The sequence below is a fragment of the Sulfitobacter sp. SH24 genome (assembly GCF_965641895.1).
Lineage (GTDB): Bacteria > Pseudomonadota > Alphaproteobacteria > Rhodobacterales > Rhodobacteraceae > Sulfitobacter > Sulfitobacter dubius.
On the sequence record NZ_OZ282575.1, the window covers coordinates 392,501 to 504,322 of the forward strand.

At 60.4% G+C, this 111,822-nt stretch carries 103 protein-coding genes, 1 tRNA gene, 2 rRNA genes, 1 pseudogene and 1 riboswitch (2 of these 108 only partly in view); of the genes and pseudogenes, 60 read left to right on the forward strand and 47 right to left on the reverse strand.

All coding sequences use genetic code 11. The features are described 5' to 3' along the window. From ACSQ16_RS04375 to ACSQ16_RS04390, 4 genes are all read left to right on the forward strand, one after another. Window positions 1-2,606 (forward strand): 23S ribosomal RNA (locus ACSQ16_RS04375) (it extends 228 nt beyond the left edge of the window). Between the two features lie 119 nt (window positions 2,607-2,725). After that, window positions 2,726-2,840 (forward strand): 5S ribosomal RNA (rrf, locus tag ACSQ16_RS04380). A gap of 253 nt (window positions 2,841-3,093) precedes the next feature. Further along, a tRNA-Met gene (locus ACSQ16_RS04385) sits at window positions 3,094-3,170 on the forward strand. Between the two features lie 609 nt (window positions 3,171-3,779). Continuing rightward, window positions 3,780-4,085 carry a hypothetical protein gene (locus ACSQ16_RS04390; protein WP_243261541.1) on the forward strand — a complete coding sequence of 102 codons (306 nt, stop codon included), beginning with the start codon at window positions 3,780-3,782 and terminating at the stop codon, window positions 4,083-4,085. Window positions 4,086-4,391: 306 nt separating this feature from the next. Here the strand turns inward: ACSQ16_RS04390 and ACSQ16_RS04395 are convergent. Continuing rightward, window positions 4,392-5,150 (reverse strand): annotated as a pseudogene (locus tag ACSQ16_RS04395) (IS5 family transposase). A gap of 49 nt (window positions 5,151-5,199) precedes the next feature. On the opposite strand from ACSQ16_RS04395, the gene ACSQ16_RS04400 reads away from it, so the two are divergent. The 3 genes from ACSQ16_RS04400 to aspS all read left to right on the forward strand — a co-directional run bounded on the left by ACSQ16_RS04400 (window position 5,200) and on the right by aspS (window position 8,884). After that, window positions 5,200-5,478, forward strand: coding sequence for a hypothetical protein (locus ACSQ16_RS04400; RefSeq protein WP_435988597.1), 279 nt, complete (start codon window positions 5,200-5,202; stop codon window positions 5,476-5,478). A 121-nt stretch (window positions 5,479-5,599) separates the two neighbouring features. After that, the gene (locus ACSQ16_RS04405) at window positions 5,600-6,883 is read left to right on the forward strand and encodes a glycosyltransferase family 4 protein (RefSeq protein WP_243261539.1); all 1,284 of its coding nucleotides are present in this window, start codon (window positions 5,600-5,602) and stop codon (window positions 6,881-6,883) included. Window positions 6,884-7,108: 225 nt separating this feature from the next. Then, window positions 7,109-8,884 carry an aspartate--tRNA ligase gene (gene aspS / locus ACSQ16_RS04410; protein ID WP_243261538.1) on the forward strand — a complete coding sequence of 592 codons (1,776 nt, stop codon included), beginning with the start codon at window positions 7,109-7,111 and terminating at the stop codon, window positions 8,882-8,884. A gap of 29 nt (window positions 8,885-8,913) precedes the next feature. Here aspS and ACSQ16_RS04415 read toward each other — a convergent pair whose 3' ends face one another. The 4 genes from ACSQ16_RS04415 to ACSQ16_RS04430 all read right to left on the reverse strand — a co-directional run bounded on the left by ACSQ16_RS04415 (window position 8,914) and on the right by ACSQ16_RS04430 (window position 11,084). Further along, on the reverse strand, window positions 8,914-9,645 hold the full coding sequence (locus ACSQ16_RS04415; protein ID WP_243261537.1) for a BglII/BstYI family type II restriction endonuclease: 732 nt from the start codon (window positions 9,643-9,645) through the stop codon (window positions 8,914-8,916). After that, window positions 9,629-10,261, reverse strand: a complete 633-nt coding sequence (locus ACSQ16_RS04420) for an MT-A70 family methyltransferase (protein ID WP_243261536.1) — start codon at window positions 10,259-10,261, stop codon at window positions 9,629-9,631. The genes ACSQ16_RS04415 and ACSQ16_RS04420 overlap by 17 nt, the downstream gene beginning before the upstream one ends. A 112-nt stretch (window positions 10,262-10,373) precedes the next feature. Then, a complete protein-coding gene (locus tag ACSQ16_RS04425; RefSeq protein ID WP_093927992.1) occupies window positions 10,374-10,850 on the reverse strand; it encodes a hemerythrin domain-containing protein in 477 nt (158 codons plus the stop codon). A gap of 60 nt (window positions 10,851-10,910) precedes the next feature. Next, on the reverse strand, window positions 10,911-11,084 hold the full coding sequence (locus ACSQ16_RS04430) for a hypothetical protein (RefSeq protein ID WP_243261535.1): 174 nt from the start codon (window positions 11,082-11,084) through the stop codon (window positions 10,911-10,913). Window positions 11,085-11,239: 155 nt separating this feature from the next. On the opposite strand from ACSQ16_RS04430, the gene ACSQ16_RS04435 reads away from it, so the two are divergent. Further along, entirely contained in the window at window positions 11,240-11,962 is a 723-nt protein-coding gene (locus tag ACSQ16_RS04435; RefSeq protein WP_243261534.1) for a GNAT family N-acetyltransferase, read from the forward strand. 21 nt (window positions 11,963-11,983) lie between these two features. Here ACSQ16_RS04435 and ACSQ16_RS04440 read toward each other — a convergent pair whose 3' ends face one another. Further along, a complete protein-coding gene (locus ACSQ16_RS04440) occupies window positions 11,984-12,703 on the reverse strand; it encodes a response regulator (protein ID WP_243263225.1) in 720 nt (239 codons plus the stop codon). Window positions 12,704-12,829: 126 nt separating this feature from the next. Here ACSQ16_RS04440 and mce point away from each other — a divergent pair, with 126 nt between their 5' ends. Next, window positions 12,830-13,234, forward strand: a complete 405-nt coding sequence (gene mce / locus ACSQ16_RS04445; protein ID WP_093927994.1) for a methylmalonyl-CoA epimerase — start codon at window positions 12,830-12,832, stop codon at window positions 13,232-13,234. Window positions 13,235-13,236: 2 nt separating this feature from the next. Beyond that, window positions 13,237-13,530: a DUF1467 family protein gene (locus tag ACSQ16_RS04450; protein ID WP_243261533.1), complete on the forward strand. Its 294-nt coding sequence runs from the start codon at window positions 13,237-13,239 to the stop codon at window positions 13,528-13,530. On the opposite strand, the gene ACSQ16_RS04455 is transcribed toward ACSQ16_RS04450, so the two are convergent. The 5 genes from ACSQ16_RS04455 to trpS all read right to left on the reverse strand — a co-directional run bounded on the left by ACSQ16_RS04455 (window position 13,463) and on the right by trpS (window position 17,629). Then, window positions 13,463-14,197 carry an EI24 domain-containing protein gene (locus tag ACSQ16_RS04455; RefSeq protein WP_243261532.1) on the reverse strand — a complete coding sequence of 245 codons (735 nt, stop codon included), beginning with the start codon at window positions 14,195-14,197 and terminating at the stop codon, window positions 13,463-13,465. The two genes, ACSQ16_RS04450 and ACSQ16_RS04455, sit on opposite strands and share 68 nt — an antisense overlap. Beyond that, complete coding sequence (locus ACSQ16_RS04460; RefSeq protein ID WP_243261531.1) at window positions 14,188-14,760, reverse strand: nitroreductase family protein; 573 nt, start codon at window positions 14,758-14,760, stop codon at window positions 14,188-14,190. Before ACSQ16_RS04460 ends, ACSQ16_RS04455 begins: the two co-directional genes overlap by 10 nt. A 9-nt stretch (window positions 14,761-14,769) precedes the next feature. After that, window positions 14,770-15,876, reverse strand: coding sequence for a class II histone deacetylase (locus tag ACSQ16_RS04465; RefSeq protein WP_243261530.1), 1,107 nt, complete (start codon window positions 15,874-15,876; stop codon window positions 14,770-14,772). 160 nt (window positions 15,877-16,036) lie between these two features. Beyond that, complete coding sequence (locus ACSQ16_RS04470) at window positions 16,037-16,507, reverse strand: VOC family protein (RefSeq protein WP_093927999.1); 471 nt, start codon at window positions 16,505-16,507, stop codon at window positions 16,037-16,039. Window positions 16,508-16,612: 105 nt separating this feature from the next. Further along, window positions 16,613-17,629 carry a tryptophan--tRNA ligase gene (trpS, locus tag ACSQ16_RS04475; RefSeq protein ID WP_093928000.1) on the reverse strand — a complete coding sequence of 339 codons (1,017 nt, stop codon included), beginning with the start codon at window positions 17,627-17,629 and terminating at the stop codon, window positions 16,613-16,615. 75 nt (window positions 17,630-17,704) lie between these two features. On the opposite strand from trpS, the gene ACSQ16_RS04480 reads away from it, so the two are divergent. Next, complete coding sequence (locus tag ACSQ16_RS04480; protein WP_317405669.1) at window positions 17,705-18,391, forward strand: rhomboid family intramembrane serine protease; 687 nt, start codon at window positions 17,705-17,707, stop codon at window positions 18,389-18,391. Here the strand turns inward: ACSQ16_RS04480 and murJ are convergent. The 4 genes from murJ to ACSQ16_RS04500 form a co-directional block, all read right to left on the reverse strand. Continuing rightward, window positions 18,388-19,929 (reverse strand): murein biosynthesis integral membrane protein MurJ, encoded by a 1,542-nt coding sequence (gene murJ, locus ACSQ16_RS04485; protein ID WP_243261528.1) that lies wholly within the window; start codon window positions 19,927-19,929, stop codon window positions 18,388-18,390. The two genes, ACSQ16_RS04480 and murJ, sit on opposite strands and share 4 nt — an antisense overlap. A 110-nt stretch (window positions 19,930-20,039) precedes the next feature. Then, on the reverse strand, window positions 20,040-20,591 hold the full coding sequence (locus tag ACSQ16_RS04490) for a CHAP domain-containing protein (protein ID WP_243261527.1): 552 nt from the start codon (window positions 20,589-20,591) through the stop codon (window positions 20,040-20,042). Window positions 20,592-20,718: 127 nt separating this feature from the next. Then, window positions 20,719-23,499: a [protein-PII] uridylyltransferase gene (locus tag ACSQ16_RS04495; protein WP_243261526.1), complete on the reverse strand. Its 2,781-nt coding sequence runs from the start codon at window positions 23,497-23,499 to the stop codon at window positions 20,719-20,721. Window position 23,500: 1 nt separating this feature from the next. Further along, window positions 23,501-24,682, reverse strand: coding sequence for a penicillin-binding protein activator (locus ACSQ16_RS04500; protein WP_093928003.1), 1,182 nt, complete (start codon window positions 24,680-24,682; stop codon window positions 23,501-23,503). Window positions 24,683-24,769: 87 nt separating this feature from the next. Between ACSQ16_RS04500 and rsmI the strand changes: the two genes are divergently transcribed. From rsmI to ACSQ16_RS04520, 4 genes are all read left to right on the forward strand, one after another. Then, entirely contained in the window at window positions 24,770-25,627 is an 858-nt protein-coding gene (gene rsmI / locus ACSQ16_RS04505) for a 16S rRNA (cytidine(1402)-2'-O)-methyltransferase (RefSeq protein WP_243261525.1), read from the forward strand. Window positions 25,628-25,707: 80 nt separating this feature from the next. Beyond that, window positions 25,708-26,052 carry a YraN family protein gene (locus tag ACSQ16_RS04510; protein ID WP_317405672.1) on the forward strand — a complete coding sequence of 115 codons (345 nt, stop codon included), beginning with the start codon at window positions 25,708-25,710 and terminating at the stop codon, window positions 26,050-26,052. Between the two features lie 106 nt (window positions 26,053-26,158). Further along, window positions 26,159-27,094, forward strand: coding sequence for a glutathione synthase (gene gshB, locus ACSQ16_RS04515; protein WP_243261523.1), 936 nt, complete (start codon window positions 26,159-26,161; stop codon window positions 27,092-27,094). Continuing rightward, a complete protein-coding gene (locus ACSQ16_RS04520) occupies window positions 27,091-28,008 on the forward strand; it encodes an alpha/beta hydrolase (protein WP_243261522.1) in 918 nt (305 codons plus the stop codon). Before gshB ends, ACSQ16_RS04520 begins: the two co-directional genes overlap by 4 nt. Here the strand turns inward: ACSQ16_RS04520 and ACSQ16_RS04525 are convergent. The 4 genes from ACSQ16_RS04525 to cobU form a co-directional block, all read right to left on the reverse strand. Then, entirely contained in the window at window positions 27,971-29,488 is a 1,518-nt protein-coding gene (locus tag ACSQ16_RS04525; RefSeq protein ID WP_243261521.1) for a YifB family Mg chelatase-like AAA ATPase, read from the reverse strand. The two genes, ACSQ16_RS04520 and ACSQ16_RS04525, sit on opposite strands and share 38 nt — an antisense overlap. 73 nt (window positions 29,489-29,561) lie before the next feature. Continuing rightward, complete coding sequence (locus ACSQ16_RS04530; protein WP_243261520.1) at window positions 29,562-30,245, reverse strand: glutathione S-transferase; 684 nt, start codon at window positions 30,243-30,245, stop codon at window positions 29,562-29,564. A 59-nt stretch (window positions 30,246-30,304) separates the two neighbouring features. Further along, complete coding sequence (locus tag ACSQ16_RS04535; protein WP_243261519.1) at window positions 30,305-30,886, reverse strand: histidine phosphatase family protein; 582 nt, start codon at window positions 30,884-30,886, stop codon at window positions 30,305-30,307. Beyond that, window positions 30,883-31,404 (reverse strand): bifunctional adenosylcobinamide kinase/adenosylcobinamide-phosphate guanylyltransferase, encoded by a 522-nt coding sequence (gene cobU, locus ACSQ16_RS04540; RefSeq protein WP_243261518.1) that lies wholly within the window; start codon window positions 31,402-31,404, stop codon window positions 30,883-30,885. The genes ACSQ16_RS04535 and cobU overlap by 4 nt, the downstream gene beginning before the upstream one ends. A gap of 96 nt (window positions 31,405-31,500) precedes the next feature. Between cobU and ACSQ16_RS04545 the strand changes: the two genes are divergently transcribed. From ACSQ16_RS04545 to ACSQ16_RS04565, 5 genes are all read left to right on the forward strand, one after another. Beyond that, complete coding sequence (locus tag ACSQ16_RS04545) at window positions 31,501-32,379, forward strand: RNA polymerase factor sigma-32 (RefSeq protein WP_093928012.1); 879 nt, start codon at window positions 31,501-31,503, stop codon at window positions 32,377-32,379. Between the two features lie 80 nt (window positions 32,380-32,459). Beyond that, complete coding sequence (coaBC, locus tag ACSQ16_RS04550) at window positions 32,460-33,653, forward strand: bifunctional phosphopantothenoylcysteine decarboxylase/phosphopantothenate--cysteine ligase CoaBC (protein ID WP_243261517.1); 1,194 nt, start codon at window positions 32,460-32,462, stop codon at window positions 33,651-33,653. 9 nt (window positions 33,654-33,662) lie between these two features. Continuing rightward, entirely contained in the window at window positions 33,663-34,115 is a 453-nt protein-coding gene (gene dut / locus ACSQ16_RS04555) for a dUTP diphosphatase (protein WP_243261516.1), read from the forward strand. Beyond that, window positions 34,115-35,146: a HesA/MoeB/ThiF family protein gene (locus ACSQ16_RS04560; RefSeq protein ID WP_093928015.1), complete on the forward strand. Its 1,032-nt coding sequence runs from the start codon at window positions 34,115-34,117 to the stop codon at window positions 35,144-35,146. Before dut ends, ACSQ16_RS04560 begins: the two co-directional genes overlap by 1 nt. 48 nt (window positions 35,147-35,194) lie before the next feature. Continuing rightward, window positions 35,195-37,207: a M3 family metallopeptidase gene (locus ACSQ16_RS04565; protein ID WP_243261515.1), complete on the forward strand. Its 2,013-nt coding sequence runs from the start codon at window positions 35,195-35,197 to the stop codon at window positions 37,205-37,207. Window positions 37,208-37,228: 21 nt separating this feature from the next. Here ACSQ16_RS04565 and ACSQ16_RS04570 read toward each other — a convergent pair whose 3' ends face one another. The 6 genes from ACSQ16_RS04570 to ACSQ16_RS04595 form a co-directional block, all read right to left on the reverse strand. Beyond that, window positions 37,229-38,167: a 2-hydroxyacid dehydrogenase gene (locus ACSQ16_RS04570; RefSeq protein WP_243261514.1), complete on the reverse strand. Its 939-nt coding sequence runs from the start codon at window positions 38,165-38,167 to the stop codon at window positions 37,229-37,231. 3 nt (window positions 38,168-38,170) lie between these two features. Further along, window positions 38,171-39,310: a rod shape-determining protein RodA gene (rodA, locus tag ACSQ16_RS04575; RefSeq protein ID WP_093928018.1), complete on the reverse strand. Its 1,140-nt coding sequence runs from the start codon at window positions 39,308-39,310 to the stop codon at window positions 38,171-38,173. Further along, window positions 39,307-41,256 (reverse strand): penicillin-binding protein 2, encoded by a 1,950-nt coding sequence (gene mrdA, locus ACSQ16_RS04580; RefSeq protein ID WP_243261513.1) that lies wholly within the window; start codon window positions 41,254-41,256, stop codon window positions 39,307-39,309. Before mrdA ends, rodA begins: the two co-directional genes overlap by 4 nt. Before the next feature lie 15 nt (window positions 41,257-41,271). Further along, window positions 41,272-41,811: a rod shape-determining protein MreD gene (locus ACSQ16_RS04585; RefSeq protein ID WP_093928020.1), complete on the reverse strand. Its 540-nt coding sequence runs from the start codon at window positions 41,809-41,811 to the stop codon at window positions 41,272-41,274. Further along, complete coding sequence (gene mreC, locus ACSQ16_RS04590; protein ID WP_093928021.1) at window positions 41,808-42,710, reverse strand: rod shape-determining protein MreC; 903 nt, start codon at window positions 42,708-42,710, stop codon at window positions 41,808-41,810. Before mreC ends, ACSQ16_RS04585 begins: the two co-directional genes overlap by 4 nt. A 71-nt stretch (window positions 42,711-42,781) precedes the next feature. Then, entirely contained in the window at window positions 42,782-43,828 is a 1,047-nt protein-coding gene (locus ACSQ16_RS04595) for a rod shape-determining protein (protein ID WP_040700660.1), read from the reverse strand. A gap of 190 nt (window positions 43,829-44,018) precedes the next feature. Between ACSQ16_RS04595 and ACSQ16_RS04600 the strand changes: the two genes are divergently transcribed. Beyond that, on the forward strand, window positions 44,019-44,600 hold the full coding sequence (locus ACSQ16_RS04600) for a VOC family protein (protein ID WP_243261512.1): 582 nt from the start codon (window positions 44,019-44,021) through the stop codon (window positions 44,598-44,600). A 264-nt stretch (window positions 44,601-44,864) separates the two neighbouring features. Here ACSQ16_RS04600 and ACSQ16_RS04605 read toward each other — a convergent pair whose 3' ends face one another. Next, the gene (locus ACSQ16_RS04605) at window positions 44,865-46,433 is read right to left on the reverse strand and encodes a 2-isopropylmalate synthase (protein ID WP_243261511.1); all 1,569 of its coding nucleotides are present in this window, start codon (window positions 46,431-46,433) and stop codon (window positions 44,865-44,867) included. A 299-nt stretch (window positions 46,434-46,732) separates the two neighbouring features. Between ACSQ16_RS04605 and ACSQ16_RS04610 the strand changes: the two genes are divergently transcribed. Continuing rightward, entirely contained in the window at window positions 46,733-47,401 is a 669-nt protein-coding gene (locus ACSQ16_RS04610; protein ID WP_243261510.1) for an SDR family NAD(P)-dependent oxidoreductase, read from the forward strand. Further along, on the forward strand, window positions 47,398-48,924 hold the full coding sequence (locus ACSQ16_RS04615; protein ID WP_435988598.1) for a cryptochrome/photolyase family protein: 1,527 nt from the start codon (window positions 47,398-47,400) through the stop codon (window positions 48,922-48,924). The genes ACSQ16_RS04610 and ACSQ16_RS04615 overlap by 4 nt, the downstream gene beginning before the upstream one ends. A gap of 6 nt (window positions 48,925-48,930) precedes the next feature. Here the strand turns inward: ACSQ16_RS04615 and ACSQ16_RS04620 are convergent, their stop codons facing one another. From ACSQ16_RS04620 to ACSQ16_RS04630, 3 genes are all read right to left on the reverse strand, one after another. Next, window positions 48,931-49,296 (reverse strand): antibiotic biosynthesis monooxygenase family protein, encoded by a 366-nt coding sequence (locus tag ACSQ16_RS04620; protein WP_243261508.1) that lies wholly within the window; start codon window positions 49,294-49,296, stop codon window positions 48,931-48,933. A 161-nt stretch (window positions 49,297-49,457) separates the two neighbouring features. Then, entirely contained in the window at window positions 49,458-49,853 is a 396-nt protein-coding gene (locus ACSQ16_RS04625; RefSeq protein WP_243261507.1) for a hypothetical protein, read from the reverse strand. Between the two features lie 78 nt (window positions 49,854-49,931). After that, entirely contained in the window at window positions 49,932-51,389 is a 1,458-nt protein-coding gene (locus tag ACSQ16_RS04630) for a nitrilase-related carbon-nitrogen hydrolase (RefSeq protein ID WP_243261506.1), read from the reverse strand. 205 nt (window positions 51,390-51,594) lie between these two features. Here ACSQ16_RS04630 and ACSQ16_RS04635 point away from each other — a divergent pair, with 205 nt between their 5' ends. Both ACSQ16_RS04635 and gltX read left to right on the forward strand, forming a co-directional pair. Then, window positions 51,595-53,169, forward strand: a complete 1,575-nt coding sequence (locus ACSQ16_RS04635; protein WP_243261505.1) for an MORN repeat-containing protein — start codon at window positions 51,595-51,597, stop codon at window positions 53,167-53,169. Between the two features lie 65 nt (window positions 53,170-53,234). Beyond that, window positions 53,235-54,572: a glutamate--tRNA ligase gene (gltX, locus tag ACSQ16_RS04640; protein ID WP_243261504.1), complete on the forward strand. Its 1,338-nt coding sequence runs from the start codon at window positions 53,235-53,237 to the stop codon at window positions 54,570-54,572. 89 nt (window positions 54,573-54,661) lie between these two features. On the opposite strand, the gene ACSQ16_RS04645 is transcribed toward gltX, so the two are convergent. Then, complete coding sequence (locus tag ACSQ16_RS04645) at window positions 54,662-55,252, reverse strand: gamma-glutamylcyclotransferase family protein (RefSeq protein WP_243261503.1); 591 nt, start codon at window positions 55,250-55,252, stop codon at window positions 54,662-54,664. Window positions 55,253-55,353: 101 nt separating this feature from the next. Continuing rightward, a riboswitch (glycine riboswitch) is annotated at window positions 55,354-55,440 on the forward strand. A 149-nt stretch (window positions 55,441-55,589) separates the two neighbouring features. Between ACSQ16_RS04645 and gcvT the strand changes: the two genes are divergently transcribed. The 3 genes from gcvT (at window position 55,590) to gcvP (ending at window position 60,062) form a co-directional block, all read left to right on the forward strand. Further along, complete coding sequence (gene gcvT / locus ACSQ16_RS04650; protein WP_243261502.1) at window positions 55,590-56,723, forward strand: glycine cleavage system aminomethyltransferase GcvT; 1,134 nt, start codon at window positions 55,590-55,592, stop codon at window positions 56,721-56,723. A gap of 21 nt (window positions 56,724-56,744) precedes the next feature. Next, window positions 56,745-57,104: a glycine cleavage system protein GcvH gene (gcvH, locus tag ACSQ16_RS04655; RefSeq protein ID WP_093928031.1), complete on the forward strand. Its 360-nt coding sequence runs from the start codon at window positions 56,745-56,747 to the stop codon at window positions 57,102-57,104. A 111-nt stretch (window positions 57,105-57,215) separates the two neighbouring features. Continuing rightward, a complete protein-coding gene (gene gcvP / locus ACSQ16_RS04660) occupies window positions 57,216-60,062 on the forward strand; it encodes an aminomethyl-transferring glycine dehydrogenase (protein WP_243261501.1) in 2,847 nt (948 codons plus the stop codon). Between the two features lie 32 nt (window positions 60,063-60,094). Here gcvP and ACSQ16_RS04665 read toward each other — a convergent pair whose 3' ends face one another. After that, a complete protein-coding gene (locus tag ACSQ16_RS04665; RefSeq protein WP_243261500.1) occupies window positions 60,095-62,626 on the reverse strand; it encodes an ABC transporter permease in 2,532 nt (843 codons plus the stop codon). Beyond that, window positions 62,623-63,291, reverse strand: coding sequence for an ABC transporter ATP-binding protein (locus ACSQ16_RS04670; RefSeq protein WP_243261499.1), 669 nt, complete (start codon window positions 63,289-63,291; stop codon window positions 62,623-62,625). The genes ACSQ16_RS04665 and ACSQ16_RS04670 overlap by 4 nt, the downstream gene beginning before the upstream one ends. Before the next feature lie 49 nt (window positions 63,292-63,340). Here ACSQ16_RS04670 and ACSQ16_RS04675 point away from each other — a divergent pair, with 49 nt between their 5' ends. After that, a complete protein-coding gene (locus ACSQ16_RS04675) occupies window positions 63,341-63,997 on the forward strand; it encodes an arylesterase (RefSeq protein WP_243261498.1) in 657 nt (218 codons plus the stop codon). 49 nt (window positions 63,998-64,046) lie between these two features. Here ACSQ16_RS04675 and ACSQ16_RS04680 read toward each other — a convergent pair whose 3' ends face one another. Continuing rightward, a complete protein-coding gene (locus ACSQ16_RS04680) occupies window positions 64,047-64,253 on the reverse strand; it encodes a cold-shock protein (protein WP_067623368.1) in 207 nt (68 codons plus the stop codon). Window positions 64,254-64,584: 331 nt separating this feature from the next. Between ACSQ16_RS04680 and ACSQ16_RS04685 the strand changes: the two genes are divergently transcribed. Continuing rightward, complete coding sequence (locus tag ACSQ16_RS04685; protein ID WP_243261497.1) at window positions 64,585-65,916, forward strand: NAD(P)-dependent oxidoreductase; 1,332 nt, start codon at window positions 64,585-64,587, stop codon at window positions 65,914-65,916. A 25-nt stretch (window positions 65,917-65,941) separates the two neighbouring features. After that, complete coding sequence (gene preA, locus ACSQ16_RS04690; RefSeq protein ID WP_067623374.1) at window positions 65,942-67,255, forward strand: NAD-dependent dihydropyrimidine dehydrogenase subunit PreA; 1,314 nt, start codon at window positions 65,942-65,944, stop codon at window positions 67,253-67,255. A 21-nt stretch (window positions 67,256-67,276) separates the two neighbouring features. On the opposite strand, the gene ACSQ16_RS04695 is transcribed toward preA, so the two are convergent. Both ACSQ16_RS04695 and ACSQ16_RS04700 read right to left on the reverse strand, forming a co-directional pair. Beyond that, window positions 67,277-67,492 (reverse strand): hypothetical protein, encoded by a 216-nt coding sequence (locus ACSQ16_RS04695; protein ID WP_243261496.1) that lies wholly within the window; start codon window positions 67,490-67,492, stop codon window positions 67,277-67,279. A 98-nt stretch (window positions 67,493-67,590) separates the two neighbouring features. After that, the gene (locus tag ACSQ16_RS04700) at window positions 67,591-68,229 is read right to left on the reverse strand and encodes a TetR family transcriptional regulator C-terminal domain-containing protein (protein ID WP_243261495.1); all 639 of its coding nucleotides are present in this window, start codon (window positions 68,227-68,229) and stop codon (window positions 67,591-67,593) included. Between the two features lie 156 nt (window positions 68,230-68,385). Between ACSQ16_RS04700 and ACSQ16_RS04705 the strand changes: the two genes are divergently transcribed. The 6 genes from ACSQ16_RS04705 (at window position 68,386) to ACSQ16_RS04730 (ending at window position 74,739) form a co-directional block, all read left to right on the forward strand. Then, window positions 68,386-69,636: a Zn-dependent hydrolase gene (locus ACSQ16_RS04705; RefSeq protein WP_243261494.1), complete on the forward strand. Its 1,251-nt coding sequence runs from the start codon at window positions 68,386-68,388 to the stop codon at window positions 69,634-69,636. 73 nt (window positions 69,637-69,709) lie between these two features. Then, a complete protein-coding gene (gene hydA, locus ACSQ16_RS04710) occupies window positions 69,710-71,170 on the forward strand; it encodes a dihydropyrimidinase (protein WP_243261493.1) in 1,461 nt (486 codons plus the stop codon). 74 nt (window positions 71,171-71,244) lie between these two features. After that, window positions 71,245-72,030 carry an ABC transporter ATP-binding protein gene (locus tag ACSQ16_RS04715; RefSeq protein ID WP_243261492.1) on the forward strand — a complete coding sequence of 262 codons (786 nt, stop codon included), beginning with the start codon at window positions 71,245-71,247 and terminating at the stop codon, window positions 72,028-72,030. Then, window positions 72,030-72,890, forward strand: a complete 861-nt coding sequence (locus ACSQ16_RS04720; protein ID WP_243261491.1) for an ABC transporter permease — start codon at window positions 72,030-72,032, stop codon at window positions 72,888-72,890. The genes ACSQ16_RS04715 and ACSQ16_RS04720 overlap by 1 nt, the downstream gene beginning before the upstream one ends. Beyond that, complete coding sequence (locus ACSQ16_RS04725) at window positions 72,890-73,729, forward strand: ABC transporter permease (protein ID WP_243263223.1); 840 nt, start codon at window positions 72,890-72,892, stop codon at window positions 73,727-73,729. The genes ACSQ16_RS04720 and ACSQ16_RS04725 overlap by 1 nt, the downstream gene beginning before the upstream one ends. 29 nt (window positions 73,730-73,758) lie before the next feature. Further along, window positions 73,759-74,739 carry an ABC transporter substrate-binding protein gene (locus tag ACSQ16_RS04730; protein ID WP_243261490.1) on the forward strand — a complete coding sequence of 327 codons (981 nt, stop codon included), beginning with the start codon at window positions 73,759-73,761 and terminating at the stop codon, window positions 74,737-74,739. Window positions 74,740-74,970: 231 nt separating this feature from the next. On the opposite strand, the gene ACSQ16_RS04735 is transcribed toward ACSQ16_RS04730, so the two are convergent. Together ACSQ16_RS04735 and ACSQ16_RS04740 are read right to left on the reverse strand one after the other, a co-directional pair. Further along, window positions 74,971-75,522: a L,D-transpeptidase gene (locus ACSQ16_RS04735; protein WP_093928044.1), complete on the reverse strand. Its 552-nt coding sequence runs from the start codon at window positions 75,520-75,522 to the stop codon at window positions 74,971-74,973. A 143-nt stretch (window positions 75,523-75,665) separates the two neighbouring features. Beyond that, window positions 75,666-75,872 carry a cold-shock protein gene (locus ACSQ16_RS04740; protein ID WP_007117950.1) on the reverse strand — a complete coding sequence of 69 codons (207 nt, stop codon included), beginning with the start codon at window positions 75,870-75,872 and terminating at the stop codon, window positions 75,666-75,668. 376 nt (window positions 75,873-76,248) lie between these two features. Here ACSQ16_RS04740 and ACSQ16_RS04745 point away from each other — a divergent pair, with 376 nt between their 5' ends. Continuing rightward, the gene (locus ACSQ16_RS04745; RefSeq protein WP_243261489.1) at window positions 76,249-77,226 is read left to right on the forward strand and encodes a response regulator; all 978 of its coding nucleotides are present in this window, start codon (window positions 76,249-76,251) and stop codon (window positions 77,224-77,226) included. Window positions 77,227-77,395: 169 nt separating this feature from the next. Here ACSQ16_RS04745 and ettA read toward each other — a convergent pair whose 3' ends face one another. Beyond that, complete coding sequence (gene ettA / locus ACSQ16_RS04750; RefSeq protein WP_243261488.1) at window positions 77,396-79,051, reverse strand: energy-dependent translational throttle protein EttA; 1,656 nt, start codon at window positions 79,049-79,051, stop codon at window positions 77,396-77,398. Between the two features lie 354 nt (window positions 79,052-79,405). On the opposite strand from ettA, the gene ACSQ16_RS04755 reads away from it, so the two are divergent. The 3 genes from ACSQ16_RS04755 (at window position 79,406) to ACSQ16_RS04765 (ending at window position 82,078) form a co-directional block, all read left to right on the forward strand. Continuing rightward, a complete protein-coding gene (locus tag ACSQ16_RS04755; RefSeq protein ID WP_243261487.1) occupies window positions 79,406-79,843 on the forward strand; it encodes a universal stress protein in 438 nt (145 codons plus the stop codon). 11 nt (window positions 79,844-79,854) lie between these two features. Then, on the forward strand, window positions 79,855-81,402 hold the full coding sequence (locus ACSQ16_RS04760) for an alanine/glycine:cation symporter family protein (RefSeq protein ID WP_093928048.1): 1,548 nt from the start codon (window positions 79,855-79,857) through the stop codon (window positions 81,400-81,402). An 82-nt stretch (window positions 81,403-81,484) separates the two neighbouring features. Further along, window positions 81,485-82,078 (forward strand): nicotinate-nucleotide adenylyltransferase, encoded by a 594-nt coding sequence (locus ACSQ16_RS04765; RefSeq protein WP_243263220.1) that lies wholly within the window; start codon window positions 81,485-81,487, stop codon window positions 82,076-82,078. On the opposite strand, the gene ACSQ16_RS04770 is transcribed toward ACSQ16_RS04765, so the two are convergent. Beyond that, complete coding sequence (locus ACSQ16_RS04770; RefSeq protein ID WP_243261486.1) at window positions 82,070-82,903, reverse strand: DMT family transporter; 834 nt, start codon at window positions 82,901-82,903, stop codon at window positions 82,070-82,072. The genes ACSQ16_RS04765 and ACSQ16_RS04770 overlap by 9 nt on opposite strands. 100 nt (window positions 82,904-83,003) lie before the next feature. Between ACSQ16_RS04770 and dacB the strand changes: the two genes are divergently transcribed. Next, window positions 83,004-84,581, forward strand: a complete 1,578-nt coding sequence (gene dacB / locus ACSQ16_RS04775) for a D-alanyl-D-alanine carboxypeptidase/D-alanyl-D-alanine endopeptidase (RefSeq protein ID WP_243261485.1) — start codon at window positions 83,004-83,006, stop codon at window positions 84,579-84,581. Between the two features lie 7 nt (window positions 84,582-84,588). Here the strand turns inward: dacB and ACSQ16_RS04780 are convergent, their stop codons facing one another. Next, window positions 84,589-85,011: a tellurite resistance TerB family protein gene (locus ACSQ16_RS04780; RefSeq protein ID WP_093928051.1), complete on the reverse strand. Its 423-nt coding sequence runs from the start codon at window positions 85,009-85,011 to the stop codon at window positions 84,589-84,591. A gap of 122 nt (window positions 85,012-85,133) precedes the next feature. Between ACSQ16_RS04780 and ACSQ16_RS04785 the strand changes: the two genes are divergently transcribed. The 3 genes from ACSQ16_RS04785 to ACSQ16_RS04795 all read left to right on the forward strand — a co-directional run bounded on the left by ACSQ16_RS04785 (window position 85,134) and on the right by ACSQ16_RS04795 (window position 89,702). Continuing rightward, window positions 85,134-86,792 carry a lysine--tRNA ligase gene (locus ACSQ16_RS04785; protein WP_243261484.1) on the forward strand — a complete coding sequence of 553 codons (1,659 nt, stop codon included), beginning with the start codon at window positions 85,134-85,136 and terminating at the stop codon, window positions 86,790-86,792. 60 nt (window positions 86,793-86,852) lie between these two features. Then, window positions 86,853-87,266: a DUF4864 domain-containing protein gene (locus ACSQ16_RS04790; RefSeq protein WP_243261483.1), complete on the forward strand. Its 414-nt coding sequence runs from the start codon at window positions 86,853-86,855 to the stop codon at window positions 87,264-87,266. 147 nt (window positions 87,267-87,413) lie between these two features. Continuing rightward, on the forward strand, window positions 87,414-89,702 hold the full coding sequence (locus ACSQ16_RS04795) for a glycoside hydrolase family 55 protein (RefSeq protein ID WP_243261482.1): 2,289 nt from the start codon (window positions 87,414-87,416) through the stop codon (window positions 89,700-89,702). 57 nt (window positions 89,703-89,759) lie between these two features. On the opposite strand, the gene ACSQ16_RS04800 is transcribed toward ACSQ16_RS04795, so the two are convergent. Next, the gene (locus ACSQ16_RS04800) at window positions 89,760-90,431 is read right to left on the reverse strand and encodes a hypothetical protein (RefSeq protein ID WP_243261481.1); all 672 of its coding nucleotides are present in this window, start codon (window positions 90,429-90,431) and stop codon (window positions 89,760-89,762) included. 118 nt (window positions 90,432-90,549) lie between these two features. Continuing rightward, window positions 90,550-90,735 (reverse strand): PLDc N-terminal domain-containing protein, encoded by a 186-nt coding sequence (locus ACSQ16_RS04805; RefSeq protein ID WP_093928056.1) that lies wholly within the window; start codon window positions 90,733-90,735, stop codon window positions 90,550-90,552. Between the two features lie 182 nt (window positions 90,736-90,917). On the opposite strand from ACSQ16_RS04805, the gene ACSQ16_RS04810 reads away from it, so the two are divergent. Together ACSQ16_RS04810 and ACSQ16_RS04815 are read left to right on the forward strand one after the other, a co-directional pair. Then, a complete protein-coding gene (locus tag ACSQ16_RS04810) occupies window positions 90,918-91,274 on the forward strand; it encodes a PRC-barrel domain-containing protein (RefSeq protein WP_243261480.1) in 357 nt (118 codons plus the stop codon). A gap of 256 nt (window positions 91,275-91,530) precedes the next feature. After that, window positions 91,531-91,800 (forward strand): GlsB/YeaQ/YmgE family stress response membrane protein, encoded by a 270-nt coding sequence (locus tag ACSQ16_RS04815; RefSeq protein ID WP_243261479.1) that lies wholly within the window; start codon window positions 91,531-91,533, stop codon window positions 91,798-91,800. A gap of 59 nt (window positions 91,801-91,859) precedes the next feature. Here ACSQ16_RS04815 and uvrB read toward each other — a convergent pair whose 3' ends face one another. Together uvrB and ACSQ16_RS04825 are read right to left on the reverse strand one after the other, a co-directional pair. Further along, complete coding sequence (uvrB, locus tag ACSQ16_RS04820) at window positions 91,860-94,064, reverse strand: excinuclease ABC subunit UvrB (protein WP_276521367.1); 2,205 nt, start codon at window positions 94,062-94,064, stop codon at window positions 91,860-91,862. An 87-nt stretch (window positions 94,065-94,151) separates the two neighbouring features. Next, on the reverse strand, window positions 94,152-94,436 hold the full coding sequence (locus ACSQ16_RS04825; protein WP_093928060.1) for an antifreeze protein: 285 nt from the start codon (window positions 94,434-94,436) through the stop codon (window positions 94,152-94,154). 141 nt (window positions 94,437-94,577) lie between these two features. On the opposite strand from ACSQ16_RS04825, the gene ACSQ16_RS04830 reads away from it, so the two are divergent. The 8 genes from ACSQ16_RS04830 to ACSQ16_RS04865 all read left to right on the forward strand — a co-directional run bounded on the left by ACSQ16_RS04830 (window position 94,578) and on the right by ACSQ16_RS04865 (window position 102,902). Beyond that, window positions 94,578-94,889, forward strand: coding sequence for an ETC complex I subunit (locus ACSQ16_RS04830; RefSeq protein WP_067622040.1), 312 nt, complete (start codon window positions 94,578-94,580; stop codon window positions 94,887-94,889). A 220-nt stretch (window positions 94,890-95,109) separates the two neighbouring features. Then, window positions 95,110-96,726: an MFS transporter gene (locus tag ACSQ16_RS04835; protein ID WP_243261478.1), complete on the forward strand. Its 1,617-nt coding sequence runs from the start codon at window positions 95,110-95,112 to the stop codon at window positions 96,724-96,726. Between the two features lie 491 nt (window positions 96,727-97,217). Continuing rightward, the gene (locus ACSQ16_RS04840) at window positions 97,218-98,348 is read left to right on the forward strand and encodes a TRAP transporter substrate-binding protein (RefSeq protein WP_243261477.1); all 1,131 of its coding nucleotides are present in this window, start codon (window positions 97,218-97,220) and stop codon (window positions 98,346-98,348) included. A 74-nt stretch (window positions 98,349-98,422) separates the two neighbouring features. Continuing rightward, window positions 98,423-99,007, forward strand: a complete 585-nt coding sequence (locus ACSQ16_RS04845; RefSeq protein ID WP_093928097.1) for a TRAP transporter small permease subunit — start codon at window positions 98,423-98,425, stop codon at window positions 99,005-99,007. Next, on the forward strand, window positions 99,004-100,422 hold the full coding sequence (locus tag ACSQ16_RS04850) for a TRAP transporter large permease (protein ID WP_243261476.1): 1,419 nt from the start codon (window positions 99,004-99,006) through the stop codon (window positions 100,420-100,422). Before ACSQ16_RS04845 ends, ACSQ16_RS04850 begins: the two co-directional genes overlap by 4 nt. Then, window positions 100,412-101,767 (forward strand): amidase, encoded by a 1,356-nt coding sequence (locus tag ACSQ16_RS04855; protein ID WP_394805064.1) that lies wholly within the window; start codon window positions 100,412-100,414, stop codon window positions 101,765-101,767. The genes ACSQ16_RS04850 and ACSQ16_RS04855 overlap by 11 nt, the downstream gene beginning before the upstream one ends. A 10-nt stretch (window positions 101,768-101,777) precedes the next feature. Continuing rightward, the gene (locus ACSQ16_RS04860; protein ID WP_243261474.1) at window positions 101,778-101,939 is read left to right on the forward strand and encodes a hypothetical protein; all 162 of its coding nucleotides are present in this window, start codon (window positions 101,778-101,780) and stop codon (window positions 101,937-101,939) included. Between the two features lie 3 nt (window positions 101,940-101,942). Continuing rightward, window positions 101,943-102,902 (forward strand): 2-hydroxyacid dehydrogenase, encoded by a 960-nt coding sequence (locus ACSQ16_RS04865; protein WP_243261473.1) that lies wholly within the window; start codon window positions 101,943-101,945, stop codon window positions 102,900-102,902. Between the two features lie 27 nt (window positions 102,903-102,929). Here the strand turns inward: ACSQ16_RS04865 and ACSQ16_RS04870 are convergent, their stop codons facing one another. The 3 genes from ACSQ16_RS04870 to ACSQ16_RS04880 all read right to left on the reverse strand — a co-directional run bounded on the left by ACSQ16_RS04870 (window position 102,930) and on the right by ACSQ16_RS04880 (window position 105,035). Continuing rightward, entirely contained in the window at window positions 102,930-103,865 is a 936-nt protein-coding gene (locus ACSQ16_RS04870; protein WP_243261472.1) for a DMT family transporter, read from the reverse strand. Beyond that, a complete protein-coding gene (locus tag ACSQ16_RS04875; RefSeq protein ID WP_093928102.1) occupies window positions 103,862-104,449 on the reverse strand; it encodes a TetR/AcrR family transcriptional regulator in 588 nt (195 codons plus the stop codon). The genes ACSQ16_RS04870 and ACSQ16_RS04875 overlap by 4 nt, the downstream gene beginning before the upstream one ends. Window positions 104,450-104,513: 64 nt before the next feature. Continuing rightward, window positions 104,514-105,035 carry a TetR/AcrR family transcriptional regulator gene (locus tag ACSQ16_RS04880; RefSeq protein ID WP_243261471.1) on the reverse strand — a complete coding sequence of 174 codons (522 nt, stop codon included), beginning with the start codon at window positions 105,033-105,035 and terminating at the stop codon, window positions 104,514-104,516. 72 nt (window positions 105,036-105,107) lie between these two features. Between ACSQ16_RS04880 and ACSQ16_RS04885 the strand changes: the two genes are divergently transcribed. From ACSQ16_RS04885 to edd, 5 genes are all read left to right on the forward strand, one after another. Continuing rightward, window positions 105,108-106,178, forward strand: coding sequence for an alcohol dehydrogenase family protein (locus ACSQ16_RS04885; RefSeq protein ID WP_243261470.1), 1,071 nt, complete (start codon window positions 105,108-105,110; stop codon window positions 106,176-106,178). Between the two features lie 199 nt (window positions 106,179-106,377). Then, window positions 106,378-107,505, forward strand: a complete 1,128-nt coding sequence (locus ACSQ16_RS04890) for an ROK family transcriptional regulator (RefSeq protein ID WP_243263218.1) — start codon at window positions 106,378-106,380, stop codon at window positions 107,503-107,505. Window positions 107,506-107,508: 3 nt separating this feature from the next. Then, complete coding sequence (locus ACSQ16_RS04895; protein ID WP_243261469.1) at window positions 107,509-108,447, forward strand: carbohydrate kinase family protein; 939 nt, start codon at window positions 107,509-107,511, stop codon at window positions 108,445-108,447. 149 nt (window positions 108,448-108,596) lie between these two features. Further along, window positions 108,597-110,060: a glucose-6-phosphate dehydrogenase gene (zwf, locus tag ACSQ16_RS04900; RefSeq protein WP_243261468.1), complete on the forward strand. Its 1,464-nt coding sequence runs from the start codon at window positions 108,597-108,599 to the stop codon at window positions 110,058-110,060. Then, window positions 110,057-111,822 carry the 5' portion of a phosphogluconate dehydratase gene (gene edd, locus ACSQ16_RS04905; RefSeq protein WP_243261467.1) on the forward strand. The gene runs 43 nt beyond the window's last position, so only the first 1,766 of its 1,809 coding nucleotides appear in the window; the start codon lies at window positions 110,057-110,059; the stop codon falls past the right edge of the window. The genes zwf and edd overlap by 4 nt, the downstream gene beginning before the upstream one ends.

A 111,822-nucleotide genomic window follows, 5' to 3' on the forward strand; every position in this document is an offset into this window, starting at 1 on the left:
GGAACTGAAACATCTAAGTACCCGGAGGAAAGGAAATCAATATGATACTCCCCTAGTAGCGGCGAGCGAACGGGGACCAGCCGAGCCATGAGTGTGGTTAGAATGCGTTGGAATGCGCAACCAAAGTGGGTGATAGTCCCGTATAAGAAGCATGATTGGACGTATTAAGTAGGGCGGAACACGTGAAATTCTGTCTGAAGATCGGAGGACCACCTTCGAAGGCTAAGTACTCCTTACTGACCGATAGTGAACCAGTACCGTGAGGGAAAGGTGAAAAGCACCCCGACGAGGGGAGTGAAACAGTACCTGAAACCGAACGCCTACAAACAGTTGGAGGGACCTTGCGTCCTGACAGCGTACCTTTTGTATAATGGGTCATCGACTTGGTCTCACGAGCAAGCTTAAGCCGTTAGGTGTAGGCGTAGCGAAAGCGAGTCTTAATAGGGCGTTGAGTTCGTGGGATCAGACCCGAAACCGAGTGATCTAGGCATGGCCAGGTTGAAGATAAGGTAACACTTATTGGAGGACCGAACCCACATCTGTTGAAAAAGATCGGGATGAGCTGTGCCTAGGGGTGAAAGGCCAATCAAACTCGGAGATAGCTGGTTCTCTGCGAAATCTATTTAGGTAGAGCGTCGACCGAATACCCTCGGGGGTAGAGCACTGGATGGGTAATGGGGCCCCACAGGCTTACTGATCCTAACCAAACTCCGAATACCGAGGAGTACTAGTCGGCAGACACACGGCGAATGCTAACGTCCGTCGTGAAGAGGGAAACAACCCTAACCTCCAGCTAAGGCCCCTAATTCATGGCTAAGTGGGAAAGCAGGTGAGACGACCAAAACAACCAGGAGGTTGGCTTAGAAGCAGCCATCCTTTAAAGATAGCGTAACAGCTCACTGGTCTAAATAAGTTGTCTTGCGGCGAAGATGTAACGGGGCTCAAGCCATGAGCCGAAGCTGAGGATGCATTTATTGCATGGTAGCAGAGCGTAGTGTGACATAGTTCCATGTGTCCTTATCGTCCCTCGGGACGGGTTGGACACAAGGAGCTTTCTGTGAAGCTGGCGCGTGAGCGATCCGGTGGAGAGATCACTAGTGAGAATGATGACATGAGTAGCGACAAAGAGTGTGAGAGACACTCTCGCCGAAAGTCCAAGGGTTCCTGCTTAAAGCTAATCTGAGCAGGGTAAGCCGACCCCTAAGGCGAGGCCGAAAGGCGTAGTCGATGGGAACCAGGTTAATATTCCTGGGCCAGATGGAAGTGACGGATCTCGAGGGTAGTTCATCCTTATCGGATTGAATGGGCTGCTTAGAGGTCCCTGGAAATAGCTCCATCGCTAGATCGTACCCTAAACCGACACAGGTGGACAGGTAGAGAATACCAAGGCGCTTGAGAGAACTATGTTGAAGGAACTCGGCAAAATACCTCCGTAAGTTCGCGAGAAGGAGGCCCGGTTCCTAGGCAACTAGGGGCTGGGGGCACAAACCAGGGGGTGGCGACTGTTTATTAAAAACACAGGGCTCTGCGAAGTCGTAAGACGACGTATAGGGTCTGACGCCTGCCCGGTGCCTGAAGGTTAAAAGGAGGGGTGAGAGCTCTGAATTGAAGCCCAGGTAAACGGCGGCCGTAACTATAACGGTCCTAAGGTAGCGAAATTCCTTGTCGGGTAAGTTCCGACCTGCACGAATGGCGTAACGACTTCCCCGCTGTCTCCAACATAGACTCAGCGAAATTGAATTACCGGTCAAGATGCCGGTTACCCGCGGTTAGACGGAAAGACCCCGTGCACCTTTACTACAGCTTCACACTGGCATTAGGCCGAACATGTGCAGGATAGGTGGTGGGCTTTGAAACCGAGACGCCAGTCTCGGTGGAGCCTCCCTTGAGATACCACCCTTGTTCTGCTTGATGTCTAACCGCGGACCGTTATCCGGTTCCGGGACCCTGTGTGGCGGGTAGTTTGACTGGGGCGGTCGCCTCCTAAATCGTAACGGAGGCGCGCGAAGGTTGGCTCAGAGCGGTCGGAAATCGCTCGTTGAGTGCAATGGCAGAAGCCAGCCTGACTGCGAGACTGACAAGTCGAGCAGAGTCGAAAGACGGCCATAGTGATCCGGTGGTCCCAAGTGGGAGGGCCATCGCTCAACGGATAAAAGGTACGCCGGGGATAACAGGCTGATACTGCCCAAGAGTCCATATCGACGGCAGTGTTTGGCACCTCGATGTCGGCTCATCTCATCCTGGGGCTGGAGCAGGTCCCAAGGGTACGGCTGTTCGCCGTTTAAAGAGGTACGTGAGCTGGGTTTAGAACGTCGTGAGACAGTTCGGTCCCTATCTTCCGTGGGTGTAGGATACTTGAGAGGAGTTGCCCCTAGTACGAGAGGACCGGGGTGAACGATCCACTGGTGGACCAGTTGTTATGCCAATAGCAGTGCTGGGTAGCTATGATCGGACAGGATAACCGCTGAAGGCATCTAAGCGGGAAGCCCCCCTCAAAACAAGGTATCCCTGAGAGCCGAGGTAGACCACCTCGTCGATAGGCCAGAGATGTAAGCGTGGTAACACGTTCAGTTGACTGGTACTAATTGCTCGATAGGCTTGATTTGATCCAGTAGAAGCAAGACTTCGACTTATCAATCAAAAGCATACACATACAATCAGTGGTACATGACTTGGAACAAACAGCGCTCTGCCATGCAACAGCGACTGTGAGGACTTTATTTGGTTTGGTGATCATAGCGCGAGCAAAACACCTGGTCCCATCCCGAACCCAGCCGTTAAGTGCCGTAGCGCCGATGGTACTGCGTCTTAAGACGTGGGAGAGTAGGTCATCGCCAAACCTAATAAGGTCCTCAAAACAGTATCTCTCCACGATGACCAAAATTAAACAAAACCGCCGCAGCTCATAAAGCCGCGGCGGTTTTCCTTTGCGGGCGCAGAGCTATTACTGCGCGATTATGCCCCAAAACATCCCTCCAAATTTTTCGAGACGCAAATGGTACGGTCGCCGCGTAAAATCTCAAGAAAATTTTGAATTTTATGTGCGAATCTCCTTGCAGCACCTCCGTTATAAGTTTAGACACTACTTATTGGCGCGGGATGGAGCAGCCCGGTAGCTCGTCAGGCTCATAACCTGAAGGTCGTAGGTTCAAATCCTACTCCCGCAACCAAATCTAATGAAAGGGCTCTTCCAGTAAACCATCCCCAGCAATGACCTTTCTATGCTTACCTGCTTCCTCATTTTCCCTTAGAAACCCGGTCCGTAAAACGAGGCGTCCTTGGTAAGAATCAATACCGCGTTCAACGAACACGGCGTGACTCCTTCGTTGGCGCTTCTGGACCCATCCTCTTTGAGCGTTGGCGCGAGATCGGGAAAATGCTGGAAGTCGCAGGCCGGTCTGAAGATAGATCTAGGTTCGGTTAGTTCATAGCGGGCTACCTATGCTGCAGCAGATGTCGCCAAAGCTGTACCTCTGGAAGTGTCGCGGTTCGATGTCGCTTCTTTAATGGCATGCATTGCAACAAAGAATGCACGCTAGGGGGCTGAAACAGAAGGGCAAATTCCGCATGAGGCCGGTGCGGATCGTGCTTGCCAGTGGGCTTAGGCCAAAACAACTGGCTGGTGATCTGGGTGTCGGAATGTTGATGCTGGCTTGATGCGAACTTGAGGGTGGTGACGCTGCCTTGGCAGTGATCCCGGTTAGGAAGATGTTGGATTTCGAGCCTATCTGCGCCTGCATGAATGGTCGGTGGAATATGCGCCTGCTCATGTTCAACACATGCAGAAAACACTGATGCAAATGAACCTCCAACTGCATCATGTTGTGTCCGACATTAAGGGAATGAGGATCATCCGCGGCATTGTCGCCGGAGAAGGGGATTTGGACATGTTGGCCTCCTCCCGTGACGTGCGTTGCAAGGCTTCAACTGAGCCAATCAAAGCTGCACGTAATGAGAATGATCGTCCCGAAAACAACTTCGCGCTGTCCCTATCGCGCGCACTCTATGACTTCTACCAGGCCAAGACGCTGGAATGTGATCGTCATCTTGAGGCGTCCCTGGCGAGATCCAGACATGGACACTGAACATGATCCCAGCAAGTTGCTGCGCCCGCGCACCAAAGCCAATCAGGTCAGTACGCTTTTGTTTGACCTGCGGGCCGCACTATTTGGTGTTCAGGCGTTGATTTGAGACAAATCCGCGGGATGGGCCGATCTCTGTCACTCAAGTTAGTTGGCAAATGAGACGCTGATTTGCACGGCAATTCTATTGCCGACTAGCTGCGCGCGCGGTTGAAGCCAAAGCGGTCACAGCAACGGCGCGCGAGATTGTCAGAATAGCTCCGTCGCTTTCGAACGCAGGGTGGCTTAAAGGAGCACTAGACTCAGGACTCATAGCCAGTAGGTGACAGTGGCGGCGAGAGCGATGGCTGAGAGGAAGACCTTTGGGCATCGGTCGTAGCGAGTGACAACGCGCCGCTAGTCCTTGTGTCTGCCGAACATGATCTCGATCCGGTTGCTGCGTTTGTAGCGGCGCTTGTCATACTTCACCGTCGCCTTCTGCTGTTTTCGTCCAGGGATTCAGGCGTGTATCCCCTTGTCTTTTAATGCTTCTCGGAACCAGTCGGCGTCGTAGCCGCGATCGCCGAGCGGCCAATCGACATCCGGAAGACTATCGCAAAACGCTCGCGCACCTATGTAGTCGCTCGCCTGTCCTGCCGTTACGAACAGTTTGAGTGGGCGCCCCTGGCTATCTCAGATTGCATGAAGTTTGGTATTTATGCCGCCTTTGGTTCGTCCAATCAGACGTCCACGCCCCCCTTTTTTGACGCCTAAACTGGACGCTGTGCGATGAGCCTTCAGGTAGGTAGCATCGATCATCACGGTATTCTTTTCGCTGTGATCGGCGGCCAGTCCTACCATCATCTGTGCGAAGATGCCTTTATCGCTCCAAAGCTTCCAGCGGTTATAGAGCGTCTTGTGGGGGCCATACTCCTTAGGCGCATCTCGCCATCGCAAACCATTGCGATTGATGAAAGTAATCCCGCTCAAAACCCGCCGATCATCGACACGTGGTCTGCCATGGGGTTTCGGAAAGTAGGGCTCCAGCCGCGCCATCTGCGCATCGCTCAGCCAGAAAAAATCAGACATATCACCTCTCCGTTTTTGGACGGTGAATCATCCGGCTCCACGATAATCAATGAGTCCTGAGCCTAACTATTCCGACGGAATGGGCGAACTTTTGAGCAACTGGGAAGCCGCAGGTGGCAGTCTGTTTAATGCTTTTGTCGATGTCGGACGCTCCAGCAAATGGGGAAGCTGGGGGGCGCTGTGTCATTTAAATGATAAAGCCGCGCGCTATGAGCAACTGATGGCATTTAACAAAGCACACCCGCGCCGCTGGGATGAAGAACTGCAAAATAATCGCAACGGTTCAGATGAGCCCGCAAAGATGAAGGATTCAGAAGAGGCAAAATGAGCGTATCTTCCTTCACACCATAGAAAACAAAATTTAATCGAAGGCTGACATACGTGCTCTTTTGCGGTCTGCTGCGCCGTGGGGACAGCCCGGAAGACCCTAACAGCAGGACAACCCGAAGATGAACAAACCACGCGTACTTGTCATGGCAGAGGCTGCAAACCCTGAATTGGTAAGTGTGCCGCTGGTCGGCTGGTCCTTCGCCAATGCTCTGCGGAGCGTGGCGGATGTTCATATCGTCACGCAGGTTCGTAATCGCGATGCTTTCCTTCGGGCGGGGCTGAAAGAAGGGACAGATTTCACCAGCGTAGATACCGAGAAGGTCGCCGCACCGCTTTGGCGTTTTAGCAAACTTTTTGGTCCCGGCGCTTGGACTGCAAAACAAGCCCTCTCGGCCATCCCAGATGCGTATTTTGAGCGGATAGTCTGGCAACGGTTCGGCGCCAGCATTACGGCGGGCGAATGGGACATCGTCCATCGCGTTACGCCGCTTACGCCGACCAAACCCAGCTATGTAGCGCGCCAATGCGCAAAGGTTGGGGTACCTTTTGTATTGGGACCGCTCAATGGTGGTGTGCCTTGGCCAAAAGGGTTTGACAAAGAGCGCCGCCGCGAAGGGGAATGGCTGTCGTATGTGCGCAGTGCTTACAAGCTGCTCCCCATGCGGGGGGCTACGTTAACGGCGGCTTCTGCCATCATGGTGGGATCAAAATTTACCATGGGTGAAATCCCGCAGGTCCATTCTGCCAAGACAATATACCTTCCCGAAAATGGCATCGATGTAGCGCGCTTTCATTTACAGGCTGCGCCAGCGGCAGACGATGGCCCGTTGAGGGCTTGTTTCGTGGGGCGAATGGTGCCTTACAAGGGGGCCGATATGTTGATCGAGGCTGCTGCGCCCTTACTCAAAGTGGGCAAGTTGACACTTACGTTAATTGGCGATGGTCCTATGCTGCCGGAACTCAAGCAAAGCGTTGCGTCCTTAGGCCTTGATGGCACCGTTGAATTCTCTGGCTGGTTGGAGCACGCGCAAGTTCAACAGGTTATGGCATCCTGTGATTTGTTAGCCTTCCCTTCTATTCGTGAATTTGGGGGGGGAGTCGTTTTGGAGGCGATGGCCTTGGGCCTGCCGCCGTTGGTGGTGGATTATGCCGGCCCCGGGGAACTGGTGCAACCTGAGTGGGGGTACGCGATCCCAATCGGGCCGCGTGCGGACATCATAAGGGATCTGCGCGATGCTCTTGAGCAACTTATCATCGAACCGCAGGAACTGCTTCAGAAAGGAATGGCGGCCCGTGCCCGTGTTGAGGAAACCTTCACTTGGTCACAGAAAGCGATGCAAATCGCCCAAGTCTATGACTGGGTGCGCGCACCTGTAGGCCCGGCACCGACCCTTATTGATTGAGCGCTACGAGAAGTCTTAACCATGGCTCTGCGCGCAACCTTGACCGATTGCGTCCGATAAGCTGGTGAAGACGAACGGAAAGCTAAAGCCAACCCACAGCAGCCCATACACGAAACGCGCGATTTTCCTGCCCGGCGTGGGGTTATTGGCAGCAAACTCTTGACTTCCCGACCGTCAAACGGTGTACCTGCCCAAAACCTGAATTAGCCCTAGGAAGGGACCATCATGCACGCCTATCGCAGCCATACCTGTGCCGATCTGAGCCTTGAGAACAAGGGTGACAATGTGCGCCTGTCCGGCTGGGTGCACCGGGTACGGGATCACGGCGGCGTGCTGTTTCTCGATCTGCGCGACCATTACGGCATTACTCAAGTGATCTGCGACCCCGACAGCCCCGCCTTCGCCGAAATGGAGAAGGTCCGCGCGGAATGGTGCGTGCGCATCGACGGCACGGTAAAGGCGCGGGACGAAAGCTTGGTTAATCCCAAGCTGCCGACAGGCGCGATCGAAGTCTATGCGCGTGAAATCGAAGTGCTGGGCTCTGCTGCCGAACTGCCGCTGCAAGTGTTCGGCGATCAGGAATACCCTGAGGAAACGCGCCTGCGGTACCGTTACCTCGACCTGCGTCGTGAGAAGATGCAAAAGAACATGACACTGCGCTCGGACGTGGTGACCTCGATCCGCAAGCGCATGTGGGACCAGAACTTCCGTGAGTTCCAGACCCCAATCATCACCGCCTCTTCCCCTGAAGGGGCTCGCGACTTCCTCGTGCCGTCGCGCCTGCATCCGGGCAAGTTCTACGCGCTGCCGCAGGCGCCGCAGCAGTTCAAACAGCTGCTGATGGTCTCGGGCTTTGACAAATACTTCCAGATCGCGCCCTGTTTCCGCGACGAGGATCCGCGTGCCGATCGGTCGCCCACCGATTTCTACCAGCTCGACATGGAGATGTCCTTTGTCACCCAGCAGGATGTGTTCGACACGATCCAGCCGGTGATCGCGGGCATTTTTGAGGAGTTTGGCGGCGGCAAGAAGGTCGACGAGACTTGGGAGCAGATTTCCTATAAGGACGCGGCGCTGTGGTATGGCTCGGACAAGCCCGACCTGCGCAACCCGATTAAGATGCAGGTCGTGTCCGACCATTTCCGCGATTCCGGTTTCGCGATCTTTGCCAAGCTGCTGGAGCAGGACGGCACCGAGATTCGCGCAATCCCTGCGCCCACGGGCGGCAGCCGCAAGTTCTGTGACCGCATGAACGCCTTCGCTCAGAAGGAAGGTCTGCCCGGCATGGGCTATATCTTCTGGCGCGATCAGGGCAACGGGATGGAAGCTGCTGGTCCACTGGCCAAGAACATCGGCCCTGAGCGCACCGAGGCGATCCGCCAGCAGTTGGATCTGGGCGTTGGCGATGCAGCCTTCTTCCTTGGTGGCAAGCCGAAGTCTTTCGAGGCAGTCGCAGGCCGCGCGCGGAACGTGATCGGCGAGGAGTTGAACCTCACCGATAAGGACCGCTTTGCCTTTGCATGGATCGTGGATTTCCCGATCTACGAGCGGGACGAAGAGACCGGCAAGATCGACTTTGAACACAACCCTTTCTCCATGCCGCAGGGCGGGATGGAAGCGCTACAGGGCGATCCGCTGAAGGTGTTGGGCTATCAATATGACCTCGCCTGCAACGGCTATGAGTTGGTGTCGGGTGCTATCCGAAACCACAAGCCTGAGATCATGTTCAAAGCGTTTGAGATCGCGGGCTACGGCGAAGATGAGGTGCGCAAGCGCTTTGGCGGCATGGTCAACGCATTCCAATACGGCGCCCCGCCCCACGGTGGCTGCGCCGCGGGCATCGACCGCATCGTCATGCTGCTGGCCGAAGAGGCGAACATCCGCGAAGTCATTCTCTTCCCGATGAACCAGCGCGCCGAAGACCTGATGATGAATGCGCCGTCCGAGCCCACCAGCGATCAGCTGATGGAACTGGGCTTGCGGGTCATCCCGCAGGAGTGATCCTGTCTGAATGAAGTGTCATCCCCGGCTCAGTCGGGGGTGATATTGCCCGGTAGGATGCCCAGCACCAGAACCGGGCAGCCGCCGCTGCGCCCGGCGGCGATGCGGCTGATGAGCTTATGGGTGCCGGTTGTGCTGGCTCCGAATTTCGCGCTCACGGTTTTGTCGGTCTCATTGCCGAATTTATCCAAGCAATTTCCCAGTGATTTGAAAAAGTCGTTCGACAATTCGCGTGTCACGATGACCCCTACGTCAATGACGCCAGCTTCAAAAAAGCTCCGGAAGGCATAGAGATCGCGGTCGTAGGTCTGGTCTTTGCTGTTCCACTCATAGTCAAAGGCCACGCGCGCGCGCCAGAAGTCGACCATGTGGTTGTGAATGAAATCCTCGCGGATGATGCGGTCGACTTCGGGGGCACTGTCGCCCTTGCCGGCGGTCAGTTGCACCAATAGGTCGGCCTTGATCCTTACTTCCTCGTGGAAATTCTCGGCCGCCGCATATTGGGCGAACCGGGTCGTGGCCGACATGCGATTGCCCCCCGGTGCGCGGATTTCGCTGCGGCTGATGGTGAACTGACGCAGCACGCGCATGATTGCGGCCAGTTCTTCCGGCGCACGCTGTTGCAAGACGGCGGCTGCGCTGCGGTAGCTGGTGACGGAGTAGCGGTCGCGCAGATCGGCAGGCAGCAGGTCTTCGACAAGCCTGTCGCTGTCGAAAACCGCATCGTCGATGCGCCGCGCCAGATTACTCAGCCGCGACACTGGAATTGTAGCTGTAGGTCTTCCAATCGGGCTTGTAATCCGCCTCGGCTTGATTGCCCCAAACGGTCCAACCATCGCGCACACCGCGTCCGAACAGCTCGAGGTAGGGGCCCCAAGAGCAGCTTTCGATCAGATCATATTGCTCGTCCGGCTTGCGCGAATGCTCCCGCTTGCGGGTTTGCATCATGTTTACCTGACGCCGCCCGGCATCCAGCGTGCGGACGTTCTTGCCGCGCACGCCAAAAAGCAGAATTTCGGTCACATTGCGGAAATAGAACCCCACACCGCGCCCGTCACTGCCGCCATCTTTGCGGATTTTGTGCCAGATGATGTTGGATTTATACTCAAATCCCCACGCCTTAAGCACCTGAAGCCCTTCAGGCAGCAGCGCGTTGGGCACCCACATGTAGCAATGCGCGCGCTCTTCGAGGTGATCGGCCACCGGCAGGGCGCATATGTCATCTACCGTCATCGTGGGATAACGGGCCAAGCGCTTATGCTCTGGCGCGACCTTGCCGGTGCGGTTGGTAAAGCGCCACGGCGGGTCCGCCATGACGCAGCCAAACCGGTCTTTGCCCAGAAAGTCGCGTAGGTCTTGTGATGGATTATCGCTCATATCCAATATATTGCGTTTCCTCGGGCTTTCTTGCAACCGCTACCTGCCCGGAGGGGCCGGATATCCACAAGAACGTTAAGGGAACACATCTAGCAGGGAAGAGCGGCTTGGGTCAATCCTCAAGACTGTCTTCGCGCTTTTCATCGATGAGCTTGGCTTCCTTTTCCTTACGCTTCAGGAACTTGTCGCCAAATTCGTCGTTCTGCTCTTCACCAATGACCTTCTTGGCGCGGGTAAAAAGCTCGTCTTCTTCCTCATCCATATGATGTTCGTAATCATGCTTGAGCTTCTTGAAACGAGTCAGCCAAGCGGAAGAGGACATGTCGGTTTCGCGCAGTTCTTCCATAAGATCGTCAAGCTGCTGGTGCTCATGGACCGAATGACGCGCGTGATCTTGGCCCCATGTCTCTGACATCAGCTTGGAATAAAAGGTTTCTTCTTCGGCTGCGGCGTGGGATTTCACGTCGTTATAAAAACGGTCCCAGGCGTCGCGACGCTCTGCGCTGTCGCCTTCGGTATCGGCAATAGTGTTGAGCAGCGTACGGTGCTCATCGTGATCTTCTTTGATTGCGTCATAAATGGAGGGCATGGGAAATATCCTTCGATGTTACCTGTTTGGTAACGCCGAAGGGACGGGCGAGTTCCCGGCTTAAAAGATCGTGCCAGAAGCCGCTTGGCTTGCGATCTGTTTAAAGGGCCCATCAGCTTGGGCGTGGACCGCTGCTGCGAGAACAACCAAAAGCCCAAAGATATTAGCACCGACAACGATCCAATCGACCGGCTTTTCGGCCTTTGTTGTATGTCTGGTGTCTTTCAGGCTCATCTCACCCTCCTAGGGTGTCGGTTCGATCTATGCTTAATGCTGAAGGTTGAATGTGGCATGAATGTGTAAACAGGTGGCCGACAGAGGGGTCTGTGGCAATTAATTCAAGTTTATTCATCTTGGCGGGCTTGAGGGCGCAGTGCATAACTTAGCCCATGAACAGCAAACCAGCCGAACGCCCTGTTGGGGCCCCTGTCAAGAATTGGGTATCCCCCGCGCGACCCAGCGGTGAAACGCTGGCCGGACAGCATGTGCTGTTAGAGCCCCTTTCGGCAGAGCGTCATGCCGCGCTTTTGTACCGCGCCTATGCGGGAGAGGACCACGTTTGGGATTATCTGCCCTATGGGCCATTCTCTTCGGCCTCCCAATACCACCGCTGGGTGCGTGACAGTGAGGGGAAGGCCGATCCCTATTTCTTTGCCGTCAAAGGCCTTGCGCAAGAGCAATGGGTGGGGGTGGCAAGCTTCCTGCGGATCAATCCCGAAGCGGGGAGTATAGAGGTTGGTCACATCAATTTTAGTCCCGCCTTACAGCGCACTCCGGCGGCGACAGAGGCGATATTTCTGATGATGCAATGGGCCTTTCACGCAGGGTATCGGCGGTTCGAATGGAAGTGCGATGCGCTGAACGGTCCTTCTCGTCGTGCGGCGCAGCGGTTGGGGTTAAGCTACGAAGGTGTCTTTCGGCAGGCCACGATCGTAAAGGGGCGCAACCGCGACACGGCTTGGTTCGCCGCGATTGATGCAGAGTGGCCCGCGTTGAAAGAGGCGTTCGAGGCTTGGCTGTCCCCCCGTAATTTTGATGCGCATGGACAGCAAAAGGAACGTTTGGGCGATCTGACCCGCCTTGTGCGCGTCGCGAGCGACCCGACGCTTTAAGCGGCCCGTTCACCGACGGCGTTAAATTGCGATCCTTTCAGCCAACCGGTGCTGGATCATTCCCGCAATATTGGCAGTTTCCGGACCTACAGGTTTTCCAAGCGCGCGTTTATGGGCCAATGCCCGTGCCGCTTCTTCCAGTCGAAGGTCATTGGCCGAACGGGCCACACCGCAGAGAAATTGCGCGACATAGTCCAGCGTCTGATCATTGGGCTGGTCCCCCAGCACACCTGCAATATGGGCGATGTCATCTTGAAACCCAATTCGGTCAGGGGTGATATATTCATCAGGGAGGACACGTGGTCCAAGCGGGCGGCGCTCTTCGGATAGGGCAGCAAGAATGGCCTGCTGAAAGGACGAAAGCGATGTAATCGGCTTGGCCAAAAATCCATCCACACCAGCGGCGCGGGCGTCAGGTTCTTTATGGCTGTCGCCAGAAATGGCAATGATCGCCTCGACCCGCGGCGTGCTTTGTGTAAGCTCGGCGATCAAATCCAACCCGCAGCCATCCGGCAGGCCAAGGTCAACCAGCGCGACGGTGGGGCGGTAAACCTGCAAGTGCCGCCGCGCAGAGCGCAGGCAATCCGCACGCCTGATCCGCGCGCCGGAACGCAGGCACAGCAGGCGCATCGCCTCACAGGCAAAGCGGCTGTCCTCTACCACCAGAACGGTAAGGCCGAGCAATGGCCGCTCCGCCGTGGGGGTGAGGGTCGGTCTTTCAAAGGGGTCGGTATCGTCCATCATCGCCTCCAACAACAACTGCTGCGCCATCGTTACGCCGCGTTGGCTAACGACGCGTTAACGTGACGCATTGTTGTTCATCGGGTGTGCGGGCATAAAGCGGGCAAATCACGAGGAGCATTCAGGATGATCGGACGTCTTAACCATGTGGCCATCGCCGTGCCGGATCTCGAAGCGGCGGCGGATCAGTATCGCCACGCGCTTGGCGCCAAGGTCGGCGCGCCGCAGGCCGAACCGGATCACGGCGTGACCGTCATCTTCATCGAACTGCCTAACACCAAGATCGAATTGCTGCACCCTCTGGGCGACGACAGCCCGATCAACGGCTTTCTGGAAAAGAACCCGGCGGGCGGCATCCACCACATCTGCTATGAGGTCGAGGACATCATCGCGGCGCGGGACCATCTGAAATCCACCGGCGCGCGGGTCTTGGGCTCGGGCGAGCCCAAGATCGGGGCCCATGGCAAGCCGGTGCTGTTCCTGCATCCCAAAGACTTCAACGGCGCGCTTGTCGAGCTTGAGGAGGTTTGAGCATGGGTATCGTTTCTGGCCTCGTCCTTTTTGCCGTCATCTGGTCGATGACGTTCCTGATCGCCCTGCCAATCCGGGTGCAAACACAAGGGGACGCGGGCGAGGTGGTTCCGGGCACCCACGCGGGCGCGCCCGAGCAGCATCATTTGGGCCGCAAGGCGCTGTGGTCTACGTTGGTTGCTGCGATCATCTGGGCGATCTGCGCCACGATCATCCTGTCGGGCTGGGTCAGCGTGGCGGATATCGAAGGCTGGCTGCATCCGAATGCGGCGCCAACGCATGGTACAGGTGGGTAAAGGTCGCCGCTCCTAGGATCGGGATCAGCAGGTTCAGCAGCGGCACCGAAAGCGGCACCGCCATCAGCACCCCGGCCATCCAGATCGTGCCCGCATGACGGCGGCGCAGGCGCTTGGCCTCGTCCCGGCCATGGCGGCGCAGCGCGGCGAGGGTGAAATATTCGCGCCCCAGCAAGAACCCGTTCAGCCCCCAAAAAATGAACAGCGCCGCCGGGGCGAAGAGCAGGTATAGGATCAGCGCCAGCAGGTTTGCCCCCACCAGCACACCCATGAAGTTGACAGTATCGCGGATCGCATCGCCGATGCCGACACGGTGCGCCGGGGGCAGATGGGGGTAGTGCACCTCTTCCACCGCATCGGCCACATCATCCAGAAACATCGATGTAATCGCCGAGGCGACGGGCACCATTAGGAAGACCGAAAGGACCATCAGCAGGATCAGCGCGCTCCAGCTCAGCAGATCGTCGAGCCAATTCACCTCACCCAGTACTGGCAGCCAAGCGTCTTCGGGCGTGACCCAATCCACCAGATAGGCAAAGCCCGCCGTCGCCGCGACCAGCAGCGCCAGCGACAGGCCGACGCCGAGCAGCACCACCTTGCGAAAGCGCGCATCGCCCAATTGACCAAGTGCGCGGGTAAAGGACCGCAGGATCGCGCTTACAGCCATGTCGTGATCTCGTCGATGTCAGGGCGCGGGCGTTCTGGTGGGGCGGCGGTTTCGGTGCCGATATGGATGATCCCCGCGATACGCTCATGCGGGGCGAGGGCAAAGCCTTCCTCCATGAAGCCGCGGTCATGGGAAGGCCAACCGCTGAGCCAATTCGCGCCCCAGCCCGCGGCGAGGGCGGCGTTGAGCAGCGCAAGGCAGACGGCCCCGGCGGAATAGGTCTGCTCCAAGGGTGGGATCTTGGGCGAGGGCTTTTGCACTTCGATCACCGCCACGGCGAGGTTGCCTTGATCGAACTGGCCACGCCCCTTGGCGGTGTCCTCTGGCCCGAGGCCAAGGGCCGCGCCGCGTTGCTCAGCCACCTCCGCCAATCGCGCCATTGCTGCGCGGTCGATGACGATAAAGCGCCAAGGCTCCAGCTTCCCATGATCCGGCGTGCGCGCGGCAGCGGTCAGAAGCGGGCGCAGCGCCTCGGCATCGGGCACCGGAAGGCCGAGCGTCTTGGCCGGGCGCGAGCGCCGGTTTTGCAAAAAGGCGAGGGCGGAAGGATCAGCTACGGGCATCGGGGTCTCTTACAGGTCCAGTTGCTGCGCCATATCGTCAATCGACTGGCGCAGGAAGGCATCAAAGGCGGGCGAGGGTTGGCGGGCGTGCAGGGCGCGGGCCATTGGATCGGCCGCGTCGATCTTGCTGCCAGCCAAAGTTGCGATTGTGGCATGGCCGCAGAAGGGGACATAGGCCTCGGAATAGCCGCCCTCATGCACCAGCACCAACTTGCCATCGGTGACCCTATCGGCAGTATCGCGGATGCGCTTGGTCATTTCGGCAAAGGTGGCGGCGGTGGCCTGCATCCGTGCCAGCGGATCGACGATTGCCGCGTCATAGCCGCAGGCGACGATAATCATGTCGGGGGCGAAGGCCTCAATCGCGGGGATCACCACGCGGTCCATCGCGTGTAGGTAGGCGGTGTGGCCCGAGCCCGCGTGCATCGGCAGGTTGATGTTATAGCCTTCGCCAGCACCCCGCCCGCGATCTGCCAGAGCGCCCGTGTCGATGGGGTAATTCCCCTCTTGGTGCAGAGAGATCGTCAGCACGTCATCGCGGTCATAATAGATCGCCTCGGTCCCATTGCCGTGGTGCACGTCCCAGTCCAGCACGACCACGCGCTTGGCCAGCCCCTTGGCCTGTGCGGCCTCGATGGCGATGGCGACATTGGCCAGCAGGCAGAACCCATTGGGCAGATCGGGCAGGCAGTGATGCCCCGGTGGGCGGCTGAGGGCATAGGCATTGTCGAGATCGCCGCGTGCCACGGCGTCGACCGCGGCGATGGCCAGCCCGGCAGACAACGCGGCCAGCTCATAGCCGCCACGGGCGAAGGGGACCGCATGGCCCAATTCCCCACCCCCCGCGTCAGAGAGCCGCTTGAATTCATCGAGGTAGCTTGCGGGATGCACCCGTGCCAGCGCTTCGCGGCTGGCCGGGGCGGCGCTGCGGGTATCGAGTTCGTCGAAGAGCCCCGTTACCTCCATGAGGTTTTTCATGCGGCGCTTGGTCTCGGGGTTTTCCGGCAGGCCGCCGGCGGCGAGGGGCTGCACCAGCCCGCCGATCGGCATGGTAAAGGCGTAGTTCCCGCCTGCGTGCCAGAAGCAGCGTTCGTCCCAGAAAAAACCTGTGGTCATGGTCGTGTCCCCTTCATCCTTGCGGGGAAGGTGGCGCAGGGCAGCGGGATTGTCCATGGCGGGAAGGGTTCACACGGGCGGTGGTGCGTGGGGTGGGTGCGGGATTCGGTATTTGTAATAGGATGAAGGGGGAAGGGGAGCTCTTTGAGCGGCATTGCGGTCAGTTTGCCTCGGCCAGTAGGGCGGCGACATCAAGGGGGGAGTTGACCATTTTGAGATCGCCTTGTGCATCGCGGGGCCAGTCGGCTTGGGGCCGGTCCCGGTACAACTCGACACCGTTGTTGTCGGGATCGCGCAGGTAGACCGCTTCGCTGACACCGTGATCGGCGGCGCCGTCCAATGTGATGCCAGCCTCAAGCACCCGGCGCAGGGCGCGCGCCAACTGCTGCCGGTCGGGGTAGAGAAAGGCGCTGTGATAGAGGCCCGTATGGCCCGGCGGCGGCGGGGTGGCGCCCGCGCTTTCCCATGTGTTCAGCCCGATGTGGTGATGATAGCCGCCCGCGCCTAGAAAAGCCGCCTGATCGCCGTAGCGTTGGGTCACGGCAAAACCCAGCAAGTCGCTGTAAAAATGGATGGCGCGGTCAAGGTCGGCGACCTTGAGGTGAACATGGCCGATGGTGGGGTGGGTCATCGCTTGGTCCTTTCGCTCTTCATTTAAGATGGCAGCGAGAGGGGGCAGGCGCAATTGCGTAGGAGAGCAGGGGGGCTGTGCGGCATTGCGGACAGCCCCGGTCTGTCAGCCGACCATGCCGACGATCTCATAGGTGCGTTTGAGGATCGGGGCGGTGATTTCGCGGGCCTGTTCCGCGCCCCGGGCGAGGATGCGGTCGATCTCGGTCTCATCGGCCATCAGGCGCTGCATTTCGGCGGTGATCGGGCCCAGTTTGGAGACAGCCAGTTCCGCCAGCGCGGGTTTGAAAGTGCCGAATTGCTGGCCGCCTACTTCGGCTAAGACCTGATCGATGGTCTGGTCGCTGAGCGCGGCGTAGATGTTCACGAGGTTGCGCGCTTCGGGGCGGTCTTTCAGGCCCTCGGCCTCGGACGGCAGCGCGTCGGGGTCGGTTTTGGCCTTGCGGAACTTCTTGGCGATTGTGTCGGCGTCGTCGGTCAGGTTGATGCGGCTGGCGGGCGAAGGATCGGACTTCGACATTTTCTTGGATCCGTCGCGCAGGGACATGACGCGGGTGGCCGCGCCTTCGATCACCGGTTCGGTGAGGGGGAAGAAATCGACGCCATAGTCGTGGTTGAACTTGGCCGCGATGTCGCGGGTCAATTCAAGATGCTGTTTCTGATCCTCGCCCACTGGCACATGGGTGGCGTGGTAGATCAGGATGTCGGCGGCCATCAGCGCGGGGTAGGCGAAAAGGCCGAGCGATGCGGCCTCGGCGTTCTTACCGGCCTTGTCTTTCCATTGGGTCATACGGCCCATCCAGCCCATGCGGGCGACACAGTTGAAAATCCAAGCTAGTTGCGCGTGTTCGGGCACTTGGCTTTGGTTGATCAGGATTGATTTCTCAGGGTCGATGCCAGAGGCGATGAAGCCAGCGCAAAGTTCGCGGGTGCTGCGCTTGAGGTCGTCGGGCTTTTGCGGGACGGTGATCGCGTGCAGGTCGACCATGCAATAGATCGACTGAACGCCTTGTTCTTGCGCATCGGCAAAGCGTTTGAGCGCGCCCAGATAGTTGCCCAGATGCAGGTCGCCCGAGGGCTGAATGCCGGAAAACACGCGCGGGGTGAATTGGGTCTCGGACATCGGGCGGCACCTCTGGGCTGGAAAGTCTTGCGCGGCAGGCTTACTTCTGGCCGCGAACCCCGTCAAGGAGCGCCCATGCAAGACCCTGATTTCCAACCCCCTGTGAACCCACTGCCGCCAGCGGTTATCGTGCTGTTTTTGGCCATCACTGGCGTTGAGGTGGTGTTGTCCTTGGCCGAGGCTGGGCTGGTCGGTGGCCCCGCTGCCGTAGGCTGGCGGCTGGCGCTGGTGCGCGACTTTGGCTTTTCGGGGCTGATTTTTGACGCGATGATCGGGGCGGGCCAGTATCCGATTGAGCATATCTGGCGGGTGGTGACCTATCCGTTCATTCATCTGGGCTTTACCCATGCGATCTTTGCCGTCGTGCTGCTGTTGGCGCTGGGCAAGTTGGTGGCTGAGGCGATGGGGCAGGTGGCTTTTTTGGTGATCTTCGTGCTGTCGGGCATTGGCGGAGCGCTTGTCTATGGGGCGCTGCTCAACGATCCGGTCTGGTTGGCGGGCGCCTATCCCAATGTTTATGGGCTGATCGGGGGCTATAGTTTCGTAATGTGGCGGCGGCTGCTTGGCTCAGGCGGGCCGCAGTATCAGGCGTTCACGCTGATCGCCCTACTGATGGGGCTACAGCTTTTCTGGGGCATCTTTTTTGAGACCGGCTTTTTGTGGGTCGCCGAGTTGGCCGGGTTCTTCTGCGGCTTCGGTCTGAGCTTCTTGGTCGCGCCCGGTGAATGGGCGCGACTGAGGGCGCGGTTGCAGCAGCGTTAACCGCGCCGAACCGCGCGTTTGAACTCGGACAGGCGGAAGGCGCCGATCAACTGGCCGATGCCAAAGTAGCTGACCGCGCCGATGGCGATGAGCAGCACCAGCGCCAGACCGCGCCACCATGGCAGGCCCAGCATCGGTTGCAGGGCGGCGTTGCCCAACCAGAGGGCGACGCCCATCGCGGCGGAGGCGATGAGGATGCGCCAGATACGCTTGTGGAACCGCGCGTCGAACTTAGCCGCATCGCCAAACCGCCGCGCGCCGATGGCGAGGCAGGCAAACATCGTCCAGCCCGCCAGCGTGGTCGCAACGGCCGGGGCGATCCAGCCAATGAAGGGGGCAAGACCAACCGCGAGGGCCGCATTCACCACCATGGCGACCACGGCGAAATAGAAGGGGCGGCGGGTGTCTTCGCGGGCGAAATAGACCGGTTGCAGGATCTTTTGCAGCACGAAGGACGGCAGGCCGAGGCCGTAGATCATCACCGCTGTGGCAATCGCTGCGGTGTCATCGACGCCAGAGGCGCCGCGTTGGAACAATACGGTAACCAATGCGAAGGGCACCACCATCAGCGCCACTGCCGAAGGGATCGTCAGGGCCAGCGAAATCTCGGCGGCACGGCTGAGCGCAGTTTGCGCGCCGTCGTTGTCCCCGGCGCGCAGGCGGCGCGAAAGGTCGGGCAGCAAGACGATGCCAACGGCGATGCCCACGACGCCCAAGGGCAGCTGATAGAGACGGTCTGCGGCAAAGAGCCATGAGACGGCCTTGTCATATTGGCTGGCGACCAATTGCCCGACCACGAGGTTGATCTGCATAACGCCGGAGGCCAGCGCGGCGGGCAGGGCGATGACGATCATCGCGCGCATGTCGGGGGTCCAGCGGGGCCGCGAGGGGCGCAGTGGATAGCCCGCTTGGGCGGCAGCGCGCCATGTCAGCGCAAGCTGCGCCACACCGGCCAGCGGGATCGACCAGATCAACCAAAGCGCCACGTCGCCCCCAGTGAGGGCGGCAAAGGTCATGGCGGCGATGACGAAGATATTCAGCAGCACTGGTGCTGCGGCGGCCACGGCAAAGCGCCCCGTGGCATTGAGAATGCCCGAGAACAGCGCCGAGAGTGACATGCACAGGATATAGGGAAAGGCGATGCGGCCAAATTCGACCGTCATATCGAAGCGGGCGTCGCCCACGAAACCCTCAGCCGTCAGCCAGACCAGCCCGGGCATGAACACCATGCCCAGAGCAGTCAGCGCCAGCACGACCAGCGACAACCCGTTGAAGGCGTCGCGGGCGAATTTGCCAGCACCTTCCTCGCCCTCCAGCTTTTTGGCGAACATCGGCACGAAGGCGGCGTTGAACGCACCTTCGGCAAAGAAACGGCGGAACATATTGGGCAGGCGGAAGGCAGCAACGAAAGCGTCCATCACCGGGCCGGGGCCGATGAGCGACAGCAACAGCACCTCACGTAGGAAGCCAAGCACACGGCTGAGCAGGGTCCAGACCCCAACGGTAAAGAAGCCGGACATAAGACGTATAGGTTTCATCGGGGGAGCCTTAAGTTGCGCTGGGGGGATCCCTAGCGCGGGCGCTCACCCTGTGCAATCGGGGTGAATGGCCTTCAAAGGCCACTCAGCCTGCTTTGGCGGTGCGGCGCTTATCCCCCGGTGGGGTAGATAAAGCCGTTGATGGGATAGGTGCTGCCAAAGGCGCCCGGCTGGCTTTCCAATCGCACGGCGGACCAGTCATTGTTTTCTGATACGTCTATCACTGCCATCTTGAGCGAGACTTCGTTGCGCTTCCAATTGGCGTGATCTACCCGAATTTCGCGCGGCGAGACCACATCGGAAACCACAGCGATATGCCCCATTGGCATCGACCCGGTGGCGCTAAAGGCCATTACAGCACCGACGACAGGATCATTGCCCCGCGGATAAAGCCCTTTGGCTTTGCCCCACCATGTTTCTGCGTTGCCGCGAATTTGAATGCCGCTGACATTGCGGGCAAAGGGCACACACCAAACACGTTGGCCCTTAGCGCGCATTTCCTTGGCAGTCTGGACGGCCATAAAGTGACGCTCGGGGTTCAGGCCGCCAAAGTCAAAACTTTCAGGGACATCAGGCGCTTTAGCACAAGCTGCCGTCAGTAACAGAGTGGCGCAGAGAGCCATAAGGCCCCGGTTCGGCAGTGCGGCGCGTGTGACGCTCATATGTCCCTCATTCATGGAATCCCGCGCTGGTGCCGGGTTGCTTGGGATTTTGAGGATCCGACGTCAAAAGCAAAGCGCGGAAATGCCGGTTGGCAAGAAACTGCCGGTTGGCCAGGACCAAAGGAACTCACCCCTCGGCCCGCTGAACCCCGGCGGCAATTGCTTCGCGCAGACGTTTCTCTAGGGTGCGCTGCTTGGCTTCGGTATAGTATTTCAGGCCGAACATGTCTTTGACGTAGAAGGTATCGACCACTTGCTCGCCAAAGGTCGCGATCACGGCGTTGGCAATATAGACGTTAGAGGCGGCCAAGGTGCGGGTCAGATCATAGAGAAGGCCGGGGCGATCCCGGGTATCGACTTCAATGATCGTATAGATTTCGGACCCTTCATTGTCGAAAGTGATATGCGTTGGCACCTTGAAAGCGCGTTCGCGTTTCTTGACCTTATCGCGGGATTTCAACGCATCGCGGGCGACGATCTCCCCCCGCAGGGTCTTTTCAATTGTGTCGCGCAGGCGGGGCAGGCGCGAGGCTTCATAAGCGTTGCCTTCGCTGTCTTGTATCCAAAAGGCATCGGTCACGAAGCCGTCTTTGGTGGTATAGCTGCGCGCGTCGACGACATTGGCCCCCACCAGCGCGAGCGCCCCCGCAAGCCGTGCAAAGATGCCCGGATGGTCTGCCATGACGAAGCTGGCACGGGTCGCGCCGCGGTCTTCGTCAGGGTGCAGGTCAATGCGGATGTCGTCGTCGCCCATGCCGCGTAGCAGTTCGGCAAAGGCAACATGCGCCGTGACGTGCAAGCCCTGCCAATAGGGCGGGTAATGCCGTGCCGTTTCTTGCTGCAATGCTTTGCGGGGCCATTCGGAAAGCGCGGCCCTCAAGGCTTTCTTGGCCTCAGCCCCCCGGTTTTCGCGGTTGAGGTCTTCTAGCCCGGTTTCCAGCGCCCGTTCTGTCTGACGATAGAGCGCCCGGATCAGCACTGCTTTCCAGTTGTTCCACGTGTTTGGCCCAACGCCGCGTATGTCGCAGACCGTCAGCACACAAAGCAGATCGAGCCGTTTGACCGTTTGCACCGCCTTGGCAAAATCGCGCACCGTGCGCGGATCGGCGATGTCGCGTTTCTGGGCCATGTCCGACATTAGCAGGTGATAGCGCACCAGCCATTCCACCGTGTCGACCTCATCGCGTTTCAACCCTAACCGTGGGCCGATCCGACGAGCGAGCTTGGCCCCGATGATTGAGTGATCCTCGGGCCGCCCTTTGCCGATGTCATGCAGGAGTAGCGCCACATAAAGCACCTTGCGATTGACCCCGCGTTTCAGGATCGAGGACGCGACGGGTAGCTCTTCCTCCAACTCGCCTTTTTCGATCCGCGCGAGGTTGGCGATACATTGGATGATGTGTTCGTCCACCGTGTAGGAGTGGTACATGTTGAACTGCATCATCGCGACGATCGGCTCAAACTCGGGGATGAAGGCGCCCAAGACGCCTAATTCATTCATCCGCCGCAGGGCGCGTTCGGGATTGCCGTGTTTGAGCAGCAGATCAAGAAAGATGCGCCGCGCTTCGGGGGTGCGCCGCATGTCGTCGTCAATCAGCGCCAGATTTGCCTTGATCAGCCGCATGGCGTCGGGGTGGATTAACATCCCCGTGCGCAGCGCCTCTTCAAAGATGCGCAGCAGGTTCAGTTTGTCTTGCAGAAATTCGTGGTCATCCTTCACCGCAATGCGGTTGTGCACCACTTGAAACCCTTCGCGCATCTTCGGGCGGCGGCGAAAGATGCGTTCAAGCAGCGGTTCGGCCTTCATATGTGAGGCTTCCAACCCGCTGACAAAAATACGGGTCAGATCGCCGACCGCCGTGGCATGCCGGAAATAGGCCTGCATAAAGATCTCGACGCCGCGCCGCCCGCCGATGTCTTGATAGCCCATCGCCTGTGCGACCTGCACCTGCATGTCGAAGGTCAATTGCTCTGTCGCACGGCCTGCCAACAGGTGAAGGTGCCCTCGCACCGCCCAGAGAAAGGCCTCGGCATCGCGGAATGTGTCGTATTCATCTGCACGGAAAACGCCCAAATCAACCAGATCGGCGACCCGGTCGACATCATGGATGAACTTGGCGATCCAGAACAGTGAATGCAGGTCGCGCAGCCCGCCTTTGCCTTCTTTGACGTTGGGCTCCACCACATAGCGCTCACCCTGTTTTAGGTGGCGGTTGTCGCGCTCTTCTAGCTTGGCTTCGATGAAATCTTTCCCTGCACCAGAGAAGAGGTCATTCTTGAGCCGCTCCGAAAGCTCCTCGGCGAGGAGCACATCGCCGTCGATAAAGCGGTTTTCCAAAAGCGCGGTCTGAATGGTGTAATCATCGGCCCCAAGCCGCAGACAGTCTTCGATCGTGCGGGTGGCATGGCCGACCTTCAGTTTCAGATCCCACAGGATATAGAGCATCGATTCAATGACGCTCTCTGACCAAGCGGTGGCCTTGTAGGGGATGAGGAACAGCAGATCGACGTCGGAATGTGGTGCCATCTCACCCCGGCCATAGCCGCCCACGCCAATCATGGCGAGCCGTTCACCGTCGGTCGGGTTCGGATTGGGATGCAGCACTTGCGTGGCGATCTGCAAAACGCAGCGCAGCAATTGGTCGGTAAGATAGGTGTAGGAAGATGTCATCGCCCGCGCGTCAAACGGCGATTCAGCAAAGCTCATGGCGATGGCCTTGCGGCCTGCCTCTTGTGCGTCGCGGATCAGAGGGACGATCTCGCCCCGCAGCGCGGCCCCTTCGAGTGTGCTATCAAGTTGTGAGAGCGCCTGCCAAATGGCCGCGTCATCAAAGATTTGTTCGGGCGCGCAAATCAGGCGCGGGTGTCTACGCGCGCCTGATGTTGTTGTCGGTTTTGCCAGGTCCAATTCAGAAACCAGCCCCACCAAAGCCACGCGGTGCCGGGTCTAGCACAACGACACGGCTGTTGCGGATGGTGGCCACGGCCAAGGCACGTTCATTGGTGCCGTCGCGGCGCAGGCGGAAAATGCCACTGGCCCCTTGGAACCCAGCTCCTTGGGTCAGTGAAGCACCGGAAAGCGCATTGGATTTACCACCCTTTACCAAAGAGCCGACCGCCGCGATTCCGTCAAAGGAAAGCCCAGCCAGCGGATGTGGCTCGCTACCATAGGCGGACTTGTAGCGGTTGGAGAAGGCGCTGCTGGCGGCCGCATCAGGCAGAGCAAACCATCCGCCCTGCACACCGGATAGGTCCAGCGTCTGCTGCGGGATATCCCAGCGGGTTAGACCCACATACTGTGTGGTGGCAGTTTGAATACCTGCTTCGGGAAGAAGCTCTGCGAACAGCGGCAGAGCGCTGGCCGAGGACGTCGTGAGAAACAGCGCATTCGCACCGCTGCTTTCGACCGTCGCTTTGACCCGTGGCACGGCAGCCACAACCGATTCTTGGCTTAGCGCATAATCAACGGTGCCGGCCAGCGTTGCGCCATTGGCACTGATCGCCTGCATAATCGCATCACGGCCCAGTTGGCCGGCAACATCCTGACCATGCAGGATGACCATTTTGTCTTTGCCATTGCGCTTGGCAAAGTTCACCAAACGGTTGGCCGTGTTGGCAAAGGTTGGCCCAAGCACAAAGACGTTGCCACCCGCGATGGTCGGATTGTTCGAGAACGAGATCACGTTGACGCCAGAAGAGGCCACAGCCACGCCTGCCGCATTCGCCGCCTCGCCGTAGACCGGCCCAAGGATGATCTTGGCCCCTTCATTCACAGCCTGTGAGGCAACGGCGGCCGCCTTGCTGGCATTGCCAGCAGTGCCATAGACGCGCAGGTCAATTTCGACACCATCAAGATCGCGCATCGCAAGGCGTGCGGCGTTTTCAAGGTTTGTAGCCAGCAGTTCGTCGCTGGCGGACCCGCCGCGCGGCACCAAAAGCGCCACGGGAACGGGCGCAGATGTATCAATCTTTGGGCCGCCCGAATTGGCGCCAGACATGGCGACGGGCTGACAGGCTGCCAAAATGACCGCAAAGAGAGGCAGCAATAGCAGGTGCATCTTCTTGCGGAAGGCTCGGAAACAGGCAATCATTTGTATTCACTCCCCGGTGGTGGCAAGACGACGACGGTCGCCGGAATATGGCCGCGATCATAGTCACTGCGAAAGGCGGGTCCAGCGTTGAAATTCCTCAAGACAGAGCTAGCCCCGGGACTGTATTTCGTGGGCGTCCCAATCGGCACGGCGCGCGATATCACGCTGCGCGCGCTGGACACGCTCGCCTCGGCGGATCTGCTGGCGGCAGAAGACACGCGCAGCCTGCGCCGATTGATGGAAATTCACGGAGTGCCACTTGCAGGCCGCAAGGTTCTAGCCCTGCACGACCATAGTGGCACATCCGTGCAAGAGCGGCTTATTGCAGCAATCCAAGAGGGCAAATCGGTCGCCTATGCGTCGGAGGCAGGGATGCCGCTAATCGCCGATCCGGGCTTTGAATTGGGGCGTGCCGCCGCCGCCGCCGGGGTGATGCTGACTTGCGCTCCGGGCCCCTCAGCGGTGTTGACGGCGTTGGCGCTGGGCGGTTTGCCCACAGATGCATTTTTCTTTGCAGGCTTCCTACCCAATAGCAAATCTGCGCGTATTGCCGCCCTGGAAAAGCTGCGCGATGTGCCGGGGACTTTGGTTTTTTACGAATCACCAAAGCGGCTCGGGGCGATGCTACGCGATGCTGCAACCGCGCTGGGCGCAGAGCGACAGGCCGCTATGTGCCGGGAATTGACCAAGAAGTTTGAAGAGGTTCAACGCGATACGCTCGAAAACCTAGCAGAGTTTTATCAAGCGAAGGCACCGAAAGGCGAAGTGGTCGTGCTTATTGATCGTGGTCGTTCAGATTCTGTTAAACAAGTTGACCTAGAAACAGACTTGCAACGGGCGCTGAAGGAACTGTCGATGCGCGACGCTGTCGATTTGGTGGCGCAGGCGCATGGTCTGCCCCGGCGGCAGGTCTATCAGGCGGCATTGGCGCTCGGCAAAGATTAGGAATTTGTCGGAGTAATAAAAATATGGCGCAGGATGATATAGCTACGGCACGATCTGCCGCCAAATGCCACCGGGGGCGCATGGCCTATCATGCCGGGATCGCTGCCGAGAATAGGATCGCGCAAGACTATGAACGACGTGGCTTTGCCATTGCCCGTCGTCGCTGGCGTGGCCGCGCCGGAGAGATTGATTTGATCCTGCGCGATGGGTCCGCCTTGATCTTTGTTGAGGTTAAGCAAAGCCGGAGTTTCGCACGCGCGGCGGAAAGCCTTTCATCCCGGCAGATGCGGCGTATCTACCGCTCTGCCGAAGAATTTCTTGCCGGTGAACCTGCTGGCAGCCTGACCGAAGTGCGCTTTGATGTGGCACTCGTCGACGGGCAGGGGGCCACCGAAATCATCGAAAACGCCTTTGGTCACGGCTGACCCATTGCGCATAGGCCACTGCTGCGCCATCTAGGAAATGATCCCTCAAGCCTGCACCGCTGGTCCGGGTTGGGTCATGACCATGGTAAGCAGCAGGGAGACTCCGATGAAGATCGCCTTTCAGATGGACCCGATCGGGGACGTGAATATTAATGCCGACAGCAGCTTTCGGCTGGCCGAAGAAGCGCAGGCGCGGGGGCATGAACTGTTTTTCTACACGCCTGATCATTTAGCCTATCAGGAAGGGCGGATCACGGCGCGGGGGTATGATTTTACCGTGCAGCGCGTGCAGGGCGACCACGCCCATTTCGGAGAGGAGCGAGAGGTCGATCTGGCCGACTTTGACGTGGTGTGGTTGCGTCAAGACCCGCCGTTCGACATGCATTACATCACGTCTACCCATCTATTGGACCGGCTGAAAGAGACCACACTGGTGGTTAACGATCCCTTCTGGGTGCGGAACTACCCAGAGAAACTGATGGTGCTCGACTTCCCGCAACTGGCGCCTCCGACCACGATCGCGCGTGATCTCTCTACGATCAAAGCCTTCAAGGCCAAGCATGGCGATGTGATCCTAAAGCCGCTTTACGGCAATGGCGGGGCTGGGGTGTTCCGGCTTGATGCCAATGACCGCAATCTGACCTCTTTGCATGAACTCTTTACCGGATTTTCCCGAGAGCCGCTGATCGTGCAAAAATTCCTGCCTGCCGTGTCGAAGGGGGACAAGCGTGTCATCCTTGTGGACGGAGAGGCCGTGGGCGCAATCAACCGTGTTCCAGCAGAAGGTGAAACGCGGTCGAACATGCATGTGGGCGGGCGGCCAGAGAAGGTCGGGCTAACCGAACGTGATCTAGAAATCTGCGCGGCCATTGGGCCCTTGCTGAAAGAAAAGGGTCAGGTTTTCGTTGGCATCGATGTGATCGGCGACTACCTGACAGAGATTAACGTGACCTCTCCCACCGGCATTCAGGAACTGGAACGGTTTGACGGTGTGAACATTGCCGGCAAGATCTGGGAGGCAATCGAGGCCCGCCGCGGGTGAGCCTGCGTCAGCATTTGTTGAACCGTTGCCTGCGCCTGACTGAGAAACCTTTTCTGGCGCGGGCAAACCCTCAAATTTTGCGGGCCACGATGGAGAAGCAAGCGCGGCTCTTTTTCAGGGGGCCGCGTGGCGTGCGGGCGGATTGGCGGGATTTGCCGGGCGCAGGGTCTGCGCTTTGGCTTACGCCGTCGCGAATTTTAGAAAGCCGCGTCATTCTTTACGTCCATGGCGGTGGATTTGTCTTTGGCAGCCCTGAGACCCACCGCGCCATGGTTGCGAGATTGGCCTTGTTAACCGGTGCGCGGGCAGTGCTGCCGCGCTATGGGCGGGTGCCCGATGCTGTGTTCCCCAAACCTGCGGAAGATGTCCGTGCGGCTTGGGATGCGCTGCGCCAAATGGGCATTGCTCCACAGGATATCGTGATCGGCGGCGATAGCGCAGGGGGTGCCTTGGTCTTTGATCTACTGGCGCAGCTTTGTGGTGAAGGGGCCGCGCTGCCTGTTGGGGTCTCTGCGTTTTCACCTTTGCTGGATATGACATTTTCAGGCGACAGTTTTTCAAAAAATGCCGAAAGCGACGTGCTTTTGCCAGCGGTCCGCGCAGCAGAGATGGCGCGACTTTACCTTCAGGGGCAAAGCGCGACCAGCCCGCGCGCCAGCCCGCTTTTCGCTGATTTCAACAACGCCCCGCCAGTTTGGCTAACCGTAAGCGACAGCGAGATTCTGCGCGATGACAGCCAGCGTTTCGCCGCGCGACTGCAAGAGGCGGGCGTGTCCGTTACATTTGAAGAGGCCCATGATTTGCCCCATGTCTGGCCCTTGTTTCAGAACCATCTGCCAGAAGCGCGAGCAACTCTTGCCTCGCTCGCCGATTGGATCAACGCCCTGCCGCGGGATCGGGCAGACGAAAACTGATCGCTTCCGCCATATGCGGGCGGCGCACCTCCGCCGCACCCTCCAGATCCGCGATGGTGCGTGCCACACGCATCACCCGGTGATAGCCACGCGCAGAAAGCCGGAAACGTTCTGCGGCGCGGATCAGCAGGTTGCGGGCTTCGGTGTCGGGGCTCACGATTGCTTCTAGCATGTCCCCCGAAACATCGGCGTTGGCCGACATCCCGTCCTGCCCGGAATAGCGCGTGAGTTGTCGTGCCCGGGCGGCGGCGACCCTTGTGGCGACCTCGGCAGAGCCTTCGGAGCTTGGGGGCAGGTTAAGGTCTGTATAGCTGACCGGTGGCACGTCGACGCGCAGATCAAAACGGTCCATCAGCGGGCCCGAAATGCGGCCCATGTAGTCTTCGCCACAAGCCGGAACACGGGCGCAGGCTCGAGCCGGGTCAGGTAGATAGCCGCATTTACAAGGGTTTGCCGCGGCCACCAGCATGAAACGACAGGGGTATTTCACATGGGCGTTGGCGCGCGCGATCATCACCTCGCCCGTCTCAATCGGCTGGCGCAGGGTTTCGAGCACCGTTCGAGTAAACTCGGGGAACTCATCCATGAACAATACGCCGTTGTGGGCCAGAGACACCTCGCCGGGACGCGCGTGGCGCCCACCGCCAATGATCGCGGCCATGGACGCGGTGTGATGCGGCTCGCGGAATGGGCGGCTGCGGGAGATGCCGCCTTCGTCCAGCAGCCCAGCAAGTGAGTGGATCATCGAAGTCTCAAGCGCCTCGGACGCGGTGAGTGGGGGCAGGATGCTGGGCAGTCGCGCCGCCAGCATAGATTTGCCCGATCCCGGTGTGCCGACGAGCATCAGATGGTGTCGCCCTGCCGCCGCGATTTCCAGCGCACGTTTGGCGCGCTCCTGGCCTTTGACTTCGCGCAGATCGCGCCCTGCCGCGATCAGGGGAACCTCGCCCGGTTCTGCCGGGGTGATCGGCACTTGCCCGGTGTAATGGCGGACCACATCACCTAGGTTAGCGGCGGCGATGACCTGCGTTTTGCCCACCCATGCAGCCTCTGCCCCTGACCCTGCGGGGCAAAGCAGGCTGCGGTCATGGGTGGCGGCGGCCATTGCGGCGGGTAGGGCGCCGACAACGGGCATCAGCGTCCCGTCGAGCGAAAGTTCCCCCAAGGCCACGATGTTTTGGGTGATGTCATCAGGCAGGATATCAAGCGCCGAAAGAAGCGCCAGTGCGATGGGCAGGTCGAAATGACTGCCTTCTTTGGGCAGGTCAGCGGGGGAGAGATTGACGGTGATGCGCTTTGACGGCAGCGCGATTGCCATGGCGCCTAGGGCCGTGCGCACGCGGTCGCGTGCTTCTGACACCGCCTTGTCAGCCAGTCCCACGATGGAAAAGCCGGGCAAGCCTGCTGTCATCGCGCATTGCACTTCGACAAGTCGCGCTTCTACCCCCTGAAATGCGACCGTATAGGCCCGCGATACCATCGTCCGTTCTCCCGCCTTGCTATGGTTAATCGGTAGGCAAGACGGGTTTAGGAATGGTTAACGCAGGTCTTAGTCAGGAGACCGGCCAGTTCCGTTTGGGCAGACCAAGCTCATAGGGGAACGGGTCATATTTGGCTTCCAACCCGGCGGCGCGCCATGCCCTAAAGACTGGATCGTTGATCGTAGTTTCGCAATACGTCCGTGCCTCAGCCGAGACGGGCAGGTCATAACCGATGATCCGCGCGGCGACCGGCGCATAGAATACATCGGCCAACGAATAGTCACCAAAAAGCCATGGCCCACCGCTCTGGGGCTGGCTGCGGGCGTGGCGCCAGAGGTCTTCGATACGCTCTAGGTCTTGCCGGGTGTTGGCATCTGGGTCAAACCTCTCCCACACATGTTGCAACTGCATCGGGCAGGCCCCGCGCAGCGCGCCAAAGCCTGAGGCCATGGCGGCACATAGCCAACGTGCGGTCGCGCGTGCGGCAGGATCGGCGGGCCATAGCCCGGCGTCGGGATGACGTTCGGCCAGTGTTTCTGCCATGGCTAGGCTTTCGCCCACTACCGTGCCATCAGACAGACGAAGCACCGGTACCTGTCGCGCGGGCGCAAGCGCGGCGAGATCATCCACCATGGTCCCGCTGTAGAGGCCCACAAGATGCGTGCGGTACGGCAGATTGAATTTTTCAAGCATCAGCCAGCCCCGGAGGGACCAGCTAGAGAAGGTGCGATCGCCGATATAAAGATCATATGTCATAGGCGGAAAATACTCGGAAGCAGGCGGTCAAGCAAAGCGCTTTGTACGGTCCAAGCTTGCTATGGCGTGTGATTGACCGCTTTGATCTGCCAATTGCCGCTATCATGCACCAAACGCGTGACGGAGAGATTGTCGATTTTATGGGCCATCGCCTCAAGAGGACCGCCGCCTTGAGCTTGCTGAACTTGCGTCAGGATCACGCCAAAATGTGCCACGGCAATCACATGCGCTTGCGGGTAGGCGGCGTTGATCCTTGCGACCACCCGATCGACGCGGGCTTTGGTCTGGTTCCAGCTTTCGCCCTCCGGCGCGACGACATCACCGGGCGTTTCCCAATAGGCACGGCTGAGGTCAGGGTCGCGGGCGGCAACTTCGGAAAAATGCATCCCGTCCCATGCACCGAAATGCAATTCGCGTAGATCAGGTTCATGGGGCAGGCGGCGGCGCGCGGGCTGTTCTAAGGCATCCGCAGTATGGGCGGCGCGGATCAGATCAGAGGACAGCAGGAGCGCGTCATCAGGTAAATGCAAATTCAGCCGCGCCAGTCGCGGCGCATCAGACAGGTCAGCGGGCACATCGCGCCAGCCGACGAAGTTTTTCTCATGTGTTGGCCCGTGGCGCACCCAGTGCCAAGTGGTCATGGCATTTCGCCTTTCAACAGTTGTGGCAAGCCGACAACGACCTGTACGACCGTCTCTGCCTCTGCGGCCAATGCGATGTTCAATCGGCCCTGTGCCTCGCGGAATTGGCGGGCCATGGCGTTATCGGGCACGATCCCCTGACCGACCTCGTTAGAGACGATGACCCAATGCGCCGAACAGTCGCGCAAGGCCGCCAAAAGCGCCGCCTGGGCCGCATCCAAATCGCTGCCTTCCATCAAATGATTGCTAAGCCACATGGTTGCACAGTCAATCAGCGCGATTTCGCCAGCAGGCAGTTTCGCCAAGGGTTCCGTCAGATCAAGCGGGCATTCGACAGTGCGCCACCCTGCATCTCGTCTTGATTGATGCTTGTTCACACGTTCTTGAACTTCGTCATCCCAGATGCGCCCGGTGGCGAAGTAAGTCTTTGGAAGACCACACGAATTTACAAGCTCTTCTGCCCATTCTGACTTCCCCGAAGCCGCGCCGCCTAGGGCAAAGGTATTTCTTGGCAACATCTTCTCACCAAATATTTGAACCAAATGGCATAGCTCTGCGTATCTCTCTCAACGGCGCATAACAAGCCAAGCCATGCTCTTAGGGGGATATCCAAAATGTCATTGCAAACCGCACGCGAATTCTCACTTACCCGCACCGCTATGAAGGCCGAGTTGCTCGATGCCGATACAGAGCTTCGATTGGCCTATGCGTGGCGTGACCAGCGGGACGAGGCCGCGCTGCACCGTTTGATTACCGCCTACATGCGCCTTGCCATTTCCATGGCCGGCAAATTCAAGCGCTACGGTGCCCCGATGAACGACCTGATCCAAGAGGCGGGTCTGGGCCTGATGAAGGCCGCCGATAAATTCGACCCCGACCGGGGAGTGCGTTTCTCGACCTATGCGGTTTGGTGGATCAAGGCGAGCATTCAGGATCATGTGATGCGCAATTGGTCGATGGTGCGGACCGGCTCGACCTCCTCGCAAAAGTCGCTGTTTTTCAACATGCGCCGGGTGCAGGCCCGTCTTGAGCGTGAGGCTTCTGCTGTGGGTGAGACGCTGGACAAGCACCAGCTGCGCCAGATGATTTCCACCGAAATTGGCGTGCCGTTGCACGATGTCGAAATGATGGAAGGGCGTCTGTCGGGTTCTGATTATTCGCTGAACGCGACCCAATCTGCCGAAGATGAAGGCCGCGAGTGGATCGAAGCGCTGGCCGATGAAAGCGCACAGGCAGCTGAGCGTGTTGAGGAAGAGCACGACACAGCCCAATTGCGGAACTGGTTGCTGACGGCGATGCAGGGGCTTTCGGAGCGTGAGCAGTTCATCGTCCGCGAACGCAAACTGCGTGATCCTTCGCGCACCTTGGAAAGCCTTGGTGATGAGTTGAGCCTCAGCAAAGAGCGGGTGCGTCAGTTAGAAGCTGCCGCCTTTGGCAAGATGCGCAAGTCGCTGGAAATGCAATCGCGTGAGGTCTTTGCTTTCTTGGCCTGAGCCGCAGCTCTGACACCACTGGGGCTGGCAGATTGCTGCTGGCCGGATTAAGGTCTCCCGAATGCAATCGGGGGGCCTTTATGCTGTCGGGCAAACATATTTTGCTGATCATCGGGGGCGGCATCGCCGCCTATAAATCACTCGATCTGATCCGCCGCCTGCGGGAGCGTGGGGCGAAAGTGACCCCGGTGTTGACCCGCGCAGGCGAAGAGTTCGTGACTCCGCTGTCGGTTTCCGCGCTGACTGGCGTGAAGGTGTTTCGCGATCTTTTTGACCTCGGGGATGAGGCCGAAATGGGCCATATCCAACTCAGCCGCGCTGCTGATCTGTTGGTCGTGGCCCCGGCCACCGCCGATCTGATAGCTAAGATGGCGCAGGGGTCAGCGAATGATCTGGCGTCTACGCTACTCCTCGCCACTGACACGCCCGTTCTGCTTGCGCCTGCGATGAACGTGCGCATGTGGCAGCACCCCGCGACGCAGCGCAACATTGCTACCTTGCGGGGCGATGGCATTGCGATGGTCGGCCCAAATGATGGCGATATGGCCTGCGGTGAATTTGGCCCGGGACGCATGGCCGAACCGCTTGAGATTGTCAGCGCAGTTGAGGCGCATCTGGCGGACGGGCCGCTGAAGGGCAAGCGCATCGTCGTCACGTCGGGCCCCACGCATGAGCCAATTGATCCAGTGCGCTATATCGCCAACCGCTCTTCCGGCGCGCAGGGCACGGCGATCGCAAGGGCGCTGGCGGCAATGGGGGCCGAGGTGGTGTTTGTCACCGGACCGGCAGAGGTGCCTCCGCCGGAAGGCGTCAAAGTGGTGCTAATCCAAACGGCACAAGAGATGATGGAAGCGGTCGAGGCTGCCTTGCCTGCCGATGCCGGTGTTTTTGCAGCAGCGGTGGCTGATTGGCACGTTGAAGGGACAAGCGACCGCAAGCTCAAGAAATCCAAGGACGGGTTGCCGACGTTGTCCTTCGCTGAAAACCCCGACATCCTAAAAACCATAAGCCAACGCACCGAAGGTCGTCCGGCGCTTGTGGTCGGCTTCGCCGCCGAGACCAATGACGTGCTGGCCCATGCCACCGCCAAACGCGCGCGCAAAGGTTGCGATTGGATCGTGGCCAATGACGTTTCTCCCGGCACCGGGATCATGGGCGGGACTGAGAATGCCGTGACGCTTATCACCGATGACGGTGCCGAGGATTGGCCGCGTATGGGAAAAGATGCGGTGGCCGCGCGGTTGGCCAAACGTATCGCCGCCGCGCTGGCCTGAGGAGAGATTATGACCACGATCAAACTTCGCTGGGCCGAAGACGCAGACCAAAACTTGCCGCTGCCCAGCTATGAAAGCGCTGGCGCTGCGGGGGCCGATCTACGCGCGAACCTGCCCGGCGGCGCAGTTACGTTGGCCCCCGGCGCGCGTGCGCTGATTTCAACCGGTTTGCATATGGCAATCCCGCAGGGGTTTGAGGTGCAGGTCCGGCCCCGCTCTGGGCTGGCGCTGAAACATGGGATCACGCTGATCAACAGCCCCGGCACCATCGATAGTGATTATCGCGGTGTGGTTGGGGTGATCCTTGGCAACACGGGGACTGAGGCATTCACGGTGGAACATGGGGCGCGTGTGGCGCAGATGGTGGTTGCACCGGTGGTGCAAGCGGGGTTCGATTTGGTTGATAACCTCACTGCAACATCCCGTGGTGCGGGCGGTTTCGGCTCCACCGGGGTGGCCTGATGTTGGCGGTTCTGATTATTGCCTCCGCCCTTTGGTTCGGTGGCGGCGTGCTGGGCATTCCGCGCGGGCTGCGTGCGGGGCTGATCGCGGTGATGTATGTGGCCTTGGTGGCGCTGCATCTGGTCTTCCCAGCAGATCACCCGTTGCGACTGTCCACGGGCGGCAGCGCCGCACCTTGGCTGCTGCTGGGGGGCTTTGCGGTCTTGGTGGTTCTTTATCGGCAGGGGCTGAACACCCTGCGCGCCCGTGCCAATCCGGAACCTGAGACCCCAGCCACGGATAGTTTTTCCGACAGTGAACTCAACCGCTATGCGCGTCATATCGTATTGCGTGAGGTTGGCGGCGCCGGGCAGAAGGCATTGAAGAACGCCAAGGTGCTGGTTGTCGGGGCAGGCGGGCTTGGTGCGCCTGCGCTGCAATATCTTGCTGCGGCGGGTGTTGGCACCATCGGGGTGATCGACGATGACGAAGTGGAAAACGCCAATCTGCAACGGCAGGTAATCCACAAGGACGCAGCCATCGGCACGCCCAAGGTGTTCTCGGCCCAAGCAGAGATGACCGCCCAAAACCCGCATATTACCGTGCGCCCTTATCACCGCCGCCTGACTGACGAGATCGCCGCCGAACTGGTGGCCGACTATGACCTAGTGCTCGACGGCACCGACAATTTCGACACCCGCTACCGCGTCAACGCCGCTTGCGTCGCGGCAGGCGTGCCGTTGATATCAGGCGCGCTGAGCCAATGGGAAGGGCAGCTTAGCGTCTTTGATCCCGCGCGCGGCGCGCCTTGCTATCGTTGTATCTTCCCTAAGGCCCCTGCCGCCCATCTGGCCCCCTCTTGTGCCGAGGCCGGGGTAATCGGTCCGCTGCCGGGTGTGATCGGCACGATGATGGCACTAGAGGCGGTTAAGGTGATTACCGGTGCGGGTAGCGTGCTGCGCGGGCAGATGATGATCTATGACGGGCTGTACGGGGAGAACCGCCAGATTGCCCTTACCCGGCGCGAGGGCTGCGAAACCTGCGGCGGGTGATTGCAAGTCTCTCAGGCTCCCCCCATTTAGGGTGGAAAGGAGACTTTCATGACAAATCCGCTGCTCGCCGAGTGGGATACACCCTTCGGCATCGCCCCCTTTGACCGTATTTCCGATGACGATTTTACCTCCGCATTGCAAGAGGCGCTGGCCGCCCATCGGGCCGAGATCGACGCCATCGCCAGCAACCCCGACGCGCCCACCTTCGCCAATACGGTTGAGGCGTTAGAGGTCTCGGGCCAAGCGCTCGACAAGGTGCTGAGTGTGTTCTTCACCGTCGCAGGGGCCGATAGCAACCCGGCGCGCGAGGCGTTGCAGCGTGATTTCTCGCCCGAACTGGCTGCGCATCAATCTGCCATCTCTGGCAATGAGGCGCTGTTCGCGCGGATCGCGGCCGTCTGGGAGGCGCGGGACGCGCTAGACCTGACCCAAGAACAGGCGCGGGTTTTGATGCTGTCCCACCGTGGCTTTGTCCGCGCCGGTGCGGCGCTGACAGGCGATGCTGCGGAACGCATGAAAGAGATCAAGGCGCGGCTTGCGGTATTGGGTACGCAGTTCACGCAAAACCTGTTGGCGGATGAGCGCGCATGGTTCATGCCGCTGGATGAGGGCGACCTCACCGGCCTGCCTGACTTTGTGATCGACACCGCCCGCGCGGCGGGGGAGGAAAAGGGCGCAGACGGCCCGGTGGTCACGCTCTCGCGCTCGCTGATTGTGCCTTTCTTGCAGTTCTCTGACCGGCGTGATCTGCGCGAGAAGGCGTTTCGCGCATGGGAGGCGCGCGGGGCCAATGGTGGTGAGACCGACAACCGCGCCATCGCGGCTGAGACTTTGGCGCTACGCAAAGAACGCGCAACCTTGCTCGGCTATGACAACTTCGCGTCCTACAAGCTGGAAACGGAAATGGCTAAGACGCCAGCGGCAGTGCGCGATCTGCTGATGTCGGTCTGGAAACCCGCCAAGGCGCAAGCCGACGCCGATGCCGAGGTGCTGACTGCGCTGATGCGTGAGGACGGGGTGAATGGCGCGTTGGAACCGTGGGACTGGCGCTACTACGCCGAGAAACGCCGCGCGGCAGAGCATGACCTCGATGAGGCGGCGCTGAAACCCTATTTTCAGCTCGACCGGATGATCGACGCGGCCTTCGACTGTGCCAACCGGTTGTTCGGGCTGGAGTTCGCAGCCCTCGACGTGCCGCTCTACCACCCTGATTGCCGGGCATGGGAGGTGACCCGGAACGGCAAGCATGTGGCGGTTTTCATCGGGGATTATTTCGCGCGCGGCTCTAAGCGCTCGGGCGCATGGTGTTCGGCGATGCGGGCTCAGGCGAAGTTCCCCCGCGAACAGGCACCTGTGGTCATCAACGTCTGCAATTTCGCCAAGGGCGACCCGGCGCTCTTGTCCTATGACGACGCGCGGACGTTGTTTCATGAGTTCGGCCACGCGTTGCACCAGATGTTGTCGGACGTGACCTATGAAAGCGTCAGCGGTACCTCGGTCGCACGGGACTTCGTGGAACTGCCAAGCCAGCTTTACGAGCATTGGCTGGATCAGCCCGAAGTGCTGGAGAAATTCGCCACTCACGCCCGCACGGGCGAGGCGATGCCGCGTGAGATGTTGGAGAAGGTGTTGGCCGCCGCGACATTCGACATGGGGTTCCAGACAGTTGAATATATCGCCTCGGCGCTGGTCGATCTGGAGTTTCACGATGGCGAGGCACCGGCTGATCCGATGGCGCGACAGGCCGAGGTGCTCAGCAGCATCGGCATGCCGCAAGCGATCCGGATGCGCCACGCCACGCCGCAGTTCGCGCATGTCTTCGCCGGAGACGGCTATTCCAGCGCCTACTACAGCTACATGTGGTCTGAGGTGATGGACGCCGACGCTTTCGCCGCCTTCGAGGAAGCGGGTGGCGCCTTCGATGCCGAGCGCGCTGAGGCGTTGGAAACCCACATCCTCTCGACCGGCGGCAGCCGTGATCCGGCAGAGCTTTACACGGCGTTCCGGGGGCGTTTGCCGGGAATCGAAGCGCTGCTCAAAGGACGTGGGCTGGCCGCCTAGAGCGAAAACCGGGGCCGGGGGTCAGTACCCCCGGTCGCGGTCCACGACATGCAGCAGCGGCTCACCAGCCTCGCTGCGGCGAATGTTTTCGGCAATCACCTCCGAGGCCGTATCATTGCGCGTCGCGGCGGCGATATGCGGGGTCACGGTAACATGCGGATGCGCCCAATAGGGGTGATCCTCGGGCAGCGGCTCTATCCGGAAGACATCAAGCGTCGCATGGGCGATCTGGCCGCTATCAAGCGCGTCAAGCAGGGCGTCATCGTCAATCAGCGGCCCGCGACCGGGGTTGATGATGAAAGCCCCCTTGGGCATCTGCGCCAGTGTTTCGGCGTTCAGCACGTTCTGCGTGGCGGGGGTATCGGGCATCAGCAGCACGGCGATCTCGGCGCCCTTCAATGCCTCGGTCAGACCATCATCACCATGCAGGCAGCGGACGCCCTCAATCTGCTTCTCACTGCGCGACCAGCCGGTCACGTCAAAGCCCAGTCCCACCAACGCCTCGGCCACGGCCTGCCCAAGCGCACCGATGCCCAGCACCGCGACGCTGCGCTCGCGCGCCAAGGGCGGGGTGCGCGGCTCCCATTTGGTATCTCCGCGCAGGATGTCGGTATCCATCCCCAGATGGTGGCGCAGCACATGGCCCGTGCACCATTCGACCATGCCGTGGGTCAGGCCGAAGTCAACCATCCGCGTCAGCGGGATTTTCAATGTCTCGTTGCCGGTGATCGCCTCTACCCCGGCCCAGAGGTTCAGCACTGCCTTGGCGCGAGTGTAGGGGATGAAGTCCTGCAAGTCGCTATTGGGGGCGTAGACGATATAGTCGACCTCTTCGGGCGGCAGGTCAGTGGCCAGCGTGAAATCCTGCCCCGGCAGTGCCTTGCGCAGCGCTTCGTTCAAAGGCTGTTCATAGCCGTCCCAGCGTTCGGCTTTGGCGGCGAAGAGAATGTTGATCGTCATGAGTTACCTCGGTCTATGAACATGCGCCGACTGAACAAAGCCGAAGGCCAAGAGCAGCACCAGCATGGCAGAACCACCATAGCTGACCATCGGTAGCGGCACGCCCACCACCGGGGCAAGCCCCATAACCATCGACATGTTAACGGCGAAAAAGAGAAAGAAATTAAGCGCGATGCCCAAGGTCAGCAGGCTTGCAAAACGGTCCTTGTTCTTGACCGCAGAGACCACGCAGAACAGGATGATCAGCGCATAAAGACACAAGAGCGATACGCCCCCGACAAAGCCGAATTCTTCGGCCAATGTGGTAAAGATAAAGTCGGTATGTTTTTCGGGCAGGAAGTTCAGCCGCGACTGCGTGCCCTGCATATAACCGCGCCCCGACCAACCGCCAGAGCCAAGCGCGATCTTAGATTGTGTGATGTGATACCCCGCCCCGAGCGGATCCTGACTGGGATCAAGGAACGTATCAATGCGGCGGTATTGGTAATCTTTCAGCAATTGCCACGGCGTGCCGCGCGATTGAAAGACGGCTGTGACCAACCCAATGGCCGCCGTAATGACGGCAGCGAAATAGGCCCAGTGCACTCCGGCGAGAAACATCAGCCCGCCCCCCGCCGTAAGCAGCAGGATCGACGTGCCCAGATCGGGCTGCTTTAGTACCAGCGCGGTTGGCACGACGATGATCAAGATCGGCAACAGCACCCAGAAAGGGCGTGACACCTTTTTAACCGGCAGCCAGTCGTAATAGGCGGCCAGAAACACCACCAACGTGATTTTCATCAACTCCGAAGGTTGCAGCCGCATAAAGCCGATGTCGATCCAGCGCTGTGCGCCCATGCCGACAGAGCCAAATAATTCCACCGCGACGAGCAGCACCAGCGTCGCTCCATAGGCTACCCCCGATAGGTTGCGCCAGAGCCAGATCGGCACCATCGCCACGGTGAACATGATTGCCATGCCAATGCCAAACCGCTTCATCTGCGGCTCAGCCCAAGGGTTGAAGGAACCGCCCGCGACTGAGTAGAGCATCAAAAAACCAACGCCCGCGACACTGGCCAACAGGATCGCCAGCGGCCAGTTCATAAACAGGATTTTGCGCAGGCCCGTGGGGACGGATTTGACCGTATGTTCAAGATAGCTCATGCCTGATCATCCCCTTCCGCGCTGGCGGCGGTTTCTGGGGCGGTATTGCGCAGCTCTTCTTGTTGGGTGGCGATGCGGCCCCGGTCAGACTTGGGGTAGGCTTCCAGCGGCGGCTCGCCCCCGGCCATGGCCTGCAACATCACATCGCGGGCAATCGGCGCCGCCGCGGTCGAGCCGCCGCCGCCGTGCTCCACCAACACGCAGGCCGCGTATTTGGGTTTGTCATAGGGCGCAAAGCACACAAAAAGCGCGTGGTCGCGGCGTTCCCACGGCAGGTCGGCGTTGCTGGTCACGCCTCGGGCGCGCTCGGCGGCGGTGATGTTGCGCACCTGACTGGTGCCAGTCTTGCCCGCCATGCGCATGGTGTCGTCGATAATCCGGCTGCGATAGCCGGTGCCGCGGCGGTCGTTGACCACGTCGTACATCGCCTTGCGCAATTGACGCAGGTTGTTCTCGTTCAGGCCCATTGGCTCGCCCGCGCCGCTGGGCTGCTCCACCCCGTCGATGGATTTAATCAGCCGCGGCGTCACCGCGCGCCCCGTGGCAATCCGCGCGCTCATCACTGCCAGTTGCAGCGGGGAGGACAGGGTGAAACCCTGCCCGATAGAGGCGTTGACTGTGTCGCCCACGACCCAATCTTCACCCCGGGCCGAGCGTTTCCACTGTTTTGTGGGCGCAAGCCCGCCCGCAACCGAAGACAGCGCCAGATCATGTTTAATCCCCAAGCCAAAGCGGTTCGCCATGGCGGTGATCTTTTCAATCCCGACCTTCACCGCGAGGTCATAGTAATAAACGTCGCATGAGTGTTTGAGCGAGTCTTGCAGATCGACCCAGCCGTGGCCTGCACGCTTCCAGCAGTGGAAACGCCGCCCCGCGACCTCAAGATGGCCGGGGCAATAGGCCGTGTCTTCAGGGGTGACGATACCGTCTTCGATGGCGGCAAGCGCTACGATCATTTTGAAGGTCGAGCCCGGCGGATAAGTGCCCTGCACGGGTTTGTTCACCAAGGGCCGGTATTTGGAATTCAGCAGCGGGTTGTAGTCCGCCGATGAAATGCCGCCGATAAAGAGGTTCGGATCATAGCTGGGCGCCGAGGCCAGCGCTGCCAGATCGCCGTTTTCACAGTCAATAATTACCACGGCAGCGCTTTCGTCACCCAAACGGGCCTGCACATAGCGTTGCAGGTTGGCATCCACGGTCAGTTGTAGGTCCGCCCCGGCCTGACCTTCGCGGCGCTCAAGTTCGCGCATCACCCGGCCAGTGGCGTTCACCTCGACATGTTTTGTCCCCGCAGAGCCGCGCAGCAGGCTTTCGGCGCGGGCCTCGACATTGATCTTGCCGATCTGGAAACGGGGAATGCGCAGCACCTGATCGGGGTCTTCCAGCGCATCAAGGTCCGCTTGGCTTACCCGGCCCACGCGGCCCACCACATGCGCAAAATCAGCACCGCGCGGGTAGACGCGGGTTAAGCCCACTTCGGGCGTGACACCGGGCAGGGCAGGGGCGTTGACGCTGACCTTGCTCACGACCTCCCAACTGACGTCATCAACGATGGTGACCGGCAGGAACGGGGCAGAGCGGGCCATTTCGGCCATCGCACGCTCGCGGGTCTCGTCGTCGATCTCAATGACTTGGGCCAAACGCTCCATCACCGCCGCCACGTCGCCTGCATCTTCGCGCACCATGACGATGCGGTATGAGGGGACGTTATCGGCAAGCTGCACGCCGTTGCGGTCAAATATCTCGCCCCGGGCCGGCGGGATCAGGCGGATGTTGATTCGGTTCTCTTCTGCCAGCAGGCGGAACTGGTCGGCTTGATCGACCTGCAAATAGCGCATTCGGGCGGCCAGTCCGCCCATGAACAGCAGTTGTGCGCCCCCCAACAGGGCAGCGCGGCGGGTCAAGCGCGTGTGGTTTGCATCATTGTCGGCGCGGTTGCGTCTCATCTTATCGGCCTCCGATCACACCCGTTTCCCATGCGCATCAAGATCGCCCGGTGCGGTCTTGCGCACGCCCATGATACCATGTGTCACCGCCACAAGCAGCGGATAAGCGAGCGTTGTCAGTGCCAATTCCGTGAGGCTGAGAGTCATAGCAGGCGTGGGGATAAGGGCGAGACTCAGAAGGATGCGATTGGCAAAGATGATCATGGTTAGAATCACGGCCACGGTCAGCCATTCGGCGGCAAAGCTTGCATCGCGCAGGTGTCGCCCCCGCGATTTAAGGTTTTCAACCCCGATTAGCGCCAAGACGGCCCAAAGGCCCGGCGGGCGTTGGAGCAGTAGGTCCGCCAGCAGAAAGACCAGCGCCAGAAACAGGGCAGGCACATATTCAGGTCGCCGCAGCCCCCATGCGCAGGCAAAGCCAAGCAGCAGGTCCGGCCCGGCCCAGCCACGCGGTGTCGTCTCTAGCGGCAGCAGGTGAAAGAACAAGATCACCAACCCCAAGGCGACAAAGCCCATGCGCATAAGCCACAGGCGGCTGCGCGACAGATCGGTCATTGATCTAGTCCCACGGGGGCGGCCGGTTCGGCCAAGGGACCATCAGAGGTGATAACATGCGCGGTATCAGGCACGGCTTCGTTGCCGTGGTGGCGCAGAACCCGCAGGAACTCCAGCCGCTCGTAATCCGCAGCAAGCCGTACCCGCAGCCGCCCACCGGGGTCTGCGGCAACTTGGCCAATCAGGATGCCCGCCGGAAAAACCCCGCCATCGCCCGAACTGATGACACGATCACCGGGGCGCACCAACTCGCGGTTCTCGATGAAATCCAGCGGCGGCGCAGCGCTGTTGTCTCCCGCCACAATGGCACGTTGGCCCGAAGGCTGGATCGTCGCCGGAATGCGGCTGGAAGCGTCGGTTAGGAGGATCACGCGGGCGGTGTTCTTGCCCACGCCCGCGATGCGGCCCACAAGCCCGATGCCATCCATCGTCGCCCATCCCTCGACCAGCCCGTCGCGCGCGCCGACGTTCAGCAGCACAGATTGGCGATAGGGCGAGCCGCTGTCGGCCAGCACGGTGCCGGTGATGAAGGTAAGCCGCGGGTCAAGCCGCACGTTGTTAAGGTCCAGCAGGCGGGCGTTCTCTTGCTCAAGCTGAAGGGCCGCCTCTTTCCACGCCTGCATCTGACGCAATTCCGAGCGCAGCTCTCGGTTCTGCTCGCTCAGACGTTGGTAGCTCTGGAAATCGCGCAGCAGGTTAATCGTGCCGGTCACTGGGGCCATGGCCCAGTCGAGGTTGGGCACGAAACGATCCGTCACCTGCGCGCGGAAGCGTTCAACGCGGGGGCTGTCGATCCGCCAGAGCAGGAAAATTCCGATCAGCGCCAGCACCAGCACAGACAGCAGCAACCGGCGCAAGGGGCCGGTGAAATCGCTGGAACTGGAACGGTCTTTGGGCATCTGTGCCGAAACTCCCACCCGGTCAGGCGGGGCGGTGTCGCCGCGTGCCGGGTCTGGCTAACTTGCCAGTGTTAACTGTCGTAGTCGATCGCGTGGCGCAGCTGTTTCTCGTATTCCAGCGCCTTGCCGGTGCCGAGGGCCACGCAGTTGAGCGGCTCATCCGCGACCGAGATCGCAAGGCCCGTCTGTTCACGCAGCGCTAGATCAAGATCACCCAGCAGCGCACCGCCGCCCGTGAGCATGACGCCCCGGTCGACGATGTCGGCGGCCAGATCCGGCGGGGTGGTTTCCAGCGCGGTCATCACCGCTTCGCAAATTTGCTGCACCGGCTCGGCCAGCGCCTCGGCAATCTGGGCCTGGGTGACTTCGATCTCTTTCGGGACACCATTCAGCAGGTCACGGCCCCGGATCTGCATTGAGGTGCCGCGCCCGTCGTCGGGCATCCGCGCGGTGCCGATAGAGGTTTTCACCCGCTCGGCAGTCGTCTCACCGATCAGCAGGTTCTGCTGGCGGCGCAGGTAGCTGATGATGCCTTCGTCCATGCGGTCACCGCCGACGCGGACAGAGCGGGCATAGACGATGTCGCCCAGAGACAGCACCGCCACCTCGGTGGTACCGCCGCCGATGTCGACGACCATGTTACCGGTTGGATCGGTGATCGGCATCCCCGCACCGATGGCAGCGGCGATGGGCTCCGCGATCAGTCCGGCGCGGCGCGCGCCGGCCGAGAGCACCGACTGGCGGATCGCGCGTTTTTCCACTGGGGTCGCGCCATGGGGCACGCAAACGATGATCTTAGGCTTCGAGAAAGTCGAGCGCTTGTGCACCTTACGGATGAAGTGCTTGATCATCTCTTCGGCGGTGTCGAAGTCAGCAATGACACCCTCGCGCATTGGGCGGATCGCCTCAATGCTGCCTGGTGTCCGGCCCAGCATCAGCTTGGCGTCTTCGCCCACGGCCAGCACTTTCTTGACGCCATCCTTGACGTGATAGGCGACAACCGAAGGTTCGCTCAGCACGATGCCCTTGCCCTTGACGTATACCAGCGTGTTCGCGGTGCCGAGGTCGATCGCCATATCGGAGGAGAACAGGCCGCGGAATTGATCGAGGATGGACATAACAGTAGCGGAGCCTTGCAAATATTCGAACAGGCCCGCCAGCATGGGTCCACGCGCGGGCTACTGGCTCTTATAGGGCGCACGGGGTCAGGGTGAAAGGGGCAAGACCGCAAAGGTGGCGCGATATTGCCGCCGCGCTATTATAGAGTGGTCCTTTCAGGGCGCGGTTCAGACAAAGGTGGGCGATATCATGCAGAAAATCCAGACACTCGGGGTGCATCACATCACTCTTACCGGGGCCGACCGGCAAAGCTCGATCGACTTTTGGGAAGGGGTTTTGGGAATGCCTTTCATCTTTGATCAGCCCAATCTGGATGACCCGGATGAAGGGCATTTGTATTTCGATCCCGGCGATGGGCGGCTGATCACGATCTTTACGAATGAGAACCGCAAGCGGGTGCACAACCGCACGCCGATGGACCCGGGCTGCGTGCATCATCTGGCCTTTGAGGTGGATCGCGCGATGTTCGATCAGGTGCCAGCGCGGTTGGAGGTGCGGGGCATCGGGCATTCGGGGGTCAAGGATCGCGGCTTCATGCATTCGATCTATTTCAAGGATCCGTTGGGGCAGTTGATTGAACTGGCCTGCTACACCTTTATCCCGCCGCGTGGGTCGAGCCATGCCGAGGTGATGCTGGAGGCGCACAAGTTGCGCGTGGCGGCGGGGGATGATCATATTCAGCGGCAGCATCTGGCGGATGCGGTCGTGAAGATCGTGGAGCGGGGGCAGGCGTCGCTGAGCACGGATCGCGGGGCGAAGAACCCTTATTGAAGTGACACCGGGCCCGGAATCAAGCCGCAGGCGCCGGGCCATCGCCTGCCCGCCCGGACGGGTAGGCGATTTGGTAAGGCTGGGTGTGACCTAGAGGACGCACATCACGGCTGCACCATAAAGTGGCACCAACGTAGCGTTGGATCGCCGACCCGCGGGCAGGCGCTGGCCCTCGATCTACAGCTTTAGCCGTTCAATGAGGCGAAGGTTTGGGGTAATACCCCTCCGCAAATAAAAAGGGCGGGGTTTCCCCCGCCCTCCGCATCAACTCACATCTTTATAATTGATCTCGCGCTTGTCGGTGCCGCCCTTCTCACGCCGCACCAACAGACGGTTCAACGCATGGATATACGCCCGCACACTCGCCACCACGGTATCGGTATCCGCCGACTGACCGGTCACGATCCGGCCCTCTTCCTCCATCCGCACGGAAACCGTCGCCTGCGCATCGGTGCCCTCGGTCACCGCATGCACCTGATAAAGCTGCAAGCGCGCGGAATGCGGCACCAGCGCCTTGATGCAGTTGAACGCCGCATCGACGGGGCCATCGCCCGTTTGGTTGGTGGTCTGCTCCGCACCATCGATCTCCAGCACCATATCGGCGGTCTGTGGGCCATCGGTGCCGCAAACGACCTTGAGGGATTTCAGGCGAATGCGGTCTTCTTCAGGGTCGGTCGCGGTGCGCATCAGCGCGATCAGGTCATCCTCGTAGATTTCCTTTTTACGGTCGGCCAATTCCTTGAACCGCACGAAAACGTCCTTGAGCTGGTTATCGCCTAGTTCAAACCCGAGGTCTTCGAGCTTGGAACGCAGCGCGGCGCGGCCCGAATGCTTGCCCATGACGATATTGGTCTCGGTGAGACCCACGTCCTCGGGGCGCATGATCTCGAAGGTCTCGGCGTTCTTCAGCATGCCGTCTTGGTGGATGCCGCTCTCATGGGCAAAGGCGTTCTTGCCGACGATGGCCTTGTTGAATTGTACCGCGAAGCCCGAGACAGCAGCGACCCGGCGCGAGATGTTCATGATCTTGCGGCTGTCGATGCGCGTCTCGTAAGGCATGATGTCATTGCGCACCTTGAGCGCCATGACGACCTCTTCGAGCGCCGTGTTGCCCGCGCGTTCCCCCAGACCGTTGATGGTGCATTCCACCTGGCGCGCCCCGGCCTCGACAGCGGCAAGGCTGTTGGCCGTCGCCATGCCGAGGTCGTTGTGGCAGTGGGTGGCAAAGATGATCTCATCCGCGCCGGGCACGTTTTCGAGCAGTTTGGCGATCAGATCGGCGCTTTCGCGCGGGGCGGTGTAGCCCACGGTATCGGGGATGTTGATCGTAGTGGCCCCGGCTTTGATGGCGATCTCGACCACGCGGTAGAGGTAATCAAGCTCGGTCCGCGTGGCATCCATTGGCGACCATTGCACGTTGTCACAGAGGTTGCGCGCATGGGTCACGGTCTCATGGATACGGTCGGCCATCTCATCCTGTGTCAGGTTCGGAATGGCGCGGTGCAGGGGCGAGGTGCCGATGAAGGTGTGGATGCGCGGTTGGCGGGCGTGTTTCACGGCCTCCCAACAGCGGTCGATATCGCCCAATTGCGCGCGGGCAAGGCCACAGATCACAGCGTTCTGGCTCTGGCGGGCGATCTCGCTCACCGCGTTGAAATCGCCTTCGGAAGCGATGGGGAAGCCTGCTTCGATGATGTCGACGCCCATCTCATCCAAAAGCTGCGCGATCTCCAGCTTTTCGGCATGGGTCATCGTCGCCCCGGGGGACTGTTCGCCATCCCGCAAGGTGGTGTCAAAAATCAGCACACGGTCCTGTTTCGTCATATCGGTCATCCTGGGTTCTTTCTTTGCTGGTATCCTTGGCGCGCGACACATCCCTCTGAGCGGGCGCGCCGAAGGGCACGCTCAGAGGCGAATTAGGTGCAGCAAGTTGGCACACAGCAGGCCCGCGCAGCAGCGCGGCAGGGTCGGGATATGGACGGCCTGTGTCATGCGGATAGTTATACGCACCCGTTTTCAAATGGAAAGGGGGTGTTGCGGCTTTTGTTTGCCCCCGCGTCAGCGCCGCCTATCTGCCTATGAGCAAGGGAGTTCAGGATGCAGTACAAAGCGATACCGCAGGACGCGGCGGCGTGAGTGCGCGGGTGCTTGTGATCGGGGCCAGCGGCGGGATCGGCGCGGCGCTGAGCGAGGCTTTGCGGGCGCGGGATGCGGAAGTGACCACGCTGTCGCGCGCGGCGGATGGGTTTGACGTAACGGATGAGGCTTCGGTCAATTCCGCGCTGGAGGGGCTTACCGGCCCCTTCGACGCGGTGATCGTCGCCACCGGCGCTTTGGAGATTGACGGGGCAGCCCCGGAAAAGTCGCTGCGGACCATCACGCAAAAGGCGATGCTGGATCAATTCGCGCTCAACGCGGTCGGCCCGGCGCTGGTGCTGCGCCATGCGGGGCGGCTCTTGCCCCGCGACAGGCGGGCGGTTTTCGCCGTGCTCTCGGCGCGAGTCGGCTCCATCGGGGACAACCGTTTGGGCGGCTGGATCAGCTACCGTAGCGCCAAGGCGGCGGTGAACCAAATCGTGCATACCGCCGCGATCGAACTCAGCCGCAGCCATCCGCAAAGCATCTGCGTCGCGCTGCATCCCGGCACCGTGGAAACACCCTTTACCGAGAAGTATCTTGGCCGCCATCCGGCAGTGCCGCCGGGTGAGGCCGCGGGCAACCTTCTACGGGTAATCGACGGGCTGACTCCGGACGACAGCGGCGGGTTCTTCGACTGGGCCGGAAAGGCGGTGCCGTGGTGACCCGTCTGGTTCTGGTCTTGGGGGATCAACTTTCCCTCAACCTATCCTCGTTGCGCGAAGCCGATAAGGCGCGCGATGTGGTGGTCATGGCCGAGGTGGCGCAGGAGGCGGAATATGTCCGTCACCACCCCAAGAAAATCGCACTGGTCTTTGCCGCGATGCGCAAATTTGCCCGCAAGTTGGAGGATGACGGTTGGAGCTTGCGCTATACCCGGCTGGATGATCCCGAAAACGCGGGCTCTCTCGTCGGCGAGCTGCTCCGCCGGGCGGAGGAGACCGGCGCGGGCGAGATAATCGCGACCGAGCCGGGGGAGTGGCGGCTGCTCAACACGCTGACCGATGCGCCGATCCCCACACGGCTTGTGCCGGATGACCGTTTTATCGCCAGCCGAAAACGGTTCGAGGATTGGGCCGCAGGGCGCAAAGCGCTGCGGATGGAGTATTTCTATCGCGAGATGCGCCGCGAAACCGGGTTGCTGATGGAGGGTGATGACCCTGCTGGCGGTAAGTGGAATTTTGACCACGACAACCGCAAACCACCAAAAGAAGGGCTGGACGTCCCCGAGCCGCTCAGCTTTGCGCCTGATGCTGAGACCCAAGCGGTGCTTGACCTTGTAGAGACGCGCTATGGTGACAATTTTGGTGATCTCTATCCCTTTGACTTTGCCACAACGCGCGAGGAGGCCCTGCAGGTCTTGGTGCATTTCATCGCCCACGCCCTGCCATGGTTCGGCGATTACCAAGACGCGATGTTGCAGGATCAGCCCTATCTCTTTCACGCGCTGATCTCCCCGTACCTTAACCTCGGCCTGTTAGACCCGTTGGAGGTCTGCCGGGCCGCCGAAAAGGCGTGGCAGGAGGGCGCTGTGCCGATCAACGCCGCCGAAGGGTTCATCCGCCAGATCCTCGGATGGCGGGAATACGTCCGGGGCATCTATTTCCTTGAAGGACCGGAGTATGTAGAGCGCAATGTGCTGCGCCATGACCGCGACTTGCCCGCCTTTTACTGGGGCGCCGATACTCAGATGAATTGCCTGCGTCAGGCCATCGGGCAGACCCAGAAATACGCCTATGCCCACCATATTCAGCGATTGATGGTGACGGGCAATTTCGCCCTGCTGGCGGGGATCGACCCGCATCAGGTGCATGAATGGTATCTGGAGGTCTACGCGGATGCCTATGAGTGGGTCGAAGCGCCCAACACGGTGGGCATGAGCCAATTCGCAGATGGCGGAGTCATCGCCTCGAAACCCTATGTCTCGTCGGGTGCTTACATCAATCGCATGTCGGACTACTGCAAAGGGTGCAGCTATAGCGTCAGCGCGAAGGCGGGAAAGAAAGCCTGCCCCTTCAACCTGCTTTATTGGCACTTCCTTGACCGTCACCGCGAGCGGTTTCAAAGCAATGCACGCATGAGAAATATGTACGCGACATGGGACCGCATGGATGCAGAACGTCGTGAGGCGATCTTGCGCGATGCGGGCAACTGGTTGCAGCGGTTAGAGGCCGGAGAGACGGTCTAGGCCCGGTTAGCCCTCGGCTACAGGCCGTGGCGGATGGATATCCTGACTGTCCTGTGGTGCCTCTGCGCGGTCGAACATGCCATAGTCACGGATCACATGGGCAATGCGCAGGTGATAGTCGGTGAAGATTCCCTCGCGCCCTGCCGCCTGCGCGCCGCGATGCGCGGTCAGCTTGCGCCAGTTCTTAACCGCTTCTTCATCGCGGAAAAAAGAGAGCGACAGTAGCTTTTCGGGGTTGGTCAGGCTTTGGAAGCGCTCGACCGAAATGAAGCCGTCGACCTCATCCAACAGGGGGCGCATCTTGGCTGCAATATCGAGGTATTCCGCACGGCGGTCGGGATGGGGGAAGACTTCGAAAATGACGGCGATCATGATGGCTCCCGGCGGTTGCTGCCCCATGCTTGCCCCAGACACAGGGCAAAGAAAAGGCCCGGAGATTAATCTCCGGGCTTATGAGGTCGCGCACTGCTATGCTATCGGACCAAACGCGCATAATGCAGAGACTGCGTCGGTGGTACTGATGTCTTTACGTCTTAATCAATCAGTGCCTTGACTAGGAGCGTTGCCGCTGCGGCGAGGTAGATGCTGTCGTCATGCGCGATGTAAACTTCGTCGCGGCGAGGTTGGGGAAGGCCCCGTGTGCGCCAGTTGTTGATAACGACTACTTCTTTTTTGCTGAAATGGTGGCCGATATCATGTTGATGGTGCCGTTTCGTGACCTTCTTGGTGTTCTGTTTCACCACCTTGGCCTTGTGGCTTTGCTTCTCTACCTTAGCCTTGGCGTTTTGGTTTACCGTCTTTGTCTTGTAGTAGTGACCGTCGTTTTCTTGAGCGACAGCTCTTTGCGCCATGGCCGTTTGCGGCAGGGCGGTCATCGCGGTGACCGCTAAAGCAAAAATAGTCATGCATCGTTTTATGAAGGTCTGCATTGGGTCCATCCTTGTTGTTCAGTCCTTCTTGAACGTTTCAACAAGATATTTCCGTCGGTCGCCAGACGGGTGGCAATGCTAGGCTTTCCAAAAGGGCGCACGCACAGCCGTGAGCCGTGGGCCGGGGGCGGACCGGTTGTTCTGTGACGGACGGGTGGCAATTTGCGCTGCGACCTCTTCTGCGGTCTGCCCTTCGTAACCGGCCGCTACGCAATCATCCACGCTGCCGTTATCATCCAGAAGAATCCGCAGGATACCGTCCAGAGCGCTATCTTTCGGGCTGAGTTCCAACACAGGCAATGCTGCATCTGCGGGCCCTTGCATCCAATCGCGGTGGGTTTCATTGCGCCAGTGACAAAGCGCCTGAACCTCGGACTGGTAGAGGTCTTTGACAGGATTGAAATCGTCCCTCGGGACAGGCGCGGGCCCCATCGTCGCGACGGTTTTATTCTGTGGAGTGATCAACAGTGCCCCCGCATCATCCGCCAAGACCTGCAGCATCATACCGCGTAGACTGGGCGCGAAAGCATCTGTGCTTACCCCCGCCCCAAGCGCGGCCAGACTGTCGTGCAGCGTGGAATGAACGCGCCCCTCTTCAGGGATCGCAATCCGGCGAACATTCTCTGGCCCCAAAGCATCCAGCGCAATGGCCGTTGCCAGCGCGGCGTCATTCCCTTCGGCCTGTTCGATAAGCACCTGAGTGGAGCCCGTTTTCGCAACATGGTCCCGCAGGCCCACGACCATCGCGCGGTAGTCTCGTTCAGGCGCGTCTGGTTGGGGCGCGAAGCTGCCTGCCGCGATTTGCCAGCCCTCTGGGCCGCGCTCTAGATTGACATGGGCGATGGCGTCGTCAAATGCGGGCAGTTGCAGCGCCAGCCTGCCGCCGGGGTTCAGCGCGAATGAAGCACCATCAAACACCTGCTCTTCCCGTCCGCCGGTCATATTGAGGTAGATCAGCGGCAGCTCAGTCTCAATCACCCGCGCGACCATATGGTTCAGCCGCCGGTCCATCGCACCGCGTAGATGGGGTGCGGCATTTGGGATCAAAAGGAACTCGGCCCCGGTCTCGGCTTGTGTTTCGGCCACATCGCTTTCCCAGCCATCCGCGCCGATGGGAGAGCCGATCCGCAGCCCGTTCACCATATAGGGGCCGCTGATCGGGCCAGCGTCAAAGTGAGAGCGCGGCGCGAGGCTGTGTTGAAGCACCCGCTGGGCGATCTTGCCGCCCTGCAAAATCAGGTAGGCGTTATAGACCTGCATGCCCTCGACCCACGGTGCGCCGAGTGCCAGTGCAGGGCCATCTGCGCAGTGCTCAGCAAGCGTTTTCAAATGAGTCAGTACATCACGTTGAAAGGCAGGGTTGTGATGCAGCCTTTCGGCATCATGCCCGGTCAGGAACATCTCAGGCAGAGCAACCATCTGCGCGCCCGCGTCGCGGCCCGCTTCCCACGTTTTGCGTGCCAGTGCCGCATTTCCCGACAAATCACCGACAGTCGGGTTCAATTGCCCAAGGGTGAGGCGAAAGCGGTGTGTCATAGCATGGCTCCGGGCTGGCTGGCGTTTGTCGGATGTAGCAGATCGGCGCAGGGGCGAAACCCCCGTGCGCCTGCGTGCCGCAGCGCATGCTCCGCGTTGGATCGGCCGAAACCGGCGTGCCAGTCCTGCAAACACGTTGCCTCTGTCCTCTATCACCCGTAACCTCAGGGCAAATGACACCTAACGAGATCGGGAAATTCCGCCCATGTTGCACCGCAGCCTGCCCCTCTGTCTGATCGCCCTTCTGGCCTCGCCGCTCGCGGCGCAGGACGGGCAGGTGCTGACCAAGGAATATGACGACGGTGGCATCTATGAAGGCACCTTTCAGGGCGGCCTTCAACATGGCAGCGGCACCTATAAGCTCCCCAATGGTTATGAATATTCCGGTGAGTGGGTCGAGGGCGAGATCAAGGGCGAAGGCGTCGCACGTTTTCCAAACGGATCGGTCTATGAGGGTAACTTTGCCAAGGGCAAGCCCGAAGGTCTGGGCAAGATCACCTTTGCCGATGGCGGCACCTATGAGGGCGAATGGGAAGCCGGCGCAATCATGGGCCAAGGCGTGGCGATCTATGCCAATGGCGTGCGCTATGAGGGTGAGTTCCGCAACGCCAAACACCACGGCAAGGGCGTGATGCAAAGCCCCGGTGGCTATGAATACAAAGGCGATTGGGTCGATGGCGTCAAACAGGGCGTTGGTACGATCACCTATCCCGATGGCGCGGTCTATGAAGGCGAGATCGAAGCCGGCAAACGCAGCGGCGAAGGCACGCTGACCATGCCCGACGGTCTGATTTATGTCGGCCTGTGGAAAGACGGCCAGATCGACGGCACCGGCACGCTGACCCAGCCTAATGGCGATGTTTACGAAGGCACGTTGGTGGCGGGCCGCCGTGAGGGCAAGGGCAAGGTCACCTATGAGAATGGCGATGTCTATGAGGGCGACTTCAAAGACGACCGCCGCGACGGGCAGGGCACGTTTACCGGCACCGATGGCTATGTCTACACCGGCTCATGGGTGGCCGGGCAGATCGAAGGCGAGGGGCAGGTGACCTATCCCGACGGCTCGGTCTATGTCGGCACCTTCCGCAATGACTTGGCCGATGGCACGGGCAAGATCACCTACCCCGATGGCTCTACCTATGAAGGCGCATGGGTCGCCGGTGTGATCGAAGGCGAAGGTATCGCGACCTATACTAACGGTGTGGTCTATGAAGGCGCGTTTAAAGACGCCCGCAACCACGGCCAGGGGGTGATGACCTATGCCGACGGCTATCGCTATGAAGGCGGCTGGCAGGACGGTCAGCGCCATGGGCAGGGCAAGGCGACCTATCCCGATGGGACTGTCTATGAGGGCGAGTTTGCCGAAGGCCAGCGCCATGGCAAAGGCAAGATCACCATGGCCAGCGGCTTTGTCTACGAAGGTGACTGGACCGACGGGGAGATCGAAGGGCAGGGCGTGGCGACCTATGCCAATGGCGATGTCTATGAAGGCACCTTTAAAGCAGGCAAACGTCAAGGCAACGGCACCATGCGCTATGCCAGCGGCGAGGAAGCCTCGGGCGATTGGGAGAACGGCGCGTTGAGCGATGGGGCTGCTGAGGCAGCGCCGGAAGCCGAGGCAGAAGCACCCGAGGAACAGACGCTGTCTGCGGATGAGACCCCGGCGGAAACTGCCGGTGGAGAAGGAGCCGCCGCAGAAGAGGCCCCTGAGCAAAGTGTCGAGGAAGACACCTCAGAGGTCGTGCCCGCGCCGACCGGCACCCCGGCAGACGGCGGCTGACCCCCGCCTTTACTGGACAACGCCCGCGCCCTGTGGCAAGCCCGCGCGCAACAGGAGTACGCCAGATGTCCAACCCCACCGTTACCCGTTTCGCCCCGTCCCCCACTGGCTATATCCACGTGGGCAACCTGCGCACTGCGCTGATGAACTACCTCATCGCGCGCAAGGCAGGCGGCACTTTTATCCTGCGCATTGACGACACCGATCCCGAGCGCAGCAAGGAAGAATATGTCGACGGCATTAAGCAAGACCTGACGTGGCTTGGCTTGGAATGGGACCGGGTTGAGCGGCAGTCCGAGCGGCTGGACCGCTACCACGCCGCCGCCGAAGACCTGCGCGAAAAGGGCCGTTTCTATGAGGCTTTCGAGACGCCGACGGAGCTGGACCTCAAGCGGAAAAAGCAGCTCAATATGGGCAAGCCGCCGGTCTACGACCGCGCTGCGCTGAAACTCAGCGACGAAGAGAAAAACGCCCTGCGTGCTGAGCGGGGTGATGGTGTCTGGCGTTTCAAGCTCGACCACCAACGGATCGAGTGGGACGACGGTATTCTAGGCGATATCTCGATCGACGCGGCCTCGGTCAGCGATCCGGTGCTGATCCGCGGCGATGGGCAAATCCTTTATACGCTGGCGAGCGTCGTGGATGACACCGATATGGGCGTAACCCATGTCGTGCGCGGCTCGGACCATGTGACCAACACTGCGACGCAAATTCAGATCATGCAGGCCTTGGGCAATGGCGCCGTGCCGTCCTTTGCGCATCACTCACTGCTGACCGGTCCGCAGGGCGAGGCGCTGAGCAAACGCCTGGGCACACTGGCCCTGCGCGATCTGCGTGAGCAGGGGGTGCAGCCCTTCGCGCTCTTGAGCCTGATGGCGCGGTTGGGGTCGTCGGATCCGGTGGAATTGCGCAACGACATGGCGCAATTGATCGAGGGGTTTGATATCAACCGCTTTGGCTCGGCTCCGACCAAGTTCGACGTGCAGGACCTCTTCCCGCTGACGGGGCGCTACCTACAGCAACTGCCGCTTGAGGCCGTGGCCGATGATATCGCCGCGATTGGCGTGCCGGAGGATAAAGCCGCGCAGTTCTGGGCGGTCACCCGTGAGAATATCTCGACGTTAAACGATCTGGGCCCATGGTGGGCCATGTTCCGCGACGGGGCGGAGCCGGTGATTGCCGAGGAAGACCGCGAGTTTGTGGCGCAGGCGATGCTGCTGCTGCCGGAAATGCCGTTTGATGAGACCACATGGTCAAGTTGGACCGCCGCGGTCAAAGAGGCCACGGGCCGCAAGGGGCGCGGGTTGTTCCGGCCCCTGCGTTTGGCGCTGACGGGGCAAGAACACGGGCCGGAGATGGCGCAGGTGATGCCGTTGCTGCAGAACGTGAAGGCGCGCGGCTGAGCAGACCGAGTGACCGGGGGCTCTGCCCCCGGACCCCCGCGGGTATTTGAAAAAGGATGAAGGAGGTTTGGGGGCTGTGCTTGCGGCCCTCAGAAGTTCCTTGCTGCGAAGGTGGTTTCTTCGCGTTGTTTGATTTGCACCGACAGGCGGTTCATATGCTGGTCGACCACGGTGGTTTCCGCCTCCGTCAGCGTTTGGTGACGCGGGTAGATCGGCGCGGCGCGGTCGTTGAGAATGGGTGTGTCCCAGCCATCGGTCGTATCGAAGAAGCGTGCCGCGCCATCGGTGCCGAATTCGCGCAGGAAGCCTTGAACCACCACGTCGAGGTAGCTCAGCAGGATGACGTGATCGCCGTGGTCTACCGCGATGTCGGCGGGGATGGCGTAGTGGGCGATGTCGGGGGCGGGGGCCAGATCATGCACCACCGCGCCGCCTGAGGCGTGGCGCTCGTAGCTGTATTCGCGCTTGTCCAGTGCGGCCCAGTCTGCACCCGGCACCGCAGCGATCAGCCCGTCGATGCGGGTGGCGGGGTTTTGCACCACTGAGAGATAGACGATATCGCGGCCCTCGGTTCGGACCCATTGCCGCCGCCAACCGTCAAGCTGCGCCGGGCGGGCGTCCGGGTAGCTGTGGGTGTTGCGGTTCACAAGGCTGCCGTAGCCAAAGAAATAGGGGGTCATGCGGGGTGCTTTCCGTTTGCCATGTCGGGCGCAACAAAACATGTGTCGCATCTGCCTACAAGCACGCTTGACGCAGAGGTATGCGGCAGCATACGAAAGGCCAAATCGTCACGGGAGAATCGGTTAACACCGATGCCGAAGGAGCAACCGCCCCGGAAACTCTCAGGCCCCAGGACCGTGACGTGACCAAGACTCTGGAGAGATGCGCGGATGCGCACGCCGAAGGGATAACGATCTCAGGCGGAAGGACAGAGGGGGCATCATGCGCGGCAGCAGCGGCGCTAAGGTGCCGGCATGGTCAAAAGGTCATCCGGAAGCGACAGGAAAGGCGAACCGGATGAGCGATCTCAAGCAGACGGCATTGCATGATTTGCATGTGGAACTGGGGGCCAAGATGGTGCCCTTCGCGGGCTATTCCATGCCCGTGCAATACCCTCTTGGCGTGATGAAAGAACATCTGCACACCCGCGCCGCCGCCGGGTTGTTTGATGTGAGCCATATGGGGCAGGTCGTCGTCCGGGCGAAGTCTGGCAGCTATGAGGATGCGGCCTTGGCGATGGAGAGCCTCGTGCCGGTCGATGTTCTGGGCCTCGGTGAGATGCGCCAGCGCTACGCGATGTTCACCGATCCTAATGGCGGCATTTTGGACGATTTGATGTTGGCCAATCTGGGCGATCATCTGTTTGTTGTCGTGAATGCTGGGTGCAAGGATGACGATATTGCTTTGATGCGGGAGGCCCTGTCGGACAGTTGCGAGGTCGAAGTGCTGGACGACCGTGCGTTGCTGGCCCTTCAGGGGCCGAAAGCCGAAGCAGCGCTGACGCGGTTACAGCCGTCGGTGGCGGATATGAAATTTATGGATGTTGCCAAGGATGTCGACATTGACGGTATCACCGTCACCCTGTCGCGCTCGGGCTATACGGGCGAGGACGGCTACGAGATTTCGGTCGCGAATGACGATGCCGTGGCCTTGGCGCGCAAGCTCTTGGCGCTGGAAGAGGTCGAGCCCATTGGTCTGGGCGCGCGTGACAGTCTGCGGTTGGAGGGCGGGTTGTGCCTTTATGGTCATGACATCGACACCACCACCACACCGGTCGAGGCGGCACTGAACTGGGCAATCCAGAAGGTGCGCCGCAATGATGGTGAGCGTGCGGGCGGTTTCCCCGGTGCCGGCGTGATCTTGCAACAACTGGCCGACGGCGCTCCGCGCAAGCGGGTGGGGCTGCTGCCCGAGGGCCGGGCGCCGATGCGCGAAGGTGTGGCGATTTTCGATGCAGCCGAGGGCGGCAATGAGGTTGGCACAGTGACCTCTGGCGGCTTTGGTCCGACGGTTGGCGGCCCGGTTGCCATGGGCTATGTCAGCGCCGAGCATGCGAAGGTCGATACGCCGCTTTGGGGCGAGGTACGCGGCAAGCGCTTGCCATTGACTGTCACGAAAATGCCGTTCGTCGCGGCGAACTTCAAACGCTGAATCTACACAGGGAAATCTGATATGAAATTTACCGAAGAACATGAATGGCTGCGCGTCGAGGGTGACGAAGTTGTCGTGGGCATCACCACACATGCCGCCGAGCAACTGGGCGACGTGGTCTTTGTCGAACTGCCCGAGGAAGGCACCGTCGTTAGCAAGGATGACGAGGTGGTCGTGATCGAATCCGTCAAGGCGGCGTCGGACATTCTGGCCCCCATTGACGGTGAAATCACCGAGGTGAACTCTGCGCTGACCGACAACCCCAGCATGGTGAATGATGATCCGCAGGGCGAGGCGTGGTTCTTTAAGCTGAAGTTCACCGATGCCAGCCAGATGGACGACTTCATGGACGAAGCAACCTATCAAAAATTTATCGGCTAAACGGCTTTGATGTCGGCAGGTCCGGCATCTTGAACTGATCTATTGCGTCGCCTTTGGGCGGCGCACCACAAATAGGGGGCGCCGCTGCCGCGCCGTGACGAGGAACCCGATATGAGCTTTAAGCCCACCGACTATTTGCCATATGACTTCGCCAACCGGCGTCACATTGGCCCGTCCCCTTCCGAGATGTCGCAGATGCTTGACACCGTGGGCGCCGAAAGCCTCGACGCGCTGATCGACGACACGATGCCCAAGGCGATCCGCGCCAAAGAACCGCTCGATTTCGGCAAGGCGATGAGCGAGCGCGAAGTGCTGGAGCACATGCGGTCCATTGCGGGCAAGAACAAGGTGCTCACCAGCCTGATCGGGCAGGGGTATCATGGCACCGTCACGCCCCCGGCGATCCAGCGCAACATTTTGGAAAACCCCGCTTGGTACACGGCCTATACGCCCTACCAGCCCGAGATTTCGCAGGGCCGTCTTGAGGCGCTGCTGAACTTCCAGACCATGGTTAGCGACCTGACCGGGCTGGAGGTCGCCAATGCCTCGCTGCTGGATGAAGCCACCGCCTGTGCCGAAGCGATGACCATGGCGCTGCGTGGGTCGAAATCCAAGGCGATGGCGTTCTTTGTGGACCGTGACTGCCACCCGCAGAACATCGCCGTGATGAAAACCCGCGCCGAGCCTTTGGGCATTGAGATCATAATCGGTGACCCTGACAAGATGGAGGCCGACAAGGTCTTTGGCGCGATCTTCCAATACCCCGGCACCTATGGCCATGTGCGCGATTTCACCGATCACATGACCGCCCTGCATGAGGCCAAGGCCATCGGCATCGTCACCGCCGACCCGCTGGCGCTGACCCTGTTGAAAGAGCCGGGCGCGATGGGCGCTGACATTGCCGTGGGCTCGACCCAGCGGTTCGGTGTGCCCGAAGGTTACGGGGGGCCCCATGCCGCCTATATGGCCTGCCGCGATGCGATGAAGCGTTCCATGCCGGGCCGGATTGTCGGTGTGTCGATCGACGCTCATGGCAACCGCGCTTACCGCCTGTCCTTGCAGACCCGCGAGCAGCACATTCGCCGCGAGAAGGCGACCTCGAACGTCTGCACCGCGCAAGCGCTGCTGGCAGTTATGGCGTCCATGTACGCCGTGTTCCATGGGCCGGAGGGGCTGAAAGCGATCGCGCAGCGTATCCACCGCAAGACCGTGCGTCTGGCCAAAGGGCTGGAGGCGGCGGGCTTCAAGGTCGATCCGAAAGCCTATTTCGACACGATCACCGTTGACGTTGGCCCGTTGCAGGCCGCGGTGATGAAATCCGCTGTGGATGAGGGCATCAACCTGCGCCGCGTGGGCGAGACCCGCGTCGGCATTTCCTTGGATGAGCGCACCCGGCCCGATACCATCGAAGCCGTTTGGCGCGCCTTCGGCATCCGACAGGCGGATGACGACTTCACGCCCGAGTACCGCTTGCCCGACGCGATGGTGCGCACCAGCGACTACATGACCCACCCGATCTTCCACATGAATCGGGCCGAGACCGAGATGATGCGCTACATGCGCCGCCTCGCGGACCGTGATTTGGCACTGGACCGTGCGATGATCCCGCTCGGCTCTTGCACGATGAAGCTGAACTCGGCGGCTGAGATGATGCCGGTGACTTGGCGGGAATTCTCGCTCATCCACCCCTTTGTGCCCGCCGATCAGGCGCTCGGCTACAAGGAAATGATCGACGACCTTTCCGACAAGCTCTGCGACATTACCGGTTATGACGCGATCTCCATGCAGCCGAACTCCGGCGCGCAGGGCGAATATGCGGGTCTGCTAACCATTGCCGCCTACCACCGCGAACAAGGGCAGGGGCACCGGAACATTTGCCTCATTCCGATGAGCGCGCATGGCACCAACCCGGCCTCCGCCCAGATGGTGGGCTGGAAGGTTGTGGTCATCAAGACGGCGGCCAACGGCGACATCGACCTCGACGATTTCCGCGCCAAGGCGGAGCAGCACAGCGAGAACCTCGCCGGTTGCATGATCACCTATCCCTCGACCCACGGCGTGTTTGAGGAAACCGTGCATGAGGTGACCAAAATCACCCATGACCACGGCGGTCAGGTCTATATCGATGGGGCCAATATGAATGCCATGGTGGGCCTGTCGCGCCCCGGCGATCTGGGCGGCGACGTGAGCCACCTGAACCTGCACAAGACCTTCTGCATCCCGCATGGCGGCGGTGGCCCCGGCATGGGGCCGATCGGTGTGAAATCGCACCTGATCCCGCATCTGCCGGGCCATCCGAATGAGGAAGGCACAGCGGTCTCGGCGGCCCCCTACGGCTCGCCGTCGCTGCTGCCGATCTCTTGGTCCTACTGCCTGATGATGGGCGGCGAAGGGCTGACACAGGCCACACGGGTCGCGATCCTGAACGCCAACTACATCGCGAAGCGCCTCGAAGGGGCTTACGACGTGCTCTACAAAGGCCCCACAGGCCGAGTTGCGCATGAGTGCATCATCGATGTGCGCCCCTATGAAGAAACCGCCGGCGTGACCAACGAAGACGTCGCCAAACGTCTGGTCGATTGCGGCTTCCACGCGCCGACGATGTCTTGGCCGGTGGCGGGCACGCTGATGGTTGAGCCGACGGAGTCTGAGACCAAGGCCGAGCTGGACCGTTTCTGCGACGCGATGCTGGCGATCCGCGAAGAAATTCGCGAGATCGAAGAGGGCCGCATGGACCGCACCAACAACCCGCTGAAAAACGCGCCGCATACGGTGGAAGACCTGGTGGTGGAATGGGGCGACCGGCCCTACAGCCGTGAGCAGGGCTGCTTCCCCCCGGGCGCCTTCCGCGTCGACAAATACTGGCCGCCGGTCAACCGCGTCGACAACGTGCATGGCGACCGCAACCTGATCTGCACCTGCCCACCGTTGGAAGACTACGCCGAAGCGGCAGAGTAATCAGGGCACAAAGAAAGCCAAAGGGCGCGGGTTCATTCCTGCGCCCTTAGCATATCCGCGGGGCGCGCGTTCAGCGCCTTCAGCGCAAAGCCCAAGCCCGCCAGTACCGTCGCCAACACGCCGCCCGCGATGATCATCAGCGCATTGGGCCAGACCACGGCGAAATCGGTCTCCATGACATAGTGGCTCACCGCCCAGCCACCGGTGATCCCGGCCAGCAGCGCCACCGCACCGGCAAAGAGACCGAGCAAGCCCGCCCGCAGCACAAAGCTGGTGGCGATGGCTCGGCGTGATGCGCCCATGGTCTTGAGCAGCGCCGCCTCATAACTGCGCGCCCCGGTGCCCGCTGCTGCTGCGCCGATCAGCACCATGAAGCCGGTAGCGAGCGTCGCCAGTGCGCCAAAGGAGATGGCCGAGGCCAGCCCGGCAAGCACCGCTGCCACGCGGTCGATGGCGTCCCGCACCCGGATCGCGGTGATGTTGGGATACTCGCCGGCAAGGTCACGCAGGATCGCCGCTTCGGCCTCAGGCTCGGCATAGACGGTTGAGATGAAGCTATGCGGTGCACCCGATAGGGCAGCGGGATTCATCGTCAGGACAAAACCGATCCCAGCGGTGGAGAAATCGACCTCGCGGAAGCTGGTGATCGTACCGGTGATGTCGCGGCCAAGGATGTTGACAGTAAGAGTGTCACCCAACTCCACCCCGATCTCTTCGGCCTCTTCGGCGGCAAAGCTGATGAGCGGCGGGCCGTTGTAATTTTCGGGCCACCATTCGCCTTCGGTGATCCGCGTGTCTTCGCCCGGCAGAGCGGCATAGGTCACGCCCCTGTCACCACGCACGACCCAATGATCGCCCGCGACTTCGCGGGCAGGGCGGCCATTGATCTCGGTTATAACCCCGCGCAGCATCGGCGCGCTTTCGATGCGCGAGACCGCCGGATCGCCTTCCAGCCGTGCGGTGTATCCCGGCATCTGATCCTTCTGGATGTCGACAAAGAAGTAGGAAGGCGCCACATCCGGTAGGTTGCCCGCAATCGCGCGGCGCAGGTTGCCGTCAATCTGTCCGACAGCGGCGAGAACCGACAGGCCGAGGCCGAGCGCCAGCACGACTGCCGTGGCCCCTTCGCCCGGCCCGCCAATCGCGGCCAGCGCCCACCGCAGCCGCGGATGCCCGCGTGCGCGTCGGGCCGCGGCGCGGGAAATCAGGCGCAACAGGGCAGCGGCGAGCGCCAGAACGGCCAGCGTCGCGGCCAGCCCGCCAAGTGTCCAAAGCGTGAGGGACCATGACCCGTTGAACCAGCCCGCGAGCGCCAGCAGCGCCGCCAAAAGCGCGGCAATGGCGATGAGATAGGGCACAGCAGGCCAGGGCGATTGGCGCTGCCAGTCGTCGCGGAACAGGGTCGCGGCACGCACGTCAGCGCTGCGGGCAAGCGGCCAAAGGGTGAAGAGCGCGGCAGTTAGGAGGCCATAGAGCGCGGCTTCGATCAGGGGCATGGGATAGATTGCGAAACGGGCGGGCAGGGGCAAGCTGGCCTCGATCAGCGGCGACAGCAGCAGCGGCAGTCCCGCGCCGATCAGCAGGCCAAGCGCCACGCCCATCACGGCCAGTATACCCACTTGGATGAAATAGGTCTGAAAGATCGTCGCCCGCGTTGCCCCCATTGCGCGGAACGTGGCGATCACGGCGGTCTTGCGTTGCAGATAGGCGCGCACAGCTGCGGCCACACCGACGCCTCCAACCGCCAGCCCGGAAAGCCCCACCAGCACCAGAAACGCGCTGAGCCGTTCGACAAACCGCGCCACGCCGGGCGCGCCGTTGCGGGCATCGGTCCAGCGCATCCCGGCATCGGAAAAGCGCTCTTTCGCCTCGGCCTCGAGCGGGTCAAGGGCGGTGCCCTCGGGCAGCTCTAGTCTGTATTTGCTGTTGAACAGCGTACCAGAAGCCAGCAGCCCCGACCCTTCGAGTGCATCGCGCAGAACCAGTGTGCGCGGGCCGAGAGAAAAGCCGCTGGCGGCGGAATCCGGTTCGCGTTGGATCAGAGCAGAGAGGGTGAATTCAGCCTCACCAAGAGCGAAAGTATCACCGGGAACGAGTGCGAGGCGGTCGGCCAGCGCACGCTCCATCACCGCGCCGGGCAGGCCCGTGGCGTCAGGCCCAAGGGCGTCGGCAAGGGGCATGGCGGGGTCCAGTACCATCTGCCCAATCAGCGGATAGAGATCATCAACAGCTTTGACCTGCGTCAGCGCGCGCTCGGATGTGTCGCCTCGGCCTTTCACGGCCATTGAACGGAATTCGACAATCTCGGACACGCGCGTCGCCCGTGCGGCCATCCAGTCACGCTCATCCGCACTGGCAAAACGATAGGTGAAATCAAGCTCGGCATCGCCGCCCAAAAGTGCGGCTCCTTCGGCTTCCAACCCTGCTTCGATCGCCGCGCGGACGGTCCCGACAGCGGCCAGCGCGGCCACGCCGAGCGCAAGACAGGCCAGCAGCAGGCGAAAGCCGCGCAACCCGCCGCGCATTTCCCGGCGGGCGAAACGGGCGGCAAGACGTAGGCTCATACGATGCGCCCATCGGCCAGTTGCACCACTCGGTCGCAGCGTTGCGCCAGATCATCGGCATGGGTCACCAGCACCAGCGTTGCACCATGGCGGTCGCGCAACTCAAACAGCAGGTCCATGATCGCGGCCCCGTTGCGGCTGTCGAGGCTCCCTGTCGGTTCATCCGCCAACAGAATCGCCGGGCGTGGTGCTGCGGCGCGGGCCAGCGCCACGCGCTGTTGCTCGCCGCCCGACATCTGCGCGGGATATTGGTTGATCCGGTGGCCCAGCCCCACGGCCTCAAGCTCGGCCCGGGCGCGGTCAAAGGCGTCGTCCGCCCCCGAAAGCTCCAGCGGCGTGGCAACGTTTTCCAGCGCGGTCATTGTGGGGATGAGGTGGAAAGACTGAAAGACGATCCCCATGCGCCCCTGACGGAACCGGGCCAACCCATCCTCGCGCAGCGCGCTCAGATCATGGCCGAGGGCGGTGACCTTGCCGCCGGTGGCGCGCTCTAGCCCGCCCATGACCATCAGAAGCGAGGATTTGCCCGACCCGGAGGCGCCGGTTAGCGCAATGCTCTCGCCCTGCTGGACCTGCAGCGAAATGCCGCGCAGGATATCGACGGTCCCGGCATTGCCCTTGAGGCTTAGCGTGACATCTTGAAGGTCATAGACAGGGTTGCTCATCAGGCCGCCTTTGTTCTGAGTATCAGTTGGATATGGAGGTCCGCGAAGGATGCGCAAGGTATTGATCTGTTTTGCCTTTATTTTAGGCAACGCTGCACAGGCCAAGGAGGTGGTGATCGCGGCTCTTGGCGATAGCCTGACCCAAGGCTATGGCTTGCCTGCCGAGGAAGGTTTTGTTCCGCAATTGCAGGCATGGCTCGACGCCGAAGGTGTCGAAGCGACGGTCGTGAACGCGGGCGTTTCGGGCGACACGACAGCGGGCGGCCTTGCGCGGGTTGATTGGACACTGACGCCTGAGGTTGACGCGATGATCGTGACGCTTGGCGGGAACGATATGCTGCGCGGGCTGGACCCGGCGCAGGCGCGCGGCAATATCGACGGTATCCTGACTGCGGCCAAAAATGCGGAGGTTGAGGTGTTGCTGGTCGGTATGTCGGCGCCGGGAAACTACGGGGCGGAGTACAAAGCGGATTTCGAAGGGCTGTACCCTGAATTGGCCGAAGAGCATGAGACGCTGCTCTACCCCGACTTCTTTACCGGGCTTCTTGCTGAGGAAGCGGGGACGGCCTCGGCGCGGAGCGAGACGATCCGCCGGTATTTCCAAGGCGATGGCATCCATCCCAATGCCGAAGGTGTGGCGTTGATCGTAAAAGATATCGGTCCCTCGGTCGCCAAGCTTGCCGAGCAAGTCGCCGATAAGCCCTAACAAAAAACGGACGCCGCAGCGTCCGTTTCAACCCTAAACAGTGGCCCGGTCAGGCCAGCGCGATGTTGCTCGCGCTTTCGCGGCCATCGCGGCCCGCTTCGACATCAAAGGTGACCTTTTGATTGTCGGCCAGCCCGGTGAGGCCTGCGCGTTCAACAGCGGAAATATGAACGAAAATGTCTTTGCCGCCGCTATCGGGCGCGATGAAGCCGTAGCCTTTTGTCGTGTTAAACCATTTTACGGTGCCAGTAGCCATGACCCGTGTCTCCCTCTGTCTGATCTGCCCGCAACATGCGGCAGCGCGGCTCGGTCGAATTCGTGATCGCTGGAGCCTTAGGGCAGCCGGGTCGAAAAGTCTTCGCGTCGCAGTTGTGATATTGGAACCCCTATTTTTAAAATCAAGGATTTTTACGGGCGCTTAGGCTCCGAGCAAGGAAGCGCCCATGAAATATAACCTGCCTGTTACAAAACTGGCAGTGCTGCGGGGTTTGTGCAGTAAGGCTCATTTTCAAAAATTTACCAGTTGATAAAAAAATGATTCCATGTGAGCATTTTCAAAATACCAAGAAAACGACAGGGATTTTGATATGGCACATGATGTCTTTGAGCCGGGGATCGTTCCGGGGCGGCTGGCGCCGCAGAACTACAACGAGGGGTTTTCGGACCTGCATCCGCCTTTGGATGAACATGAGGCTCTGGTCGCGGCGGACCGCTGTTACTTCTGCCATGATGCGCCTTGCATGACGGCCTGTCCGACCGACATCGACATTCCGCTGTTCATCCGCCAGATCGCCACCGGCACGCCGGATGCGGCGGCCAAGACGATCCTGAGCCAGAACATCCTTGGCGGCATGTGCGCACGGGTCTGCCCGACCGAAACGCTCTGCGAGGAGGTCTGTGTGCGCGAGGTGGCCGAGGGCAAGCCGGTGTTGATCGGGCAGTTGCAGCGCTATGCGACGGACCATCTGCAACAACAGGGCAAACATCCGTTTGAGCGTGCGGCCCCTACGGGCAAGCGCGTTGCCGTCGTCGGCGCAGGCCCGGCGGGCCTGTCCTGTGCGCACCGTCTGGCGATGCTGGGCCACGATGTTGAGATCATCGACGCGCGGCCCAAGCCCGGCGGGCTGAACGAATATGGCATCGCGGCCTACAAGACCCCCAATGGCTTCGCGCAGGCCGAGGTGGATTGGCTGATGCAGATAGGCGGGATCACCTTCCGCCATGAGGTTGCCGTGGGCCGGGATGTCACCCTCGAAGAGTTGCAGGCCGATTACGATGCGGTTTTCCTTGGCATGGGGCTGGTCGGCGTCAATGCCCTCGGGGCCGAGGGCGAGGATAAGGCCGGGGTCGCCAATGCGGTCGATTTCATTTCGGAGCTGCGTCAATCGGGCGATCTCTCCGGCGTGCCGATTGGCCGCGACGTGGTGGTCATCGGCGGCGGCATGACGGCAGTCGATGCCGCGGTGCAGGCGAAACTGCTCGGCGCGCTCAATGTGACGCTGGTCTATCGCCGCGGGCGCGACCGGATGAACGCGAGTGTGTTCGAGCAAGACCTTGCTGCCTCCAAAGGGGTGCGGATCGTGACCCATGCGGTGCCGATCGCGGTGCATGGCAATGGCTCGGTGCGCGAGATCGAGTTTGAATATGTCGATGAGGCGATGAAGGGCACGGGCCAGACCCTGCGCTTGCAGGCGGATCAGGTGTTCAAGGCCATCGGTCAGACGCTGTTGGGGGACGGGCTGCCCGAACTCGACGGGCGCAAGATCAAGGTTGATGGCACCGGGCGCACCAGCCTTGCTGGTGTTTGGGCGGGTGGCGACTGCGCCAGCGGCGGCGATGATCTGACCGTGACCGCCGTGGCCGAGGGCCGCGATGCCGCGATGGACATTCACACCACATTGATGGGGGCGGCGGGCTGAGGCCGCGCCGAGAGGGAGACATAACATGGCTGATCTGAGAAGCGAATTCATCGGGATCAAATCCCCCAACCCGTTCTGGCTGGCCTCCGCCCCGCCGACGGATAAGGAATACAACGTGCGCCGCGCCTATGAGGCGGGCTGGGGCGGGGTGGTCTGGAAGACCCTCGGCATGGAAGGCCCGCCGGTGGTTAACGTCAACGGCCCGCGCTATGGCGCGATCTATGGGGCCGACCGACGTTTGCTGGGGCTCAACAACATTGAGCTCATCACCGACCGCCCGCTGGAGGTAAACCTGCGCGAGATGAAGGCGGTGAAACGCGACTATCCTGATCGGGCGCTGATTGCCTCGATCATGGTGCCTTGCGAGGAGGAAGCGTGGAAAGCGATCCTGCCGCATGTGGAGGAAACCGGGGCCGACGGGATTGAGCTGAACTTCGGTTGTCCGCATGGCATGGCCGAGCGCGGCATGGGGTCCGCCGTGGGGCAGGTGCCGGAATATATCGAAATGGTCACCCGCTGGTGCAAGATGTACACGCGGATGCCGGTGATCGTGAAGCTGACGCCGAACATCACCAATGTGCTCTACCCCGCCGAGGCCGCCAAACGCGGTGGTGCGGATGCGGTCAGCCTAATCAACACGATCAACTCGATCACCTCGGTCGATCTGGACCTCTTTGCGCCAGAACCGATGATCGACGGCAAGGGCACCCATGGCGGCTATTGCGGCCCGGCGGTGAAGCCGATCGCGCTCAACATGGTGGCCGAGATTGCGCGTAATCCTGAGACCCACGGCCTGCCGATCAGCGGCATCGGTGGCGTCACCACATGGCGCGACGCGGCGGAGTTTCTGGCCCTTGGCGCGGGCAACGTGCAGGTCTGCACGGCGGCGATGACCTATGGCTTCAAGGTGGTCCAAGAGATGATCTCGGGCCTGTCGGAGTATATGGACGAGAAGGGCATGACCTCGGTCGATGAGCTTGTGGGCCGCGCGGTGCCGAATGTTACCGACTGGAACCAGTTGAACCTGAACTATGTCGCCAAGGCGAAGATCGATCAGGATTTGTGCATCTCTTGTGGCCGCTGTTTTGCCGCCTGCGAGGATACCAGCCACCAAGCCATCGCCATGTCGGAGGATCGCACCTTTACCGTGATCGAAGAGGAATGCGTGGCCTGCAACCTTTGCGTCAATGTGTGTCCTGTCGAAGACTGTATCTCAATGGAAGAATTGGCCGTGGGTGCCACCGACCTGCGCACGGGCAAGACGGTGACGCCAGACTATGCCAACTGGACCACGCACCCCAACAACCCCTCTGCCAAAGCGGTTGAACCGGCAGAGTAAGTCAAGGCCGCCGCCCTGCGTTCAGGAGTTTCTGCGCGACGGGGCGGTAGTTTCGGCAGATGGCTGCGGGACCATCCGTGCCAGATCGCGCCGCGCCGCAATCACTGCCATGGCCGCATCCCGCGCCATCTCTTCGCGCGGGATCGGTCGCGTGATCGCCGCTTCATCAGACCCCTTTGCATTCAGTCCCTTCGCATTCCGCGCAGCCCCTGCGCCGTTAAAATCGCCTACATTCATCACTGCCCCTCTAACTACTAAGGAGCCCACACCCGTAGGCAGATTGCGGCGGAAATGTTAATGGAGGATTAAACGCGGTCCATCTCTGGCGGCTATGGTTAACCGTTTGCCGATGGCTCCGGCAGGTCCAATAGCGCGCCAAACATCGCCTGAAGATGCGCCTGCGCGCGGGGGCGGGGATCGGTGTCGGGTCCGAGCAGAATTTGCGCCTGCGCCTCGAAATCCGCGTAGTGCTGCGTTGTGGCCCAGATGGAGAAAATCAGATGTTGCGGGTCCAGCGGGGGCAGTTTGCCCGCTGCCACCCAGCCCGCGATCACGGCGCATTTCTCGTCGAACAGGGGTTTGAGATGGCTGTGCAACTCCGGCTCGATCCGCGGCGCGCCTTGCAGGATTTCATTGGCGAAAAGACGGCTTTCGCGCGGCAGTTCGCGCGACATGGTCAGCTTGCGTTCGACATAGTCCAAAATCTCGCGCCGGGGGTCGCCTTCGGGGTCCAGTTCCACCAGCGGGTCGAGCCATGTTTCCATCAGCTGCGACAGCAAAGTGACGTGAATGTCTTCTTTGCCATTGAAGTAATAGAGAATATTCGGTTTGCTCAGCCCAGCCTCGGCGGCGATCTGATCCAGCGTGGCACCCCGGTAGCCATGTTTGGAAAAGACTTCGAGCGCGGCATCCAGAATCACCCGGCGGTTGCGTCGTTGGATGCGGCTGGGTTTCTTGGCGGTGCTTTCGGGCAAGGCAATGATCCTTGGTGCTGCTAAAAAAGGCGTTTGCCGGGTCGGCGGTGGGTTGTTTCAAACCAGTTCTTGACAGAGCCTAACCTAATCGCAATCGTGGATTTACCAAATGGTAAAAAAACAACACGGCCCAAGCCGATGACAGAGGAGTGACCTATGCCCGCGCCCGGAGAGAACCTCAAGATTGATCCCGACCGTCTGTGGGATTCCTTGATGGAAATGGCCAAGATCGGCCCCGGCGTGGCGGGAGGCAACAACCGCCAGACGCTGACGGATGAAGACGCCGAGGGCCGCGCCCTGTTCCAGAAATGGTGCGAAGAGGCGGGCTGTACCATGGGGCTCGACCAGATGGGCAATATGTTCGCCCAACGCGACGGCACCGACCCCGAGGCGTTGCCAGTCTATGTGGGCAGCCACCTCGACACCCAGCCGACGGGCGGGAAATACGATGGTATCCTCGGCGTGCTCGGCGGGTTGGAGATCATCCGCACGATGAACGATTTGGGCATCAAGACCAAACACCCGATCGTCGTGACCAACTTTACCAACGAAGAAGGCACCCGCTACGCCCCCGCGATGCTGTCATCGGGGGTTTTTGCTGGCATTCACACCCAGGATTGGGCTTACGAGCGCACCGATGCGGAAGGCAAAACCTTTGGTGATGAGTTGCAGCGCATCGGCTGGAAGGGCGACGAGGAAGTGGGCACGCGCAAGATGCATGCTTTCTTCGAGTTGCACATCGAACAGGGCCCGATTTTGGAAGCCGAGGGCAAGGACATCGGCGTTGTCACCCACGGGCAGGGGCTTAGCTGGACCCAAGTGACGATCACCGGCAAGGACAGCCACACCGGCTCCACCCCCATGCCGATGCGCCGCGATGCGGGGCTAGGCATGGCGCGGGTGCTCGAAAAGGTGAACGAGATCGCGCTCAGCCACGCGCCTCATGCGGTGGGGGCGGCGGGCCATATCGAGGTTTATCCCAATTCGCGCAACGTGATCCCCGGCAAGACGGTCTTTACCGTCGATTTCCGGTCGCCCGAACTGTCGGTGATCGAGGATATGGAGGCCCGTCTGCGCGACGAAGGCCAAAAGATCGCCGATGATATGGAGATACAGATCGAGTTTGAAAAGGTCGGCGGCTTTGATCCCGTGGCTTTTGACGAGGGCTGCGTCACGGCTGTGCGCAACGCCGCCGAGCGGTTGGGCTATAGCCATATGAACCTGATCTCAGGCGCGGGCCACGATGCCTGTTGGATTAACCGCGTGGCACCGACTGCGATGGTGATGTGCCCCTGTGTTGATGGTCTTAGCCATAATGAGGCAGAAGAGATCACCAAGGATTGGGCCAAGGCGGGGGCGGACGTGTTGCTCCATGCGGTGCTGGAGACAGCGGAAATCGAAGGCTGAACACGCGGGCGGCGGACTGGGGCGCTGCCCCGGCCCCCCGACGTGGATTGCCATAAAAGATGGGGAGAAGACAATGAGCAAGGTAATCAAAGGTGGCATGGTCTGCACGGCGGACCGCACATGGAAAGCCGATGTGTTGATCGAAGGAGAGAAGATCAAGCAAATCGGCGAAGACCTGAAGGGCGATGAATATATCGACGCGGAAGGGGCCTATGTGATCCCTGGCGGGATCGATCCGCATACGCATCTTGAAATGCCCTTCATGGGGACGACTGCCGCCGAAACGTTTGAGAGCGGCACATGGGCGGCGGCCTGTGGTGGCACGACAATGGTGGTGGATTTCTGTCTGCCGGGCGCGGATGGCTCGATTAAAAACGCGATCAATGAATGGCACCGTAAATCGGCGCCGCAGATTTGCAGCGACATCGGCTATCACATGGCGATCACCGGCTGGGATGAGACCGTCTTTAACGAGATGAAAGACGCCGTCGACATGGGGGTGAACAGCTTCAAGCACTTCATGGCCTACAAGGGCGCGCTAATGATTGAGGATGATGAGATGTTCGCCTCCTTCAAACGCTGCGCCGAACTGGGTGCGCTGCCGATGGTCCATGCCGAGAACGGCGATCTGGTGGCCGAGCTGCAGCAGAAGTATTTCGATCAGGGCATCACCGGGCCAGAGGGCCACGCCTATTCCCGCCCGCCTGAGCTGGAAGGCGAGGCCGCCAACCGCGCCATTACCATCGCAGACACGGCAGGCGTGCCGCTTTATATCGTGCATGTCTCCTGCGAGCAGACGCATGAGGCGATCCGCCGGGCACGGCAGAAGGGGATGCGGGTTTACGGCGAGCCATTGATCCAATTCCTGACGCTGGACGAGTCCGAGTACTTCAACAAAGATTGGGACCATGCCGCACGGCGTGTCATGTCGCCTCCGTTCCGCTCGAAGGATCACCAAGACAGTCTCTGGGCCGGGTTGCAGGCAGGCAGTTTGCAAGTGGTGGCAACGGACCATGCGGCCTTCTCGACCGAACAGAAACGCGCAGGCCGCGATGATTTCCGGATCATTCCTAATGGCTCCAACGGGTTGGAAGAACGGCTTGCCGTGCTTTGGACCGAAGGGGTGGAAACAGGGCGGCTCACGCCGAACGAATTCGTCGCCGCGACCTCGACCAATATCGCCAAGATTCTCAACATCTACCCGCAGAAGGGCGCAATCGTCGAGGGGGCGGATGCCGATATCGTGGTCTGGGATCCGAAGATCACCAAGACGATCAGCCCCGCCAATCATCATTCGGTGTTGGACTACAACGTCTTCGAGGGTTTCGAAGTCAAGGCGCAGAGCCGCTATACGCTCAGCCGTGGCGAGGTGATCTGGGCTTGGGGTCAGAACAGCCAGCCGCAACCGGGACGCGGGCGGTTTGTGCCGCGACCCGCTTTTCCCAGTGCCAATGTCGCGCTGAGCAAGTGGAAAGAGCTGAACAGCCCCAAGATGATCAAGCGTGATCCACTGAACATTCCGGCGGGGATTTAAGCGATGTAGAACCGCGCCGACAATTCGGTAAAGTGCCGCGCTAAAAGCGGCCGACCAACAGGGAAGTAAAATTTGTGAATGACAGCCAGAGCGTGATCAGCGCCAGCAATCTAGATCTGACCTTTCAGACCAACGACGGGCCGGTTCATGCGTTGAAAGACGTGAACCTTGAGATCCACAAGGGAGATTTCGTTAGCTTTATCGGCCCCTCGGGCTGCGGCAAGACGACCTTTCTGCGGGTCATGGCCGACCTTGAGCAGCCCACCGGCGGGCAGGTCACCATCAACGGTGTCTCGCCCGAGGAGGCGCGCAAATCGCGGGCTTACGGCTATGTGTTTCAGGCGGCGGGGCTCTATCCGTGGCGCACCATCGGTGGCAACATCCGCCTGCCGCTTGAGATCATGGGCATCCCCCGCGCAGAGCAGGCCGAGCGGGTGCAGCGCGTGCTGGAACTGGTGGAACTCAGCGGGTTTGAGAAGAAGTTCCCTTGGCAATTGTCGGGGGGGATGCAGCAACGGGCCTCTATCGCGCGGGCGTTGTCGTTCGATGCCGACATCTTGCTGATGGACGAACCCTTCGGCGCGTTGGATGAGATCGTGCGGGACCACTTGAATGAGCAACTACTGAAGCTCTGGGCCCGGACGGAAAAGACCATCGCCTTCGTCACCCATTCGATCCCCGAGGCGGTGTATCTGTCGACCAAGATCGTTGTGATGAGCCCGCGCCCCGGCAGGATCGCCGATGTGATCGAAAGCCCGCTGCCGCGTGAACGGCCCTTGGAAATCCGCGAGACGCCAGAGTTTCTTGAGATCGCGCATCGCGTCCGTGAGGGGCTGCGCGCCGGGCATGGGGACGATTGATGCGTAACATTATCCCCGTTCTCACGGTGGTGGGGCTGTTGATCGTCGTTTGGTATGGCGCCGCTGTCGCGCTCAACGCGCAATGGGCGCGGGATGTGGCGGCGCGGGCGGACAAGACGCTGACATTCTCGGAATTGGTGGCCGATACGTGGTCGCAGGACAAGCCCAAGCTGCCCGCACCGCATCAGGTGGGGGCCGAACTGTGGGAGACCACGGTGATGAAGAAGGTCACGTCGAAACGCTCGCTGGTCTATCACACATGGGTGACGTTCAGCGCGACCTTCCTTGGTTTTGTCATGGGCACAGCACTTGGCACGCTGTTGGCGGTTGGGATCGTGTTTAACCGCACCATGGACATGTCGGTGATGCCTTGGGTGATCGCCAGCCAGACCATCCCGATTTTGGCGATCGCGCCAATGATCATCGTGGTTTTGAATGCTGTGGGCCTCTCGGGACTGCTCCCCAAGGCGATCATCAGCATGTATCTGTCGTTCTTCCCGGTGGTCGTGGGCATGGTCAAAGGACTCCGCAGCCCGGATCAGATGCAGTTGGACCAGATGCGCACTTGGCACGCGAGCGGTTGGCAGACTTTCTGGAAACTGCGGCTGCCGTCTTCGATGCCGTACTTCTTTACCTCTCTGAAAGTCGGTGTCGCGGCCTCTCTGGTCGGTGCCATTGTTGGCGAGATGCCGACGGGGGCGGTCGCGGGCCTTGGGGCGCGGTTGCTGGCGGGCAGCTACTACGGTCAGACCGTCCAGATCTGGAGCGCGCTTTTGATGGCGGCGGCCCTTGCGGCGGCCATGGTCGGGCTCATCGGGCTGATCCAGCGGCTGACCCTGAAACGGATGGGGATGGCATGATGGGCTGGATTGTTTTCGCCATTCTCGCATGGATCGCTGGCTTGTCGCTGAACGTCTGGCTGGCGCGGCAGCGGCCCTCGCGGGGGGCGTCGCTGGCGGCACCACTGGTCTTCGGCATTACGCTCATCGCCGTTTGGGAAGGGGTGGTGCGTGGTTTCGACATCAACCAAGTGCTTCTGCCTGCCCCTTCGGTCATTGCGGCGCGCATGGCAACGTCGCTCGACATCCTCTGGGTCGACTTTGTGCAGACCGTCATCAAAGGCGCGCTGAGTGGTTATATCATCGGCTGCGGCGCGGCGTTCCTGACGGCGCTGGCGATTGACCGCTTTCCTTTCCTGCAACGCGGGTTGCTGCCCGTGGGCAATTTCGTCGCGGCCCTGCCGATCATCGGCATGGCACCGATCATGGTGATGTGGTTCGGTTTTGGTTGGCAATCCAAGGCGGCGATTGTTGTGGTGATGGTGTTCTTTCCGATGCTGGTGAACACGGTGCAGGGCTTGCAAGCCAGCGACGCCATGCAGCGCGACTTGATGCGCACCTATGCGGCGGGCTATTGGCGAACGCTGCTGAAACTGCGTCTGCCTGCGGCGATGCCCTTTGTCTTCAACGGGTTGAAGATCGGCACCACCCTTGCCCTGATCGGCGCCATCGTTGCTGAATTCTTCGGCTCTCCGGTGCTTGGCATGGGGTTCCGTATCTCTACTTCGGTCGGACAGCTTGCCCTAGACCTCGTCTGGGCCGAGATTGTCGTGGCGGCGATCGCCGGATCGGCGTTCTATGGTATTATGGCCCTGGTCGAGGGCCGGGTGACCTTCTGGCACCCCAGTCAACGAAGCTGAACAACGACCAACCAAGAGGGAGAATAATGATGAAGAATATCACGAAGATCACCGCAGGGGTCGCCTTGGGCCTTTGGGGCGGGATGGCGCAGGCGGCGGATGACCTGACCCTGCAACTTAAATGGGTCACGCAGGCTCAGTTCGGGGGCTATTATGTGGCCAAGGACAAAGGGTTCTATGAGGAAGAAGGGTTGAACGTTACGATCAAGCCGGGCGGCCCCGATATCGCGCCGGTTCAGGTGCTGCTGGGCGGTGGTGCGGATGTGATGGTTGATTGGCTGCCCTCGGCATTGGCTGCGCGGGAAAAGGGCGCACCGATTGTGAACATCGCGCAGCCCTTCGCGAAATCTGGCCTGATGCTGACCTGCCTGAAAGAGCACGGTATCGAGAGCCCCGAAGACTTCCCCGGCAACACGCTCGGTACATGGTTCTTTGGCAATGAGATTCCGCTGCTAAGCTGGATGGGCAAGCTGGGCTATTCGACTGATGGCTCGGACGGTGGTGTGACCATCCAAAAGATCAACTTCAACGTCGACCCGCTGCTGCAAAAGCAGGTCGAATGCGCCACCACCATGACCTACAACGAATATTGGCAGGTGATCGACGCTGGGCTGACGCCTGAAGATTTGGTGGTCTTCAAATATGAGGACGAGGGCATTTCGACGCTGGAAGATGGTCTTTATACCACCGAAGAGAGCCTTGCGGACCCTGAGATGGTCGACAAGCTGGCGCGTTTCGTGCGGGCCTCGATGAAGGGCTGGAAATACGCCGAGGAAAATGTCGAAGAAGCCGCCGAAATCGTGTTGGAGAATGACCAGACCGGCGCGCAGACTGAAAAGCATCAGACTCGGATGATGGGCGAGATCGCCAAGCTGACCGAGGGCAGCGATGGGCGCTTGGACGAAGCGGCCTTTGACCGGAGCGCGGAAATCACCATGGAAGGTGGGATGATCACCAAGGCCCCCGAGGGGGCTTGGACCCACAACATCACCGACAAAGCGCTTCAGTAAATCTGAATGCTCTTGAAATGGAAGGGGCCCGCGCTTTGCGCTGGCTCCTTTCTTGTTTGCACGGAGGGTCAGCGCCTGCTCGCGGGTCGGCGGTCCAACGTTGCATCGCGCCACTTTATGGCTCAACCTTGACGTGCCTTCGCAAAGTCACGCCCAGCTTGACGATATCGCCTACCCGGAGGCGGGCAGGCGATGGCCCGGTGCCTGCGGCTTGATTCCGGGCCGGGTGCCTTACAGCACGGTAACCTTCGTCCCAATCGGCACGCGTTGGTACAGATCGACCACATGTTCGTTCAACATGCGAATACAACCGTTGGAGACCGAACGCCCGATTGAGTTCGGCTGCGTTGTGCCGTGAATGCGGAAGTATGTGTCTCGCCCGTTCTGGAACAGATAAAGCGCCCGCGCGCCGAGTGGGTTGCCGGGGCCGCCGGGCTGGGCGTCGGTATTGCCGATGAAGCGTTTGTAGGCCTGCGGCTCGCGCTCGATCATTTCATTGGTCGGCCGCCATGTGGGCCATTCTTTTTTCACGTCAATGGTCGCCGTGCCTGTGAACTCTAGTCCTGCCTTGCCTACACCCACGCCATAGCGCATCGCCTGACCGGGGGCCGTCACGAAATAAAGGTAATGGCTGCGCGGTAGGATCAGTAACTGGCCCGGCGCATATTGGCTCTTAACCGGTACGATCTGCGGCTTTGGATCATAGGCGGCGGTGCGGGCCTGCGCCATGAGGGGGAGGGTGGCGGCTGCCACGGTGCTGGTCAGAAAGGTACGGCGGCGCATGGCAGGCTCCATTTTGGGATCACAGTTTTGCCGTGCATTTTGCCACGGAGGCATATTTTAGCAAGGCTGGACATAAAAAAACCGACCTGCCGTTGCCAGCAGGTCGGTTAAAATTCTTGGGTCAGGGCCGAAGCCCCCGGCCATTAGGCCAGCGCGATGTTTGTCGCGGACTCGCGGCCGTCACGGCCTGCTTCGATGTCGAAGGTCACTTTCTGGTTGTCGGCCAGGCCGGTCAGGCCAGCGCGCTCAACAGCGGAAATGTGAACGAAAACGTCTTTGCTGCCGCCATCGGGAGCAATAAAGCCGAAGCCTTTAGTTGTGTTGAACCATTTTACGGTGCCAGTGGCCATATCCGTAGTCTCCATATTTATGCCATCCGCTTAAGTGCGATGGCCCGGCGTTGTTGGTCTGGATCGATAGACTGAGCGCCGTATGAGGGAGACAGTGGGTCGAAAAAGATAACGTCTGCACTGCCTATATTGCATTGGGAGGGGATTCGTTCAAGGGGCAACACGTATCTGGCTGTAATGGCGGTAAAAGCGTCTCAGTTATCGGCAAATTCCTGCCACGAAATTTCATGATCTCCATATTTTATTGGGAATAGGTTGAAAATGCCCGTCTCGAGTTTGCCTAAAACCCGTCTCATTGCTGCCCGGACTAGGTGGTTTTCTGCCGGAAAGCCCCAAGAGCGCCTGCCAGCGCCCCCTCATGCGGAGTAATTGAGACATGATGCGTATCCTTGCTGTAGACGATGACCCGGTCATCCTTGACCTCCTTACGGGATGTCTGACTGAAAATGACAATTACGAGTTGACCTGCTGCGAAAGCTCGGAAGATGCGCTTGAAATCATGCAGCAGAGCAACCAGCCGTTCGACTCCTTCCTGTTGGACATCATGATGCCGGGCATCAACGGGATCAGCCTGTGTGAGATGATCCGCGATGTGCCATCCTATCGGGCTGTGCCGATCATTATGATCACCGCCAGCAAAGAGCCTGCGATGATGCAGCGGGCCTTTGATGCGGGGGCGACGGATTTCCTGTGCAAACCGCTGGACGGGGTTGAGCTGAGCGCGCGGATCAATGCTGCAAGCATGTTGAATGCCTCGCTTCTGCGCGAACGTGAGGCGCAACATACGCTGTCCGAGCTGGCGCAGATGATGAAGATCCGCTTTGACGAAGATTTTGAGCTTGATGTTTCGTCCTGTAGCAATGTTTCCGCGTTGGAGAATTACCTGCTGCGGCTGCCCAGCGGTTGTTTCTCGATGAGCCTGTTCTCTATCTCTGTTGAGGGCGCGCGCGGTATCTATCGCGCGGTCAAGGCACCTGCCTTCCGCCGTCAAATGGAACAGGTGGCCCGTGCGTCGGTTCATTCGCTGGAAGGTATGCGTTTTCATCTGGCCTATGCAGGCAGTGGCCGTTTCATCGGTGTGGTGATGAGCCGCGCACGTTTGAACACCGCCACCATGGCCGAGCGGATGCTTGAGCATTTGGAGAGCAGTTGGGATGGCAAAGGCATGAACGGTGGGCTGGCCCCGTCGTTGCAGGTGCATTCCGTGACCGAGCAGCGCCTCTGGTCGGGTCTTTCCGCCAGCAACAAGCTGCGCGAATATCTGCAAAGCTGGGACCCGCTCCATGGTCTGGCACGGCACGACGAAGACAATCTCTTTGCCCAGTTGGAAACCGCAATCGACGACGATCGCTGAGGGCTCTGCTCGTTCTCAGGGATGCTAGGCCCGTCCGCTTTGCGGGCGGGCTTTTGCGTTGGGGGAACGGGGGATGCTTGTAGTGCCCTAGGTTGGTAGGCCAACATATAACGCACAAAAAAAGGGACGACGGTCAACCGTCGCCCCTTTCTCATGCCAGTCGCGCTGTTTAGCGCGCGAATTTTTTGTGCTTCAGGCGCTTGGGCTCAAGCGCATCGGCACCCAGACGGCGCTTTTTGTCTTCTTCGTAATCTTCGAAGTTGCCTTCGAACCATTCCACATGCGCTTCGCCTTCGAAGGCCATGATATGGGTACAAATACGGTCAAGGAAAAAGCGGTCGTGCGAAATCACCACGGCACAGCCTGCGAAATCGACCAGCGCATCTTCGAGCGCACGGAGGGTTTCGACGTCAAGATCGTTGGTCGGTTCATCGAGCAGCAGCACGTTGCCGCCTTCTTTGAGCAGACGCGCCATGTGCACGCGGTTACGTTCACCGCCCGACAGCAGACCAACTTTCTTTTGCTGGTCGCCGCCCTTAAAGTTGAACGACGAGCAATAGGCGCGGGAGTTCACCTCGGCGTCACCCAGCTTGATGATCTCGGCCCCGCCGGTGATCGCCTGCCAAACGGTGTCGTCGTGGTTCAGATCATCGCGGCTTTGGTCGACATAGCTGAGATCGACCGTATCACCGTATTCGATGGTGCCTTCGTCCGGTGTTTCATGCCCGGTGAGCATTTTGAACAGTGTCGATTTACCCGCGCCGTTGGGGCCAATCACACCAACGATACCGCCGGGCGGCAGCGAGAAATCGAGCCCGTCGATCAACTGCTTATCGCCCATGTGCTTCTTCAGGCCCTCGACCTCGATCACCTTGTTGCCAAGGCGCGGGCCATTGGGGATGACAATCTGGGCGCGGCTGAGTTTTTCGCGCTCGGAAGTTTCGGCCATTTCGTTATAGGCGGCGATACGCGCTTTGGATTTCGCCTGACGGGCTTTGGCACCTTGGCGCATCCACTCAAGTTCGCGCTCAAGCGTCTTTTGCTTGGATTTGTCTTCGCGGGCCTCTTGGCTCAGACGCTTGGCCTTTTGCTCCAGCCAGTCGGAGTAGTTGCCCTCATAGGGGATGCCGCGGCCACGGTCCAATTCGAGAATCCAGCTGGTAATGTCATCAAGGAAGTAACGGTCGTGGGTGACGGCAAGGATCGTGCCTTTGTACTCGATCAGGTGCTGTTGCAGCCATGCGATGGTCTCGGCGTCGAGGTGGTTGGTCGGTTCGTCCAAGAGCAGCATGTCGGGCGCTTCGAGCAGCAGTTTGCACAGCGCCACGCGGCGCGCTTCACCGCCCGAGAGGTTTTCCGGCATCGCGTCATCGGGCGGGCAGCGCAGAGCTTCCATCGACACGTCGATCTGACTGTCGAGGTCCCACAGGTCTTGGGCGTCGATGTCGTCTTGCAGCTTGGCCATCTCTTCAGCGGTCTCGTCGCTGTAGTTCATCGCCAGTTCATTGTAGCGGTCCAGAATGGCCTTCTTCTCGGCCACGCCTTCCATGACGTTCTCGCGCACGGTCTTGGTCGGGTCGAGCTTGGGTTCCTGCGGCAGGTAGCCGACCTTGGCGCCTTCGGCGGCCCATGCTTCGCCGGTGAAATCCTTGTCGAGCCCGGCCATGATCTTGAGCAGGGTGGATTTACCCGCGCCGTTGACGCCAACGACACCGATCTTCACGCCGGGCAAGAAGTTCAGGTGGATGTTTTCGAATGTCTTCTTGCCCCCGGGGTAGGTCTTGGAGACGCCGGACATGTGATAGACGTATTGATAGGCAGCCATTTGGAGAATCCTCGAAACGCGATTTGGGGTTTGCAGTGCAATATCGTCCGTGCGGGGCAATATCAAACACTCTGTATATCCTGAGCCAATCGCCCGGCGGAGCCTTGCGAAATCTGCCCCGTGGTTGACCCCATGACGCAGGGCAGAGGGCGATTGGACGGTTTTACAATGGTTTGGCGGGCGATCTGCAAAGCCAGAAAGCGAAATTCAGTCGACTTTTCTGCGGTTTTCGCGCTAACATTTCTACAATCTGTGATTGGGCGGCGATTTCTGGCCAGCGCAGAGTAGGAAGACTGAGAGCGGAGTTCACCTTTCGCGGGCGTCGACTTTCAGCACAGCAACAGGGAATTACTCATGTCAAAATCCACAATCGTTGTGGGTCTGGACGGGTCAGAGGCCGGCGCGCGTGCTTTGGCCTTTGCTCAGGCTCAGGCTAAACAGATCGGGGATTGTTCGATCACGGTTTGCTTTGTGATCGAATGGTCGCCTTTCACCTTTCAGACCAAGGAAGAGAACGAGCAGCGCCATATGCGGCGCGAGCAGGAGTTGCAGCGCGCGCATGACGTGGTGCTTGATCCGGCGGTGGCAGAAGCCAAAGCCTCGGGCATCGAGGTTGAGGGCATCGTGCGGCACGGCGACGTGGCCGATATCCTTGAAGGTGTCGCCAAAAAGCGCGGAGCGATTCAGATCGTTGTTGGCCGCGTCGGTGAGCGGGGCCTCAAGCGGCTCTTTGGTGGGGTGACGGGCCGTTTGGTCGCAGGCTCCAGTGTGCCGGTCACGATCATTCCCTGAAAGGATAAGCCATGAACAAGCTGTTTACCTATGTGATGGCCGTTTTCGCGTCATTGCTGCCGAGCCTTGCCGCTGCGCAAGAGGCTGTCGGCGTCGACGAACGTATTAACCAGATTTTTGCCGATTACACCGGTTGGTATGTTTCCTTCATTTTCGCCCCGCTGCCGGGCACGAATTTTTCTTGGATCGCGCTGTGGTTGGTTGTGGGGGCGGTGGTTTTCACCGTTTATTTCGGGGCCATCCAGCTCAAAGGGTTTTGGCATTCGATCCAGCTGGTGCGGGGCGATTATTCCGACCCCGACGATGCGGGCGAGGTAAGCCACTTTCAGGCGCTGGCGACCGCGCTGTCGGGCACCGTGGGTCTGGGCAATATCGCGGGCGTTGCGGTGGCGGTCAGCATCGGCGGGCCGGGTGCGACATTCTGGATGGTGGTTGCCGGTCTCTTCGGCATGGCAACCAAGTTCACCGAATGTACGTTGGGCGTGAAATACCGTAATGAGTTTCCCGATGGCCATGTCTCAGGCGGGCCGATGTATTACATCGTCAAAGGCTTTTCTGAGCGCGGCCTGCCGCTGGGTGGCTTCATGGCGGTGCTGTTCTCGATCTTTACCATCCTCGGCGCGCTCGGCGGGGGCAATATGTTCCAAGCCAACCAAGCTCATGCGCAGCTTGCGGGCGTTTTGGGTGACTATCCGGGTTGGATCACGGGCGTTATCCTTGCCGGTGTCACCTTTGCCGTGATCGCGGGTGGTCTGAAATCCATCGCGCGGGTGACGGAAAAGATCGTGCCCTTCATGGGCGTCTTCTATGTGCTGGTGTCGATCCTGATCCTGATCATCAACTGGGATATGATCGGTTGGGCCTTTGGTCAGATTTTCATGGGCGCCTTCACCGGTCTGGGCGTTGTCGGCGGCTTTACCGGCGCGCTGATCCAAGGCTTCCGCCGTGCGGCGTTCTCAAACGAAGCGGGCATCGGCTCGGCTGCCATTGCCCACTCGGCGGTGCGCACCAAAGAGCCGGTGACCGAGGGCTACGTCGCGCTGTTGGAGCCCTTCATCGACACGGTGGTGATCTGCACGATGACCGCCTTGGTGATCGTTATCAGCGGCGTGTTGAACCAAGACCCTGCAACCGGGCTTTATATCTGGAACGAAGAAGCGGGCCGGATCGCGACAGAAGGTGACGTGAGCGGCGTGGCCCTGACCTCGGCTGCCTATGCGCGGGCGTTCTCGTGGTTCCCGATCTTGTTGATGATCGCGGTGGTGCTCTTTGCCTTCTCGACGATGATCAGTTGGTCCTACTATGGCCTCAAGGCTTGGACCTATCTCTTCGGCGAGGGGCCAGCAAAGGAACTGACCTTTAAGGTAATCTTCTGCGTCTTCATCGTGATCGGTGCAGCGGCGAGCCTTGGGCCGGTGATCGACTTCTCCGATGCGATGCTCTTCTCCATGGCGATCGTGAACATCATCGCGCTCTACTTCCTGATGCCGATCGTGAAGCGCGAGCTGAACAGCTATGTCGCGCGGCTGCGCTCGGGCGAGATCGTGAAGCACAAGTAAGCGCTTCGCATTGACAATGGGCTGCAATGCCCCTCCTTTGGCCCCTGATTTCGGATCGGGGGCCATTTTCTTGCGCAATACCATGCCATTCGCGACCAAGGGGCAGGTCGTCGGCCTGTTGGGCGGGTCGTTTGACCCGGCACATGAGGGGCATGCGCATATCACGCGCGAGGCGTTGAAGCGGTTCGGGCTGGATCGCGTCTGGTGGCTGCTCAGCCCCGGCAACCCGCTGAAAGAACACGGGCCAGCGCCGATGGCGCAGCGCAAAGCGCGGGCGCAGGCGGTGATGGATCACCCGCGGGTCGAGATCACGGACATTGAGGCGCAGCTTGGCACTCGTTACACGGCGCAGACGCTTGAGGCCCTACGGCGGCGCTATCCCGGCGTGCGGTTCGTCTGGCTAATGGGGGCCGATAACCTTGCGCAGTTTCATCTGTGGCAAGACTGGCGGCAGATCATGGAGACAGTGCCGGTCGGTGTGCTTGCACGACCCGGGCAACGTATTTCGGCCCGGATGAGCCGGGCGGCGGCGCTGTATGCGCCCTACCGGATCGCGGGGCGGAACAGTCAACTGCTGTCCCATGCCACAGCGCCCGCGTGGTGTTTTGTGAATGTGCCGATGGTCGATGTGTCGTCAACCGCGCTGCGGGCCGCCGGGGGCTGGCGCTCAGCGTAGCCGGGCAGAGGTGATGCCTGCGGTGATGATCACCGCAAGCCCCGCCCATGTCAGCGCATCGGGCAGGGTGCTGAACAGGAACAGACCCAGCAGTACCGCCGCGATCAGTTGGAAATAGACCAAAGGTGCCAGCCGCGTCGCAGGCGCGCGGCGATAGGCGTAGAGTAGCAGCAGATTGCCCAGCATGGAGAACAGCGCGCTGGCCGTCGCCAGACCGGCCACAGGCAGGGTGGCTTGGGGCAGGTTCATCAGGCCCAAGGGCAGCAGCATCACCGTACTCATCGCCAGTTGGGTAAAGGTCAGCGCGAGCGGCGGGGCGAGGTCAGACAGCCAGCGCGACATGGTGAGAAAGACGCCGTAGAACAGCCCCGCCGCCACAGCGAAGAGCAGCCCCGGCCCGCCCGTGCCACCCCCCATGCCGGGGCGTACGACCAGCAGCACACCGCAGAATCCCAGCAGGATCAGCGCACTGCGTAGCAGGGTGATGCGTTCGCGCAAGAAAAGTGCGGCCAATAGGTAGCTAACCATCGGCCCGATAAAGAAGGCGGCAAAGACAGTGGCGATAGCTTCGGTTTGTAGAGCGGTTTGAATGCAAGTGATCCCCGCCGCCAGCGTTGCCGCCCGTAGCCACAACCGCCAGTCGCGCATCAGCCCCCAAGTGCCGCGCGGCAGGAACGGCAGCACCATCAGCGCGCCAATGGCAAACCGCGACCACGCAACGAAAATCGGTGCCACGCCCATGCCCGAGGTCAGAATCTTGCCCGCGCTGTCCCCTGCGGGGATCAGTGACATGGCGATAAACATGATCGGAATAGCGCGTTGCATGACGCGGGGTTAGCAGGTCGGCGGTTTTGTGCAACCGCGAAAGGGGGGCAGGCGTCAGACAGGTTGTGGCCGAACGCCGCATGGGGTTTATATCAAGCCCATGAGCCAGAGATTTACACGACGCATTTTCCTTGGAACGGCTGCTGCCGCGATGGCCGCAGCTTCCGCTTGGGCCGAGCCACCGACCACATCATTGCGCCCCGTCGGGCGCGATGCCGATCTGTACAAACAGGCCATTCCAAATGTGTCAGAGATCATCGCCGACAGCGGGATCACAGGCACGGTCGCCTTTGCCGTGATCGACGTCGACAGCGGTATCTGGCTGGAAGCATCAAATGCCACCGATGGCATCCCGCCCGCCAGCAGTATCAAAGCGATCACCGCGCTTTATGCCCTGGATCAACTTGGGCCGGATCATGTTTTTGAAACGCGGTTGCTGGCAACCGGTGGCGTGGTCGATGGGGAAGTGCAGGGCGATCTGATCCTTGTCGGCGGGGGCGACCCGACGCTCGACAGTGACAACCTTGGCCAGATGGCCGAGGAGTTGAAAGAGGCGGGCATCATCGGGGTGAAGGGCAAATTCAAGGTCTATGAAGGTTCTTTGCCCTCGACCTTTGCGATCGATCCCGAACAGCCCGATCATGTGGGATATAACCCCGGCGTTTCAGGCATCGCGCTGAACTACAACCGCGTGCATTTCGAATGGAAACGCGACGGAAACGGTTATGACGTGACGATGGAGGGCCGCTCGGCGCGTTATGCGCCAGCGGTGCGTGCCGCCACGATGGAGGTCGTGGACCGCAGCGGGCCGGTCTATACCTACGAGAACCGCCCCGACCGCGATGTCTGGACCGTGGCGAAGTCTGCCTTGGGCTCTGGCGGTGCGCGTTGGTTGCCGATCCGGCGGCCCGGCGTTTACGCGGGCGATATCTTCGCAACGATTGCCCGGAGCCACGGTATCAAGTTGGGCGATGCGGAACTGGCCGAAACACTGCCCGAAGGGGAAACCCTCGTTACCCATCGCAGCGCCGAGTTGCGGCCGATTCTGAAGGACATGCTGGAATATTCCACCAACCTCACGGCAGAGATGGTCGGCTTGGCCGCCAGCGCCAAGCGGCTGGGAGCGGTGCCGAGTTTGCGTGCCTCCGCCGCCGAGATGAACAAATGGGCGATTGAGGAGCTGGGCATGGAAAACCCGGCGATGATCGACCATTCGGGTCTTGGCGACGACAGCAAGATGACCGTGCATGACATGGCCGGAGGGTTGGCGCGTATTCATGGTACGGGGCTGCGACCCCTGCTGAAACCTGTGTATCTGCGCGATGATAGTGGCCGACCGGAGCGCGATAATCCCATTGAGATTGACGCCAAGACGGGCACATTGAACTTTGTCTCGGCGCTGGCCGGGTTCCTGACCACGCCCGAAGATCGTGTGTTGGCCTTTGCAATCCTGGCGGCGAACACCGATGAGCGGGCGAAAATCACACGTGCTGAGCGTGAGCGCCCGCCGGGGGCGCGGACATGGAATGGGCGGGCCAAACGTGTGCAGCGTGGTCTGCTTGAGCGTTGGGGGCTGCTTTATAACGCGGCGGTTAAGCCAGAGGCAGAAACGGCCCCGGCGCCTGAGGTTACATTTGAGGAAGCACCGGAGCCTGAAGCCGTTCTGGAGGAATCCTGAAGTCTGCTCAGGTCAGATGCCGCGCCCGCGCGCCGCGCTCAATCGCGGCGGCGTGGAGCCGGTCGATGTTGAGCTCATAGCGGATTTCTTCGAGCAGACGCAGTTCGGCTTCGTCCAGCGTACCATCGGCTGCGGCCACGTCGCAGGCCAGCGCATAGGCTGTTTCATGCAGGCGTTCGGGCAGGGCTTCGCGGATCAGGCCAAAGAGAGCATCCAACCCGTCTTCCTGCTCAAAGAGGTCAAACACCGTCTTGCTGATCGTTGCCACGCGGTCATTGTCATAGCCGGAAAACACCGGCAGCAGGTTCAGTGCGGATTCAATTTTAACCAGTTCGGCGGTGCGGATGTCTTCGTCCGAGGCCGAGACCGCGATCATTAGCGCGACAAGGCAGTCTTGGGCGCTGAGCGAGAGGGAAGATGTGTCGGGCATCGGGAAATCCTTTGAACAGGTATGTTGCAGCGCAGAATATTGACCCTCAGGGTGCGAAGCAATAGGAACGGGCGACCCCGTGCGCATTGGGCGCAGGGGCGCCAAAAGATGGATGATCCGACATGTCCGAGACCCGAGACGCGGCACTTAGCAGCAAAGCATGGCCCTTTGAAGAAGCGCGCCGGGTGCTCAAACGGTACGCCAAGAAACCGCCAGAGAAGGGCTATGTGCTGTTCGAGACGGGCTATGGCCCCTCTGGCTTGCCGCATATCGGCACCTTTGGCGAGGTGCTGCGCACCACGATGATCAAGCGCGCCTTCGAAGAGATTAGCGATATTCCGACCAAGCTGGTGTGCTTCTCGGACGATCTGGATGGCATGCGCAAAGTGCCGGGCAACGTGCCACAGCAAGAAATGCTGGCCGAGCATATGCACAAGCCGCTGACCGTGGTGCCAGACCCGTTCGGCACGCATGAGAGCTTTGGCCACCACAACAACGCCATGCTGCGCCGCTTCCTCGACACCTTCGGCTTCGAGTACGAGTTCTATTCCGCGCGCGAATTCTACCGCTCGGGCCAGTTCGACGAGGTGCTGCTGCGCGCCTGCGAGAAGTACGACGAGATCATGGCGGTGATGCTGAAGTCGCTGCGCGAAGAGCGCCGCCAGACCTATTCGATATTCCTGCCGATCCACCCCGAGACGGGCCGCGTGATGTATGTGCCGATGAAGGAGGTCAACGCCAAGGATGGCACGATCACCTTCGACGACGAGGACGGCACCGAGATGACCCTGCCGGTCACCGGGGGCAACGTGAAGCTGCAATGGAAGCCTGACTTTGGCGCGCGTTGGGCAGCGCTGGATGTCGACTTTGAGATGTACGGCAAGGAACATGCGACCAACACGGCGATCTATGATCGGATCTGCGAGATCCTCGGTGGTAAGAAGCCTGAGCATTTCAGCTATGAGCTGTTCCTCGACGAAAATGGGCAGAAAATTTCCAAGTCCTCGGGCAACGGCATTTCGATCGACCAGTGGCTGACCTATGCTAGCACCGAAAGCCTGTCGTATTTCATGTTCCAAAAGCCCAAGACGGCCAAGCGCATGCATTTTGACGTGATCCCCAAGGCGGTTGATGAATACCACCAGCAGCTTCGGGCCTATGAGACGCAAGACGTGAAGGCGCGGCTGAACAACCCGGTCTGGCACATCCACGGGGGCGATGTGCCGAAGTCCGATATGGTCGTGCCCTTCTCGATGCTGCTGAACCTTGCGAGCGTGTCGAGCGCCGAGGATAAGTCGCAGCTTTGGGGCTTTATCCAGCGCTATGCGCCTGACGCCACACCGGAAAACAACCCTGGCATGGATCAGGCGGCGGGCCATGCGGTGCGCTATTTCAACGACTTCGTGAAGCCGCAGAAGGTGTTCCGCGCGCCTACGGAGTTGGAACGCGAAGCGTTGGAAGACCTGCGCGAGCGGTTGAATAAGTACATGCCCACAAAGAATCTACCTTCGGACTTTGAACTTCCGAAACCAGCGGGTCCGAAAGTGGTAGCGGGTGAATCGGTTCGCGGCTTTGCAAGCCCTGAAGAACTGCAACAGATAGTTTTCGACGTAGGCCGTGAACGTTTCGACCCGCTCCGCGACTGGTTCACCGCGCTTTACGAAGTGTTGCTGGGCGCCAGCCAAGGGCCGCGCTTTGGCGGGTTCATCGCGCTTTATGGTGTGAATGAGACCGTGGCGCTGATCGACGACGCGCTGGCGGGCAAGCTGACGACCGCGTGAAACTTTTGCCTCTTGCCCTGCGTGACTTAAATCATTCAGCAAGGGTAAGGGGGAAAGGCGATGCGCAACGCGGTATTTACATTTTTCGGAGGGCTGGTGCTGTCAGCCCTCCTGAGCTTTGGCGCTATGGCGCAGCAGGCCGAGATCGAAGAGACGATCAACAGCCAGTTCGACGCCTTTCGGGCGGATGATTTCGTCGCGGCTTTGGAGTTCGCCACGCCGAACTTGCAGCGCTATTTCCAGACCCCCGAGAACTTTCGCAGTATGGTCAGCAATGGCTATCCAATGGTGCAGAACCCTGCTGAGGTGCGGTTTCTGGATCGCCGTGCGGATGGCACACGGTTTTTCCAAGTAGTGCAGGTCGTTGACCCCAAGGGCTTCACGCATCTGCTGGGTTATTTGATGGAGCAGACCGAGGAAGGCTGGCGCATTGGCGCGGTGCAAATCCTCGATGCGCCGGGCGCGAATGTGTGAGGTCTGTTGCGGCCCATACGCGCGGTGATCACAGTCACGATTAACACATCGTTGATACTTCCCTGACCTCGCGGTTCGGCCTGTCCGAGCCAGAGCAGTTGAGCGGCGCGCCTTGGTGAGAGGTGCGGGCCGGGGAAAGGAAATGCGATGAACAAGGCGATTACCGACGGTTTGGTGCTGATGCCGACACCCTTTGCGGCGGGTCTGGATGTCTGGTCGAGCGGCGACGGCACGCCGGGGTCAGACACCTATGAGAATGCCTCAAACGCGGCCTTTGTCCCAGCAGATCAGGATTTTGGTGGGGCGCTGGAATTGCTGAAGACACAGGCCACGCAGCGGCTGCGGTACATGGGCCAGACCACGCTTCTACCGGGCTGCTATCTGCGCGTGACGGCGCGGGTCAAGGCCGTGAGCGGCAACCTACCATCGGTGCGCATTGCAGGCTATCCGGCGCAATCAGGCGGGGGCAAAGTAGGCGGCGTGCCGGAGTTCGGACCGGCCACCACGCTTACCAGCTACGGCGAGGTGGTTGAGGTCAGCGCGATCATCGGCAGTGGCGACCGTGGCGGGGTCGATATGGTTTGGGGCACGCGGGCGGCCTATGGCCATTTCGGGCTGGACCTGATCGGGCCGACGGGCGGTGTGGTGCGGATCGACGATATCGAGATCGAAGATGTAACCTCTGTTTTTCTACGGGACATGTTGGCGCAGGTTGATGTGCGCGACTTTGGTGCGGTGGGTAACGGGGTGACCGACGACACCGCCGCTTTTGAAGCTGCCAATGTCGCTGCCGATGGGCGCACGGTTCTGGTGCCTACGGGGAATTATCTGCTGAACGGCGATGTCACTTTCGACACGCCGGTAAAATTTGAGGGCCATGTTACCATGCCCGTGGCGGCGATCCTGCTGCTACGCCGCAACTTTGACCTGCCCAGCTATATTGAGGCATTTGAGAACGAAGAGGTCGCGTTCCTCAAGGCGTTTCAGGCGCTGCTGAACAACGCGGACCACGATTCGCTCGATATGGGTGGGCGCAAGGTGAATGTGACCGGACCACTGGATATGCAGGCGGCGGTGCCTGACAAGACGAGCTATGCCACGCGCCGGGTGATCCGCAACGGCCAGCTTGAGGCGGCATCGAGCAGCAATTGGGACACGGTGGTGGTGACCTCGCAGGCGAGCTACTCAACCTCGGATAGTCGCAAGCTGACCAATGTGACCAACATCGCCAATGTGCCCGTGGGCGCGCTGGTCGAAGGCACCGGCGTGGGGCGTGAGATTTATGTGCGATCCAAGAATATCGCGACGCAGGAGGTCACCCTGAATGCGCCGCTATACGACGCAGCGGGCACCCAGAATTTTACCTTTCGCAAATTTCAATACATGGTGGATTTTAGTGGCTTTGCATCGCTGTCGAAATTCGTGATGGCGGATGTCGAATTCCAGTGCAACAACCGCTGCAGCGCGATCAATCTTGCTCCCTCGGGGCTGATCTTTCATCTGCGCGATTGCTTCATCAGCCGGCCCAAAGACCGGGGTGTTACCTCGACCGGGGTGGGTTGTCAGGGCATGCTAATTGACCGCTGTCAGTTCCTTTCCGCTGAAGATGCGCTGACCGTGCCGAACCGCAGTAGCATCGCGCTGAACACCAACGCCAACGATGTAAAGCTACGCGATTGCCGCGCGACGAAGTTCCGCCATTTCGCGTTGTTGGCAGGGGGCAATAGCATCGTAACGGGCAACCACTTCTTCCAAGGCGACTCGGTTGAGAGTGGTGTGCGTTCGGCGGGGTTGATCCTTGCCTCGGCCCATACAAGTGCGGTGGTGACGGGGAATTACGTCGACAATTGCTTTATCGAATGGACGAACGAGCAAGACCCGAGCCCGGCCTTCACCACTGGCTATTCGTTCAGCGCGCTTTGTATTAGCGACAATATCTTCCTGTCGGGCGAGGTCGCGCCGTGGTTCAGCTATATTGTGGTCAAGCCGCATGGGGCAGGGCATTTCCTGAGCGGGGTGAACATTTCGGGCAATCGGTTCCGAAGCTTGATTGGCGGTATTGACCGGGTCGAGCGTGTGGATACGACATTTGCCGATCTTGATCTCTCGCGTTGCAAGAATGTGGTGATGAAGGGCAATTCCTTTCACGCCGTCTCGGCGCAGGTCGAGAATATGGCCGAGATCGAATTTACCCAAACCACACCGTCAAACACATGGGTAATTGATACCTCTGGTCATCTGCCTTTTGGTGGGCAGGCCCTGAATACCGATGCGGTGGTGGCCCATGGTGCGATCCGCAACGGTAACAATGTGGCACAGTTCGATATGCCTTATGTCACCCATGCCGAAGGGCCTGACCGGGATCAGATCCATGTGGTCTGGCCGTCGGCAGTGCGGGGCAAAGTCTCGGTGATGGTGCGAATGGACAACCGTTAATCCTCGGTTCGGGGCGATACGTTGAATGGTCCTGCGGAAATGGTGGGGCCATTTGCGTTAGAATTCGCGCCAAAGGCTGACGGTAAGGGCCGAGTTTTCAGGCGCATCAAAGGGCACTTCGCTGCCCAGTTGGACGCGGAATTTGCTAAAGCTTGGCGATAGAACGATTGAGGGGGCGAATTTGGCATAGGTTTCGCCCCCGGTGTAGGTAACGAAAACCTGCGTCATACCAGTGACGACTTCGGTGAAATCGAACCCCGCGGTGGTGTCGAGTTTGATGACCTCTTGCGAGAATCCAAACTCCCATTTTGCGGAGGCATCGACGGTCAGCCAGCCATTGCGTTCGCCGAACGTAAAGCCACGGCCCCATGACAGCCCGGCACGGAGATGCGGCGAGATGAGCACATCTGTCCAGCTTGCCCCTGCACCAAGATCGTAGGCCCAGCGGCCCCGCTCGGTCGGCTCTCCCAAAGGGAAACGCAGGAAAACGGTGGCGCTGCCGTTTTGCAGTCCGAAACGGCTTTGGCCTGTATTGAGGTCAAAGCCAAGGGTCAGGTTCTCGCGCAGTCCGTATTCGATGTAGGTGCTTTGGGTGAGATCGTAAAAGTAAGTTGCCGAGAATGATGTCGAAAGGAAGCTTGTCCCTTCTTCGCGCAGCCACGGCCCAGCGTGGGCGACTGCGGCGCTGAACTGGTAGGCCACAAGAGTAAGGCAAAGGGCAAATCGCATAGCAGGCTCCTGCAGCGATCTTGGTTAATAGCGGTTAATAAATCGTTTCTGCGGGTGGTCGAACGTAGAAACCCGGAGCCAAGGGCACCGGGTTTCTAAGTCGTCTATGTAAGTTGTATCACACGTGGGCTTTGTTGCCGCGTGGGCCTGCAATCAGCCAGACGATGAAGCCCAGCACTGGCAGGATGATGATCCCCAATACCCAAGCAATCTTGGCCGCGCCCGAGGCGCTTGAGGTGATGACCTGATAGATGGCGTAGATGTCGGCGATGAGGACGATAAGCCCTAAAAGTCCATATTCCATTCTGTGTCTCCTCTTGAAAGCGTGAATTTCCTATTGAATGCTCAACCCAGCTACGGCCTCTTTGGTTCCGGGGGCCTGTCTTTGACTGAATGAGCCAGAACCCGCCAGCTTGCCCGCTATGCGGGAACCGGCGGTGCCTGCCTTGGGTTTTGTTTCTACATCAACCAAGAAAGGAACAGGCCATGACTGACACCACAGCACCCGCATCGCTGGTTTCTTCGGACAATGTGAACGGCACCGCCGTTTTCAGCGCGGATGGGACCGAAATCGGCCATATCGACCATCTGATGATCGATAAGAAATCCGGCAAAGTCGCTTACGCCGTTATGGGTTTCGGCGGCTTTCTGGGCATAGGCGAAGAACACTATCCCGTGCCATGGAACGCGCTGGACTATGACCCAGCCCGCGATGGTTTCATGACAAACATTGACGAGACGACAGTAAAAGGCGCACCAGAGCGTACCGACAGTTGGTACAGCGACCGCGCATGGCAAGAACGTACCTTTGATCACTACGGGGTGCCTTATTACTGGCTCTGACCGCTCACACTAGGCATCTGGAGGGAGGCCGCGGCGCCTCCCTTTTTGCTGCGCGGTTCATCGCGCAGCCCATTGTTTTTGAAGCGCAGATCGGGTCTCATGACGAAGGCTGACTGTTAGCCGCGTTTATTAAAAGGGGCCGCCGATGCGCTGTTTGATCGTTATGGGTATGATGCTCACCCTTGCAGGGTGCGGCGTGCCATTCATCCCGCTGATTTAATCGGGCCATTCGCCCAAATTTATAGGAGACCCGTTGATGGAAGCCTTTCTTGATACGCTTGGCGCGGTGGCGCTAATTGCGCTTGTAGTTGTGGGGCTTGCCGCCGGGGCGATTGCCGGGGCTGTCGCAGGCCGGAACCGTCTGTTGTACCTTATTCTGGGGGTGATTGGCGCGGTGGCGCTGCCTTTCATCCTTGCAGCACTCGGTGTGACGGTCGTGGCGGCAGGGGGCTTACTGTTGCTGCTGGTTGTTGCGGCAATTGGTGCAGCGCTGGTACTGGCGCTTGTCGCAGCACTTCGGCGATAGCAGAGCATAGTTTTTCGAGTGAGATGCGCGGGCCACCCCAAAAGGGCGGCCCGATGCGTTTACCGTTTGCGCCGTTTCACGTTGCCGCCACGCATGCCGCCTCGGCCAGAGGTGCTGCGCCCCGACGCTTTTTGAGCGGCATCGACAGCGCGGTCCACCGCTTGTTGGCGGGCCATCGGATCGTCGGCCACAGCCAGATCGACTGCCTCCAGCCGCTTGACCTCATCGCGCAGCCTTGCGGCTTCTTCGAACTCAAGGTTCTCGGCAGCTTTGCGCATGTCGACCCTCAGCCCATCAAGCACAGTTTGAAGGTTGCCGCCCGCTAGGGGGTTGTCGACCTTGGCAGTGACCCGGTTCATATCGACATCACCTTTGTAAAGGCCGGCCAGAATGTCATCGACGTTCTTTTTGACCGTGGCGGGCGTGATGCCGTGTTCTTCGTTATAGGCCAGCTGCTTGGCGCGGCGGCGGTCGGTTTCGCCCATCGCCCGTTCCATACTGCCGGTGATGCGGTCGGCATACATGATTACGCGGCCTTCGGCGTTTCGCGCGGCCCGGCCAATGGTCTGGATGAGCGAGGTTTCAGAGCGCAGGAAGCCCTCCTTGTCCGCGTCCAGAATGGCCACCAGCCCACATTCGGGGATGTCCAGCCCCTCCCGCAATAGGTTGATCCCGATCAGCACGTCAAAGGCGCCCAAACGCAAGTCGCGCAGAATTTCGATCCGCTCGATCGTGTCGATGTCACTGTGCATGTAGCGCACGCGGATGCCCTGTTCGTGCATATATTCGGTCAGGTCTTCGGCCATCCGCTTGGTTAGCACGGTACACAGGGTCCGGTAGCCATCGGCGGCGACTTTGCGCACCTCATCAAGCAGATCGTCGACCTGCATTTCAATCGGGCGGATCTCAATTTGCGGGTCGATCAGACCTGTCGGTCGAATGATTTGTTCGGTGAATACGCCGCCTGTTTGCTCGATCTCCCACGCCGCTGGCGTGGCCGAGACAAAGACCGACTGCGGGCGCATGGCGTCCCATTCCTCGAACTTAAGGGGTCGGTTGTCCATGCAGGACGGCAGGCGGAAACCGTGCTCGGCCAGCGTGAATTTGCGCCGATAGTCGCCCTTGTACATGCCGCCGATCTGCGGGACCGAGACGTGGCTCTCATCGGCAAAGACGATGGCGTTATCGGGGATGAATTCGAAGAGGGTGGGGGGCGGCTCACCCGGAGCGCGGCCCGTAAGATAGCGCGAATAGTTCTCGATCCCGTTGCAGACGCCGGTGGCCTCTAGCATCTCAATGTCGAAATTGGTGCGCTGTTCCAGCCGCTGCGCTTCCAGCAGTTTGCCATCGGCGACCAGTTGATCGAGCCGGGTGCGCAACTCTTTCTTAATGCCGATGATGGCTTGGGACATCGTCGGTTTCGGCGTGACGTAGTGGCTGTTGGCGTAGACGCGGATCTGGTCGAACGTGTCCGTCTTCTCACCCGTCAGCGGGTCGAACTCGGTGATGCTTTCCAATTCCTCGCCAAAGAAGCTGAGCCGCCATGCGCGGTCATCAAGGTGGGCGGGGAAGATTTCAAGGCTATCGCCGCGCACACGGAAAGAGCCGCGCTGGAATGCCGCGTCGTTGCGCTTGTACTGCTGGGCGACCAGATCGGCGATCACCTTGCGCTGGTCGTACATGCCGCCCGCTTTCAAGTCTTGCGTCATCGCGCCGTAGGTCTCGACGCTACCGATGCCGTAGATGCAGGAAACCGAGGCCACGATGATCACATCGTCACGCTCCAACAGCGCGCGGGTGGCAGAGTGGCGCATCCGGTCGATCTGTTCGTTGATCTGGCTTTCCTTCTCGATGAAGGTATCGGACCGCGCGACATAGGCTTCGGGCTGGTAGTAGTCGTAGTATGAGACGAAATATTCCACCGCGTTGTCGGGGAAGAAGCCCTTGAATTCGCCGTAAAGCTGCGCCGCCAGCGTCTTGTTGGGCGCAAGGATGATCGCTGGGCGCTGCGTTTCCTCGATCACCTTGGCCATGGTGAAAGTCTTGCCCGTGCCGGTCGCGCCCAGAAGCACCTGATCGCGCTCGCCCGAGTTCACCCCTTCGGTCAATTCCTTGATCGCGGTGGGCTGGTCGCCCGCCGGAGCGAACTCGGTCACCAGCTTGAACTTATGGCCGCCCTCCAGCTTGGGGCGGCTGCGCACGTCTGGCGCGGGGTTTGCCAGCATCGGCATCCCCTCGGATTTGTCGGAATGGGCATAGGGCATCGCGGGTATCCTTCGTCAAGCTTCCCATAGGTGCCCTCTTTCACGCGGGGTTCAAGGGGCAGGGGGTCGCGAAGGGCGCTTTTGCCGCTACTTCATCAATCGTTTACGATTCTGTCGCACCTTGCGGGCAAGGGGCGCAAGCGAGGCGTTCATGACCTGATCGGGGCTTTTGCCCAGCATCATCGCCTGCGTCCCGGCGCTGAAGGCTTTGACCATGGCGGGGCCTTTCTCGGCGACCATGCGGTTATTTTCACCGGGGCGCGCGGGAAGGGCACCGGCCATGGCCAGAATGCGCAATGACATGACGATCTGGGTTTCAAAGGCCAGCGAGGCAAGCTGGCTCTGCATGGCAAAAATGGCGAAGGGGTTCATGTGGAAGGCTCCAATGGGGTTCTACTCATGTAGTCTCTGCACTGCAGCATGGTAGGGTCTATTTGCATTGTCTTGCATTCCCTTGCTCCTTTGCGTGGAATATTAGATAAAGCGCGTGGTTCCTGAAGCGAGAGTCCCGAAATGCGTGCACGTATCTACCAACCCGCCCGTACAGCGATGTCCTCCGGCACGGCCAAGACCCGTGTCTGGCTGCTTGAGTTTTCGCCAGCGGAAGCACGCAGCGTTGATCCTTTGATGGGGTGGACATCGTCGGATGACACGCAAAGCCAAGTGCGCTTGCAGTTCGACACCCGCGAAGCTGCCGAAGAATACGCCCGCGATCACGGTATCGATGCGCAGGTGCAACTGCCGAACAAGCGCAAACCTAACATCCGCGCGGGTGGCTACGGTGAGAATTTCGCGACCGGGCGTCGTGGGGCTTGGACGCACTGAAGGCTGTTGTAACGTAGCTTTCTAGCATTAGCAGTATTCAGCGTTTTTCTTGTCGCGTGTTTTACGCGCCCCTGCACCCATTACGCTGGGACGGGTCAAGCTCGTCTAGCTGGTTGCTCATAGGGCGCCAGTCTACTGGATGGAGAATCGCGCGTCACCTCTCGACAGTCGGGCACCAAAGCACATATCGAATAGGGATAGCTACATAGGCCCGTTTGTTTTGCCCGACCGCATTTCTCCACTGATCCTTTTCCGCAACCAGACCTTCCGCTCTCTCTGGATCGCCGCGCTGGCGTCGAACTTTGGCGGGCTGGTGCAGGCGGTGGGGGCCGCGTGGCTTATGACCTCGCTGTCGGACTCGCAGAATATGGTGGCGCTGGTGCAGGGCTCGGTGGCGCTGCCAATCATGATCTTCTCGTTATTGGCGGGCGTCTTCGCCGACAATTTTGACCGCCGCCGGGTCATGTTGATCGCGCAAAGCTTTATGTTCGGCGTCTCGATCTTGCTGACCTTTATGGCATTTGAGGGCTGGCTAACGCCTTGGTTGCTTCTGGCCTTCACCTTTTCCATCGGCTGTGGCACGGCACTGCACAATCCGTCTTGGCAGGCCACCATGGGTGATATTGTCAGCCGAGAGGAACTGCCCTCGGCAGTGTCGCTGAACTCCATGGGGTTCAATCTGATGCGCAGCATCGGGCCAGCCGCGGGCGGGGCGATTGTTGCGATTGCGGGGGCGGCGGCGGCCTTTGCCGTCAATGCGCTGAGCTATGTGGCGATCATTCTTGCCTTGCTGCGGTGGAAAGCGCCTCTGCGCGATACGCATTTGCCGCGTGAGCCGATGGGCAGCGCCTTCTCCGCTGGGCTGCGTTATGTGGCTATGTCACCCAATCTGATGCGGGTCATCTTGCGCGGATTTTGGTTCGGACTGTCGGCTATCGCACTACTGGCGCTGTTGCCGGTCGTGGTGCGCGAGACATTGCAAGCGACGGCCTTTGTCTATGGGATCATGCTGGGTTGTTTCGGCATGGGGGCGGTGTTTGGCGCATTGGCGAACGCGGGGCTCCGGGCGCGGTTTCGCAATGAGATGATCGCGCGTGGCGGTTTTGTTGGGTTCGCCCTGAGTTGCGCCGTGCTGGCGGTGAGCGCGCAGCCCGTTTTGTCGGGGGCCGCGCTGATGCTCGCTGGCGCGTGCTGGGTGTTGTCGTTGTCGATGTTCAATGTGACGATCCAGCTTTCAACGCCGCGATGGGTCGTGGGCCGGGTAATCGCGCTTTATCAGACCGGCACCTTCGGGGGCATGGCGGCGGGCAGTCTGATCTGGGGGATCGTCGCCGACCGGGGCGGGCCGGAAACCGCGCTCGCCGGGGCCAGTGTGATGCTGCTGATTGGTGCGCTAATCGGTCTGCGGCTGCCGTTGCCGGAGTTTAGCGGGCTCGATCTTGACCCCCTCAACCGTTTCAAAGAGCCCGACACGCGGTTTGATCTTAGCTATCGCAGCGGGCCGGTGATGGTCATGGTCGATTATGAGATCGCTCAGGCGGATGTGCCGGAGTTTCTAACTGCGATGAGCCTCCGGCGTCGGGTGCGCATCCGCGATGGTGCGCAGCAATGGGCGCTATTGCGTGATCTGCACCGACCAGAGCATTGGAGCGAAAGTTATCATGTGCCCACGTGGGGTGAATACGTCCGTCATAACGAGCGGCGGACCAATGCGGATGCAGAGCTATCGGATCAGATCAGGCGGCTACATCGAGGGGACACCCCGCCCGAAGTGCACCGCATGATCGAGCGCCAAACCGTGCCCCTGCGCGACGACATGCTGCAAAAAGAGACGTAAGTGGCGCGGTAGTGCAGGGGCCGTATTTCAGCGGTTCTTGCCCCGCAGCAGCTTCTGAGCTTGGCCGGCGATTTGACCCGCCGATGATGGCTGTACCCGGCTCACGATGAAGCGGGGCTGGAGCAGCGCGCGCTTTACGCTCCCACAGGCCGGATTGAAATGGTCGATCCGGTCGCGCGGCGCGCTTGAGCCCCACACGTATGGCAAAGCTGATATGGTCAAGCTTTGCGGGCAGCCACAGGAGGAAACGGGTTTGCCCCGGCCGGTTTAAGGGACAAAGCCCCGCAATAGCAGCGGCAGAACGAACAAAACCCGCATCGATCAAGAATGTTATGCGGCCATAAAAATGCACAACAATCTTGCTCTCGATGAGTCCCTGACGGACAATTCTTGCCAAATGAGATCATTCGGTTAGTCTCTGATCTCGGGTCGTCCGACCAAAAGCGTATTTTAAAGTAAGCAAACGGGCGATCACTCTGGGAGGAGGAAACATGACTGACACTAAAAAGTTCAACCGACGTTCGTTCCTGACGAAGTCCGCACTTGCTGGGGGGGCCGCTACTGGGAGCATGCTGGCCGCACCGGCGGTGTTGGCCCAAGCGCCGATCGTCATCAAGATGCAGACGTCGTGGAACGACGCCAACATCTGGCAAGACTTTGCCCGCGATTACGCGACACGGGTGGAGGAGATGTCGGGCGGGCGTCTGAAGGTCGACGTGCTGCCCGCCGGCGCGGTTGTCGCTGCGTTCCAAGTGCTTGATGCGGTGAACGACGGTTTGATCGACGCGGCACATTCGGTGCCCGTCTATTGGTACGGCAAGAACAAGGCCGCATCGCTCTTTGGCACCGGCCCGGTTTTCGGCGGCTCTGCCACCACCATGCTGTCGTGGTTCTACCAAGGCGGCGGTCAGGAGCTTTATAACGAGCTGACGCAGGATATCATGGGCCTCGACGTTGTCGGCTACATGGGCTTCCCGATGTTCGCCCAGCCCTTCGGCTGGTTCAAGAACGAGGTTAATACGGTCGATGACCTGCAAGGCTTCAAATACCGCACCGTGGGTCTGGCGGCCGATCTGATGGCCAAGCTGGGCATGTCGGTCGCACAGTTGCCGGGCGGGGAGATCGTGCCCGCGATGGAGCGCGGAGTGATCGACGCTTTCGAGTTCAACAACCCCTCGTCGGACAAGGACTTCGGCGCGCAGGACGTGGCGAAGAACTACTACCTGTCGTCCTATCACCAAGCCTCCGAGAGCTTTGAATTCTTGTTCTCGAAGTTGTTCCTTGAGGATCTCGACCCCGATCTTCAGGCGATCCTGAAATACGCTGTCGAGGCAGCCTCGACCGCGAATACGGCGAAGGCGATGGACCGCTACTCGGCTGACCTGCAGTTCCTGCAGAATGAAGCAGGGGTGAACGTGCGGCGGACGTCGAAAGAGATCCTCGATGCGCAGCTTAAAGCATGGGATGAACTGATCCCCGAGCTGGAATCCGATCCCTTCATGAAAAAGACCCTCGACAGCCAACGCGAATGGGTCGACCGCGTGGCCTATTACGAGTTGATGAACTCGCCGGACTACGGGCTTGCTTATGAGCATTACTTCCCCGGCAAGATCAAAATGTGATCACGCATACCCGCAAGTAATGAGGCCCCCGGCGCCACCATGCGCCGGGGGCTCTACGAGACACTGGGGGCATCATGATATCTTTCATTCGGTTCGCCGATAACCTTTCCGCATGGTTCGGCAAGGCCTTCGCTTGGCTCATTCTGCTGATGTCCATCGGCACGGGCTACGAAGTTTTTGTGCGCTATGTGCTGAACAACCCCACCGCTTGGGCGCTGGACGTGTCCTTCATCATGTATGGCACGCTCTTTATGATGGGCGGGGCTTATACGCTGTCGCGCGGGGGGCATGTGCGAGGGGATTTCCTCTACCGGCTGTTCCAGCCGCGCACCCAAGGCATGATCGACCTCGTGCTCTATATCATCTTCTTTTTCCCCGGGGTCACGGCGCTGATCCTTGCGGGGTGGAAATACGCCGCCCGGTCTTGGTCATATGGCGAAGTGTCGGTCAACAGCCCGGCGGGCGTGCCGATCTATCAATTCAAGGCGATCATCGTGGCGGCGGGAATCCTGCTGTTCATCCAAGGCATTGCGCAGGTCTGCCGCTGTCTTATCGCCATACGTTCCAACTACTGGCTCGAAGCCGAGGAAGACGTCTTTGAGACCGAAGACCTCATGATGCGCGAAGCCAATAAGGCCGAAAAGGGCCATCTCACATGACCGATCCGCAAATCGCCCTGATGATGCTTGGGCTGTTCATCGTCTTTGTTTTCCTAGGGTTCCCAATTGCCTTCACGCTGATGGCGATGGGCATCGGCTTTGGCTACTACGCCTATTTTGACGCGCGCCGCATGTGGCGCAGCTTTGACCGGCTGGAGGAAACCGCCGGCCCCTGGGAGCAATGGTCGACGTGGTTCGAGGGGTTATTCAACAACCGAATATTCGACCTCTTCGTGAACCAGACCTTTACGGTGATGTCGAACGAAGTGCTGACCGCCGTGCCGTTATTCTTGTTCATGGGCTATATCGTCGAGCGGTCGAACATTGTGGACCGTCTGTTCACCACGCTCAACATCGCGTCCAAGAACATCCCCGGTTCGATGGGGGTCGCGGCGCTGATCACCTGTGCACTGTTCGCCACCGCCACCGGGATCGTCGGTGCCGTAGTGACGCTGATGGGCCTCTTGGCGCTGCCCGCGATGCTGAAGGCACGCTATGATCCGTCCTTCGCGGCAGGCATCATCTGTGCGGGCGGGACGCTGGGCATCCTGATCCCGCCCTCGATCATGCTGATCGTCTATGCGGCGGCAACGAACGTCTCCATCGTGCGGCTCTATGCGGCAGCGCTGCTGCCGGGGCTGACGCTGGTCGGGCTCTATCTGGTCTATATCATCGGGCGGTCGCTCTTGCAGCCATCCTCCGCGCCACGCCCGACGGCGGATGAGGTGCCGGACATGCCGATGGGCAAGCTCTTGTTGATGATCGCCACCTCCTTCCTGCCACTCGCCTTCCTGATCTTCGCGGTGCTGGGGTCGATCCTTTTCGGCCTTGCAACCCCGACTGAGGCGGCCTCGATCGGTGCATTGGGCGGCATCTTCCTCGCCTTCATCTATCGCGCGATGACATGGCAGCGGATGCGCGAAAGCGTGTACCTCACGGTGCGCACCACGGCGATGGTCTGCTGGCTTTTTGTCGGCTCCTATACTTTCTCGGCAGTCTTCTCCTACCTCGGGGGCGAGCATGTGATCTCCGAGTTCGTTCAATCGCTGAACCTCTCGCCAATCATGTTCCTGATCCTCGCGCAGCTCATCATCTTCCTGCTAGGCTGGCCGCTGGAATGGTCAGAGATCATCATCATCTTCGTGCCGATCTTCCTGCCGCTGCTGGCGGTGTTTGAGATCGACCCGCTGTTCTTTGGCATCCTCGTGGCGCTGAACTTGCAGACCAGTTTCTTAACGCCACCGATGGCCATGTCGGCCTATTACCTCAAGGGGATCGCCCCTCCCGAGTTACGGCTCACGCAGATCTTTGCGGGGGTTATGCCGTTCCTGTTCTGCGTGATCCTGTCGATGGTGCTGATGTATGTTTTCCCGCAGATCGTCTTCTACCTGCCGGAGCTGTTCTATGGGGGCTGAGGCAAGGATGACCGCCGCAGCAGCGCTTGGCGTGGTCGAATTGCGGGACCGTTTGGCGAGCGGCGCATTGGACGCGCTGGCGCTGGTGGAAAGTTACATCGCGCGGATCGAAGCGCGCGAGGAAGTCGTGGGCGCTTGGGCGTGGTTCGATCCCGAGTTCGCCCGCGCACAGGCCCGCACGCGCGACAGTTATCGTCGGGCGGGCAGGCCGCTTGGGCGGTTGCATGGGCTGCCTGTCGGGCTGAAAGACGTCATCGACACCCGCAGCATCCCGACTGAGAACGGCGCGGCCCAAGACAAGGGGCGCGTGCCGCTGCGCGATGCTTTCATCGTGGAGCGGCTCAAGGCCGAGGGCGCGATCATCATGGGCAAGACGGTCACGACCGAGCTTGCCTTCATGCATCCGGGCAAGACCGCCAATCCGCATAATCCGGCGCATAGCCCCGGCGGCTCGTCCCAAGGCTCGGCGGCGGCGGTGGCGGATGGAATGGTGCCGCTGGCCATCGGCACGCAGACCGGCGGCTCGGTGATCCGGCCTGCGTCCTATTGTGGGGTCACCGGGTTCAAACCGACTTTCGGCGCGATCCCGCGCCGGGGGGTGCTGACGCAATCGCCCTCGCTCGACACCATCGGCGTCTTTGCCAGCGATCCCGCCGGTGCAGCGCTGCTGGCCGAGGTGCTATTCGGCCATGACCCCGAAGACAGCGCCACCATCCTTGCCCCCACGCCCGCGCTGTTGGCGCAGACCACCACCGCGCCGCCGATCCCGCCGGTCTTTGGTTTCGTTCGCCCGCCGGGGTGGGAGGACGCAGATCCCCAGCTTCACGCGGGTTTCGAAGAATTGGTCGCAGCACTTGGCGATCAGGCGTTTGAGCTGCCCCTGCCGTCGGTCTTCGACGGGGCGGCAGAGGCGCGCAAACGCATCAACTTTGCCGAGATGGCCTATCACTATTACCCCTATTTGCGAGATGGGACCGACCTGCTGTCACCCGCGACTCGAGAGGCGATGGAGGCGGGCAACAAGGTACTGGCCCGCGATTATCAATCGGCCCGCGACCTGCCCAAGGTGCTGACCGCCGCGCTGGAAGAGTTGCTGACCCGTTGCGATGCGATCCTTTGTCCGTCGGCCACCGGCCCCGCACCGCGCGGGCTGGAGACGACCGGCGATCCGATTTTCAATGGTCTGTGGACGCTCTGCGGCAGCCCCTGTGTGAACGTGCCCTTGATGGCCTCGGAAGAAGGGTTGCCGATGGGCGTGCAACTGGTCGGCGGGCACGGCCAAGACGGACGATTGATGCGCAGCGCCCAGTGGCTTTTCGACTGGGCCGATGGTGCAACTGAATGAGGATTGAAACATGAACCGTTTACTTGCTCTCTTCGCCTTTACCGCGATTGCGATCTTTTTGCTGATCCTTGCTGTTGAGGTGCCCAGCATCGACCTGATTATCATCGTCGCGGTGACACTGGCCTTCGTGGCCTATGATTTCTTTACCTCCAGTCGGAAGGATCGGGACTGACCCATGGGCAAGCCTGTCATCTGGATCACCCGGCAGCTTTCTGACGCCACGCTCGACCGGGCGCAGCGTGACTATGAGGTGATCTGGGATCCCGCCGACGAACCCGGCAGCGCCGAAGACATCATTGCGATGAGCGCGCGGGTGGATGGGATGATCCCCTGCCATTCCGAGCATTTCAGCGCGGAGGTCGTGGCGCAACTTGACCCTCGGCTCAAGATCATCGCCAACCACTCAGTCGGCGTGGATCACTGCGAACTGCCCAGCCTCAAGGCGCGGGGAATTGTCGTGACAAACACGCCCGGCGTTCTGTCGGATGCCACCGCCGAGCTGGCGCTCATGTTGATGTTGGGTGCTGCCCGGCACGCGGTGGCGGGTGATCGGCTCGTGCGCAGCGGACAGTGGCAGTCATGGTCGCCTGCGATGCTGGTGGGCAAACAGGTCTCTGGTGCGCGGCTGGGGATTATCGGAATGGGCGGCGTGGGGCGGGCCTTTGCCCGCAAGGCGCGGGGGTTGGATATGGAGATCCACTACCACAACCGCCGTCGCCTAACCGCCGAAGAAGAGGCGGGCGCGACTTATCACGCCGATTTGGACGCGCTGCTGGCGGTATCGGATTTCTTGTCACTGCATTGCCCGGCCACGCCGGAAACCATTGGCCTCATGAATGCCGTGCGTTTGGCGCAGATGCCCAAGGGCTGTGTGATCGTAAATACTGCGCGGGGCAGTCTGGTGGATGAGGCAGCGTTGCTTGATGCGCTGTCTTCGGGCCATGTGGGGGCGGCGGGGTTGGATTGCTTTGTCACCGAACCGGGCGGCAATCCGGCCTTTGCGGGCCATGACAACGTGATGATGATGCCCCATGTTGGCAGCGCCACCGTGGCGACCCGTGATGCGATGGGCTTCAAGGCGCTTGATAACCTCGACCATTTTTTTCGAGGTGAGACGCCGCCCGACCAATTGTAAATGCGGTGGTTGGCCGCCGCATGCCCGTCAGGCCACGCCCGGCGGTTGTGCGGGTTCACCACGGCGAAGCCATGACGGCAGGGGCAGGGTGATGATTGCAAGGCAGCCAATCACCAGCGCCACGCCGATCCAGCCTAGTGGGGGAAGGCGTTCTTTGACGATCAGCACGGCCAGTATCGCCGCGACCACAGGCTCAAAAAGGGTGATCACCGTCGCCGTGCTTGCCTCAACCCGTGCAAGGCCAAAGCCAAAGCTGATGTAGCCCAGAAACATCGGCACCGCAGCCATGTAGAGACCCACGGCGGCGTTCGTCCATGATGCCAGAAAAGGCCCGCCGGAAAGCAGCAGCACCGGCATCAACATCAGCCCCCCAAGACCAAAGGTCGCGCCCATGGCGACCGACGACCGCGTGCCTTGAAGCATCATCTTCCGCGCGCTCCATGAATAAAGCGCGTAGGTAAAGCCGCCGATCAGCCCAAGGAAAACCCCCGCCGGTACGGATGTTCCGCCCGCCATCTCGACGTGCCCGGCCCCTTCGGCAAGGCAGATAAGGCCCATACCCAACAGTCCGACCGTAGCGCCGATACTCCAGCGCAGAGACAGGCGGCGCCGGTCTAGCAGATACTCAATCAGCGCTGAAAGAAGCGGGGCAGACCCGATGGTGATGACCGTGCCCACCGTCACCCCGGCCAGCCGCATAGAGCCATAAAATGCCAACGGATAGATCGCCACGGATATCGCGCCGATTGCCAAAAGGCGGCGTTGGTCCCAGAGCTGCGTGCGGTGGCGCAGAATGCCGCGCCCGGCTAAAAGCGCCTGCGCGATGCCGCCCACGCCCATAGCTGCCGCGCCGATGGCGGCGGCGCTGACATCGGGGGCAAAGGTGGCGGCGGTCCCGGTTGTGCCCCAGACCACGGCGGCGAAAAGAATGGCGATAACACCCCAGCGGTGGCCTTCTATCATGTCAATGCTTTCAGCATATCATCGGCCATCGCCCGTGCGGCCAGAACCCGTGCGCTGTTGCCCTCTAGTCCCGCACGCGCCATCGCCCCTTCAAGCAGGAAAGCAATATGCGCAGCAAGCGGGGCGGCACGTTCTGGCGCGTCGGGGAAAAGCTCGGTCAGGTGTTTTGCCAAGATGCTTTCAACCTCTTCTTTATGCCGCCGCACCGCCGCGCGTCCGATGTCGCCTGCCTCTAGCTCGGCCGCCGCGTTCAACAGGCCGCAGCCACGAAAGCCGCGTTCATAGGCAAATTCCGCGTGATCTTGATAAGCGTCGAAAACGGCCAAGATGCGGGCCTGCGGGGTCTCTGCCGACGCCGCCCGCGCGTCATAAAGTGCCAGCCATTCCGCATGGCGCGCCTCTAGGTAGTGGCTCACCAAGTCCGCCTTGGAGGTGAAATTATTGTAGAGGCTTTTCTTGGCCACACCTGCGCGTTCGACGATGGCGTCAATGCCCGTGCCGTTGATGCCGTGGTTATAGAACAGCACCATCGCGGCCTGCATCAGCCTATCATAGGCGGGGCGTTTGGGTGGGGTCTCGGACATGGTTGCTCCTATAAATAGGTAGATCGGTATACCTACTTCCTTTGCAGAGCAAGGCCCGTTTTAATCAGCGCGGTGCATGCAGTGCCTTGCTCACCCATTTCGCAGCAGTAACGGCAGCCTCCCCGTGAAGTGGCCAAGTCTGTGTCAGCCCTTCGATAATCACCAGCAGCTCGGTCTCCGCGCCTTCCAGCGCCGTGGCGGCAGCGGCTTTGGCTGCAACTTCTTGTTTATGACGGATCAGCAACGCACGCAGGCTTTCGCTCCCCGGATCAGCGGCGACGGCGGCGTGAAACAGACAGCCATGCGAGGTTTCGGTTTCCATCCAATGCCCAACGCGAGACAGTATCACCTCCAGCGCGTCTGCTGGATCATCCGGCAAGTCACTAAAAACCAACGCCAAATAACGCTGCTGCCGATTCTCCAGGGCTGCCAATACCATCTCGGCCCGCGAGGGTGTGTATTTGTATAGCGTGCGAAGACTTACCCCCGCCGCATCGCGCAGGTCTTCGACACTGGGTTCGGCAAAGCCTCGGCTGGCGAAAGCACGTTCAAGCCCGGCGGCGATCTTGTTCTTTGTATTCGTCATGCTTGACGATGTAGAGTGGTCCCTCTACCTGTGCAAGTAGAGTAACCATTCTACATGTAAGGACCCCATGCAATGACCCTACCGACAACGATGAAAGCGATTGTGCTGACCGGCCACGGCGGTTTGGACAAGTTGGAGTTGCGCGAAGATATGCCCGTGCCACAGCCCTCAGCGGGGGAGGTGTTGGTCCGTGTCGGTGCTTCGGCGGTGAATAACACTGACATCAACACGCGCACGGGCTGGTATTCAAAGGCAGTGCGCGGCGATACTGGATCAGCGGCAACCGAAGGCTATGGCGGGGCATCGGACGCCGATGGCGCGTGGTCTGGCGCGCTCAGCTTTCCGCGTATCCAAGGTGCGGACTGTTGCGGAGAGATCGTTGCCGTGGGCGAAGGCGTTGATGCCGGGCGGATCGGCGAGCGGGTTTTGCTGCGCCCCATGTATGGCCCGATGGCGGCCGGACCTGACGCATTAATCACCTTCGGGTCAGAGCGGGACGGCGGATTTGCTGAATATACCACAGCCGAGGCCACCAATGCGCTTGTGATTGACAGTACACTTTCTGATCTTGAACTTGCGTCCTTTCCCTGCGCCTTTTCCACCGCCGAAGGCATGATCCAGCGCGCGGGTTTGGGTGCGGAACGGGTGTTGATTACGGGGGCATCAGGCGGGGTCGGCTCGGCTGCGGTGCAGCTTGCCAAGCGGCGCGGTGCGCATGTGACGGCTCAAACGAGCCCAGCCAAGATAGACACGCTAAAGGCGCTCGGCGCGGACGAGGCGCTGGACCGTGATGCCACATTGCCCGAGGATGCATTCGACGTGGTGCTTGACCTCGTGGGCGGCGGGCGCTGGCCCAAGCTGCTGGATGCGCTGGTGACGCGCGGGCGCTATGTGACCTCGGGGGCGATTGCCGGGCCGATTGTCGAGTTGGACCTGCGTACGCTCTATCTCAAAGATCTGACACTGATCGGCAGCACACGGCAGGAACCGGCGGTATTTAGCGATCTTGTGGGGTATATTGAACGCGGCGAAATCAGGCCCTTGCTGGCGGAGAGTTACCCCCTGAAAAACCTACGCCGCGCGCAGGAGGCGTTTTTGGAGAAATCCCATATGGGTAAGATTGGCATTCAGGTGGCTTCGTAAAACAATCCTAGGCCGCACGCATAACGCGGGCGGCCATTCCCGTTGTCAATAAATAAATCAGATTGATTTATTTATTGACTCAGAGCCGCTCATTTGGGATTTGTGCTGACGAAGGAGCGCAGAAACCGGAGGGGAGGCCAGTTTGCAACACGTCCAGACTTTGGCCGACCAAACCGCGCGCGGCTCAAACCAAAGCGGGATGCGGGTGCATAACGAACGGCTTGTCCTGTCGCTTATCCGCCGTAGTGGTCCGACCTCAAAGGCTGAGATCGCCCGTCTGACCGGCCTTTCCGCGCAGACGGTTTCTGTCATTATGCGGGCGCTCGAAGCGGATGGGCTTCTGAGAAAAGGCGCGCGAGTGCGGGGTCGGGTTGGGCAGCCTTCGGTGCCGATCAGTCTTAATCCAGAGGGGGCGTTTTTTTTGGGATTAAAGCTGGGGAGGCGTAGCGTAGAGCTGATCCTGACCGATTTTCAGGGCCAAGTGACGCGCCACAGCAGCGAGGTTTATGACCATCCAAGCCCCGCCGCCGTGATGGAATTTGCAACGCTTGCCTTGCGGAACACGCTTGCGTCGCTGAGCGCGGATCAACTGGCGCGCGTTGCGGGTTTGGGTGTCGCGCTACCCTTTGGCATGTGGGAGTGGAGGGTCGCCAGCGGCGATCTAAGCGCTTGGCGTGATTTTGATATCGCAGCGGCTTTGGCTGAGGTGGTTAAGATGCCGATCTACCTGTGTAATGACACCTCTGCCGCTTGCGGGGCGGAATTGGTCTTTGGTGCACAGGACAAGCCACGCGATTTTTTGTATTTTTACATCGGCTATTTCGTTGGCGGCGGACTTGTGTTGGACAGCAAGCTTTACACTGGCAAAAGCGGCAATGCGGGGGCGCTTGGCTCCATGCCGCTGGCCGGAGCCGCAGGGCCGCAGTTGGTTGACGTTGCCTCTTTGGCGACATTAGAGGCGATGCTGGACGATGCTGGAGAGACGCGCCGCGGCAGTTGGAGCGACCCGGCGGCTTGGAGCTTTTCCGAGAATATTTTTGAACAATGGCTCGATGGCGCCGCCGAAGCCTTGGGGCAGGCGATCCGTGCAGCTGCTTGTCTGATTGATTTCGATACAGTGATGATTGACGGTTCTTTGCCTGCAACGGTCCGCGCGGCCATCGTTGCGCGCTGCCGTCGCTATCTTGCCACGCAGCCCCTACCGGGGGTGACCCTTCCCGAGTTGCGCGAAGGGACCGTCGGCAGTGACGCCCGCGCGCTTGGCGCGGCAAGCCTGCCGCTTTCTGATCGTTTCCTCGTCGACCGCGACGCATTTTTGAAAGGCTGACAGATGATCCTTTGCTGCGGAGAAGCCCTGATCGATATGATCCCAACCCCAATCCCAACCCCAACCACCGCAGGCCCCGACGGCTTTGTGCCTCATGCGGGCGGGGCGGTCTTTAACACGGCCATCGCCTTGGGGCGACTCGGGGCGCAGGTGGGGATGCTGTCGGGCCTGTCGTCTGACATGTTCGGGCGGCAGTTGGTCGATGGGCTGAAGGCCAGCCATGTGGATGTCTCGCATCTGGTGGTGTCCGACCGTCCGACGACGCTGGCCTTTGTTCGGCTGGTCGGCGGCCATGCAACCTATGATTTCTATGACGAAAACTCGGCCGGGCGCATGATCACGCCGGGGGATATGCCCGCGCTCTCGGCTGAGGTCTCGGCGCTGTATTTCGGCGGGATCAGTTTGGCTTGCGAGCCGGGCGCGGATGCCTATGCAGACCTGCTGGCGCGCAACGCCGAAGGCCGTGCGGTGATGATCGACCCCAACATCCGCCCCGGTTTCATCAAGGATATCGAGCGTTACCGTCAAAGGCTCGACCGGATGCTCGCGCTGTCGGACATCGTGAAGGTCTCGGACGAGGATCTGAACTGGATCAACCCCGCGTCCTTGTCCCTGCGCGATAAGGTGGCCGAGTTGTTGGCCAAGGGCCCTTCGGTTGTCATCCTGACCCGCGGGGGCGAGGGGGCAACGGGCTATCTGGCCAATGGTGAAGAGGTGCAAGTCCCCGCCGTGAAAGCCGAAGTCGTCGATACGGTCGGCGCGGGCGATACGTTCAATGCTGGCGTTCTGGCCAAGATGTCCGAGCTGGGGCAGCTTCATAAATCCGCTCTCGGCACCCTTACGTCTGAGGTGTTGTCCGAAGCGCTGGCCTATGGCGCGCGCGTCGCCGCCGTAACCGTTTCGCGCGCCGGGGCGAACGCGCCTTGGGTAGAGGAAATATGAAATGTTGAAGAACCGCCTATCTTTTCCGCTCAGATATGTTAGCGCTACCAGTGGCCGCCCTGAGGAGGCCGCAGGAGGGATGGCGATGGCTTTGAGTAATCGAAAACATGGTGCCGCCGCGCATCAACGCAGGCAGGAGGGCTGACCCCATGGTATCGCGCGTAATCCCCGTTGATCCTTTCGACCTCGTCATTTTCGGCGCGACCGGCGACCTTGCTCGGCGCAAGATCCTGCCCGGTCTGTTCCACCGTTTCACCGTCGGCCAGATGCCCGAAGGCGCACGGATCGTCGGCGCGGCCCGCTCCGAGCTTGATGCCGACAGTTTCCGCAAGATGATCCGCGACAGCCTTTTGGAGTTTGCCCCGAAGCTGGCGCAAGAGAGCGCCGCCTTGGAGCAGTTCCTTGCCATGGTGCACTACATGCGCGTGGATGCGGCGGGCGATGCGGGCTGGTCGGGCCTGAAGGACCTGATGCGTGATGATGTCGTGCGGGCCTTCTACCTCTCGGTCTCGCCGTCGCTCTTCGGCACGATTGGTGGCAAGCTGCATGACCACGGCATCGCCACAGCCGAGAGCCGCATCGTCGTCGAAAAGCCCTTTGGCCATGATTTGGAAACCGCGCAGGTACTGAACGCCGATCTGCGCGCCAATTTCGACGAAAGCCAGATTTACCGGATCGACCATTACCTTGGCAAAGAGACGGTGCAGAACCTCATGGCGCTGCGTTTCGCCAATGCCCTGTGGGAGCCGCTGTGGAATTCCACCCATATCGACCATGTTCAGATTACGGTCTCCGAGAGCCTCGGCGTCGAAGGGCGGGGGGAATATTACGATAAATCCGGTGCCATGCGCGACATGGTGCAGAACCACCTGATGCAGCTTTTGTGTCTGACGGCGATGGAGCCGCCCTCGCGTTTTGACCCCAACGCGGTGCGCGATGAGAAGGTGAAGGTGATCGAGGCGTTGGAGCCGGTGGTCCAGAAGGACATCGCCCGCGGCCAATACCGCGCCGCGCAGGGCGAGGGCAGCTACTGCGATCATGCGGGCGATCCCGACAGCCGCACCGAAAGCTTCGTCGCCATGAAGGTCAAAATTGCCAATTGGCGGTGGGCGGGCACGCCGTTTTACCTGCGCACGGGCAAAAAGCTGCGTGGGCGCAGTTCCGAGATCGCGGTGATCTTCCGCGACCCGCCGCATATGATCTTCCCCGCGATGGAGGGGCACAAAGGCAACGCCCTGATCATCCGCCTGCAGCCGGACGAAGGCATCACCCTGCGCAACACGATCAAAGACCCCGGCCCCGGCGGCATGCGTCTGGCCGAAGTGTCCCTGGATATGACCTTTGCCGATGCCTTGGGCGAACAGGCCACCCCGCAAGACGCCTATGAACGGCTAATCATGGACGTGATCCGTGGCGATCAGACCCTGTTCATGCGCGGGGACGAGGTCGAAGCCGCCTGGGCTTGGGCCGATCCGATCATTCACGGCTGGGAAGAGACCCGGCAACCCCCGTACCCCTATGACCCCGGCAGCTCAGGCCCCGAAGAAGCGCTGATGCTGATGCACCGCGACGGCCGTCGCTGGCGCGAGATCACACGAAAGGACGAGACATGACCCTGCATTCCACGATTGACCGCGTCACCGACCGTATCATCGCCCGCAGCGAGGCGACCCGGCGGCCCTATCTGGATCGGATGGAAGCCGCCCGTGCCAAAGGGCCTGCGCGGGCACATTTGTCGTGCAGCGGGCAAGCCCATGCCTATGCCGCCTCCGGCGAAGACAAGGACCGGCTGGCGACCACCAGCGCAGGCAACCTCGGCATTGTGACGACCTATAACGACATGCTCTCGGCGCATCAGCCGTTTGAGCGTTACCCCGAACTGATCCGCGACGCGGTACGTGCAGCAGGCGGCACTGCGCAGGTCGCGGGCGGTGTCCCGGCGATGTGTGACGGGGTGACCCAAGGGGAGGCGGGGATGGAGCTGTCGCTGTTTTCGCGCGATGTGATCGCCTTGGCGGCGTCGGTGGGACTCAGCCACAACACTTTTGACGCGGCGGTTTTCCTTGGGGTCTGCGACAAGATTGTGCCGGGGCTGGTCATTGCGGCGCAGGCGTTCGGGCATCTGCCTGCCGTCTTCCTGCCTGCCGGGCCGATGGAAAGCGGGCTGTCGAATGATGAAAAAGCCAAGGTGCGCCAGCAGTTCGCCGCAGGCGAGGTCGGGCGCGACGCGCTGATGGCCGCCGAGATGGCCGCCTATCACGGGCCGGGCACCTGCACATTCTACGGCACCGCCAACACCAACCAGATGTTGATGGAGTTCATGGGTCTGCACCTGCCGGGCGCCAGTTTCGTGCCGCCGAACGGATTGCTGCGCGATGCGCTGACCCAAGAGGGCGCGAAAAGGGCGCTGGCGCTGAGCGCTCTGGGCAATGATTACACGCCCGTCGCTTCGGTTCTGGATGAAAAGGCCTTTGTGAACGGCATCGTCGGGCTCAACGCCACGGGCGGGTCGACCAATCTGCTGATCCACCTTATCGCCATGGCGCGGGCCGGGGGGATCATTCTGGATTGGGAGGATTTCTCGGACATCTCCGACATCACGCCGCTGCTGGCGCGGGTCTATCCCAACGGTCTGGCCGATGTGAACCATTTTCACGCGGCGGGCGGCCTTGGCTATATGATCGGCGAATTGCTCAACTCCGGCCATCTGCACCCCGACACCCATACCGTCGCCGGACAGGGGTTGGAGCATTACACCTCCGAGCCAAAGCTCAAGGTCGATGGCTTGGTATGGGAAAAGGGTGCGGGCGAAAGCCTGAACGAAAAGATCCTCCGCCCCGCCAGCGATCCCTTCCAGCCCACCGGCGGGCTGCGCCGCATGGCCGGATCGCTCGGCACCGCTTGCATGAAAGTCTCTGCCGTCGCGCCCGAACACCACATCATCGAAGCCCCGGCGCGGGTCTTTGCGGATCAGAACGAGGTGAAAGCCGCCTTCAAAGCGGGCGAGTTGACCGACGATGTGATCGTCGTGGTCCGCTTCCAAGGGCCTAAGGCCAATGGCATGCCCGAGTTGCACAGCCTGACGCCGCTTCTGTCGATCCTTCAAGGGCGCGGTCAGAAGGTCGCGCTGATCACCGATGGGCGCATGTCGGGGGCGTCGGGCAAGGTGCCCGCAGCGATCCACGTCAGCCCCGAAGCGGTCGATGGCGGCCCCATAGCGCGGGTGCAGGATGGCGATATGCTGCGGGTTGACGCAGTTGCAGGGACGCTTGACGTGCTGGCCGAAGGGTTCGATGACCGTCCCAACGTCACCGCTGACCTTTCTGCTTACCATGCCGGGACGGGGCGCGAGTTGTTCGCTATGTTCCGCGACAC

What these genes read in the sequence shown, in the direction of transcription:
- ACSQ16_RS04440 (WP_243263225.1), bottom strand. Translation starts at nt 12,703, where the DNA reads ATGGACGATACCGACCCCTTTGAAAGACCGACCCTCACCCCCACGGCG.
- ACSQ16_RS04880 (WP_243261471.1), bottom strand. Translation starts at nt 105,035, where the DNA reads ATGACGAATACAAAGAACAAGATCGCCGCCGGGCTTGAACGTGCTTTC.
- ACSQ16_RS04755 (WP_243261487.1), top strand. Translation starts at nt 79,406, where the DNA reads ATGTCAAAATCCACAATCGTTGTGGGTCTGGACGGGTCAGAGGCCGGC.
- gltX (WP_243261504.1), top strand. Translation starts at nt 53,235, where the DNA reads ATGTCCAACCCCACCGTTACCCGTTTCGCCCCGTCCCCCACTGGCTAT.
- dacB (WP_243261485.1), top strand. Translation starts at nt 83,004, where the DNA reads ATGAGCCAGAGATTTACACGACGCATTTTCCTTGGAACGGCTGCTGCC.
- ACSQ16_RS04560 (WP_093928015.1), top strand. Translation starts at nt 34,115, where the DNA reads ATGTTGGCGGTTCTGATTATTGCCTCCGCCCTTTGGTTCGGTGGCGGC.
- gcvH (WP_093928031.1), top strand. Translation starts at nt 56,745, where the DNA reads ATGAAATTTACCGAAGAACATGAATGGCTGCGCGTCGAGGGTGACGAA.
- ACSQ16_RS04530 (WP_243261520.1), bottom strand. Translation starts at nt 30,245, where the DNA reads ATGACATATGATCTTTATATCGGCGATCGCACCTTCTCTAGCTGGTCC.
- gcvT (WP_243261502.1), top strand. Translation starts at nt 55,590, where the DNA reads ATGAGCGATCTCAAGCAGACGGCATTGCATGATTTGCATGTGGAACTG.
- ACSQ16_RS04885 (WP_243261470.1), top strand. Translation starts at nt 105,108, where the DNA reads ATGACCCTACCGACAACGATGAAAGCGATTGTGCTGACCGGCCACGGC.
- ACSQ16_RS04830 (WP_067622040.1), top strand. Translation starts at nt 94,578, where the DNA reads ATGCGTGCACGTATCTACCAACCCGCCCGTACAGCGATGTCCTCCGGC.
- ACSQ16_RS04600 (WP_243261512.1), top strand. Translation starts at nt 44,019, where the DNA reads ATGCAGAAAATCCAGACACTCGGGGTGCATCACATCACTCTTACCGGG.
- ACSQ16_RS04860 (WP_243261474.1), top strand. Translation starts at nt 101,778, where the DNA reads ATGAACCGTTTACTTGCTCTCTTCGCCTTTACCGCGATTGCGATCTTT.
- ACSQ16_RS04470 (WP_093927999.1), bottom strand. Translation starts at nt 16,507, where the DNA reads ATGACCCACCCCACCATCGGCCATGTTCACCTCAAGGTCGCCGACCTT.
- ACSQ16_RS04450 (WP_243261533.1), top strand. Translation starts at nt 13,237, where the DNA reads ATGGGTATCGTTTCTGGCCTCGTCCTTTTTGCCGTCATCTGGTCGATG.
- ACSQ16_RS04785 (WP_243261484.1), top strand. Translation starts at nt 85,134, where the DNA reads ATGTCCGAGACCCGAGACGCGGCACTTAGCAGCAAAGCATGGCCCTTT.
- ACSQ16_RS04875 (WP_093928102.1), bottom strand. Translation starts at nt 104,449, where the DNA reads ATGTCCGAGACCCCACCCAAACGCCCCGCCTATGATAGGCTGATGCAG.
- ACSQ16_RS04685 (WP_243261497.1), top strand. Translation starts at nt 64,585, where the DNA reads ATGGCACATGATGTCTTTGAGCCGGGGATCGTTCCGGGGCGGCTGGCG.
- ACSQ16_RS04725 (WP_243263223.1), top strand. Translation starts at nt 72,890, where the DNA reads ATGGGCTGGATTGTTTTCGCCATTCTCGCATGGATCGCTGGCTTGTCG.
- ACSQ16_RS04845 (WP_093928097.1), top strand. Translation starts at nt 98,423, where the DNA reads ATGATATCTTTCATTCGGTTCGCCGATAACCTTTCCGCATGGTTCGGC.
- ACSQ16_RS04760 (WP_093928048.1), top strand. Translation starts at nt 79,855, where the DNA reads ATGAACAAGCTGTTTACCTATGTGATGGCCGTTTTCGCGTCATTGCTG.
- ACSQ16_RS04500 (WP_093928003.1), bottom strand. Translation starts at nt 24,682, where the DNA reads ATGATTGCCTGTTTCCGAGCCTTCCGCAAGAAGATGCACCTGCTATTG.
- ACSQ16_RS04455 (WP_243261532.1), bottom strand. Translation starts at nt 14,197, where the DNA reads ATGGCTGTAAGCGCGATCCTGCGGTCCTTTACCCGCGCACTTGGTCAA.
- ACSQ16_RS04425 (WP_093927992.1), bottom strand. Translation starts at nt 10,850, where the DNA reads ATGCCCTCCATTTATGACGCAATCAAAGAAGATCACGATGAGCACCGT.
- ACSQ16_RS04850 (WP_243261476.1), top strand. Translation starts at nt 99,004, where the DNA reads ATGACCGATCCGCAAATCGCCCTGATGATGCTTGGGCTGTTCATCGTC.
- ACSQ16_RS04770 (WP_243261486.1), bottom strand. Translation starts at nt 82,903, where the DNA reads ATGCAACGCGCTATTCCGATCATGTTTATCGCCATGTCACTGATCCCC.
- ACSQ16_RS04840 (WP_243261477.1), top strand. Translation starts at nt 97,218, where the DNA reads ATGACTGACACTAAAAAGTTCAACCGACGTTCGTTCCTGACGAAGTCC.
- ACSQ16_RS04510 (WP_317405672.1), top strand. Translation starts at nt 25,708, where the DNA reads ATGGCCTATCATGCCGGGATCGCTGCCGAGAATAGGATCGCGCAAGAC.
- ACSQ16_RS04705 (WP_243261494.1), top strand. Translation starts at nt 68,386, where the DNA reads ATGCCCGCGCCCGGAGAGAACCTCAAGATTGATCCCGACCGTCTGTGG.
- ACSQ16_RS04635 (WP_243261505.1), top strand. Translation starts at nt 51,595, where the DNA reads ATGTTGCACCGCAGCCTGCCCCTCTGTCTGATCGCCCTTCTGGCCTCG.
- ACSQ16_RS04890 (WP_243263218.1), top strand. Translation starts at nt 106,378, where the DNA reads ATGCGGGTGCATAACGAACGGCTTGTCCTGTCGCTTATCCGCCGTAGT.
- ACSQ16_RS04895 (WP_243261469.1), top strand. Translation starts at nt 107,509, where the DNA reads ATGATCCTTTGCTGCGGAGAAGCCCTGATCGATATGATCCCAACCCCA.
- gshB (WP_243261523.1), top strand. Translation starts at nt 26,159, where the DNA reads ATGAAGATCGCCTTTCAGATGGACCCGATCGGGGACGTGAATATTAAT.
- zwf (WP_243261468.1), top strand. Translation starts at nt 108,597, where the DNA reads ATGGTATCGCGCGTAATCCCCGTTGATCCTTTCGACCTCGTCATTTTC.
- ACSQ16_RS04465 (WP_243261530.1), bottom strand. Translation starts at nt 15,876, where the DNA reads ATGACCACAGGTTTTTTCTGGGACGAACGCTGCTTCTGGCACGCAGGC.
- preA (WP_067623374.1), top strand. Translation starts at nt 65,942, where the DNA reads ATGGCTGATCTGAGAAGCGAATTCATCGGGATCAAATCCCCCAACCCG.
- ACSQ16_RS04625 (WP_243261507.1), bottom strand. Translation starts at nt 49,853, where the DNA reads ATGCAGACCTTCATAAAACGATGCATGACTATTTTTGCTTTAGCGGTC.
- ACSQ16_RS04405 (WP_243261539.1), top strand. Translation starts at nt 5,600, where the DNA reads ATGAACAAACCACGCGTACTTGTCATGGCAGAGGCTGCAAACCCTGAA.
- ACSQ16_RS04585 (WP_093928020.1), bottom strand. Translation starts at nt 41,811, where the DNA reads ATGACCGATCTGTCGCGCAGCCGCCTGTGGCTTATGCGCATGGGCTTT.
- ACSQ16_RS04525 (WP_243261521.1), bottom strand. Translation starts at nt 29,488, where the DNA reads ATGGTATCGCGGGCCTATACGGTCGCATTTCAGGGGGTAGAAGCGCGA.
- ACSQ16_RS04790 (WP_243261483.1), top strand. Translation starts at nt 86,853, where the DNA reads ATGCGCAACGCGGTATTTACATTTTTCGGAGGGCTGGTGCTGTCAGCC.
- ACSQ16_RS04780 (WP_093928051.1), bottom strand. Translation starts at nt 85,011, where the DNA reads ATGCCCGACACATCTTCCCTCTCGCTCAGCGCCCAAGACTGCCTTGTC.
- ACSQ16_RS04645 (WP_243261503.1), bottom strand. Translation starts at nt 55,252, where the DNA reads ATGACCCCCTATTTCTTTGGCTACGGCAGCCTTGTGAACCGCAACACC.
- ACSQ16_RS04565 (WP_243261515.1), top strand. Translation starts at nt 35,195, where the DNA reads ATGACAAATCCGCTGCTCGCCGAGTGGGATACACCCTTCGGCATCGCC.
- cobU (WP_243261518.1), bottom strand. Translation starts at nt 31,404, where the DNA reads ATGTTGCCAAGAAATACCTTTGCCCTAGGCGGCGCGGCTTCGGGGAAG.
- ACSQ16_RS04720 (WP_243261491.1), top strand. Translation starts at nt 72,030, where the DNA reads ATGCGTAACATTATCCCCGTTCTCACGGTGGTGGGGCTGTTGATCGTC.
- ACSQ16_RS04490 (WP_243261527.1), bottom strand. Translation starts at nt 20,591, where the DNA reads ATGAGCGTCACACGCGCCGCACTGCCGAACCGGGGCCTTATGGCTCTC.
- ACSQ16_RS04670 (WP_243261499.1), bottom strand. Translation starts at nt 63,291, where the DNA reads ATGAGCAACCCTGTCTATGACCTTCAAGATGTCACGCTAAGCCTCAAG.
- ACSQ16_RS04420 (WP_243261536.1), bottom strand. Translation starts at nt 10,261, where the DNA reads ATGAGCGATAATCCATCACAAGACCTACGCGACTTTCTGGGCAAAGAC.
- ACSQ16_RS04855 (WP_394805064.1), top strand. Translation starts at nt 100,412, where the DNA reads ATGGGGGCTGAGGCAAGGATGACCGCCGCAGCAGCGCTTGGCGTGGTC.
- ACSQ16_RS04805 (WP_093928056.1), bottom strand. Translation starts at nt 90,735, where the DNA reads ATGGAATATGGACTTTTAGGGCTTATCGTCCTCATCGCCGACATCTAC.
- ACSQ16_RS04480 (WP_317405669.1), top strand. Translation starts at nt 17,705, where the DNA reads ATGCAAGACCCTGATTTCCAACCCCCTGTGAACCCACTGCCGCCAGCG.
- mrdA (WP_243261513.1), bottom strand. Translation starts at nt 41,256, where the DNA reads ATGAGACGCAACCGCGCCGACAATGATGCAAACCACACGCGCTTGACC.
- ACSQ16_RS04870 (WP_243261472.1), bottom strand. Translation starts at nt 103,865, where the DNA reads ATGATAGAAGGCCACCGCTGGGGTGTTATCGCCATTCTTTTCGCCGCC.
- murJ (WP_243261528.1), bottom strand. Translation starts at nt 19,929, where the DNA reads ATGAAACCTATACGTCTTATGTCCGGCTTCTTTACCGTTGGGGTCTGG.
- ACSQ16_RS04390 (WP_243261541.1), top strand. Translation starts at nt 3,780, where the DNA reads ATGCAGAAAACACTGATGCAAATGAACCTCCAACTGCATCATGTTGTG.
- mreC (WP_093928021.1), bottom strand. Translation starts at nt 42,710, where the DNA reads ATGCCCAAAGACCGTTCCAGTTCCAGCGATTTCACCGGCCCCTTGCGC.
- ACSQ16_RS04730 (WP_243261490.1), top strand. Translation starts at nt 73,759, where the DNA reads ATGAAGAATATCACGAAGATCACCGCAGGGGTCGCCTTGGGCCTTTGG.
- ACSQ16_RS04800 (WP_243261481.1), bottom strand. Translation starts at nt 90,431, where the DNA reads ATGCGATTTGCCCTTTGCCTTACTCTTGTGGCCTACCAGTTCAGCGCC.
- hydA (WP_243261493.1), top strand. Translation starts at nt 69,710, where the DNA reads ATGAGCAAGGTAATCAAAGGTGGCATGGTCTGCACGGCGGACCGCACA.
- ACSQ16_RS04605 (WP_243261511.1), bottom strand. Translation starts at nt 46,433, where the DNA reads ATGACCGATATGACGAAACAGGACCGTGTGCTGATTTTTGACACCACC.
- dut (WP_243261516.1), top strand. Translation starts at nt 33,663, where the DNA reads ATGACCACGATCAAACTTCGCTGGGCCGAAGACGCAGACCAAAACTTG.
- trpS (WP_093928000.1), bottom strand. Translation starts at nt 17,629, where the DNA reads ATGTCCGAGACCCAATTCACCCCGCGCGTGTTTTCCGGCATTCAGCCC.
- ACSQ16_RS04825 (WP_093928060.1), bottom strand. Translation starts at nt 94,436, where the DNA reads ATGAACCCCTTCGCCATTTTTGCCATGCAGAGCCAGCTTGCCTCGCTG.
- ACSQ16_RS04680 (WP_067623368.1), bottom strand. Translation starts at nt 64,253, where the DNA reads ATGGCTACTGGCACCGTAAAATGGTTTAACACGACAAAAGGCTACGGC.
- ACSQ16_RS04795 (WP_243261482.1), top strand. Translation starts at nt 87,414, where the DNA reads ATGAACAAGGCGATTACCGACGGTTTGGTGCTGATGCCGACACCCTTT.
- ACSQ16_RS04765 (WP_243263220.1), top strand. Translation starts at nt 81,485, where the DNA reads ATGCCATTCGCGACCAAGGGGCAGGTCGTCGGCCTGTTGGGCGGGTCG.
- ACSQ16_RS04570 (WP_243261514.1), bottom strand. Translation starts at nt 38,167, where the DNA reads ATGACGATCAACATTCTCTTCGCCGCCAAAGCCGAACGCTGGGACGGC.
- ACSQ16_RS04545 (WP_093928012.1), top strand. Translation starts at nt 31,501, where the DNA reads ATGTCATTGCAAACCGCACGCGAATTCTCACTTACCCGCACCGCTATG.
- ACSQ16_RS04595 (WP_040700660.1), bottom strand. Translation starts at nt 43,828, where the DNA reads ATGTCCATCCTCGATCAATTCCGCGGCCTGTTCTCCTCCGATATGGCG.
- ACSQ16_RS04745 (WP_243261489.1), top strand. Translation starts at nt 76,249, where the DNA reads ATGATGCGTATCCTTGCTGTAGACGATGACCCGGTCATCCTTGACCTC.
- mce (WP_093927994.1), top strand. Translation starts at nt 12,830, where the DNA reads ATGATCGGACGTCTTAACCATGTGGCCATCGCCGTGCCGGATCTCGAA.
- ACSQ16_RS04815 (WP_243261479.1), top strand. Translation starts at nt 91,531, where the DNA reads ATGGAAGCCTTTCTTGATACGCTTGGCGCGGTGGCGCTAATTGCGCTT.
- ACSQ16_RS04810 (WP_243261480.1), top strand. Translation starts at nt 90,918, where the DNA reads ATGACTGACACCACAGCACCCGCATCGCTGGTTTCTTCGGACAATGTG.
- gcvP (WP_243261501.1), top strand. Translation starts at nt 57,216, where the DNA reads ATGAGCTTTAAGCCCACCGACTATTTGCCATATGACTTCGCCAACCGG.
- coaBC (WP_243261517.1), top strand. Translation starts at nt 32,460, where the DNA reads ATGCTGTCGGGCAAACATATTTTGCTGATCATCGGGGGCGGCATCGCC.
- ACSQ16_RS04735 (WP_093928044.1), bottom strand. Translation starts at nt 75,522, where the DNA reads ATGCGCCGCCGTACCTTTCTGACCAGCACCGTGGCAGCCGCCACCCTC.
- aspS (WP_243261538.1), top strand. Translation starts at nt 7,109, where the DNA reads ATGCACGCCTATCGCAGCCATACCTGTGCCGATCTGAGCCTTGAGAAC.
- ACSQ16_RS04740 (WP_007117950.1), bottom strand. Translation starts at nt 75,872, where the DNA reads ATGGCCACTGGCACCGTAAAATGGTTCAACACAACTAAAGGCTTCGGC.
- ACSQ16_RS04665 (WP_243261500.1), bottom strand. Translation starts at nt 62,626, where the DNA reads ATGAGCCTACGTCTTGCCGCCCGTTTCGCCCGCCGGGAAATGCGCGGC.
- ACSQ16_RS04535 (WP_243261519.1), bottom strand. Translation starts at nt 30,886, where the DNA reads ATGACCACTTGGCACTGGGTGCGCCACGGGCCAACACATGAGAAAAAC.
- rodA (WP_093928018.1), bottom strand. Translation starts at nt 39,310, where the DNA reads ATGAGCTATCTTGAACATACGGTCAAATCCGTCCCCACGGGCCTGCGC.
- ACSQ16_RS04435 (WP_243261534.1), top strand. Translation starts at nt 11,240, where the DNA reads ATGAACAGCAAACCAGCCGAACGCCCTGTTGGGGCCCCTGTCAAGAAT.
- ACSQ16_RS04430 (WP_243261535.1), bottom strand. Translation starts at nt 11,084, where the DNA reads ATGAGCCTGAAAGACACCAGACATACAACAAAGGCCGAAAAGCCGGTC.
- ACSQ16_RS04400 (WP_435988597.1), top strand. Translation starts at nt 5,200, where the DNA reads ATGAGTCCTGAGCCTAACTATTCCGACGGAATGGGCGAACTTTTGAGC.
- ACSQ16_RS04620 (WP_243261508.1), bottom strand. Translation starts at nt 49,296, where the DNA reads ATGATCGCCGTCATTTTCGAAGTCTTCCCCCATCCCGACCGCCGTGCG.
- ACSQ16_RS04460 (WP_243261531.1), bottom strand. Translation starts at nt 14,760, where the DNA reads ATGCCCGTAGCTGATCCTTCCGCCCTCGCCTTTTTGCAAAACCGGCGC.
- ACSQ16_RS04675 (WP_243261498.1), top strand. Translation starts at nt 63,341, where the DNA reads ATGCGCAAGGTATTGATCTGTTTTGCCTTTATTTTAGGCAACGCTGCA.
- ettA (WP_243261488.1), bottom strand. Translation starts at nt 79,051, where the DNA reads ATGGCTGCCTATCAATACGTCTATCACATGTCCGGCGTCTCCAAGACC.
- ACSQ16_RS04630 (WP_243261506.1), bottom strand. Translation starts at nt 51,389, where the DNA reads ATGACACACCGCTTTCGCCTCACCCTTGGGCAATTGAACCCGACTGTC.
- uvrB (WP_276521367.1), bottom strand. Translation starts at nt 94,064, where the DNA reads ATGCCCTATGCCCATTCCGACAAATCCGAGGGGATGCCGATGCTGGCA.
- ACSQ16_RS04695 (WP_243261496.1), bottom strand. Translation starts at nt 67,492, where the DNA reads ATGAATGTAGGCGATTTTAACGGCGCAGGGGCTGCGCGGAATGCGAAG.
- ACSQ16_RS04865 (WP_243261473.1), top strand. Translation starts at nt 101,943, where the DNA reads ATGGGCAAGCCTGTCATCTGGATCACCCGGCAGCTTTCTGACGCCACG.